Origin of the sequence: Arthrobacter sp. ERGS1:01 (assembly GCF_001281315.1) — a bacterium.
Lineage (GTDB): Bacteria > Actinomycetota > Actinomycetes > Actinomycetales > Micrococcaceae > Specibacter.
In genome coordinates, this window is sequence record NZ_CP012477.1 from 630,296 (window position 1) to 745,638 (window position 115,343).

The following is a 115,343-nucleotide window of genomic DNA, read 5'->3' on the forward strand; positions in this document are numbered from 1 at the left end:
CCGCAGGCTGGCCAGGGCGCGCCCGGAGACGAGCGCCGTCGTCGTGCCAGGCAGGCGGGTGAGGGCGGCGAAGGCTGCGGCCGAGGCCGGCAGCGGGCGTGCGTCGTCGGCACGCGGCACCAGGGTGACATGGTGCCGTCAAAGTCCAGGGCAAGCAGCAGATGCTGGGAGCGGGCAACCGCGCGGATCGCGGCGGCCAGTTCCGGGGCCAGGCCGGTGTCAGCTGTCATCGCGCACGGCGTCGATCTGCAAGGTGGCCAGGAAGTCCTCGCTCCAACGCTGGACGTCGTGCGAGAGGATTTGCTTGCGCATGGCCCGCATGCGGCGGCTGGATTCGGTCTTGGGCAGGTTGATGGCGCGCACGATCGTGGCCTTGAGCCCGTCGATGTCGTGCGGGTTGACCAGCAGGGCCTGCTTGAGCTGGTCGGCGGCGCCGGTGAATTCGCTCAGCACCAGGGCGCCGGTGTTATCGCCCCGGGCGGCCACATACTCCTTGGCCACCAGGTTCATGCCGTCCCGCAGGGCCGTGACAAGCATGACGTCGGCCGCCAGGTACAGCGCCACCATCTCCTCCACAGGGTAGCTGTGGTGCAGGTAGCGGACGGCGGTGTTTTCGATGGTGTCGAACTGGCCGTTGATCCGGCCCACCGTGCCCTCCACCTCTTCGCGCAGGTGCCGGTAGCTTTCCACGCGCTCGCGGCTGGGGCTGGCCACCTGGATCAGGGATGCGTCCTCCACCTTGACGATGCCGTCGTGGAGGAGTTCGCCGTAGGCCTTGAGGCGGTGGGTGATGCCCTTGGTGTAGTCGAGCCGGTCGACGCCGAGCAGGATCGTCTTGGGGTTGCCCATGTCTTCGCGGATCTGCCTGGACCGGGCGATGATGTCGGGGCGGGCCGCCAGTTCCTGGATTTGGCCCACGTCGATGGAGATGGGGAACGGTTCGGCCCGGGAAATGTGGCTGGTGCGGCCGTCGTCGGCCCTGACATGGACCTGCTGTGCCTTGACGCTGGCGCCGAGGAAGCGGCGGGCTGAGCGCAGGAAGTTGGCCGTGTCGTTGGGGCGTTGGAAGCCGATGAGGTCCGCGCCGAGCAGTCCGTCGATGATGGGCTGGCGCCACGGCAGCTGGGCGAAGATCTCCGGCGGCGGGAACGGGATGTGGTTGAAGAAGCCGATGCGCAGATCAGGGCGGAGTTGGCGTAGGTAGCTCGGCACCAGTTGGAGCTGGTAGTCCTGCACCCAGACGGTGGCGTTCTTTGCGGCGGCGCCGGCGGCCGCCTCGGCGAAGCGCCGGTTCACCAGGCGGTAGGAGTCCCACCAGGTTCGGTGGAATTCCGGCGGCGCAATGACGTCGTGGTACAGCGGCCAGAGCGTGGAGTTGGAGAAGCCCTCGTAGTACAGCTCTACTTCGTCGCTGGAGAGCGGGACGGGAATGAGGTCCATGTTCTCGTGGTGGAACGGCTCCAAGGTTTCGTCGGGGGCGCCGTGCCAGCCCACCCAGCCGCCGTCGCGGGCGGCCATGACCGGGGCCAACGCCGTGACGAGACCTCCCGGCGCTCGCCGCCAGCCGGCGTCGTCCGTGCCGTTGGACACCCTGTCCACGGGCAGGCGGTTGGAGACGACCAGGAAGTCCGAGGCGCCGTGGACGGGCTCGGACTGACTTGTGCTGGCAGAGGTTTTCTTTGGCTGTTTCGACTCCGGCAAGGAGAACTCCGTTGGTTGGCGGGCTTTGAGCCAGCTTAGCGGGTGGGGAATTAAGCCGGACAAAAATGTCCTGCGTGAATTGCGGGCCGTGTTGGGTCAAGCTTTCTCCAAGGTTTTTCGCATAGGGTTGATGATTAGTTGCCGTCGCACGGTTCTTTCCGCCGTGCCCACCGACCTGAGGAACTATGAGCCCCACTAACGATCCCCGGCCGTCCAAGGCCGAACGCACCGCACAAGCGCGCGAAAAGGCCCGACTGATTCGCGAAGCACAGCTGAAGAAGGAAAAGCGCAACAGCTGGCTGATCCGTGGCGGGGTTCTGCTCGCAGCCGTGGCGATCGTGGTGATTATTGCGATTGTGGTCCTCCAGACCAACAAGAACAACGAGCCCGTTGCCAGCACCGGCCCCGTGGCGGCGAACATGAACTCCTATGGTGGCGTGACCGTCGGCAAGAAGGACGCCGTCATTCCGCCGACCACTACCGCGAAGACCGTGGACATCAACTCGGTTGGCGCGCTGCCCACGGCGAAGCCGGACAAGGCAACCGGCCTGGACGAGATTGGCATCAAGGCCACGGCCAAGGGCCAGCCGGTTCAGACGGTCATCTACCTGGACTTCATGTGCCCGGTGTGCAACAACTTTGAAAAGACGTACGGCGATGCCCTGAATTCGTTGCGCGAAGAAGGCAAGATCACCGTTGAGTACCGCCCGCTGGGCTTCCTCGACACGCTGTCCTCGGGCACCAACTACTCCTCACGCGCGGGTGCCGCGGCGGCTTGCGTTGCCGACCAGTCCCCGGGCAGCTACAAGAAGTTCCTGGACACCTTGTACGCCAACCAGCCCGCAGAGAACAGCAAGGGCCTGGACAACGCGACGCTGGTGAAATACGCCACCGAATCAGGTGCCGCGGACATCAGCAATTGCGTCAATAACAAGACGTACAGACCGGCCATGGCCTACACCACCGCCCTGGCCACCGCCCATGGAATCACGGGTACGCCCACCGTGTTCATGGACGGCAAGCAGTGGCAGACCGGCACCTTCGACGATTTCTACAAGGCAGCCCTCGCAGCCAAGTAGTTCTTGAAAACCGGCCCGCCCGTGCGTTCTCCACGCAGGGGAGGGCCGGTTTTTATTTTCGGCGCATAGGTACGGTAGCCTTGTCTAGCGCTTGATTGCGTTTGCCTCCTTAGCTCAGCTGGCCAGAGCACCGCTCTTGTAAAGCGGGGGTCGTCGGTTCGAATCCGACAGGGGGCCCAGAAAGCCCGGAATCTAGCGGTTCTCGGATGTGTGAATGGCCCCGAAAGGGGCCATTTTCGACTTAACTCATACTTAACTCATACTTTTGGGTCATCCTTTTCATCGTTTTCCGTCCCGTCCACCTCGGCTGCTTGGGCTTGTTCAGCCGCCGATGGAGCCTCGTCCTCCGTTGGTTGAGCTTGTCGAGATCCGTCTTTTGGTTTGAACGCATCCACCACCGACCTGGTGTCGAGGGCCTCGCGAAGCTCTTCAATGTAGTGCTCCTGGGTCATGGACACCTTAGAGTGGCCGGCTTGGTATGCAGCGGCCTCGGGCCCCAAGGCCCTGGCAATGAGGGTTGCGTTGGCTTTTCTGAAGGTTTTCAGTGTCACCCATTCGTATCCCAGCGAATCTGCGACCTTGCGCCACAGCTTGCCAACGTTGTTTGCGTCGCACACTGTCCCGGTTGACGAAGGAAAGATCAAGCTCAGCGGATTTGGCAATCCAAGTCTTTCTTGGCGTTGCCTGCGTTCCCGCAGCTGCTCCACCAGGAAGTCCGGAAGGGTGAGGTGGCGGATGCCGTGCTGAGACTTTGGATGGTCCTGGATCCGGACACCGCCGATGCTGGTTCGGATGACCGTGGCATTGATGAAGACCGTGGGTGGATCAGCGTCCAGGTCCACGTCGTTCCACGTGAGTGCGAAGAGTTCTCCCGGCCGTGCACCAGTGGCAACCAGGAAGTCGGCAATTTCATGCAATTCTTGGGTGCGTGGCCGGCCAAGGGCCGGCGTTGTTTCCCAGCCGATGAGTCTTTCCCGCAGATCTTGGTATTGCACAGCATCCAGGGCCTGTGGTTTCGCGGTCTTGTTCCGCGGAATTGAGACGCCGATGACCGGGTTGACCGTCACTGCATCGTGGCGGAGGGCAACCTTGAACATCCACGACATGACAGCACCGCAACTTCTGGCGGTTGAAGGACCCGCGTCTTCCACGAGCTTGCGGATGAAGTTGTCAATGACGCCTGAAGTGGCCTCACTAACGCGGACCTCCCCGATGGCTGGGGCGATGTACTTCTTGACGCAGTACGAGTATTTGTCCTTGGTGCGGTCTGCCTTGTCCGACGACTGCAGTTCTACGAGAAACACCTCGATGAGTTCGTTGATCCTACTTCTCGGATTCACCAACCCGTACCGCGGCGTCTTTCGATCGGCAAACTTTTGTAGCAGGTTCCGGCGTGCCGCTGCGGACGATCCTCCGCGAGCTTCGACGATCCGTACCTTGCCGTCCATGTCCCGATACTTGGAGCGTGCATTCCAGGTGCCGGCCGCGATCCGGCTTACCTTTATGCTGCCCCACGTACCGAGCGGCAGCGGTTCCCTGGCCATTTCTGGTTCCTGGTCCTGCGTCGTTATGGATCAGAACGGAGCACGAGCCAGGCCTCGAAGTCTGCCTTGCTGACGCGCAAGTGCTTGCCGATTCTGTAAGCATGCGGTCCAACGCCACGTGACCGCCACTGGTAGAACGTCTGCAGCGGGATCTGCAGCTCGTGGCAGATCTCAGTGGGCGTGAGCCACTCCAATACTGTTGCTTGCGTAGTTATGACTGGAAGATCCTGCTTGTCCATGATGGCCTCCATGTGTTTGGTACTTGTACCTACTCCATGGTGTTTCAGCCCAATTACTACGTGACCAAATGGCTCTCGGCCAATTTGGCCTGGTTGAGCACCTTCATTTACACGCTGGCGGTAGAATCTATCGTGGGGTCCAGTACTCAAGCCTGTGATTCTTCAGACGAGTTCCGGACCCCACTTGAGTTCGATCTGTAGTACCGCGTTGACTGAGGCTCATTGGACAGCGGCGATCCACGATCCATGGCAGCCGCGCTCCGTGGGTATGGAAGGGCAGTATCGGACGTTGCAGAGATCTGCCGTTGGTGGCGGATCAGTACCAGCTCTTGCGTAGACGGCGCCACCAAACGACGCATTGCGTTGCGCTGATGTGGGTGTCCTACAATCCTCGATCATTTCGGGCTGCTTCGAACCCCTCAGCATGGCAGGCGAGCCACCTTTCGAATTCAGCCCTTTCGATACGAAGCAGCTTGCCGAATCGGTACGCGGGTGGGGCGACGTGCCGGGCACGCCATTGGTAGAAGGTTTGCTTCGGTATGCGTAATTCGTCGCATACTTCTTGCGGCGACATCCAGCGGTTGACCCCACGGGGCATTTCCGCTTCGGGAGCGATCTTGGTTGTCATGGCGAGTTCTCCTTCCATTGAGCTGACTTGGCGAACCGAGGACAAGGTTGGCCGCAGCTTTGGTTGTTCATGGGAGAAAGCCTCACTTACAACGTTGCCATCAAGTTCTACCAGTCCGTTGCACCCATTTCATGCGCTGCCAAGGCCAGCGCGTCCTGCAACTGCCCAACATCCACCGTGAAGAGGCTGGACTGTTCCTCAGGCACAGAGACAGAACGGAGCACAAGCCGAAAACGTTGCAATTCCCACAACTGGTGGCGTACCAGGCTTGGCGGAAGGTCCAGAAGCTGGCAGATGCTTTGCACATCAAGTGGGCAACTGATTCTCAGTATTCGCAGCAGTTTGGTGTTTGTTGGATTGAACAGCAATACGGACATGATTGGATCCATCCCCGGCCACCTCCTCCGGCATGATTCTTGATTGAACATGTTCAATGCAGGCTGTGCAATGGAAATTTTACGCCTCATCAACACCGACGCGGAAGTGTTGGCGCCGTATCAAATCAGTAGTCTTCAATCGCTCCGCCTCCCCTGAATGGCGGATTGCTCCGAAGCTGCGCTCTCTAGGATCATTGCCGCCCAACGGCATGGAGCGGTTCCTTGCGAGCCGGTGTACCGACGCGAAATACTGGAGCTTGAGAGCACAGGTCAGACGGGCGTGCGGGCCCTTTCAAGCTAGGAGCAGGAATTGGCTGATGACACTGTCGATCCGGGCGACGAGCTGTCAGCCCAGTTCATTCTCGCTCGCCGGCTGAACCTCTTGTTGGACGTGGTGGTGGCCGAGCGGGGCTCTCCTATGACGTTCCTGGAGCTGCAACAGAAGTTGGCAGAGCGTGGAGTGGCATTGTCTCGGGGCCGGTGGCAGTACATGAAAGATGGAACTGACCGTCTGGTAACGGATCCGAAGCTGCTGACCGCGATCAGTGAAGTCTTTGGAGTCGACCCTGCCTATCTCCTCGGTGATGAGGATTCAGGACTCCCCGAACAGATTGACTCCCGGCTTGAATTCCTTAAGGCGTTGAGAGCTGCCAAAGTAAAGTCGTTCGCCGCCCGAGCGCTCGGGGAAGTCTCTCCTGAAACCTTGCGAGCCATCACCGAGTTCCTGAACAACGACATCGGTCTACACCAAGATAAATCAGCCGCTACTGGTCAAGAAGATAGCGGCGATGGGCCGCCATCAGCTCCCTGATTCGGGCCTTGTTCGTTGAATATCGAGGGGCTCGCCCGTGTCTTTGTCCAGGTTCACGGTCGGCCGTGATGACTCCTGCGTCCTCCAAGATAATGAGGTGCTTGGCAACGCTGGGTGCCTCTGAACTAACAGCCGCAACGATGTCGCCCCTGGTGGCAGGTGAATGGTGCGCCAAGTAGCGCAGGATCTCGTTGCGCGCTCGGTTGCCGAAGGTGGCAACAGCAGCCTCGATCTCAGGGGACCAGTCGGCGTCGGCCGGTTGCGTAATGTGCGGCATGCCACCATTCTGCCTCAAAGATATCCACAAGTGAACAAAAATATCTTGACAATAATTATGCGTGCCTTAACACTGGAAAGATAACAACATGCCGGGGCGGCCGCCAGATGTTCATCGTGCTGCTTCTGATCTGGGAGACCAGATCGCTTTCGCGTCCGCCTCAGTGCGAGAGGCAGAAAGTACCACCAACGGCGCCAATCTCGACGCCGCTCGTCGACAATCATCACCGCTCGAGAATGGTGAAGATGATGGGCCTCAAGTCCAGAGAATTACAGCCACAAATCCAAAACATCAGCATTGACGTCGCATTGGATCGTCCGCCGGTTCCAGACATCCCCATTGACCAGCTCATGCTGGCCGTTGAGGGTATTCGTCCGTTTGTGAAGGCGCGGTTGTTGCGCATCGGACGCATCGACGACATCGACGACGTCATGCAGGATGTGCGCGTCGCCGCGTGGGAAGGACTGGCCAAGCAACGTTATCGGCAAATGCCCGGCGTCACGTTCGGTGCTTGGGTCCAGGGAATTGCCGTGCACCTGTGTGCCGACCACATCCGTCGCACGCTCGCCCACCCGTGGATGCCCTTGAACGCGGATCCCGATGTTTCACCTGTCGCTCCAGTTGATTTTGCGGCTACTGAGAGCAGCGAGCGGATTGCAGAGCATGAATGGGCAGTCGAGGTTCTGACGACTGTACGTCAACATGTGACCGCCGAAACGTGGGAAATGGCAGTGGCGTGCCTAACCACGCCGAGCCATCGCCAGCCTGGCCACAAGGCAGGGTGGGACGAACGGAAGGGCTGGCAGGCCGTCACAGTCCTCCGCCAGACAGCCGCGACCGTCCGTGCGGCGATGGATGTGGAGCCAGTAACGCTGTCAAGTATGGCTGCAATAATTGCCGCTGCCGTGTGCTGTTTGCCGACTGTGCTGCTGCAAGTTGTCGCCGAACGCTTGGTCTTGACCGGGGTGCGCGGCGCTGACAGGGCGGCCAAGGTCACCGAGCTCTCCGAGGAGACAGGCCTCAGGAAAAGCTACATCGAGGGTCGCATCACCCACGCACGCCGGTTGTACGGCGCCGCCTTGGAAGTGCTGGAACACACTGCGTCCAAACAGCCCGCATCTCAACAGATAGATTCCAACACGTTGGTTTCGGCGGGCGCTCAGCCTATGTCGTAATTCCGCTCCGCAACCATGAACATGGTGAGAGGGGTGCCCCATGTCCCAAATTGCCAGAACAGTCCGACGGTTGGCCCGACGCCGCAGGTTGATCGTACTCATCGCCGTATTGGCTGCGTTGATCGCTGCAACGGCAGTTGTCTTTGCAACCAAGCCGGCGGCGACTGACTCGTCGGCGCCACCACCGCCAGCCACAGTATTGGCGACGGCGCCCGCAACCCGGCCTCCCGCCGTCGTTCATCCAAGGTGGGATCCAGAACCGGTGCTGGCGCCGGATGAGCCCAACACGGCGAACTACAAAACACTGGCCAAGGCTGCTGCGGAGATGATTTACACATGGGACGCCAGGAGCTCCACGTTCTCGGCGGTCTATGAGCGGGTGCGGTCGTGGTGGGATGTGTTGCCTGACGGGTCCAACCCGTTGACTGTTCTGGCCCAGGAATTTCAGGCTACCGGGGTGACGGCGGCGTCGTTCGCCTCGCTTTCTGGGATGCAGGCCTACCGTACGGCCACCGTCGCCAGCTCGGCCTGTGACGGCCAGCTGGCGCAGGTCAAGGCCCATCCGGCACCATGGGTGGGGCTGCATGTCTGCACTTTCACGCTGAAGGTGACCGAACACCAAGCCGGCGGTGACAACTCCTACAGTGCGCCCGTGAGCGTGATGGTCAATTGCCCGCCAGCAACAAACGCTCCGGCTGACCGGTGTGTGATGGTGGGGTTCTATGCCTCGCCCGATCGAATCGTGTACTGATGGCCGTCCCGGCGTTGCTGTTGGCTGTGACCAAGCGGCGTGCCCTGCTGAAGGTCGTCTCATCGGTGGTTGGCGTCATGGTGCCGGTGTTGATAATGGCCATGTGCGGCGGGTTGGCACTGGTCGCCGCGGCCAGCCAGGAAAGTACGACGGCGTGCCTCACCAGTGCGTCAACCGTTGCGATCACTGCGGCCCAGCCGGCAACGGGCGTGGGACTGTCGATTCCATCCGCGGCAGGGCCCCCGATCCTGTTGACCTCGGCGCAAGTGAAAGTTGCCCAGGCTTTCATTGAGGTGGGCAAGCAGCTGTCGGTTTCGGATGCCGGCCTGCAGATTGCCATCATGGTTGGGCTGCAGGAGTCCGGACTACGCATGCTTGCCAACAGCTCGGTTCCGGCGTCGTTAGCGTTTGCCCACGACGGAGTCGGGTCGGATCATGATTCGGTGGGATCCGCCCAGCAGCGGCCGTCAGCCGGCTGGGGGAGTGTGGCGGAGCTGATGAGCCCTGTCTACGATGCCCAAGCATTCTTTGGTGGCACAAGCGGACCAAATCACGGTTCGCCGCGCGGGCTGCTGGACGTTCCCGAATGGGCGTCCATGAGCAAGGGTGAGGCAGCACAGGCCGTCCAGGTATCCGCATTCCCGGAGCTCTACGCCCAGTGGGAAGGTGAGGCCTCGTCGATCGTTGCAGCGCTCAAATCGGGTACGGCAGCGCCGTCGTGTTCTACAGATCCCGGAACCACAGGCACGCCAGACCTGCCGGCCAATCTGAGCCAGCTGAGGCGCGACATCATCCACGACGCCCAGGAAGGGGTTGGCGGCACCTATGTTTGGGGTGGAAGCGCGTTCAAGGCGTGGGATTGCTCCGGATACGTCCAATGGATCTACGCACAGGTAGGGATCCAGCTGCCGCGGACGGAACAGTGGCTGGCCGGCACTGCGACGTCGACGCCGCAGCCCGGAGACCTGGTCGTGCAAAACCCCGACGGCCCCAACCATTGGGGACACGTCGGGATCTACACAGGAAACGGAATGATGTATAGCGCATTGAACCCGTCTGTTGGGACGTTGTTGCATCCGGTTGCGTGGAATCCTGGGGCGGAGTACTTTGATCTACTGACTAGGTAATCTCTCAAAAAACGATGCTGGGGTGAATCTTTATCACGCTTGATTGAATTTGTCTGTGTGTGAAAAATGCGCCAAGGTGCCCCAGCTTTGTCCCGGATCTACGAATGTGGGCGCATGCATAAAGTAACAAACTCTGAGAACGCTACAAGTAGCAGTCCCTCATCCGCAGAGCCATCGAAGGTTCCTAATTGACTTTTTGCAATGGCTCCAGCCAAAGTGACGTTCGCCGTGTTATTTTGCTCGGCTTCGATCTGGCGCAACAGCAAGTCAATCGTGTTCGTAGCGTCCGGTCTTGGACCAATCACTTCAATTATTTTGCCCAGGCTATGGAGATCTGGGGGCCGTAGCTCGGGATAAGTTCCCCAGCCTTCTGGACGAAGTCTCTCGAGTTGAGTCAACCAAGGAATTCTTACAAGTTGGCTGACCAATTTCTCTGCGGCACCGTCGAGTGTCGGTGACGGTCGAAAAGTGAGCCACTTTGACGGTTGAAAACTGAGCCACCTGTTCTGGACGATTGGATGGGTGATTACGGTGGAAGATTGGGCGTTGATTCGACGGTTGCATCTCGGTGAGGGCGAGTCGATGAGATCGATAGCGGAGCGGTTGGGGATCTCCAGGAACACTGTCGCGAAGGCGGTGAAGTCTGGAGGGCCTCCCAGGTATGAACGGGCCTCTGGGGATTCGGCGATCAAGGCGATGGAGCCGCGAATCCGGGCTTTGTTGGTTGAGAATCCTAGGATGCCCGCGACGGTGATTGCCGAACGGATCCAGTGGTTGGGGTCCCCGGCGTGGTTGCGTGAGAATGTGGCTAGGATCCGTCCGGAGTATGCCCCGTCGGATCCGGCAGACAGGATTAGCTACGCTCCAGGGGATCAGATCCAGTGCGATTTGGTCTTTCCCGCGGTGAAGATTCCTTGTGGTGCTGGTCAGGGACGAGTGTTCCCAGTGTTGGTCATGGTCTGTTCTCACTCACGATTCATCATGGCCATGATGATTCCGTCGCGGACTACTGGGGATTTACTGGCCGGGATGTGGGAGCTCCTTGGTGGTTTGGGTGCTGTTCCGCGGCGGCTGATTTGGGACAACGAGACCGGGATTGGCCGGCGCAACCGCTATGCTGCGGGCGTGGCCGGGTTTGCCGGTGTCTTGGCGACGCGGGTCGTGCAGCTCAAGCCCTACGATCCGGAGAGCAAGGGCATCGTGGAGCGGGCCAACGGCTACCTTGAGGGCTCCTTCTTGCCGGGTCGGTCCTTCACCTCACCGGCGGATTTCAATGACCAGCTTGCCGTGTGGTTGGGCAAGGCGAATACCCGTTTGGTTCGCAGTACCGGGGCACGACCGGTGGAACGGCTCCCCACTGATCGTGCGGCGATGCTCGCATTGCCGCCGGTAGCACCAGTCATCGGGTTCCATTCCAGGGTTCGCTTGCCTCGGGACTACTACGTCCGGGTGGCCGCCAACGACTACTCGGTGGATCCACAAGCCATCGGACGCTTCGTTGATGTCACCGCTGATCTGGAAACCGTCAGTATCAGCCTCGGCGGCAGAAATCTCGGCACTCATCAACGATCCTGGGACCGCGGGCTGACCATCACTGATCAGACCCATGTTCAGGCAGCGAAGACACTACGGCTGGAGTTTCAAAATCCTGGATTGGCCGGGACCGGAACCGTCAATGACCTCATCCGGGATTTAGCCGAGTACGACCAAGCCTTTGGTGTTGTCCTCGATGACGGGAAGATCCCCTCATGAGCGCTGCGAAAGAAACCGCTTCGGAGATCGACTACTACGCCAAGGCTTTGAAGGCGCCCCGGATAAGAGACTCCGCCGCCCGACTGGCCGAACAGGCCAGGGACATCGGGTGGTCCCACGAAGAGTATCTCGCTGCCGTCCTGTCTCGGGAGGTCTCTGCTAGGGAGGCCTCGGGGGCAGAGATTCGGGCCAGGGTAGCCGGTTTCCCGGCCAGGAAATCATTGGACGATTTCAACTTCGAGCACCAGCCGGGCCTCAAGCGCGACACCCTGGCGCATCTAGCCACCGGAGCGTTCCTGGCAGAAGCCTCCAACGTGGTGCTGCTCGGACCGCCAGGCACAGGAAAAACCCATCTCGCAACCGGTCTCGGGCTGCGGGCCACCCAGCTTGGCCACAGGGTGCTCTTTGCCACAGCGACCGACTGGGTCACCCGGCTCGGGACCGCTCACCAAAACGGCCGGCTCCCACAAGAACTGGCCAAGCTCAGACGCTACGGGCTGATCATCGTCGATGAAGTCGGCTACATTCCCTTCGAGCAAGACGCAGCGAATCTCTTCTTCCAACTCGTCTCTTCCCGCTACGAACATGCCTCACTCATCCTGACCTCGAACCTGAGCTTCGCCCGCTGGGGTGAGGTCTTCGGCGATCAAGTCGTCGCAGCGGCAATGATCGACCGAATCGTCCACCACGCCGACGTCATCACCCTCAAGGGCTCCAGCTACCGACTCAAAGACCACCAAATAGATTCGCTACCCTCGACAAGACCAGAGAATACGGCAGAATAGTCCCATCAACGTGGCGCAATTTTCACCCCACAAAACGGCTCACTATTCGACCAGCACCGACAGAATCGACTGGGACGGTGGATAGGACAGCGATGCCGTTGTTCACGATGTGTCCCTGTGTCGGGTCGGGGAAGACATGGATATTGCGGCCTGGAATTTCCCGGAGTAGGTCATCTATGAGTTTGACTTGCCCGTCCGCCCTTGAACAGAAGACGTCATTGATAAATTCTTGCACCGCATTGTCGTTACGTAGCGCAAGTGTGGAGAGTCGACTGGGCTCGTAGTGTGCTGCGGCTGAAAGTCCAGCCAATTGGACCATGCGATTTATCAGCCTTTCGGACGCGGGTTCTCCCAGACCTGTAAGGACCGGTGTGCTTGTAATCCGAGCCTGCGTTAGCTTCCTCGCTGCGTCTTCAAAGTTCATGGACACCGCTGCTAGATTCGTGTTCGTCGTCATGGAGGCAAGAGCCTGGGCGACTTTGTCGAGGGCGTCTACTCTTAGACCTGACTCTCGTTCGAGTGAGTCTGCTATTGCATGAGATTCCGGAAGCCCTGGGTCCCGAGTTGGCGGTTCAGGCTTGAGTAGTGCAGCGTGGAGTTTGGCCGCATCGATTTGGGCTATCCACGCGCCACGGCGCCTCGAGTTATCGTGCGGATTTAGTCTATTTACTGCAGCGTCGGCGAGGGTTGTCAACTCTAGTGCTAGTTCGACTTGCGCTGTCAGTGCTTCCGTCCACGTATCGGCCGAAGTAAGCCGACGAATCGCTGCACTGAATCCAACATTGCGACGCACCCCAGTACGGCTGGGGAAGCTGGCTGTCGGGATGGCACGTTGGGCAAAATCGAAGCCATCGATCTCCAACGGTCGCCCTGTCGGGGATATCGTGCGGACCGTAACGGTTTGCGCATCAGGGCAGGCGCAAGCGAGCCTTTTGGCAAGTGCGATAGCGATGCCTTCGACCACATCATTGCTAACTTGGCCAGGCGACTCCCATGGCAGCTCATCACCAATATTCTCGACGGTGAGGGCTTGAAAAACTGTGACGCTTGGACCATCTGCATCAATTTCCAAGTTGATTGCCCAAGGCTCTGTCCGTGCGATCACGTCCGATCGACTTCGCATGGTGCCGAGGATGGATTCTATGTTGCCATCAGATAGGTGCACATAAAGTGCCTCGACCAGGCGTGCCCAAAGCGTTGCTCCTTGCCTATCATTGGGCAGTGAAACACTTGCCAATATTTGCGTGACTTCCTCGTCATTAAATGAGATCTTCTCGCCGACGGCCTCGACCAATCGCACGAAATTCGCTAAGCCGTTGGTGCTGGCGAGAGACGAAATTCGGTCACTTGTCAGCCCGGAAGTCACTAACGTCAATATATCGTCACGGCGGTCGGGCATAGCAGACGTGACAGACCTAAACGAGCCGACTATCTGCCGGCTGAACGAACTACTGTCCTGGCGATATAGGTTTTGGTTCCGGATCCCATAGGCCAGTGGAGCGGCTTGAGCGACCGTCAACCCTTGAGGACGCCGCTGGTGGAGGGCCGGAAGGCAGCTTTGCGCGTATATCATGTTGTCGGCACGCTCAGCGCCTTCGAGCACTTCGGCCATTGCGCCAGCGTCATTAATTTCTGGGCTGGCAATGTGTTCACCGAGTGACTTCGCTACTTCGGGTGCCCATTGAGGAAATTGCTCAGCAGTCCGGCGCAACAGCCAGCTGGCTTCTCCGAGCGATAGGCAACCAGTCACGGCGCATAGCGTATCCCCGAAAGTAGGTGGTGGTGACTCGTGAAGCGCATCAGCCAATGTTCGGGATCGAAGTTCGTGCAAGCCGCGCCATGAAGTGCCATCGAGAATTACGATGTGCTCACCGCGGAGGATATTTAACGCATCGCCCACCCTGTCAGGATTCGTACCTGGTAAGAGTAGGGATCCAAGTGCCTTCGCTTTGATTGAGAATCCAAGGCTGTGCGCTACGGAGATCAAACGGGCTGCGGAACGCTGTAGTTCGCGCCCTGGCTCACTCAGGTGTGCCGCTTGCTCCGCAATAATGAGACTCAATCGTTGTCCCCTCAGCAGTAGCGCCAGATACTCCATCAGGAGGCCATCGGATCGTTGGAATGCCTCTAGGGGGGCCATGGCCTGTGTTAGCCCTGTTAGTGCCAGTCTTTCGGCAATATGTTGAGCCGTAGTTTCATCGAGTGTTGGTTGCACAATCCGGGCACTGCCTCTCGCGAGGCGTGGATGAAAGTCCTCCGCCCTGCAAGCTCCAAATAGAATCACGAAAGGTAGTTCACGCAGCCTATCTACAGCATCTGGCCAGCGATCCATGTGCGGTCTACCCAGATTGTCAGCAACTACGATGACCGGAGACAGCTCCGTTGCTCCGGCCAGCTGTACATGACGGCGCAATAGTTCTACATCTGCATCACTTTTTACGCGCTGAACACGGATCACGCGCGATCCAAGAACGGCGTCACGGGCAGCACGCCAAAGAAGCACTGACTTGCCACTACCTGATGGCCCTGACAACAATACGTAGCGTTCTTTTTGTGCGGCCTCGATCATCAGCGTCATCTCTCGAGGGCGCAGTACATCTAAGCCTGCAGCAACATGTGCCGGGGCCCCGTCAACACCGAGGTAGAACTGGTCCGCACCAAGCGCTGACGGGGTAATGAAATCTGCTGGTGCGCAAACACCGGACGAAACAGCGGCGTCGAGGCCTGATATATCGACACTTGACTGAACATTTGTGATTAGCGAGTCAAGATCCGCAAGATCAAGCGATTGAGCGGATTCCAGAGAGGCCAAGCGTTGGTTCGCGGCCATCTTGCTTAGGCGCGAGTGTAGTTCACTAACAACGAGTGATGCCACCGCCGCATGCAGGCCCAATTCGTCTCTTAGCAGCTGTTCACTGGACACTCGGAGATTCCACGGTAGCTGAACGATCCTCGAGGTGTGAATGATGTCAGCGGCGCGTTCTGCGGAGAGTCCTTGGGCTATCAAGCGTTGATGCAACAGAGCAGCCGCTGTCGGTGATGCGTCACGTATCGTCAACTCCCACCCGGTGAACTTTAACCCCGACCCAAGCTCACCATCGGTGACAAGAACAATTGATTTTGCCCCTGTTGTCCGATGAGATTCAGAAGCGTGAGCCAATGCTTCGGCAACGGCTGCAGCTGCCATCCGTCCCGCACCAGCACCTTTCTCCTTCACTTGAATTAGCGTCAACGAGCCATCTGGAGAGACACAGTCGATGTCCTCAAAACCTTCTGGAGTGAGTCTTGCAAACTCAGCATCACCGACACGAGATTGGACGAGGAGGTGTGCGGTCACGGCGATTTGCCACGTGACACCAGCCACATTTCGAGCGCCTTGGCGAAGGTCTGCCCACAGTTCTGCCGTGGCGTTGTCTGACTAGGCGAAACGAGCGTTGTACTGGTTTGCAGTCTCGCCTGGGTGGTGACCTTGCGAATTTGTGGCCTTTTGTGTTTATGGTCTTTAGTCACGTCGCCTCCCGTTGTGTCGAGATTTCTTTCGTCTGCCATGGTTTTTCTGCAGCGTACTTCACCACCTCACGGGTGAGTCATTACTCGGCTGTCCCGTAAATGCCGCGGCGGAACCGCCGTGCCATTACCATCCGGGATCCCGGAGGTCAGCCACGCGAGAATGGATTCACTGGGTGGTGTTCGTTGATCCTATCGGCGAAGAACACTTTTACCCTAGCCCCGCAGGCGTTCCTCGACGAAATCAGAACGGGGGATTCGAGAATCTCAGCAAGAAGCGATCGGCTTTTTGGAAAGGATGATCAGCTGTCCTATATGGCACTTCCACACGTCGTTTAGCTCCTCCGCGCACCATGAACATCGTGAACCCTTCCTTAAGACGATGGGAGGTAACGATAGGAGTGCACGATGTTCCTGGCAGCGCCGGTGGATCCCGGCATCACACCTAACACGACGTTTCCGTTTCTTGAGTCGCTGAAGGAGATTGGCGGCGGCATCCTGGTCGGCGCCTTCATCATCATCGCGATCGTTGCCATTCTCGGCGCAGCAATGCTGCTGGCCGGCAAGTTGAGCCAGTCGTCTCGGCTGGCCTCCGGCGGAGGCATGATCCTCCTCTGGACAGGACCGGTGGCTGCCATTCTGGGCGGCATCAATGGCTACATCCTCTGGTCGCAGACCGCGTTTCATCTCGGCTTTTAGGCATGCACCATGCTGCCTATGATCAAATGCCAGGCCAACGGGTGGTGGCCGCCCGGATGCGGACTTATCTCCCGAACCCAAGACGCCGCGACCCAAACCATCACAAACATGTTTGCGGGCATTCTCGAGAGCATGGCTTCATGGATGTGGTCGTTCATCTCAGGGGCATTTGGCGTTTCCGACCTCGGGCCTTCTGACTGGACAGCAGTGAGCGGCATGACCAACTGGTGGATCGTGGTGATGATGACCCCGCTCGTGGTGGCCATGATCTTGCAGCTCCTGGGCGGAATGATCAGTCAGCAGCCGCGCCGAATTGGACAGGCCGTTATCGCTGGCGGAATCGCCGTGCCAGTCGTCATCGGTGCCGTGAGCCTCATGCAAAAGCTCACCCAGTTCACCGATTCTGCATCCGCAGCCGTCCTCCAGACCTTGGGATCGGATCCCTACGTCGTATTTATGCGGCTCTTCGGATTCACCAGGGCGCCGGCAGGCAGCGGACACACATGGGATCTCATTTCCATGGCCAGTCCCGCCACGTCGGGCCCCGCCGGCCCGGTGATCGTCACCGTTGTCGCCGTGGCGCTGGTTTGGGTGCTTGCGTTCGTCCTCATGTGCTCGATGATCTTCCGCTCCTTCGCACTCCTGGTCCTCGCCGCTACAGCCCCTGTCGCCATCATGCTTATGCCGTGGGAACACACAAGGTCGTGGACTCGCCGCTGGTGTGAAACCGTCGTGGCGTTGTTGATCGCCAAGCCGCTGGCGGCAACGGTGTTGGCTGTTGCAGTCAAGCTCTTTGCTGATTCAACATCATTCGCAGGGCTGGCTTCCGGTGCTGTCGGCATGCTGCTTGCCTGTGCTGCGCCGCTGATGGCGCTGCGGCTGGTGAGCTTTGCCGGTGGCGAGCTGGCCGCCGCTGCCCAAGTCGCCGGCGGTGGACACGTCCTGTCTCGCAGCGGCAGTTTTGCTGCACGGCAAGTCAGCCGGCAGGTTGGAGGCAAGCTGTCACTGGCGAGCTTGTCGTCCCACAAGCCAGCTCTCGTCCAATCCAGAGCCGAACCCACCATCAAAGATTTTCAAACTGGTGGAAATTCCAGCGGCAAACAGATGGTGAAGAACGACGGCGGCCAGCCAGTTCCCAGCGCAGGGAACCAACCGCAGGGTTCCGAAACAAAACCCTATGGGCAGCCGTACATCAAGCGTGCCGGCACGCCGCATCGTGATCCCAGCAACCCTCCTCCGGGCAAGCAGCATACACAAGATGTAGTGCCACAGAAATCGCCTAGCGACTCTGGGCTGGCACCCACACCGCAGCAACAGCATGGGGCTGCAACCGCCACACAACGAGCCCCAGACCCAAAGCCTGCGACACCAACACAGGCTCCCAAATCACAAAACCAAGCGGCACCGCGGCCATCCACACAGCCGCCGCAGCGACCCGTGCCGCGACCGCCAAGAATCAACCCGGAAAGGGAAAAAGATGTCTGAGAATACGCGCACTTTGCAAGCGGTGAAGTTTCCCCGGTACGAACGCCATGGGCTGTTCATGGGGCTCCAGTGGTACCAGCTGGGGCTCGTTGGCGCCGGAGTGTTGGCAGGGACCATCGCCTCGGCAACGGGAGGCCCGGCAGCCTTGATCATCACAGCACCCGTGTGGCTGGGCCTGATCCTGTTCGGTGTGCTCCAGTACCAAAGGATTCCCTATCCAGTCTGGGCCTACGCCGCGACGGTCTTCCTCTGGCGCCAACAAATGGGCCAGACCAAGTTCCTGGCCAAGCCAGAGAAGCCCAGGCCTGCGGGCCAGCTGGCTCTCCCCGGCGGGCTCGGCAGTCTTGAGCTGCGACAGACCAAGGAAGGCGCCGCGTTTGTCGTCGACCGCCAAGGGCATGAAGCGATGGCGATCCTGCGCTGCACAACAACATCTTTTGCCCTGCTGGATGATGATGACAAGGCCTACGCAGTTCAGGCATGGTCCCGTGTACAAACGGCAATGGCGCAGCGGCCCGCCGTCGCGCGGTTGTCGATTCAGGACTACACCGTCCCGTATCCGTCCACTGCGCTGCGTGAGTTTTATGACCGGGCCAAGACTCCGACACGCATCGAAGACGTGAGGTGGGGCGACAAGTCCTATCTGGACCTCATCGCGGCTGCCGGTTCGACCATGATTCATGAACTCCTCGTCTGTCTGGTCATCGACACGGCGAAGGCACGGAGGCGCATCCGCGACGCCGGCGGGTCATTGGTGGGAATGGAACACGTGGTCACCTCTGAAGTTGATGCACTGACCTCGGGCCTCAAAACGCATGGCGTCAGCGTGGATGAGTGGCTGCCCGGCAACAAGCTCACAGCCGTCATGCGGGGCGCCTTTGACCCGGATGCCGTCACCAGGCTCGCCGCAGTGAAGCAGGGAACCGATGACGCTCCTCTGAGCACGGGCCCCATGGCTGTGGAGGAACATTGGTCGTATCTGCGCACGGATTCCGGTTTCCACCAGACATTCTGGGTCGCAGAGTGGCCGCGGCAGCAGGTGTTCCCCGGGTTCCTTCACCCCGTGGTCTATGTGGGCAACTTCCGGCATACCGTCACGGAAGTCATTCGGGCCATTCCCACCGACCAGGCGCTGCGCGACATCCGTTCGGCCCACGAGGCCCACGACACCCGCCGTCGCATCAACGCCCGATTTGACCGGCCCCTCACGCGTGAGCAGCGCGCCGAGGAGGAAGAAGTTACCCAGCGGGAGGACGAGATCGTTGCCGGTCACGGCGATGTCCGCCCCGCCGCCTACGTCACCATCACGGCGGACACCCTCGATGACCTGGCCCGCTATCGGCAGGAACTTGGATCTGCGGCCGCAGGTGCCTTCGTCGAGCTGCGGTTGCTGGCGGGACAGCAGTGGCCGGCGTTCGTCGCCGGGGCGCTGCCGCTGGGGAGGGGATTGAAATGAGCAAGCATGTACAGCACGTCAGCATTGTCCCGGCAGGAGAGTCCCGTTATGAAAGAGACGCACGACGGCGGAGCGAAGGTTCGCCGTCCAGCCCACCTCAGCCTTCCCTGTGGGAACGCATCGCCCACCCTGTAGAAGACGGCACTCGGTCGCGCTCGCAGAGTGACTGGGGAAAACGGGAGCCGTCGGCGTTACGTGGACCGCACCGGCTGCGGCCTGCACCGCACAGGGCATCAACCATGACGTTTGCCGCGGCCTATCCCTTCTTGACGGAGTCGGGGCTGGGGCATGAAGGCACCTACATCGGCACCGACGTGTTTGGTTCCGGCGCATTCTCTTACGACCCTTGGATCCTGTACGACAAAGGGGTGATCAGTGGGCCCTCCATCGTGGTGATCGGGACTGTTGGCACAGGGAAGTCCATGTGCGGCAAATCCTTGGTCGCCCGGTCGGTGACGCTTGGCCGCAAGGCTGCGGTGGCTTCCGATCCCAAGGGGGAGTGGGTTCCTGTCGCTGAAGCATTGGGCGGGAAAGTCATTTCCGTGGGGCCGGGCAAGCCGGCTCGGGTCAACCCGCTTGATGCCGGTGCACGGTCCCAGCTGCTCTCAGACGAACAGTGGCTGGCAGTAGTCCGGCAGCGACGCCGGCATCTGTTGGTTGCCCTGGTCTCACTGATGCGGCAGGGCCAGCCCATGAACCCGGTGGAACACACCGCACTGGACATGGCACTGACTGATGCAGTGGCGGCCAACAGCACGCCGACACTTCCCATGGTCCTGCAGTACCTGCTCAACCCGACCCCAGCGACAGTGGCACTGGTCGGGCGTGACGGTGGGACCGGCGTCGGACATTCACTGCGGCGCACCGTGGCAGGTGACCTTGAGGGCATGTTCGATGCACCATCGACGGTCGCCTTCGATGCAGATGCGCCCATCATGGTCATGGACACCTCGGCACTGATCGGGGCCTCGGAACAGGCACTGTCTCTGGCTGCTGCGTGTGGTGCGACGTGGCTGGAAGCGGCCGTGACGAATCCAGACGGTGCCAAGCGGATAGTTGTCTATGACGAGGGCTGGCGGATGCTGGCCGACCCGTACATGCTCGCCAAGATGAGCGAGCAGTGGAGGCTGGCGCGCACCTATGGGATCGCCAACCTGCTGATCATGCACAAGGTCGCTGATCTCAACGAGATTGGGGACGGCAGCAGCGGACTGCGGCAAAAGGCGCTGGGCCTGCTGACGGAGGCGGACACCCGCATCATCTACCGGCAAAAGCACGACGCCATGAGGCTGACCAAAGACGCCCTGGGGCTCACCGAGGCCGAGTGCGAGCATGTCGAGAATCTGCCCAAGGGCATGGGGCTGTGGAAGGTTGGCAACCGCTCGTTCATTGTCGCCAACCGCATCACCACGGATGAGATGGCCGTCTTCGGCACCGACGAGGGGATGCGATGATGACGCGCCGATTCGATGACGGCAACCCCCTCCTGAGTGCCGCACTGATAGCTTCTGCCGCCTACCTGGGATTCTGCTTCTTCGTCCAAAGCGCCGCAGCCGCAGTGGTCGGCTGGGAATGCCACGCCGCCGCGTCCTGGACGTTCAGCCCCTCCGCCGGAATCGGGATGTTCGCAGGACAGCTGAAGTGGATTGTAGATCCGCCCGGCCAATGCTCCGTCAACATCGGATCTGTGTGGCTGATCGTCGCCCCCGCGCTCGCAGTTCTGGTGATTCTTGTGGCGGCCGGATATTTCCTGTGGCGTGTGTGGCGGCAATCCGGGTCATGGTTGAGAAAGGACATTCTCAGCCGTGACGGTGTCGCCCGCCGGGCAGAAGTGGTGCGTGACTTTGGCGCGCGGGCCGTTGTGAAGAGAGGGAAGTTCACCCGACCGGGACTGGCAAAGCCTCGGATTGAGGAAGTCTCCTGGACCGTTGGCCGGTCACGAGGGGCGACTGTCCATGTGTCCACGGAAGAATCCATGGTCATTCAGGGCGCGCCGCGCTCCGGCAAAGGCTTGTACGTGATCATCAATGCCATTCTGGATGCACCCGGGGCGGTCGTTACTACTTCCACCAGGGCCGACAACCTCGTTGTGACCATGAGGGCGCGGGCCTCTGGGGGACGTCCGGTGACGGTGTTTGACCCGCAAGGCATGTCGGGACTGCCCACAACGCTGCGGTGGTCGCCGGTCCGAGGCTGCGAAGACCCAGACATAGCCACCCGCCGGGCCTTGGTCATCACGGCGGACACTGAATTCAAGGGAGAGAACGCCGCGTGGCAGAAACGCGCCGTCATCGTCCTTCAATGTCTGTTGCACGCAGCGGCACTGTCCGGAGACGGCGTGAGGGTATTCCGACGGTGGTCATCCAGCCCGATTTTGGCCATGGAAGCACTTGCGTTTCTGGACCGGCCGGAAGCCGCACTGGGCTGGCAAGCCGATCTCCTGGGAATTATCGACGATGACCCCCGCAACACGTCCAACTCGTGGATCGGGGTCAGCGCCGCCGTCGCGCCTCTGTCATCGCCGAAGGTCCTGGCAGCGCTTGACCCGCACGGCGAGGCAGAGCAGTTCGACCCGAAGGAATTCATTCGGCAACGAGGCACGCTGTACCTGATCGGCACCAAGTCGGGCGCTGCTGCTGCCGGGCCCTATCTTTCCGCGTTGATTGACGACATTGACTATGCAGCCAGGGAGATGGCCTTTGTCGCGCCGGGCGGCCGGCTCGACCCGCCGCTCTCCCTGATTCTGGATGAGATAGCGAACCTTTCGCCTTGGCCAGGCCTGCCGGTGGTGCTATCCGACGGCGGCGGGATCGGCATTTCCACCATCGTGGTTCTCCAATCCCTGTCCCAGGCACGTTCTGGCTGGTCGATTGACGAAGCAGCAACCATCTGGGACGCGGCAATCATCAAGGTCATCTTCGGTGGCGGGTCCGACGAGCGGGACCTGCGTGCCCTGGCTGGATTGATTGGCGAACGGAGCACCACGGTCAACACCCGTTCCTGGTCATCCCAGGGGCGGCAGGACGGTGAGCAAATCAGAGAGTCGCCGGTCATCCCTCTGCATGAGATCCGGCGGCTTCCGGCAGGAACGGCAATCATGCTTGGCCGGCGCACCCGCCCCATCCTGCTGGATCTGACGGAATGGCACAAGCGTAAAGACGCCGCTCAACTGGGCGTCTCGAAGGAAGAAACAGAACGCGAGCTCGCAGCCGGCCACCGGCTTCGGCAGGCAGCAAGCCTGAACACCGATCTGGAAAGTTGAGAGGAGACAACCATGGACGAGGAAGAATCCTTTGAATACACGGTAGGCGGGGGAGCGGAGGACGAGTTTGCTGCGATGCTGTTCGGCTCCACCGAAGGCAGGCGCTCAGGCCGTCTTCCCGTGACCTACCGGTGGCGGGACATGGACCCGCGCACGGCAGAAGCGGTTTGGAAGCACCTGGGCCATTGGGTCCAATGGCTCGTGGACACTTACCATCTGCCCACCTCCGTGATCCCGGACTGCTGGTGGAAGCACAGCGACATCGTTGCCGAGCTCTATGGGCTTCAACGCGCTGAGCAGGCCTCCTACACCGAGGACGACGGCGGGTTCGGTCCCATCACGTTCCACGAGCGGCTCACGTCCAGCATCGATCGCATGCGTGAACACACCAGAACGGCGGGATGCGTGGGGCTTCAGGCGCACAGGGATCCTGCACGCAGGACACTGCCTTCGGATGGACCTGGGCGCCCCAACTGGGCTCCGGATTCAGACGGTTGAGGTTTCAACATGCTGTTCAGCGCTCTCGGCACCATGAACAAGTATCCGGTGCAAAAGAACCAAGCGGATGTGATTGTGGAGGTAGTGGCAATGAGTGCAGAATCGTTGGAATCCGATATTGATCTTGGCAGAGGTGTTGCGGAGCCCCACATAGCGCCACCACCAAGCCATCTGGCACCGGCAGAACGAGTCGAAGCGCTGACACAGGGGCTCGTCGATCTGCTGGACCAAGCCGTCAACGAGCCATGGAGATGGCAAAAACTCCTCGACAACTCGGCCACCCTGTGGCGCTACTCCGGCGGCAACGCGGCCATGCTCATGGCCCAGATGCAGGAACGCGGCAAGGAACCACCCACGTTGGTAGCAGGCTACAAAGAATGGCAACGGCACGGACGCTATGTGCTCAAGGGCGAACACGCCCTCTGGGTCATCGCACCGATCACCGCCAGGGCAGACACAAACACAGATGTTGAGGCGGCGGGGCCGCAAACATCCGCTGCGCTGGGTGAGCTTACGGACCGTAGCCGGATTCGCATCGTCGGCTGGCGGGGCCAGGCAGTCTTCGACGTGTCCCAGACCGAGGGCGAGCCACTGCTGGTACCACGCGGCAACGCCAAACATGCAGTGGATCCGGGTGCCGACCACGAAGAATTGTGGGCATCATTGGTCGAGATCGCAGGAAGCCGCGGATTCGCCGTGGAACTATCTGACAGCCAACATTCTCTGGCCAGTGGCTACACGAACTTCACATCGCACCAAATCTGCGTCGGGGAATGGATTGAACTGGATGACAGGCTGGCCGTGCTCGCTCACGAACTCGGCCACGTCATGCTCCACGGCCCCGATGATGCTCTCGGCCGGCTTTACGGCAGCAGCGCCGAACACCGTGGACTTGCCGAGGTCGAAGCGGAATCGGTCGCGTACACCGTGCTGAAGGCTCACGGCATTGACCGAGGACCCCAATCCTCCAGCTACCTGGCTGGATGGGCCGACGCCGTCATCGCCGCTGAAGCCGACTCAATCGTTTCGCCAACAGCCGGATGCAAGCTGTTATCTCGGACCGACATCGCCAAATCGGTCCTCGGCCGTGTGACCTCAGCTTCGAAAAGTATTGTGGAAGGCACTGGCGCGCCCGGATGCGGCGGCCGTTTATCTGGTATCAACGCGCAACCAAGCCTAAAAATTGATGCGACCTCGGCTCGAGGTCTGGGACCAACGGGTAAAGCCTTCGGACTCCCGTCTTACTGATTGAGCGATTGTCAGTTCTCTCTGTCTTTCCCTTCGAGGTTTTCGTTGCCTTCGACCCGCCGAAGCAGCCGCTCGGCGATTCCGATCGACACCTTGTCGCTCATGGAACGTGCACGCCCCATAGCCTCGGTGCCGAAGCGCTTGGTGGCGTCTACCCCGTCGGTTCCGGTATCACGTACTTTTCCAGTGGTGGTCTTGGCTAGGCCGAGTGCGTCATTGCTGAGACGTCTGGTTGCTTCAACGCCGTCGGAGCCAGTTTCAATGACCTTGTCACGAGCGTCTGCTGCTGCCTCTACCCAAGTCTTGGCCTGGACGGATTGCCGGCCACCGTCAATGCCCAGACAGTTGTGGAACTCGTTCAGGGCAAGTTCAACCTTGTTGCTGGAGTGCACCACGGAACGTGCAGTTGTTGGGTGAAGGAGGACCTTGGTGTTAGCCCATCCAGCGGCATCATTCATCCGCGCCAACAATTGCTCTGTTCTCAATGTGATTTGCTCAAGCCGGTTCTGCCGAGCAATGCGGAGCCCGTTTCGGTGACTTTCCAACTCCTCAGGAGACGCATCCAGTATTCGGTCCAGTTCAAGGACGGCGAGGGAATCATAGAGTTGGAAGCAACGGGCCAGCACGGCAATCCACTCTCGTGCCTTGGGCTCCGTTTCCTGAGCAAGTTTTGCTACATCACTGACCTTGGACTTTTTCTCCAGCTTTTCCGCGAGTGCATCCAGCTGAAGCAGGGCGTACATCTGGGTGCTGGCAACAGTCTGTGAGGAACCCTGAACTTTGGACCATGTAACCTCGGATACGCGCCCTACCGCATCGCGCGTGGTAATTGCGTCATCCACCACCAACCCGACGCCGATCATCTCGGCTAGGACGGCGTCTTTTTGGGCGCGAAGGATGTCATCTACTTTTTCATCGATGAGTGCCAAATAGTCGGTGATTTCATCCATTGATTGCTGCATGGCGGCTTGGGACATCAGGCCTGCAATGCTGGTAAGGGCTGCAGGGTTTGTGAGGAGGCCTGACGGGGCCTTAGTTATTTCAAGGATGCCGGAGATCTTTCCGTTCTTCATGAGGACGGTACGGCTGAAGGCTGCTTCCGAGCCTTTCATCAGCTCAGTGGTCTTGAGCGCTTTGGCGGATTTTTCGGTCAGTTCGACCCATCGGCCGGCGTTCGCAGCGATCTCAGATCCAGCATGCAGGGCTCCGGCGCCGGCGCCTATTGCCGCACTCAGACGGGTTAATCCGAGGTCTCGGGCTCCCAAGCCTTCAGAAGCAAGAAAGCGGTCGATTGCCGCCGGATCGCCAATGAGCGCCACGCCATCTTCATCTCCAACAAGCTCGATCGCATCATCCACTGCAGTCTCCTCTAGCACCGTGAGGATCGCTCCCTCAAAGTGGCTGGAACTACTCCCAACCGGCGCAATACGCTGCACCACAATCAGCATATGGCAAGGGCCGGACATCACCTCGGTCCGGCGGATTGAGTGAGAGATTGAGCCTGCATTGGAATCGCACCAAAATGGGCAATGTAGCCACGGATGCTCAGGCCGGGATGTTCGAAGCGCGGTCCAACTGTTGCAGGTAGAGCTTCATCACCAGTCCACCATTGGCGCGATGGCTCTGCAGTCCGATTCGGCGATCCTGTAGGTCGGCGGCCAAGGCTGGCCAATGTGGACCTGCCCAGGGTCGGGTGTGATGAGTATGACCGATCCTGGCCAATATGTTCCGCCTTTTCCCTCGATCCAGGCCGGTTGCGTGTAGCCGAACTGGCTCCAATTGATGGTTGCCCAAGCACCTGTGGGTTGTACTTCTTGGACACTGAGGACTGTGACTTCGGTGGTTGTTCCGCCAGCGAGGCGAACGTCCTCAAACTGCTGCCACATACGTTGTGCGTTTACATCCCAGACCCGAGCACGGCGGACTTTGAGCACCCACCTAAGGGCCAGAACTGCAAAGATTACGACGAATAGCGTAGCGATTGTTATCAGCCACGGCGGCGCTGGCCAGTTGGCGATAGTTGCCGGAACAATGTATAGCGCACACAGACCAATCAGAACGCTCCAGATGACGAGGGGCGCCGAGGCGACTGATGGCCTGATCATTGGGTTCATGACCGTACGACTTCCTTTCGACTTCCAGCTTAGAGCGTGGGCCCGACAGGGATAAGGGGCTGATGCACAATTGGTGCGGGCAATGCGGGCGCACCCTCCACCAACGAACTGGACGCGCTTTCGATCAGCAACTGAATCCGCCGTTGCAGGGACTCCCGCTGCACTGATTGTTCCCATTCATAACTAGCTGGAACCGGGCCAAGAGGATCCGAGGACGTAGTGATTTCCCAACGGTCACGGAAGATTGCCACATCGCTGACAGCCGCAGCCCATCGTTCGAGCTTGACCGCAGGCCCGAGGGTTGTTTCCAGTTGATGGAGCCACGGAGCCCCACCGCTCAGCGCTTCCCTGGCCACTCGGTCCCGGCGATTGATCGTGCGGACGCGTACCTGGCTGATCATGTCTGCAAGATCGGTACGCTCGGTGAAAAGAGTCTCGTCAAGGACGTCCGGAGGACCCTTCAAGGTGCCGTTGCTGGCTATCTGGCGCAGGCGTACATGAAGGACTGCCATGTGGTCCTGGGCGTCGCCAGGATGCCTCAGGGTGCCTTCCAGAGCTCGCTGGGCGCCAGTTGGATTACTGGCCATCGTGTGCCGCCAGGCGGCAACCCCAGCGCCCCAGGACGGCGACTCCTGTAGGTGAGTGACGACGTCGGGCATCACCTTGGCGATGGCCAACACCAGGTTTTCAGAGGCGGCAACCTGTGCGAGATAGTCGTACTCGGTGGCAAGCCGTTGGAGGGTGTCGCCCTTGGCGATTTCTGCCACTCGCACCTCGTGGGCAGTGCGCTCGGCTCCTTCAGCGGCCAGGACTTCGCCGAGGATTTGTCGCCAGTCCGTGGTCGGCCAGCCCGTCTGTGGTTCGTCGAGGGCCGGATTAGTCTCGCACACATAGGCGATGTTGCTGTTGCGGCCGCGGGTCATGCCGACGTAGAACAGCTCGCGGGTGAGGCAGCCTTGCGTCAGGACAATGTGGCTCGTGTCCACGGTAATGCCCTGGGCGCGGTGTGCGGTGGTTGCGTATCCGAGTTCGGCGGAGGTGCCGAGGTACCCCTGGTTGAGTCTGATGGTGGCTCCGGTGTCCACTCGGAGGGCGGTGACGCTGCCGTCCCTGTGCGGCCGCTTGGTGATGCTCAGGAGGGTGCCGTTGCGCAGATATTCGCCGTTGCTGTCGATCATCACGCGGTTGTTCTTGCGGGCGATGATGGTGTCGCCGCGCCCGGCGGTCAGGCCGTCGGCGAGGGTGACGGTGTGTTCGGCATCGACGCGGCCCGATTCAACGAGATCGGCGTGGGCTCGCTCATTGAGGGTGGTAACGGTGTCGTTGTCTGGGGCGATGAGGATGGATGACTTGCCGGAACGAAGGTCGGCGGACCATCCTCGGTAAGCATTCTCAACTATGTCCGTGTAGTCGCCGTGCTGGATGCGTTCTTGTGCGGTGTAGAGGTCGACGGCATCGATGTTGCCTTCTCGCAGTTGGAGCGATGCCGGGCCCTCCCAACTGTGGGTGAAGCGGTGGATGGTGGTGAGCTCCACGGCCTTGCCGTCTCGGTGCAGCCAGCCGAGCATGCCGCCGGCGTCAATTGCGTCGAGCTGGGCGGGATCGCCCACCAGCAGGAGTTTGGCACCTGCGTCTCGGGCCTGGAGGACAAGGCCTGCGAGTTGGATGGTGGAGATCATGGACGCTTCGTCGATGATGACGAGCTGGTCTTTTATGAACTTCCAGAGGGACTGCTGGACGGACAGCGCTGCCAGTTGTGCTGCAACGGCTGTGTGGCTGGTTTGTGGCATTGATTCAAGTGTGTGGAATCGGTCGGCACGGTTGCTCGCTCCTCGTCCAACGCTTTCATAGAGCCACTTGGCGACGTTCTCCGCAGTGATACCGAGTTCCTTTGCCAGGACTTCTGCGCTGGCTGCGGCCGGGGCAAGTCCGACGACGGTGCCCTCACCATGGGCTTGTTCCCACACGGCCTTGATGGCAGCCATGGTGGTCGTTTTTCCAGATCCGGCGGGGCCAACGATGGCGTCCAGCCTGTTGCAGCTGGACAACACGCATTCCGCTGCGGCGAGCTGGTCCGGGGCGAGCCCGTAGCTGGCCCGGTGGCGGTAGCTGGCGAGTCTGTCCCTTGACGCAGCAACTTGGACGGAGGGCCCGTCGGCGTCGTCCCTTGCGTCCACGACGAATCGTTCGTTGGCCAGGGTGTTGGCATCGGTGTAGAGGCGGGCGCCGTGGAAGTCAAAGACTGATTGGCCAGCGTATGCCAGATCGTGTGCAGCACTCGCAGGAAGTCTGTAGCGGGTGTCGTTGAGCGACACAGATTGGGATTCGGCCGCTGCGGTGACCGAATCGATGAGTCGGCGGCGATCCTCGAGGGATTCGCAGCGGATGCCGGCGCAGATGCGTTCGGCCTCGGCAAGGAGGTTCCAGCGGTTCCACGTTGACCTGCGCTGGGCGACTCCATCCCTGACCATGGCGGCGACCGCATCATTCCATTCCACGGAGACATCTGAATATCTGACGGGGCGTTGCCTGGATCGTTGGATCGTATTCTCGACGACGGCCCGTGGGTTTTGTCCCGTGGCGAGGGCGCGTTGTTGCCATCCTGCACGCAGTTCTGTTAGCGGCCTTGGCGATTCGTCCTTGGGCTGTCGGGTCGACAGCGTGGCAATCTGTCGGAGCTTGATGATGGTGGTGGCACTGGGCCGTTTGCCGTGCTCGCTGACCCAGTCCTGGGTAAGCCTGTCTGTTTCAGCGTCGATGAGTCTGGTCCGAATGGAAAACTCCTGGATGAGTTCGTGGTCGATTCCGGTCAATTCGAGACCTGAGTTGCGCCCCATGTCCGTGGGAGACCGGAAGTCTGCCTCTGTGCCGAGAACTCGCTTGAGTTCGTCCAGAAGCAGCCCGTTGTAATGTTCGCTTGCGGCAACGACAGCTTTGTAGAGCGTTCGGGAGTCGACGGTCGTCCACGCACCGTCACTACGGCGTTGAACTCGGTTGGCGATGACCAGGTGAGTATGAAGTTGTGGGTCGCCGGCGCGGGATTCCCAATGGTCGAATGCTGCCGCAATGGCACCTTTTGTGCCGACGTGAGCAACCCCGTTGCGCCCTGTCCGTGTGTGGATGACCTGATCCTCGAGCCAGGCAAGCACGGAATCCACAGCGCGGTGGTGGGCTCCAAGGACCTGTTGCTGGACGTCTTTGTCAGCGAGAGCCCACAGGACAGAAACAGATTTGGGTACGCTGAATGTGAGGTCAAATCCGGCCACAGCATGGCGCTGTTGTTCTTCACCGTTCCGGTGGGCAACTGTTGTTTGGCCGTGGGGTCGGCCAAGGACGGTCTGAGTGTCGGGATGCTGGGCGAGTGAAAATACGGCTTTGGCGTCTGCCACGGTCACCGCTTGATGCGGACGCCGACCGATGCCGTCGAGACCTCGGCCAAACCATCTGCCAGTTGGTGTCCCCGCTTTGACGTAGTAGGTAGTGGCGTCACCGAGCGGCTTGATAAGGTCATCCTGCATGGTGGTCTTGATGAGGTATTTCAGCCCGGTGGTGGCCGTCAGCCGGGACAGTGAGACAGTCATTGCTCGGGTACCAGAGTGCTGGTCCGCCACCCACGACGCTGAAAGATCTCGTTCGTCGCCTTGTCGAGCGGGAGGCCAAGGCGTGAGGACAGCTCAAGCAAGCGACCAGCAATCTGCATGAGTTCCTGGAAGTCAGCGCGCTGGCTATGGATGAGCCGGGCATTTTCCAACTGCAGCTCAGTTATTTGGGCCTTCAGTTCTGGGACTTCACAAGCAATATCGACATTGATTGACGCAAGGTCCCGCAGTCGGGTGCGTAGAACCTCGGTCTCCCGCTCATTCCGGTTGGCCTGAAATGCTAGCCGGTCCCGAGCCTTCCGTTCTGCTGCCTCCAGCTGCATCTGAAACCTGGCCGTCGTTGCTTCTAGGATGGTGCGGTTCTCGATGACTGCAGATTCAAGCTGCGCTCGCAGTGTCTGGGTAGTGTCGGCGTGGTGCCGGGCTCGCCACTCTCGATCTCGGTGCCGGCGTGAGCAAGTGGGTGAACAGTATTTCTGAGTTGTGCGACGCGGCTCAAAGACGGTTCCGCAGAGCCTGCAAGTTGTAGTTTCCATGCCAGTTCATGGGGCAAAAGGTGATCAACGACGTGTTTGGCCGTCGTGCCAAAAACCGACGGACAGGTCCTTGGATGCCAGACGTGTGAAGGATTTTTGGGTTGTTGCAGGAGCATGGTTGGCGGGGTGATATTGCTGTGGAAATTGGCATGGTGTTGGGGGCTGATTACGGTGGTGAGCAGTGGAAAATTGGTGGGATGGTGGTGGCGCAGGGGAGTGCCGCATGAGGTTTTCATGCGGCGCTGGATCTCAATCTTGAGGGTGATTATTGGATGGCGAGCCGGAGTAGTTCGATTTCTGAGGGGTTGAATCCTGACCAGTGGTGGTCATTGACGACGACGATCGGGGCTTGGGAGTAGCCGAGGTCTTGGATGTACTCGAGGGCGGCGGCATTCATCGTCAAGTCGACGGCACGGTAGGTGATGCCGGCATGATCCAAGGACTGGCAGGTGAACTTGCATTGCTGGCAACCGGGTTTGCCATAGACGGCGACGTCCATTTCTCTTGCCTCAGTTCTCTCTTCGAAATTCTTGGAGCTGTTAGTGCTGACTCCGATAGGCGGTGTTCTTGTGTTGGGCCCAGCCGGAAACGACGCCGGCACCGAGCATCTGGTCCAGCAGTCGGGCCAGATGGTAGTCGGGGTCGAACGTCAGGGCGACGTGCATGTAGTTCCCGGCGGCCGTTCCCTTACCCTTCCACCAGCAGATGAGCCCGAGCATCGTCAATGGCGCTGCCACATGGGCCGGGGCGGCGATGGTGAGCAGCCGCCGGAGCAGCTTTTCGGAGCTGTCGATCCGGTCCCATTGAGGAGCTTGCTCCGTGGCGCCGAAGAGGGTGGCTGCCATGGGCTCGTTGATGCCGGGCATGTCGGCCAGGATCTGGTCCCTGAGCCCGACGTACTGCAGCCCGGCGAGGACTTCGGCCAACTGCTCGTGGGTGGCTTCGGCGCTGTGGTCGATGAGTTCCGACCAGAGCTGGTAGGCCGCATGGAGGCCTTGGCCGGGGTTGGTGGCCAAGTCTTGCAACGCTGCATCGACCGCGTCGTGGTCGACGGCGGCGAACAACTCAGGGATGGCGGGCGTGTCGCTGGATTCGATGTGGCTGCCCTGATAGACGAGTTCGGCGTGCAGCATGCTGGACTCAATGGCAGTCAGCGGGGTTTCCTTACCGCACGTGGCGGGGTTGGCGCCGTCGTACGTGGCGAAGGATTCGGGGCCGACGATCCATACATCATGGACGAGCAACCCGGCAGTCGCGAGCCGACTCTTGAGCCCATGGACCACGGCCGTGAAGGGCTTGGGGGTGCCCGTGCCCCATGGCTGGTGGGTGAAGAGGGCGATGAGGACGGCGGTGGCATCGTGGTCGATACCGACGGCGCGGGCAACGCGCTCGGTGTAACTGTGGCTGACGTCATCGGTGGAGGGGAGGTTCACGCGGAGGGTCGGGCCGAGGGCCTTGCCCTCGAGGGCAACGCAGACGAGACTTTCCTTCGGCCAGTAGCCGAGGCTGTGGCCCATGTAGCTGATGGCATCGGCCGGGCTGCTGATTCTGATCGGTTCCATTGTCCTGCTCCTTTTCGGTGAACGGTGGCTGCTTGTTCGCGGCCGTCTGCTCCGTTGGTGCCTTCTGGTAAAAGGAATCACCGCTGGGTATTAGGGGCCGGAATGCAACTTGGGGTACCGGGAACGGGGCAAAAATAGTTTCGAGGAAATAAGCGACGCAGGAGCGCCGAGGAAGAATTTTTGGAGGAGGGGCCGGCGCGCAGCGCCCTGGTTGCGTGGAGGGCCCGCCCAGCGATGATGGGGTACCAGAAGGCACAACGTGGTTTGGCATGTGTTCATAGTGGTCCATGACTTTGGGCGGTCGTTTGAGCTGACCGATCGCAGTCTGGGGATGCTGCCGTGCCGTCGGACAATTTGCTTTCACCTATGTTCATAGGGCAAGCCAGCTTTTACTACATGACTCGACGCATGGATCGTAGGTAGAGTGCGATTTTCCAGACTGGATGACAGATGCTGGATCACTGGGCAAGGCCAAGTGGGGTCCCTGCGGGCTTGATAAATTCGGTCGGTGCCAGGATCTAGTGTGGTGTATATGGTCATTGATCCACACACTGTTTTCCAGGGAACTTTGCTTCGGCTCCAAGTGGCCAGGCGTCAACGAATCTACTTTCAGGACTTATGGACGCAGCATCTTCAATCGATGCCGTGGACGTTTTCACTTCAGCAAAACGACCATCTTGAGTACAGTCTTATGGCCCAGGTGGAGTCGCCAGTGCCTCCACGGCTTGGGGTGTATTTCAGTAGTTGGCTCCAACAGCAACGAGCAGCATTGGATAACGCACTGTATGCCCTCGCCGGCGTCAGGGGAGGTAGGTTCCCTCCCCTGGGCGGGGAGTTGATGGAGTTCCCGATCGCAGTATCCCTGAAGGAATTTAGTGGGCGGAGGACCGTGAAGGCCAAGGTCCTTGACAAAGAGACTGAATCGTTCTTGGAATCAAATCAGCCCTATTGGAGATTTCCCTATGGTGCGGCCCAGGAGCCACTGCTCAGCCCGTTGTATTGGCTCAATGAGATGGCACTCATCGACAGGCACCGCATGATGCATGTCGGGGTTGGCAGTATCCGTATTTCTAATGGCTTCACCCTGCATGCCGGCGTCGATCGGGTTGTGAAGCACGTAGCCGAGGAAGGACATATCTTCGCTGGGCGGATGCCGGTCCTGACGTTCACCACGGCGGAGCCCCTGCGCTCTACCAAGATCCGATTCGTCACACGCCCTGAAATCCTTCCTGAGATCGCAGAGTGGAGCGGGGCAAAAGCCTTAATTCCAATTTTTGACTATCGGCATTCTTCAACCGCAGGAAAAGTTCAATGGATTGAAGGCTACAAGCCGCTGGGCGAACGCATGGATGATATTGAGAACACCGTCAAGGACATCTGCACTGGTATGGTGACTCATGCAGGCTTCGATCTAAGCCCATTTAGTCATCTGTCGATGTCCGACTCATCTTCCCGATACCATCGTTTCGAGGCGGGTACTCCAGACTCTGCCCGGCGTCTCAACGGAGGCTGACGGCACGACAGAGTGCAGCCGACATATGCTCACGTCGCAGTGGCCACAATGGAAACGGTGTGGCCACTGCTGTGTCAGGGGCCGGCTCCGGTCTGCCGGCCCGAACTGTTGACGGGCGTGAAGCCGCGCTCCGCGTAACTGGGAAGGAGCGCTCATGGTACTGGCCGCCGGTAGCCAAGGTCGGCAATGACATAGGCTTTGCTCATGTCAAGACCTCTCGTAGAAACCATCGCGGACCAACTCTTCTTCACGACCGTGTTTATCGAAGCTGATACCCCGACAGGCGGGTCCACCGGAACTGGCTTCATCATTAACTACCCCGCTGGCAACGGTCAGATGATGCCGGTTCTAGTCACAAATAAGCACGTTCTCGCCGGGGCAATGCAAATTGCCTTCACCATGCCTGCCGTCGGGACTACGAACCAACCATCTGGTGGTGGTACGCGGATGTTGCTTACAGACTTCACACCCCAGATGTGGGTAGGGCACCCTGACGCGGGCGTCGACATCGGCGTCATGCTTTTCCAGAGCATCATAGCCGCGATGGAAGCCAATGGTGCCGCCCCGTTTTTTCGAGGTTTTACCCCTGAGTATCTTGCAACCGAAGACTTCGCCAACTCGCTCGATGCAATCGAACAGGTGACGATGATTGGATATCCAAATGGCCTATTCGACCAGGCGTCTAAGCTGCCCATCGCACGACGTGGGCAAACCGCGACCCCGATTTTCAACAACTACAACGGTCTGCCTGCATTCTTAATTGATGCATCGGTATTCCCCGGTTCGAGTGGCAGTCCGGTCGTACTCTTCGACCGTGGAACGTACACCACCCGTGACGGAACGGCCCATCTGGGTACACGGATGGCGCTCCTGGGTGTCGTTGCTGCTGTGCATACACGCAAGGTCAACGGAGTGGTGCAGATGGTCAACACCGGAGTTGCCACCTTTGACGACATGATAGATCTTGGAATTGTGTTCAAAACCAGCGCCATCCAAGAAGCAGTCTTCGAGTTGTTTGCAACTATTGAGATTTCTCTGTCTGTCGAAACAGTGCAGCCAAAAGAACTCGCATAACCGACCGTTGTCCCGGGACGCCCGTACTGACTCCCGTTGAAAGAAGCTTGCGATGGCTGGAGTCTGACGCTCGGCCGCGGGTTTCTTGCTACGAGCAAGTTTCATCTGGCCGCTGTGACACGGAGCTCTTGACCTGAAGCTGCGACTGCCCTCGTTGCTGCCGTCAAAACCTGGCTGGCGGTTCCGCAAATTACTTGGCAGCTGAACCTTGGCCAGTCAGCGTGCTGACAACGTCGAAGCAACTGGCTGATGCCTCTCTAATCCTGACAGCGGGATCGGGCTTCAGGATTTTCCCGCTGGCCGGCTCAACATTTGCTGATGCCCTTCCGCTGGCCGCATATGATTTCCATCCACGAGAGGTTGAGGTTGCAGACAAAGTCGATCTATTCTTCGTCAAGCCAACTTCGCTCACGCCTCAGCATGAGCCAGCCGCCGCTTCGAGGTCTGTGTGGAAAACCACCCCGAGTCGTCCTTACCTATCGAGAGGAAAGGACTTTGCCGGCCGAGGTCAGCTCGGCAGGCTTGCCGAGGAACCGGGGTGGAGTAAAGAAGATCTATCGGCACACTTTAGTTTCCATGCAGAGCGCGTCCTTGTTCCATACCGACTGTCCGGAACTTGCTGTTCAATATTGCGGCGCGGAAGGATCGCCCGAAGCCGCCAACTCTGCATGTCGACACCCATCCGAAAGCTGCAGAGTTAGCCGACTTTCAGCCCCTCGTCAAAGGACCTCAATACCAGTTCCAACCGGTCAAACATAGTGTCTCCGAACAACTCATCCGGCCCGGTGGGCGCCAGTTCGCTGTATGGGGATTCGTAAAGGGCACCGATTGAAACAAAGCCGTTCTCAGAGAGCTGAGTGGTGAGCACAGCCAGGAAGTCCAGCTGTGCGGCGTTGAAGTTTGCGCCGGCAATGAACTCAGAGAGGGCCTCCTCGACCGCAGCACGGTCGAGCCCCACCAACGAACGGACAAAGTGGGCCAGGCCCTCTGTGCGGGCCCGCGCCAGGTCTTCCGGTGTTCCTGCACCGCTTTCCTCAAGGATGCGTTCTAGCTCTGTCAGGTCCAGGGGAGTCAGTGGTTTGTTGCGGCGCAGGCGCTGCAGCGTGGCCAGATCAAGATGGGAGCGCAGGTACATCTGTGCCTTCTGGCGGTACCGGTCAAAGTTGTTTACTCCGGAGCGAACACCGTCGAGCTCGATCTCCACCAATTCGCCCAACTCATCTTCGAAGTTGGTGTACACCACATTGCGGCGTTTCTTCTCGATCAGGTGCACTAACCCGCGGAGTTTTCGCCGCACAGATTCCAGCCACTCAACGGAAACGGATGCCCACTCGTTGTCGTCGGCAATTTGCTCCAGCAGCCCCAGGACAGGCGAAATGGCCGGGTTGTTCGGCTGGACGGCCAGGGCAGCGGCGATGTCTTGGATCTTCTTTCGGTAGGCGTCCACAGCACCCGGGTCCACCAGGGACGCGAGCTGTGCGTTGAGCACGATCAGGTCGAAGCGCTTTGCCTCTTCTTTTTCGGCGGGTGCGCCCTGTCCGGCTACCTTGGCCAAGCCACGTTCCAGCTCGGCAACGTCGGATTCTGAAATTTCAGCCCAGCCAGCAGTTTCGGAGTATTTCTCAACGGCCTGACGGTGTGGCCTTACCAGGAAATTGCTGGCAGGCAGCGCGGAAATCTGGCCGGCAAGCTCGTGCGCCAGCTCCGCCACCAGCGACAGGGAGCCCATGCCGGCAGATCGTGCGGCACACAGCAGCTTGGCTCGGGTGGCGAACGTCGCCTCGGACAGCGACTTGCCTATCGATCCTTCGTTTCCGGGAAGTCCGGCGTTGAAGTATTCGGCATTGCGGCATAGGTCGAAGATGAAGAAATCCTGTTTGTCCTGCCCCGGGCCGAAGAGATCTGGGCGCAGGCGGGTGCCGCGTCCCAGCATCTGCCAGAACTTCGTTTTGGATCGGACCATTTTGAAGAATACCAGGTTGAGCACTTCTGGCACATCGATGCCGGTGTCCAGCATGTCGACCGAGACGGCAATAAGTGGGTTGTCTTCCGGCCGGCTAAAGGAGTCGATCAGGCTCTGGGCATACGTCTCCTGATACGTGATGACGCGCGCAAAGTGCCCCTTCAAGTGCGGATAGTTCTTGTCGAACTGGGCGGCGATGAAGTTCGCGTGGTCGTTGTTCTTGGCGAAGATGATGGTCTTGCCTAGCCTGTCGCCGCCAGCCACTTTGTGCCCGTGCGTCATGAGCACCTCGAGGGACTTGTTCACGGTGTCGGTGTTGAACAGCCAGCTGTTGACGACGGCGGGGTCAACTGCTGCGGGGATCTCGCCCTCCTCATCCCACTCGAGGTCGTCCCATTGGTCCTTTTCGGCCTCGGACAGGTCGTCGTAGCGGATGCCTTCGTAGGGGAATTTGAGCGGCACTGGCACTACGCGTGGCGGCACTAGGTAACCAGCATCGATCGCCTCGTCGAGTTCGTAGGCGAAGGTGGGGACGTTGTCCTCAATGTCGAACATGGAATAGGTGTTGCGGTCCACGTCAGCCTGCGGTGTGGCGGTCAGGCCAAGTAGCAGCGAGTCGAAGTAGTCAAAAATGGCCCGGTACTTTTGGTAGATGGAGCGGTGCGCCTCATCCACAATGATCAGGTCGTAGTGCCCAATCCCAAATGACGGCTCGCCATCGGCGCCCCGGGTACTGCCGGAAATCATGTTCATGATGGTCGGGTAGGTCGCCAGGTTGATGCGGCTGTCAGTGTCGTTGTCTCGCCCCAGAATCGCGGGCGCGCTGCCGGGCAGATGGGTCTTGAAAGCCCTTGCCGCCTGGGCCACTAAGGACACCCGGTCGGCAAGGAAAAGGATGCGCTTGGCCCAGTTTGCGTCCATGAGCAGTTTGGAAAGTGCGACGGCGGTCCTCGTCTTACCTGTTCCCGTCGCCATCACCACTAACGCCTTGCGGGACGAGGCCTCAAAGCTCTCCGTCACGGCCCGGATGGCCCCGTGTTGGTAGCCGCGCTCCACGATCTCGTTGTCGATTGGTTCTCCGGCCAGGTGCCGCCGCGTGCTCCGCCGCGCGACCATCAGTTCCAGTTGGTCACGCGTGTGAAAACCCTGGACGGGGCGGTCGCCGTATAGGGAGTCATCCCAGATCCACGTCTTATAGCCGTTGCTGTAATAGATGACCGGGCGTCGGCCAAACTTGGCCTCCAAACAGTCGGCGTACAGTTTGGCCTGCTGCTTGCCCACCAGAGGATCCTTGGTGGAACGCTTTGCCTCAACCAGAGCTAGGGGCAGCCCATCGGCACCCCACAGCACATAGTCCACATAGCCGACCCGGCTGGAACTGGGCATGCCGGTGACCGGATACTCGCGGTCCTCATCCTGTGTGAGCGGCCACCCGGCGTCGTGCAGGTCTTGATCGATGAGGTAGGCGCGGGTCAGTGCCTCGTCATAGTTATGGACGTCAGGGGTGGCTTGGTTGCGCTGTTTGGCGGCCGCAATCTGGGCCAGCGCCTCCTCGAGCTGCTGTTCCAGCGCCGTAGACTTCGCACGGGAGTCAGCAAGGTCCTTATCCTTGGCCGCGAGCTCGTCGGCAAGTCTTGCCACGGCTTCCATGGAAGAAGGAGCCGGCGTTGCAGTTTTCAGCTTCGGCTTGAGCAGCTCGAGATTGAAAATCATGCCGGTGGCCGGAAGGTCCGCAGCATTGATCGTGTAGGTGCGGGCCAGCCAATAGCAAACGTGGAAGAGTTCAGCCACGGCAAACTGCGAGTTCTGCGGGGAAGGATCAGTCTTGCCATGGACGGCGTTGTTACCGGCCTTGCGAATGGCGTTGAACTTGCTCGTGATAGTGCTGCCCACCAAAGCCTTGAACTCGGGCTGGTTCAGGAGGCCGTTGAAATCCCGCTGATACGGGTAGGGGATGGCGGATTCGTGCTCGTAAATCCAGTCCACAATGTGCTCGGCCGTGTGCCGGGCATACATCATTGACACGCGCGGATCTATCCATGCGAACTGCTCGGCCTTGCGGGCTCGCTGTGCCAGATCCGGCCATTGTGCCAGCATGAATGCAAAATTGCTTTGCACTTCCCCCAAGACTGCTCCGTTCGTATCAATGGTTGTTTCCTTGACTCATTGAATCATGCAGTGGTGACAGAACCGGAGTGCGTCCGGTACTTCGGGTGTGAGTCCAATCCGATCGAGTAGTTATGGGTCGCACATGGGACAATTCTGATCGTGACAAATATTCTGCAGCCGCACGCCTCAAGTCGAGGGTCCGATCGTCTCGCACATGAGTGGATGAATAATCTTGACCCCCAGGCAGCCGTCGGGAGCAAGCATCACATCGTCCCGAAGTTCCTACTGGCCCGCTTCGCCTCTGCAGCTGGTCAGCTGCGAGTTCGAAACAGGACAGACGGTAAGGTCTCTCTGCGGGCGATCAGTGATCTGGGTGTGCGTGACTATTACACTGCCGTCAGCAAAAATGCCATCCTCGACTCGAGATTAGAGTCAATGTTGAGCGCGGTGGAAGGCGGAGCGGCCAAGATTTTCCGGCAGCATCTCGACTTTCGGACGTTCATGCGTCCGCGTGCGTTCACTCCAGAGGAACGCGCGACCCTTGATTCATTTGTGGGAATGCAGGCCGTTCGAGGCATGCGTGTTCGACGCTCGATTGAAGTGCTTGCTGACTACACAGTTAAACTCCTCAACGCGGACAAGATCACCGAAGAAGACATCCATGAGACCGACTTCGTTCCGCACCCCAATGAGCACCTAGCCATGTTTGGAAAACTGTCAGAGGGAGCGGGGGGAGGTACTCGGATCACGCCCTGCCACTTTCATACGCCTCGACAGGCCGCTCCTGATCATTGGCGACGAGCCAGTCCTGACCGAGAAGGATGACGACGGTTCCGGACAGGACAGCATCATGCCATCAAACAAGTCTGATGGAGAGTTTGTGCTGTTTGAGGGAGGTATCGGATTTTCAAACGCAGAGACCATCCTGCTTGCCATCTCACCGTCCGTCGTTTTGGCATATGGGCCCTCGGGCTCGGCGGACATGCCAATAGAAATTGAGCTGACGGGTGAGGACGCGGAGTCCTTCGCCGAGGAGCACAACGAGCTCATTATTGCTCAAGCAATTGATTGGGTCGCAGCCAGTCCCGACCATGTTGAATTCACGTCAATGGATATGCCAGCACCAAGCCCGTTGCTCACTGTACGTGACTATGGCTCCTCGGCCGCAGCACGGGTGAACTCAACACCAGCAAGGCGCCCGATGCGTCGTGTCCGTCCAGACGACGTCCTTGAACAGGTGCTGAGCGAGTAGAAGACCAGTGAGGAATTGGCTCGTTCTGTATTTGGCTGGTAAAGATTCGGGATCTTGGTACGGATTGCCGTCCGTGCTTCGTAGCCATCGGTCGGTATTCAAGTCTGTGGAAACTGTTCGGGGGTGGCTCCTGAGATTTAGAGTTCACCGCTGAATGCCCGGTATTGAAGGGATGAGGAAAGGGTGTCCAATTCGGCCAGTTGAGCGCGGTACTGCTCCTTTAAACTGTCGATGCCGGCCACTCGCCTAAGGAAAGTCTGCTGAAGGTCCAGCGGGGGCACTGGAATGCTTACCGACATGAGTTTTGCTTTGGAAATATTGACCATGGACTGGGCGGAACCCGTCGCCATAGATTGAATCTCTTCACGCTGATTCTGGTTTTGCAGGACAGATGCTAGATAAGTGTTGGTGATGATCGAGGAATCAGCAATTCGAAGGCGAAAAATCAAGTCAGGAAGAAGTAGTTGGCTCCGAGTCTTGTTGACCATGCACACAGCTGCCACCAGCGCGGGGGTATTTTTTCTTGAGAACAAGACGTCCCCTGCCTCCACTTCGAATCGGCGGTCCGGCTCGCTTTCAGCCAAAGCCTTGTTCTGTGACGGAAGCCAAGATTGGGTCGAGATGGCACCCAGCTTTAGAATTCCCCATTCGTTGCTAGCGGCAGGTCGCGCGAGACAAACCGGACTTTTACCACTTTCGATAGCTGACAGCAGCTCAGACAATGGCTCTTTTGTCCATCTCATCTCGTTGGCAACAGGGTCGCCAAACATCTCGTCAAAGATCGACTGCGTCAAGGTATTGAGGTGGGCGAGGGCTTCGCGGCGCTGAGTGCGGAGCTGGTCGGCCTTGTCCAGGATGGCCGCGATCCGGCGCTGCTCGGGGAGTGGTGGCAGCGGAACTTGAAGTTCGGCCAGTCTCTGGAACGAGATTGATCGTCGGCGTTCGGCCGAACCTTTGCCCAAAGACGGATAGGTAGCGAGTGCCTTGGGACTCTTTAGGAAACGTACGAGGTAGTCGGCGTCGACGAGGCTGTGGTCGACGCGAAATGATGTATACATCGGGCTGACGAGGGCGTCCTCAGGTGCAATACCGATGGACCCTTCATCCAAGTGAATGGTGGCGTAGGCGAAGTCGCCGGATGAAATCAGTTTGTAGTTGGAGAGTTCGCGGCTGAACACTTGTTTTGAGAAATATTCAGCGCTCGGTACGAATCCTCGATGCTTGGTCACCGAATAGACAGGGACATCAATTCTGTCACCGGCCCTGGCTGAGGTGCTCGCTGCAATCGATCCGAGGAAAACGTTGGTGGTTCTTTTTTGCTGGAGAGCTGTCACTTGAGCAGCTCCCGTAGCTCGGCCATCCCAGTGAGGATTGAGGCTTCCAATTCATCAAGGGCACCAAGGATATCTTCGGGGGACTGGTGGTCCACCTCGTCGTACTCGACTTCCTTGTAGCGGTTGAGCGAAAGATCGTAGTCGTTTGCTTCGATCTCGGAGCGCGGGACGCAGAAAGACTGGTCGGTGCGCGCGCGGGTGAGCTCCGACGTCGAACGTGTCATCCAGCGGGAGAAGACATCCTCAAGGTCGGAGGAACCCAGGGGTGTGCGCTTGTCGTCGAGGGAGAGGCCGTCGTTCTTGACGTCGTAGAACCAGACGTTCTCGGTGCCGCCGGCGTTGGTCTTGGTGAAGAACAGGATGGCGGTGGAGACCCCGGCGTAGGGTTTGAATACGCCGGAAGGGAGCTTCACGACGGCGTCGAGCCGGTGGCCGTCGACGATCAACTTGCGCAATTCCTTGTGAGCCTTGGTGGAGCCGAACAACACGCCGTCAGGGACGATGACCGCTGCGCGGCCGCCGGGCTTGAGCAGGCGCAGGAACAAAGCCAGGAACAGCAGTTCCGTCTTCTTCGTCTTGACGATGCTCAGGAGGTCCTTGGCGACGTTGTCGTAATCTAGGCTGCCAGCGAACGGTGGATTGGCGAGGATGAGGCTGTACTTCTCCTCTTCCGTTTCGTGCAGGTTGGCGAGGGAATCCCGGTAGGTGACCTCGGGATTCTCGACGCCGTGCTGGAGCAGGTTCATGGCGCCGATGCGGAGCATGGTGTTGTCGAAGTCGAAGGCGTGGAACTGCTCGTTGTGGAAGAACTTTGCCGTCTCGGCGTTGGTCAGCAGCGTGTCATTGTTATCGCGCAGGTACTCGGCGGCCTGGACCAGGAAGCCGCACGTGCCGGATGCGGGGTCGCAGATTTCCTCGAGTGGCTTAGGTGCTTGCATCTTCACCATCAGGTCGATGATGTGGCGGGGGTGCGGAACTGGCCGTTGGTGCCGGCTGTGGACAGCTTGGAGAGCATGTACTCGTAGAGATCGCCCTTAGTGTCCTTGTCGGACATGTCCATTGCGCTGATGATATCGACCACGGTGCCCAGCACATTAGCCGTAGGGATGGTGAAGCGAGCGCCTTCTAGGTGCTTGGCGTAGCTGGTCGCCTCGCCACTCTTGTTCGTAGGCAGTTCCTCCCGCAAAAACGTGAAAACGCGCTCATTAAACCGCTTAAACATGATCTCGGGGGACAAATCCTTGAAGTTCTTCCAACGAAGGTCACTCCACGGCCGGCCCAGTTCGTCGTTGCCCAGCGGGAACGGCAGATTGTGGGCCGTTTTTCCGGTGCGCAATGCCTGCTTCTCGGCGCGGGTCTGCGCCTCGTCCAGCCGCTTCAAGAAGAGCAGGTACGTGACCTGTTCAATAATTTCGATGGGGTTGGAGATGCCGCCGGTCCAGAACGTGTTCCAGACCTTGTCTACCTGGGACTTGATTTCACCTGTAATCACGCCTTCGAGTTTAGCTGCGGAATTCATTGTGCCGGACCGGATGGCCCCACTGGGTGTTCGTTCAGCAACTACTGCTGCAAGTGATTCCGATGAAGCTCAGCGGTACAGGATTAACTGCACCGACACGGCGCTGGTTGGCCTACGGCATCAGGTTGTCTCTGTGGTGCTCTTCGGTGACTTCGCCGACGGTGTCCGTAGACCGCCGACAATCAGTCCAATTGTGGAACCCGCCGTGAGTTGTGGCGTCAAATAGGGAACTTCACCGTGCTGAAAAGGGGGAGTGATTTCAGGAGAAGATTTTGCTGAATTGGGGGAGTAAAGGGGAGTTGGGCCGTTTTTGGCCTTAAACGGTCCTGACCTGCGGAACATAACCGCATGTCAGAGCCATTTTTTGGTGCCCCGGGCGGTGTCTGGTTTCAGGACATCGTTGACAGTTGCCTAGGTTGGCGTCAGGCTGGCGATTTGATGTGCCGGGACATCGTTGACGGCATTGATGATGGGTTATGTCGTCTTTTGATCAGAATCGGGTCGTTGTCCTTGCCGTCCTTGAGACGGGATTGTCTCCTGCGGAGGCGGCACGCCGTTTCAAGGTCAGTCGGCAATGGGTCCATGTCTTGCTCATACGCTACGCACAGGGCGGTGAGGCGGGACTGGAGCCTCGCTCGCGGCGCCCGGCCACGAATCCGGCGGCTACCCCGGAAGAGGTGCGGGCCAGGATCCGGGAACTTCGTGATGAATTGGCGGCGGCCGGGTTAGATGCCGGCGCGGAATCCATTGCCGACCGGCTCGGTCGTGAAGGGGTCCGTGTTCCCGCGGTTTCGACGATTTGGCGGGTCTTGCGGGCCGCGCAGCTAGTGGTTCCGCAGCCGCAGAAACGTCCTCGTTCCTCCTGGCACCGTTTTGAAGCAGCCCAACCTAACCAGACATGGCAGTCCGACTTCACCCACTGGGTGCTGGCGGACGGGACCGATACCGAGGTCATTTCCTGGCTCGATGACTGCTCCCGGTACCTGCTCCATATCAGCGCTCACCCGCGCGTCACCGGGATCACTGTCACGACCTCGTTCACCAAAACCGCCGAAGAATACGGGTATCCGGCCTCGACACTGACCGATAACGGCATGGTCTACACAACTCGTTTCGCGCACGGCAAAGGCGGGCCCAATGCGTTCGAGTATCTGTTGAAGCGGCTCGGGATCAGCCAGAAGAACGGTGCCCCGTACCATCCACAAACGCAAGGGAAGATCGAGCGCTTCCATCAAACCCTCAAGAAATGGTTAGCGATACAACCCCCAGCAAGGACCCGCGTGGATCTGGATGCGCAGCTGGCACGCTTCCAACACATCTACAACCACGAGCGACCGCACCGGGCCCTGGAGCGGAAAACACCGGCGGAGGTATACACCTCACTACCCAAAGCAGTACCGGCCCAAGCCCAGGATCAACACTGGAGGGTTCGCTACGACAAGATCGACAGCACCGGCACGGTGAGCCTGCGCTACTCAGGGGCAATGCGCCACCTGGCTATCGGCCGGACCCACCAGGGCAAGCGCGTAATCGTGCTGATCGCGGGCCCCGACGTCATGATCGCCGACATCATGACCGGCGAGATCCTCGCCGAACACACCATCGACCGCAACAAAAGCTACCAACCCAAGAAAAAACAAAAGCTCCCTCCCGAAGGAGAGAGCTTCTGTCAATGATGTCTCGCTACATCAGTCAACGATGTCGCGACACATCACATGGTGCCCCGGGCGGGAATTGAACCCACGACCAAGAGAGTAGGGAGCCATTTTCCCAAACGCCATGAGAAGTCTGCGCCGGCGAACATGACGACAATGATGCTAGGGCGCCGGGGGATTTGGGGTGCCTATGTTGGCCGTTGCCTGGTGGACGTGAATCAAAATATGGATTGGCGTTCGAGGCCGTAGGCGTGTCAGCAGCAGTTTGGGAAGTAAGGGATATGGTGGCGGACATCGCTGAGGAGACGAGATATTTGGCGACCGGACAGCCAGGTTTGGCCAAGGTGATTAGCTTACAGCTGACGTTGGTGTTGCTATCGAAGTTCTTCACGGGGTGACCGATGATGTCGCCGTTGTGTTGCATGGCGGCTGCGATGGTCGGGCGGCCAAGTAGAGGTAGATGAGCGAGGAAAAGGCCCAGCTCGATCTGCGCAGTGTGGTGGTCGCGGATTCCGGCGGTAGGTACCTTCCTCGCCCTCGGGCCTGGCGATGCTTGGCAGGGGGGCAAACTATGCGAGTTTGGGATAGATTTCGTTTTTGAGTCGTCCAGTAGTCCAGTCGTCCAGTCGTCGCGACGGGCAGCCCATCGCAGCTTCGGACAGAATAGCCTACAGGGAAACTTGGACTCAAGTGAAGTGTGAGTCACTGCTCTAGAGGACAATCTGGGGCTTGAAATCAACGACCAGCGTCGGTGCAACTCAGTGTAGACTCACGACAAATTACTTAGAGCCAACGATTGGGGCACAAATGGGGCTAAGCGCTGAACCTATACAGCAGAAGGGCATTGATGGCGTCGCACTGGCGAAGCGGGGACTTGAAAGTACGACCTGGATCGAGCTTCCGTTCAATGCATACAGAAACGACTCCATCTGTCGCGTTCAACTGCTCCAAGGAAGCAAACTTTTTGATATGTTTGGATTCATTTTTGGAGAATCGAATGTACCTCTCTATGTTGAAGCCAAGAATTTTGATGGAAATGCCAGTAAACTTGACGCATACTATAGGGAATTTTTGGCCCACGCCTATAGTGCGACTGCTCTAGCGAAAAAGAACAACACCTCCGAGCGTGCCGAGTTTATGTTCGTTACAACCCACCCTTTTGGAATCGGCAAATGGGTGGACAACTTCAAACCCTCTCGAATAAGAGAGGCTTTGGGAGAGTTTAGTGGCGTACTTAATGGTGCTGAGATTGACGACAACATATTGAAGGAAACATCAGACCTTGTTCACCTTCTGATACTTAATGAACGTCAAGAGCGATTTATGCTCACCGCTTCCGAGCTAAGTCGCATTGAAGAAGTACTTGGGAGGAAAGCGTCATGACTAAGTCAGGAGATTTCCAACAGGAAGTCCTATCAGCTCTTAATAACAGCTCTCCACAATCGGTTATAACGGGTGTCAAAACCGCTGTCGCTGAAAAGCTCATGGAGCTGGACGAGCGAGTGGATGTCGTTTTCACTGACTACTTTAATCATTCCTACATGCCGGACATGGTTCTAAATTGGAAAGAAGGGGGAAAGCGAAAAGAGCGACCGCTTTTTGTTCGCACTGACACAGACCCGGCGGGTATAGCCGCCGACATACATGGATTGATTACCCGATCTCCGTTAATCATTGCTGTGGATGAGCGCAGCTCGGGACAAGTGGCACGTGAAGCTATTCAAGTGGAGCAGAAGATCAAACGTGTGGATCTCCTAATCACAGATACTGGTTCTCTCCAAACGCTTTCACCAAAGGACGGAAATCTCACAAACGGCTACGACTTTTCGAAGCTAGTTGGGCAAAATTTCTTGAGCGGAGGCCGCGGTTATATAGGGCAGCACGAAGCCGCGACCATCTCTTCCGCGTCCGTCCTTTCTGATGCATCTGAATCCTTCGAAGAATTCGACAGTGCCGTCGATCAGTTTTTCATGGAAGATGCTGCCCTGCGTCTGAAACGATCGACTGGTCTCGTGCGAGATGTAATGCGTGGCAATTTTGCTGAACTCTCGCTCGCTGGACAATTCAGCCAAGCTGAATTGCGGACAGTGCTACCACTTCTGTTGGGCAATCCAGAGGCGCGTGAAACGCAACATCTTTGGGAGGAGCTTGGAGATGTTATGTCTCTATCAGACCTTTTTGACATAGCCGTTGACCTTGAAACCCTGGACGTTTCTCCCCTACTTAATGCAAACATCACCAAGTGGACCGCGAAACGCAGCCAGGTAGTCATGAATATGGTCTCTCCTAATGAAGCGGCTGAGGGGCGCGTGGGCGATCCCGAGGGTTACCAGCCTGATGAAGAACCGGTCTGGAAGCTCTGGCGAGGACTGGTTGCCCTTGACATCAAGGATTGGAGAATTCTTTTTGCGGATGACGCCCGCAAACTGAAAGGCCGTATGTCTGGCGGGACCATCCCTCAGTGGGAGCAACTGGCCGAAATTCTTCCTTCATTCAAGATTAAGGCAGTTGATCTACACGGCCTGTCTCGGAGGGTTTCCATATCAGCTGAAAAGTCCGGCGACATCTACGGGGACATATCATCAGTTACCGATGCATTGGACGAGAGTTTCTATGTGCCTCGTATTCAAATTCAAAATTCCTTGGAGAATGACGAAACTACAACCCTCGTGGAATTTTCAGAAATGCTGGTAACGAGCTCGTCGTCCGATACTTTGGCGAGCCATGCGCGGGCTTCAGTTAGACTACTTCTTCATAATAGAATAACTGACACAAGTGAACTTGATGCAAGAATCATTTCCGCATTGGGCAAAAATGACTATAGTTCTCCTGAAGCTGATCAGACGATTGAAATCGATGAGTATGATTCATAATAAATATCTGGGCGACAAATCGACATAAAAATCTAAGCGCCTAATTGACCACCTATTTCTAAATGTGGAATTGCTGAGAATTTGCCAATTTGGAATAATGGGATGCAAATTCGTCGTATTCGAATGTAGATACTTCAAGCGGTATTTTGCGTTCCGGGATCCACGCTTTTATATGGGGGCCGCTTAAAGTTTTTGGACGCAAGCCATTTTCGTAGCGATATATTCGCTGGGTAAAGACCCTTGATTCGCAGACCCAATAACCGGCGTAAGAGTCAGTTTCGATGTGAGACTATTTTCGGGGTTTTGAGCTAATGTAGACAAATTTGGTGATTTATGAGTTCATTTCCCATTGATGATTTCCTTATGTTGACGCCGTCCTAAAAGGTTGCCAGTATTGCCGATGTAAAAGGGTGCCACTGGCGCCGGTTGAAAAGTAGTCCACTTGTGGTTTCGTGCGGTTAGCTGTTGCGGAGGTTGCGTGGGTGATTGATCTCGAGGCATGGGCTGAGATTCGGCGTCTTCATTTGGCGGATCGTCTTTCTGTTCGCGAGATCGCCGCTCGGATGGGGTTGGCTCGAAAGACTGTGGTTCGGGCCCTGGCCAGTGAAGTCCCTCCGGTGTATCAGAAGAAGCCGCGTGGCTCGATTGTCGATCCTTATGTGGATGAGATGACACGGATCCTGACGCAATATCCGCGGATGGGTGCCCCAACATTGGCGCAGCGGGTGGGCTATACCGGTGGGCATTCTGTTTTCAGGGCCAAGGCCTCTCAGATCAAGGCGGGCCTGGCGATTCCTGATCCGGTGGATCATCTTCGCTTTGATCCTGGTGAAGTCATTCAATGTGATCTGTGGTTTCCGAACGAGAAGATTATCCCATCGGGGCACGGGGCCATGTTGTCTCCTCCGGTTTTGACCATGGTTTCGGGTTACTCGCGGTGGATCATGGCGCGGATGCTGCCTTCTCGGACCACTGGTGACCTGGTGGCGGGTATGTCCTCGTTGCTGGAGGGTTTGGGTGCGGTTCCGGCATCGTTGTTGTGGGATAACGAGTCTGGCATTGGTCGGGGCGGGAAGCTCACCGACATGGTTCAACAGTTCGCAGGCACCCTGGGCTTGTCAGTGAAGCAGACGAGGCCCTATGACCCGGAATCCAAGGGCTTGGTCGAGCGGGCCAATCGGTACGTCCAGGAGTCGTTCCTCCCTGGCCGGGTCTTTGCTTCCATGGAGCACTTCAATACGGACCTGGATGAGTGGCTGATCACGGTGGCCAATCACAGGAAAGTCCGGCGGATAGGTAATACGTCTCCGATCGCCAACATGAGCGATGAGCTGGTGGCCATGCGCCGGCTACCTCCTTTGATGCCCCGTGGCGGGTTCACTGATCGGCGAAAGCTCGGACGGAACTACCTCTTCCGGGTTCTGGGTAATGACTACTCGTGCCCTCCGGAGTTCATTGGCAGGTTGATTGACATCCATGCAAGTCTCACGACGATCACTTTCACCTACGCGGGCCGGGTGGTTGCTGAACATCCTCGCTGTATCGATACGGGACAAACCCTTATCAATCCTGCACATGTCACCGCCGCAGGGCAGCTACGCAGAGCGTTCCAGGAACGGCCGCCGGCCCTGCCGATACAAAGTCCTGGCAATCAGGTCGAGTACCGTTCATTGGCCGACTACGACAAGGTATTCGGCATCACCTTGCACGACATCCCGGATGAATAACCACACAGGCAAGGACACCTCCTCGATGACCCCAACTCAGAACCGGCCAGCCAGCCTATCCGAGATTCCATACCTGGCACGGGCGATGAAGGCCACGGTCATTACCGAGGTCTACGAGTCGATGGCTGAAACGGCGCGTGAGAACGGATGGAGCTACGAAGAATACCTGGCCGCGGTCATGGATCAACAAGTCGCAGCCAGTGTTGCCAACAGCATCAATACCAAGATCCGGGCTGCAAAGTTCGGTCATGAGAAAACACTTGAGGGATTCATCTTCGAGCATCAACCCACCGCGCCCCGCGAACTCATCAGCCACCTGGCAACCTCAACGTTCATTGCCAAGGCAGACAACGTCGTTCTCCTTGGCCCGCCAGGGGTAGGCAAAACTCACCTGGCGATCGGTCTCGGCGTCAGGGCATGCCACAACGGATACAGCGTCTACTTCGATACAGCCAGTGGGTGGCTCCGCCGCCTGGCAGAGGCAGATTCCCAAGGACGCCTCGAGGCGGAACTCAAACGCATCAAAAAGTACAAGCTCATCATCATCGATGAAGTCGGTTACCTACCCTTTGACATTGATACTGCGAACCTGTTCTTCCAACTCATCAGCTCACGCTATGAGCAAGGCTCTGTGATCGTGACTTCCAACCTCGAGTTCGCCCGATGGGGCGAGCCCTTAGGGGATGAAGTGATCGCGTTGGCCACGATCGATAGGCTCATTCACCACGCCGAAGTCATCGCGCTCAAAGGCGCCAGCTACCGCACCCGCCACCACACCAAACGCACCCCCGCTCGATAACCTGGTCGCTGCAAGATCGAAGTCCTGTGGTCAATTACCGGCGGAACAAACTACGCTGAGGTCTCGCTGTGGGAGGTAACCGCTGGCTCACAGTTTGACGACGGAAGCTGGTTCCTGTCATCGAGTCAGCAATGCGTCGGCGTGCTTGGTTGTCTGGCGCCGGGCAATGAGATTGTCAAGGAGAAGGTAGAGGGCCCCGACGGCAAGAAGTAGAAGAATGACGCCGACACCGTTGACTGCCACAGTGGTGAAACCCAGCTTTGTGATGTTCACGAACGGGTACGGGTAAAACCCGGTCACCGCGCCCTGCGCGATGGTCAGGACGATGTACGAGGCGGGCCAAAGTGCGGCCAACAGGAGTGCCCTCCAGGTGACTCTCGGGTGCGGCCCGAAGAAGATCCAACCCAGGATGGCGAAGATCGGAACAACGTAATGCAATCCAATGTTGGACGCGGAGGCGATGCCCGTGAAGGCCGCCAGGGGCGACAAAATGAAGTGGTAGATGGCGAGGGTGACGGTGATCCCGAACATCGACCCGATGCGCAACACACGCCAGAATGCACCATCGCGGTCGGGGCGCATGAAGAGCATCCCCGTGGCGACGCCGACAAAAATGTTTGATTCGACGGTGAAGTAGCTAAAGAACTCGAAGATCCGTTGCCCGAGCGGCGCATTCGAGGGCCCGAAGCCAATGTTAACGTTCCCGATCACGAGGAGAAGCTGGGTGCCAACCGACAGGATCACCAGCAGCACCGTGGCGGCATGCCAGAAGCGGGCAAGGGTGCGATTTGGAATGATTCCGATCATTTGGCCAGCCTACCCGTCAGCCTTCCTCGCGGCTGGGAATAGAAATGCAACTGACATGGTGTTGGCCAATCATTGCTTACTCGGCGTGACCGTCCCGCAAGCCGATCGTGCTTTGGAACACTGTCTACCTAGAACGAGCCACAAACGAAGTTGGCAGCCACGATCCGGAATTCGACGACACGCTCCTGCAATATCTCTCACCCCTGGGCTGGGAACACATCAACCGCACCGTCGACTACACCTTGCGCAACAACGCCAAACCAGGCACAGGCGAATTCAGGCCCGTGCCCCCTCGAATCGGCATTAGCGTACGATTTCTTCCATTTCCTGAAGCCACCCCATCCAGCAGTCCAACCTTCACGCAAGTCACCATGACGAGCGAATGCACAAGTCACCGCGCAGCCAGTGGCACCCTTTTACATCGGCAAAACTGGACTACTTTTTATCCGGCGTTAACAAAGGGCATTAAGACTGATGCGGCCGCTGACAATTCCTGCGACTATCCCTTAGGGTGAGTGCATGTCGCCCCAGTCGTTCTCGCTTCACCCGGCGTGGGACCGGATGTACTCGTCCGGAATGACCGTGCAGGAGATCGTGGACTTCACCGGACGGGCCCGCTCCACCGTGCACCGGCACCTGCAGCTCCGAGAGAGGGTCAATGAGGGCCTCCGTGCTGTGCACGACTCTGCCAGAGAAGCCCGCGACCCCGACTGGTCGCCCACGCGCTGGCAGTACAGGTACAAGGAAGTCCAAGACTTCTGCAAGTCGAATGGGAGGCTCCCCGCCGTCCACGGCGATGAAGTTGAGCACGGTCTAGCTAGTTGGGTCAGGAGCCAGTTCACCTTGCATCGTCGCGGAGCTTTGCCGGCCATTAGAATCACGCAGATGGACATGGCCCCGGGCTGGGACGAAACTCCGCCGCGGACAGCCCTTGATGACCATTGGCGGAATCGTCTCTGTGAGTTGGCGGTGTTCGTCGCCGAGACTGGACAGATGCCCGGCTATAAGAAGTTCAGCGGGGAGCATGAGCATGTCTTGGGCGTTTGGCTTCACACCCAACATCAAGCCCGCGCTGAGGGGCGGTTATTGGCGTGGCGTCTCGAGGCACTCGATGCGTCCTTCTCCGGCTGGCGCAGTAGAGAGTAGCTGGCGCCGCTATAGCGCACCTGTTGTATGGTCTCGGTAACAGCCTTGGGGGTACGAGACTTTGATTAGTAAGAGATTGGTGGGATATCAAACACGCAGGTTTATGCGGCACGTTAGTTCCAATTTTCGCCTACGCCATCCCCATTCCTTCGATCCGGGGCTCGCGGCTCATGGGCGGCTGGTAGGCAGAGTTCTTGTTCATGGCCCAGGGTGCAAGGATGCCGGCGCCGACCATTTGGTCGCTGAGTTGGGCAAGTCGATAGTTGGGGTCGGCTTCCAGCGCGTGCTGGAAGCATTGGTGGGCACGGGATCCTTTTCCTTCCCACCACTGGATGATCCCAAGACTGGTAAGTACGGGGGCAGCGTCAGTTCCACCGGCGCGGGTGTATAGATGGAGCAGAACCTCCTGGGCGCGGTCGACGCGCTGCCAGTGAGGCGGACGTTTGGTTTGGCCGAGCAGCAAGTCGCCAAGGCTGTCCTCCAATCCAGGAATGTCGGCCAAGAGTCGGTCACGCACGGCGATGAATTTGAAGTCTGCCAGCAACTCTGCGGATTGTGCATCCGTTGGCAGGGTGGCACCATCGATCACTCCAGCCCACAAGATTCGCGCCTCGGTGGTGGCATCCCGCGGAGACATGGCCTCGATGCGGAGGCAGTTTTTGAACACCTCTTCGCTCAGGTCCCGCCGAGCCAGAATGGGGATGCGGATTCCTGGGCCGGGCTCAATGCTGGAACCGCGAAACACCAGTTCCGCGTTGAGCTCGCTCGTCTTGATAGTTTCCAGGGGAGTGCGCGCCAGCGGATCAGGAACAATCTGGAAGTAGTTGGTGAATGAGGTCTCGCTGATGATCCAGCCGTCGCGGACTTTGATGTTGTGCTGTGACAGCTCCCCGGCCAGGATTCCAATGACGCCTTCATACGGATGTTCATCCATCGCTTCCCACGGGGCAGGCGTGAAGATTCCAAAAACGACGCCGGTTGCCTCACGGTCGCTGGCAATGCACTTGACGACGTCATGCACATACCTTGCGGTGTCCGCTCCCTCTTTGGGAAGTCCCACCCGAAGAGTCGAGCCAATCCGGCGGCCGTCCAGGGTAAGGCAGACCAGGCTTTCCTTTGGCCAATATCCGAGGGTATGCCCCATGAGGCTGATGAAGTCTTCCGGGGTCTTGATGCCGAGCCGTTCCACAATTCCTCCGACCAATCACGGGTCATGAGCCGAAGCTCCTGTCACCAGTTCATGGGCCGGAGGAGGTAAAACGACGTCGGGTCAGCTGGGTTCAGCGGCCAATCAGTGTATCTTCAATGTGACTGACCAACGCCAATGATTTAGGTCTGAGGGGGCGTTCTGGCCGCTTGAATTCACAGTCCCTGACTTCGATCACTCTGCGGTGCAATCGCCTCACAGGCTTGACCGCCAGGAAGTCAAGAAGTGAAATCTCGTTGGGGTTGAGGACGACATCGCTGGTCCCAGTGGTTACCTGCCGCCAGGTGGTGTGAATCTCAATCAAGAGCAACCGTGCTTGTAAATCTCGCAGAAGATGCTTGACCGGACGGCCCAACCGTGGGAGGACAATGCCAATGCCGACTAGCACGACGGCGGACGTCTCCGCCACACCATTGAGCGAGTTCAAGAAGGATAGGGGGTCGTTGCCGCTGTCGTGCGCGGCCATGACCATCCCAGAAAGTAGCCGATCCACGAGCGTGAGGCAAAATGCTGCGATCCCCAGACCGATTAGCCAGAATCCCAGGCGAAAAGTTACCGCATGCAACGAAGCGGTGTGACGATGCAGGATAAACGTGATGTCGAGGCACGCCCAAAGGATGAACAAGGATCCGGTCCAGAGAAACACCTGCATGCCGAACTGGTCACCGTAGGTGACTGGCAAGTTCTGATCGGTGCGGTCCACACGGCTTGTGAGAAAACCGACGGTGACTGCTATCCCGGCCACCGTCATTGCCGAGTTTCCAATTGCAAGTTGGTGTCGCCGTCGTACGTTATCGGTAAGAGCAGCCAGCATAATGGCCGCGCGGAACTGCCAAAACCCGGTCAACAGAAACAGCAGCAGGACGAGGCCGACGGTGTTGTGCCCGCCCAGCACAGGATCCACCGCGTAGTAGACCGGGGCCAAGTGAAGTGTGCAGGCCGCTGCCGCAAAGACTGTGGCGCGGAACAGATGGGAGCGGCGGGGGTCGACGATGGCCGTGAGTCGGACGATGGCCATGGCCCACAGTGTCAGCGCTGGTACAAGGAGCATCAGCCGAAGGCTTCCTGGAGTCCACCGGGTTCGTCAGGGTTCTTGCGGCCATTGCTACTGATGCGGTCAGCGAGAAGATCGGCCAGGATCTCGGCAGTTTGCTCTGCATCGTCGCTGAGGCTCTTCCGGCCCAAGAGTTTCCGCGGTTGGGTGGGGAAGGATCTGCTGAATTCGCCAATAGTGATGCCCGCCGCAGTGTGCTCGTGGCCCAGAAGCAGGTGGCTGAATTCGTGGAGAATGCTCTGCTGCCGGTGCAAGGGCGAGAGCTTCGGGGCGTAGTAGAGCAACTTCACGTCGTCGTCGCAGTCGGCAGTCAGAGCGGACAGATCGTGCTGCTCGATGTCCATTGCCGAGACGATGATGGTAATGCCTAGCAGCGCCTCGACGGCATTCTGGATCGATTCCAGCGAGGCTTCACCATCGAGGATTAGGGCCTTGTTGGCGCGGGCGGCAGCTCGGCGGGCGTCACGATGGCTCATGATTCGATTGGCTTGCTGGGGACATGATGTTTTCCGGTCCGATGTCATCGAGGCGGTATCCGTTGGGGTAGAGACTGGAGCCCGCCTCGCCTGGGACAAAATGTGGCTTGCTGCTGAGTGGGCGACGGCGGTGGATTGCGTTGCGTGCCTTCAACACCGTTTTGAGGGTCGCTTTGCTCAGCTGTGTTGTGCGGGGGAGGCCGAGCGCGTCAGTGAGGCGATCGTCGTCGAACATTGCCGTGAGCATGGTCTTCGCAAGTGGCCGGGCGGGTGCGGGAAGTCTAGATTTGAGGACTTGCACGGTGCTGTCCATCAGCTCGGCGCCGCCGGGGGAGTGAGCGATGTTTTCGCGCTCGTAGTCGTCGAAGAACCGTTCCGCTTCGGCGAACGTCGAGGGGATAGTTCCTATGTTCATGCGCGAGCCAAGTTCTCGGTAGAAACGTGTTGCTGCCGATTCTTCCGTAGGCGTTGGGACTCTCCAACCGTGTGCCCGGGCCCACCGGATGGGGACGACGAGAAGTGTGAGTAGGACGTAGAGAAAGTCGTCTTGGCTGCCAGGGACGTGGCGGTGGACGTGGTTGAGCAGGCGGGTCATGTGGCGACCGCGTTCGCTGTCCAGTCCGTTGCAGATAAGCTCGTAGGTCACGATGGCCGTGTCATAAGAGCGTTTAACGGGGCGCTGAATGATTTCACCGTTGAGTTGCAATGTTGCCGCAATGCTGGGGACAGCGAAGTTGCGGTAGTAAGCGAGGAAAAAGCCGAGCTCGATGTCGGCGGCGAGGTCGTAGAGGACCATCTGGCGGTAGGTGGTTTCCCAATCTTCGGGGTTCGCGACCGTTTGCCGGCGGGCAGACTCGGCAAGGCTGCGGTTTATGCGCAATGAAGACCTCCCGTCCCAGCGCCAACGGCCATTGTGCCGAGGTCGGCGCGTCGAAATGTACCCACTCCATCGTAGATCCGTCCTCGGCTAGAGACCAGATGTTGAAGGGGCGGTTGCATATGTGTAGGACTGCTCAGGGTTACGTCACCGCGTCAACAAAACTCGGGGCAGACCCCTGGACCATCGCCCTTGAGTGGGCGACCTGGTAAAACTCCAGCGCCTCAGCCACGGGCGTGGCCGCCGCCACGGCGGCGTCCACTAATGTTTGGTTGCCGTCCTGGCCGGTGTCTGAACCGCGGACGTTCCGCTTTTACGGCTAAACGATCCCGCAGAGATCCCTAGCTGTGGCGGACGCTGCCGGGGGTATTCTCGAGTGCATTTTCCGTCTGAATTGAAATGCCAGGGACGTTACGGGCTCTTCTTTGCTTGACGCCGAAGCATCCTACGCTTTAGGCGCGGCCGGGTTCATACCGCCGTTCAAGGGTCTGCCCGTAGGGGACTTCGCAGCTGACATGAACCGTGTAGGTGTGGTGGTTGTGCCGGGTGACCAGGATGCCGCACTGACGGTCCACCATAGCGCGGGCGCGGGCGATGGCCTCGGCGGTGTTGAGATCATTTTCGAGGGTGTTCGGGTCGTGGGCGGTGATTTCCATTACTAGGTCGGCATGGTGCTTGATCATCGTGGTCTCCATTGGGCTGTGCTGGTGGACGCGTAGGCGTCGGGATGGCGGCGGCTGCCGGTAGTGCCTAGAGGGTTCAGAGGGATTCGGTGCCTGTCTGTCGTGAGCTTGTTGGTGTCTTGGTGTGGAGGCGTATTAACATTTTTCTGTTTGCCGGTTCCCGTTCAAGAACGGCTGAAGCTCCTGCCAGGTGGGGTAAGAGGATTGGGCGCCGTGTCGAGTTGCGGCGACTGCGGCGACATGGGTTGCCTTTTTGGCGGCACGGGCGGTACTTTGGCCGGCGGCAATTTCTGTCGCGAGTGCTCCCGTGAAGGCGTCTCCGCAGCCGATGGTATCGACGGCAGCGACTGACGGTGCGGGCACGTGTGTAATGGGGGTTGTCGGGTCGGTCGCGTTGGAGTCAAATATCACCGCACCGGCCGATCCGAGGGTGACAATCGTCTGGGATGCTCCAAGATGGGATAGGGCGGCTAGGACTTGCTCTGCGGTATCGGGATGGTAGGGGAATCCGAGAAGGGATTCGAGCTCGCCTTCGTTGAGGAGGAGGATGTCTGCTAGCCGGATGAGTTCGGGCCCGATCTGCTCGAAGGGTGAGAGGTTGAGGATGGTGGTGGCTCCTCCTGCATGGGCCAGCCGGGCGGCGGCGAGAACCGTGGAAACGGGAACTTCAAGGGCCAGGCATACAACGCGGGCCGCGCGGAGGATGGTGGCGTTGGCCGACACTAGGGTCTCGGTGGTGTGCGCGTTGGCTCCGGGGGAGACGACGATGGTGTTTTCCGCGTTCCGGTCGACCGTGATCATTGCAGTGCCTGTGGGTGCCAGATAAGTTCGGGCAATGCCGTTTACGTCGACGCCGGCTTGTCGGAGGTTCTCGAGGAGCATGTCGCCGTTGCTGTCCATGCCGACTGTACCGAATATGGCGACGTTGGCTCCGAGTAGGGAGGCGCACACGGCCTGATTCGCGCTCTTACCGCCGGGACGGAGACTGCTGTCGCCTCCGGTTATTGTTTCTCCCGGTTCGGGGAAGGTTTCGACGTTGACGGATATGTCTGCATTCAGGGAACCGAGCATCACCAGCAGGTGGGAAGAAATCATGGTTGAGCCTGTTCTTTGAAAAGTACGGTGTCCATGAAGAGCTTGGCGTAGCGTTCGGCGTCGACGTCGATGGCTACCTGGATCGTGCTCATTGAACGGGCTTGTTGGTGATGGAAGTCTTCACCCTCCGTCGTCCTGCGATCGACCTGGGTTTGCCCCCGGCTTGGCCCGGACGACAAGTCCACGAGCGCAGGCACCGTCTCGAGATCGAGGGCCTTCGGATCAACGAGTGCGCAGACGGCTCCAGCATCGCCGATGAGTCCCTCGTAGGCGGTCGGCCGGCCTTCGGCGTCACGAATGCTATAGCTGAGCAGGGTGCCAATGAAGCCCTCGAGGGGTCGTCCCGAGGCCACCATAGCCAGGGCACGGGTTTCGGGGATCGTGACCTGCATGAAGACGTCCAAGCCGTACATCAGTGTGGGGATTCCCGATTGAAGCACGATGTGGGCGGCTTCCGGGTCGTGCCAGATATTGAACTCAGCGACAGGGGTGGCATTTCCCGTGCCGATCGACCCGCCCATGAAGATGACGCGTCCGATCTTGTCCGCAAGGTGCGGGTACATGGTTAGCAGCACGGCGAGGTTTGTTTGAGGTGCCAGGCAGACGATGGTTATCGGGTCGGCTGAGGCGGTGAGGGTTTGACGAAGCCACTCGACGGCGTGTGTCCTTTCGACGGTGCGGGCCGACGGCGGCAAGGCAGTGCCTGCCAATCCGTCGTCGCCGTGGACGTGACTGGCGTTGCGGGCTGGCTCGATGAGCGGCTTCATCGCCCCCGCAGCGACCGGGACGGGCCCGGCTTGGGCCATGTCCAGTACGGCCAGGGTGTTGGCGACGACCTGGTCCAGGGCTGCGTTGCCGGCAACACAGGTGATTCCGCGCAGATCGATGTCGGGGTGCTTGACGGCGAAGAGGATGGCAAGGGCGTCGTCGATTCCGGTGTCGACGTCAAGAATTACGGGGATGGGCATGGGAATTCTTTCCTAAAGGGCAGGGGCGAGGTCACCGCGGGTACGATGGCCGGCGATTCGGAGGGTTGGTGAATGTCTGTCTTAGAAGGAGAAGGAGCGCTTAATGGTCAGGTCGACGATTCGGCTGTTGAATTGGGCGACGGTAACGACCAGTGGCGTCCCGTCGTCCGTGTAGCAGGTCTGGCTGATCTGGACCAGGGGTCCGGCGTCGTCGTCTTGTCCTTGCCAAAGTGTGGAATCGGCGGCGGGGATGGCGTCGATTTTTCCTTCCATCCGAGTCAGAACTTGACCTGTTTGGTCCTTGATTAGTCCGACCATGTCGACGGCGAAATCATTCAGCGGTGAGGGATCCAGGAGGGTCCCGGCAATGGTCTGGGCCATGAAGTCTTGCATCAGGATGGCGGGAACGTCATCGATGGTAAACGTTCGTGCGATGACCCAGATAGCCGAGCCAACTTTCAGCCCCAGTGTCGTGGCCAGGTGGTCATCGGCTGTACCAGCCTCGATGGTGCATTGTTTCAGGGCCCCACGGTGGCCGGCGGCACGGATGACGTCTCTGACGGGGCTGACGTCGGTGACGCTGAAGACCGCCGGGGCATGGGGCTCGCGCACCGTGGTCCCGACACCCCACTTTCGCTCCACGAGCCCTTCGGCTGCGAGCAGACCGATCGCCTCCCGCAACGTGTTGCGGCTCAGACCGATGCGGCGGGCGAGTTCGGCTTCGGGCGGCAGCCTGTCCCCGGGACGGTACTCAGCCTCGACGAGGGTGCGTAGTTCCTCGGCACCCTGTGCGCGCAGTGTTCTCATCATTGCCATCGTCTGATCCTTCTCTTGTGGGCGGGTCCGGAGTCCTGCTGTTATCCTTCCATCGTGCCGGCACGATCACGTCATTGTTGTGCCGCTACGGGCTCCGCGGATGCGGACCCGTCATGGAGGGCGCCGACACCTGTCTTGGGGATCAACAGGGCGAACAGGCCTCCGGCGAAGACCAATGCTGCACATGCCCACAGGGCTGCGGTGTAGCCTGCGTGGGTCGGGTGGCCCCCGACCTGCATGCCGGCGATGATCCCACCGGTGAGCGCGACGCCCAGGGAGGCTCCAATGCCGAACGCTGCGGTGTTGAATCCGGTGAGGGATCCGGGGGATGCCTTGGAGGAGAGCAGTACCCCCAACTCGTCCAAGGAAGTGAGGACCATGCCGGTATAGAAGGCTCCGAGGACGATGGCCATTGCGAAGGCGATGGACGGGCTGTGGCTGTTGAAGGCGAGGACGGCCACTGCGACGATGGTGACGACCATGCCGGCGAGCAAGATGGTGCGCCATCCGATGCGCGGGGCCAACCAGCCGGCGAAGGGTGCGAAGAGGAATCCGACTGCGGAGACGGGCATCACGTAGAGCAGGGAGGCTGTCACGGCGTTCATGCCGAAGCCTGCCGCAGCGTTTTGTGCCATGAGCGGCAGGACGAACCCGGTGGCGGCGAACGCGCCGGCCAGGGTCAGGACGTTGGTGGTCAACACCGGCCATGCTTGGCGTGAACGAAGTTCTTCCGGTGCCATCAGGGGCGCTGTTGCCCGTCGTTCAACGGTAGGCAGCAGGCACAGCAGCGCCACGCCTCCGAGCAAGCAGATGAGCGATTGCGGACTGGTCCAGCCCCATTTTCCGCCCTGAGAGAGGGCGACTGAGATGCCGGTCAGGCCGCCGGCGATGACGAGGCAGCCCAGCCAGTCAAGGCGCTGCTTGGCCGCCGTGAAGACCTCCGGCACGGCGAAATGGATCGCGGCCGCAGCAATGAGAGTAAAACCGATCATGGTCCAAAAGATTGCCCGGAATCCGAGGCTGTCGACGATGGCGCCGCCGGCCACGGATTCAAAGCCGCCCAAACCTGACTTGACGGCAGCTACGACGGCAAGGGCCCGGCTGAAGGTACCCAGGGTGAGGACGTCCTTCAAGATAAGGAAGGCGAAGGCGAAGACGGCCCCGCAGAGACCGCCGACCGTCCGTCCCACCAGGAACCAGCCGATTGATGGGGCGAGGGCGCAAATGATGTCACCCACAATCAGGATGGCCAGGCTTGCCAGCAAGGCACGCTTGCGTCCTGTCCAGTCGCTGATCCGGGTGACAACGATGGCGGAGATGGCTGACATCAGCAAAAACAACGTCTGGGCCAGACCGACGGTCGCCGTGTCCGTGTGCAGTTCCGAAATGATGAAAGGGTTTGCCGGCGCGATCATGGTGTTGTTGAGCTGGAAGCTGCCAACAGCCAACAACAGGGCGGTAACCAGCCAGGCAGTTCTAGTTGTTCTCTTCTTTGGTGAAGTGAACGAGGCATCAAGTGCCATAACGACTCCTAAAAGTATTGAGGTGGTAACACCATAACTATCGTTGGACATCCAGAGGTCCAACCTTTAGACTATTGAACGTGCTCCACATCACAGATGTCAAGGCCTTCCCGAAAGGATCCGCAAAAATGCCATCGAATGTCCTAGTTTTCCTTACCGATGACCATGCTCAGTGGGCTGCAGGTTGCTATGGAAACACCGAGATCCGCACCCCTACCCTCGATCACCTCGCCAGCACCGGCGTTCGGTTCGAGAACGCCTACACACCGTCCCCTGTGTGTTCTCCGGCGCGGGCCTGCTTCTTTACCGGGAAATTGCCCTCCCAACATGGCATCCATGACTACCTGGCCGAATCCGATCCGGAGGTTCAAGCCGTGGATTGGCTTGGGGGGCAGGCAACACTAGCCTCAATCCTCCAAGGGGAAGGCTATGTGACGGGACTGTGCGGCAAATGGCATCTGGGCAACGGCGAACAAAAACCGGAAGGATTCGATTTCTGGTTCTCCCAGTCGGCCGCCGTCTCAGAGCCCGAAGGGTATGACGCGCCATGGCCCCGAACGGAGCTTCCGACCGCCGGTTATGACCGGCACGGCATCACCGATCGTGCAGTGGAATTCCTCCGCAATAGGGATGCGGATAGGCCCTTCTTCCTGACCGTGGGGTACTTGGCCACGCACAGCCCGTGGACCGGACACCCCGAGCGCCTCGTCGACCAGTACCGCCAGGCCACCTTCCGTGACATACCCGAGGACCCCACGTACCCGTTCGGCCGCCTCCGATCCGAATCCCTCTATCCCACGCGCAGCAATCCCCGCGAAGCTCTGGCCCAGTACTATGCGTCGGTGACCGACATTGATGAACAAATTGGCCGGGTTATGGACGAACTGGAGATGCTCAGTCTCCGGGAGGATACGTTGGTCATCTACACGAGCGACCATGGTCTCAATGCCGGCCATCACGGGATTTGGGGGAAAGGCAACGGCACGCTTCCCTACAACATGGTCGAGGAATCCATTCGTGTGCCACTCATAGTGAGCCATCCGACCGGCATCCTCGGGCGCCAGGTTCGTCAGGAGCCAGTCACCCACTGCGACACCTTCATGAGCATCCTGGAAACAGCTGGCATACCACTACCGTCCAGCTCCGGGCCCGAGAATTATCCGGGTCGATCCTACCGGCCCGCCCTGCTCGGGCAGTCCCTGCTCCAGTGGACTGACGCGGTATTTGGTGAGTACGGGAACCTTCGTATGGTTCGCACGAAACGCCTCAAACTCATCCGACGCTACCCCGACGGCCCCCACGAACTAATTGACCTCGTCGAGGACCCCCGGGAGCAAGTAAATGTCATCGACGACCAGCGCTACGCCGAAGTCCTCAATGAGCTCGACCTGAAAGTCGACGCATACTTCGAAAATTACTCCACCCCGGAACACTCAGGGAGAGACGTGCTCGACCAGCCACGCCACAACAAAGACGAAGCATGGCGGGACAACAGCGAGCCAAAGCTCGAAGAAGACTCCAGGTGGCTCACCAACCTCGAAGCCGGCATCCAAAAGCGCCGACAACTCAAAGCCTAAGCACCTCAAGAGCACTGCCGCCGTCCGATGGTGGCAGAGCGCGCTGCGGATTCTGATGGCACTAGCTACGCCTCACGCACTTTTCATACTTCTGCAACGACTCACCACAAAAGAAATATAGTGGGCAGCACCATTACGTCCGAGTCCTACCTGGCCCAATTCATCCAATTGGCAGCGGCCAACGTGCTCAACAGCGGTGGCCCGTTCGGTGCCGCCGTCGTCACTTCAGACGGGCAGGACTTCGAGGGCGTAAACCGCGTCACAGCCACCAACGACCCAACCGCACACGCCGAAGTCACCGCCATCCGTCGGGTGCCCAGCGAGCTGGGCACCTTCGACCTCCATGGGGCAATCCTCGACACCAGTTGCGAGCCCTGCCCCCATGTGCCTCTCTTCGGCACTGTGGGCGCGGATTGATCGCGTGGTCTTTGCCGCAGATCGGCACGATGCCGCTTCGGTCGGATTCGATGACGCCGTCTTCTACGAATACTTCGAAAACGAGAACCGGGACGCACTCATGCCAGTGGCCAAGCTCGAACTCCACGACGCCCAAGCGCCAGCCATTCTAGAACCGTTCAACACCTGGAACGCCCTCGACTCCAGAATCGACTACTAGCACCGGCAGCTAAACACCGCAAGGTTCGGTCCGCGATCTGCCGACGAGTACGATCGCTGTCCGAGATCGCCACTCCAATCAGAGCTGATCTCGGACAAGGAATCCTGAATACCAGCGGAATCACGTGGTAGACGAGCGGGAGGTCATACGCCATTCTGGAATCGATGAGCCCCAAGACCAAGGCCTTCCCATCATCGTCGGCAGTAAAAGCCGCCAAGCGAAGTTGGCCGTCAGAGCTTACTCAGCGGCAGCCAGTGCAATAATGCCTACTCCTCGGGCCATTACGTATCGTCCGCACATGAGCCCATTCTGTCCGGGTGGGGCCTGGCGTAAAGACCACACGATGATGCGGTGAAGATCTTCGGAACCCTGGAACACATCGAGAGCGGCGCCATTGAGCAAACGGAGGTGGACGCCGCCGACTACCAGGCCGGCCTGGACGCCATACGTCGTACCCTCCAGGAGCGCGTAAGGCTCTTGAGTGTGAGAATCGAGCGATAGGCAGAAATGCCACTTGTCAAGTTTTCGTGGCAGCCTGGCATTCTTTCCTGCGACGGATAGGTGCCGGCTTGGTGTCTCAGTTTCAAGGAACTGGAACGGCCAGATTTGTCAAGCATTTGTTCCCTGGTTTCGGAGATTCAGGTACGAACCTGGCTAGTGACCAGGGAATTGGTTGGCTCTTCCTCAGTCGTCAGCCTCAGAGCTTGTGTTGGGTGTGGCGTGCCCGCGTGCGTAGTTGAATGATTCGGGCGGTGCCCGCAATGGCGACGATTATGCCGCCGCCGACCGCTCCAATGAATAGGCCCACGCCGAGGGCTACGGTGCCGTTGAGCCCGAAGTAGTGCAGCGTGACGGATTCCTGGTTCTGCAAGATGAAGATAATAAGGAGAACCAGGACGAGCAGGCCGGCGGCCGTCGCGACCCACATCATGCTGGCCCGCGTCACCATAATATGGGGTTTGGATAGTACCGGCTCGCTGGTCCGGGCTGGTGGTGTGTTCTCGGGTGTTAACGACTCGTCATCCATCGGGCTCAGTCCTCTCTAAAGGAATCCAACGTGATACGGCGAGGATTTACAGGCTGCCGGGACCAGGATCTTCCTGTACTGGCGTTTCGACCGGGTCATCGACGGGGGCTGGAGGGTTCTCAACCACTCCCAGCGCTTCCTGGTACAGCCGGTCACGCAGGGTGCGGACTATGAGAATGGTTCCCACCACTGTGGCCGCCATAAAAAGTCCCCAGAGCAGCCACGCCTTCTTCTTCCTCTTGAGAGAAGGTGACCGGCGACGCAGTTCACGCGCTGCATGCTTCAGTGCTTTTTTGGCTAGTTTCCGGGTTTGGCGCGAGAACATGGCCTTATCTGCGACTGTGTCGAAGATCCCTGCCACCACCTGGGGTGCTTTGCGTTCGTCCAGCCGCGTTCGACCCCACTTCGTAACCGTGTCCAGCACCGCTGAGGGATTGTCCAGGGTATGCCTCACCCCAGCCGTTCCAAGGTTCTGTGCCTGATGAATCATTCTCTTCATGTCGGACATGTGAACCTCTCATGTGGTCGTCTTCGGCCAGCTTACGCCCGGGCCACTTAGCCGGAACAGGAGATGGCGGGTATTTGTTCAGGTGCATGTTGCCGGGTCATTGGTTGCCCAGACCGGGGGTGGTCTGGCTAGGCTAACCGGATCGGAATGGCCTCTGGAGATTCGTTCTAATCTCTGTTGGCCCGGTGATTGCGGGTCTATCCTGAAGGCATCCTGCCAATACGAACTGGCAGACCTAGCAGGGGAGAGGGTGCAGAGTCATGGGGTTGGGCGACAAGATCAAGCACGCCGCCGAGAAGGCTGGCGGCAAGGCCAAGGAAGCCGCAGGCGAAGCGACCGACAACGACCGTCTGAAAGCAGAAGGCAAAACAGATAAGGCCAAGGCTGAACTGAAACAGGCCGGAGATAAAATCAAGGACGTCTTCAAAAAGCACTGACCTCCAGTCAGCGTTCATCGTCGCGCTGCCTGGTCTCCCGTCACGGCCAGGATGAGCGGCCAGGCACCCGACTTTGGAGACTTGGGCCCAAGGCACCACGGCTCCGCTCGGGGAGGATGCCTGACATCGTTATTCCGCATGATGGGTGCTGCGCGGGGTGGCCATCGAGCAGATAAGAGTTCCGAGGGGCTTCAATCCGCCCACATTGACGCCGATACAGCAGGAACCGCCACCCTCATCACGTTCGGTGACGCCGTGGGGTAGTCCGCCAGCAGAGCCAAAATGGTTTATGAGAAAGGGGCCACGATCATGAGTGAGCAGCTACCGATTATCCCTGGCCAGCCTCCGGTCCCGCCGGAGCCTGTCCGGCCTTCGGAACCGTTTCCGACTGAACCGCCTCCCAACCGTCCCCCGGACCCGACAGAACCGATGCCGCCGTCCCCGTACCCGCCGGACCCCTTCATGCCGCCGGATCCGCCCGTCCACTAACCCATTGGACCCGGCCGAACTACCCATGGCCGCAACCCACACCAGACTCAAGACTGATGTAGTAACCCGCTGATCAAGGAGGGCAGGCCATGGTGCCTGTAGCCCCGACTCCCGCCGAGGAACAAACACCACCGGACCGCAATACCCGTCCCTGGTGTAGCCGGTGCGGCACCGATGAGTTTCTGTTGATCGAGAGCGTTGATGAGTCCTTCTCGGAACCCGGGCAACTGCTAGCGGTCAGTTATACGTGCCTGGAATGCGACAATTTCTATGCCCATGACGTTCCTATCGAGTCCCTTAACCCGGGGGTCGTTTACGAGTATTCAGGGCGGCCGCCCATCGACGCTGAGGGACAATAGGTGCATTGTGGCGAACCCATGACCCGGGGCTCCACCGTGCGACACACCGTCGCTTCGGCTTCCGTGGCTAACCTTGGCGAGAAACACCGTCTGGAAGTCTACCTACGGACCCGGGTTCTCCACTGCCGGTGTGGGTTTCAAATGGAAATTCCCCGCCAAGAACGCACCTAGGCTCCTCCAGGAGGCCCCTTTGGCCCTGCCCGGAAGGGGTATGGGACATTAGGTATTGCCATGAGCGCTGCACTGCAACACAGGTCGATAGTGGTTACAGGGGGCGGATGTTCTCAGCCTGGGGTCCCTTGGGACCTTGGACGATATCGAACTGGACTTTCTGGTTCTCTTCCAAAGTCCGGTACCCACCACTGGCGATGGCCGTGTAGTGGGCGAAAACGTCTTGGGACCCGTCATCGGGGGCAAGGAAGCCGAAGCCCTTCTCGGCGTTGAACCATTTGACTGTGCCTGTGGTCATGACAGTGTTCCTTTATGAGACAGTGATTCGCCGCCAGGTAATCGCCGGCAGCTGTGGACTTCGTCGTCCGTGGCCCCAATGTACGGGGTGGACGACCGGACGGGCAAGGGATATCGCTGGCGGGAATCGGAAAGGGCCGCATACTGTTCCTGATACCGGCAGGGCATATTCAAAGGCAATCCGCGTCCGACCAGAGTCGTCTCTAAAAGCCCACGAGCCGCGAACGGCAGCTGCGGGAAGGCCTCATTTCTCGGTCACGGGCACAGAATACATGCAGGCTCCGACTCCCCTCCCGGTGGTAGGGGATCACAAAGTTGAGTGGCGAGGAAACTCCACCGAGTGCTCGTCCTCACGTGTGGTGAGTAGCGGGCCGGTTCGGACTTAGACTTGGGCGGACTGCACGGAGAGGATGTCATGAGTTCGCGAGGAATTTGCCTGGTTATCGAAGACGACCAGGATATTCGAGGTCTTATCGACACTATTTTGACCCAAGCAGCGTTCGAGGTTCACGCTGTCGCTTCGGGGGCGGAGGGGGTCGCAGCCGCACGTGACCTGGGCCCTGTGTTGGTGACTCTGGATCTCGGACTACCCGATATTGATGGGCGCGAGGTGGCGCGCCAGATCAGGGAAGTCTCAGAGGCCCCACTGCTCTTGCTTACGGGCCGACCCGGCCCTGGTGATGAGGCGGCCGGTATGGCCTCCGAAGCAGGCGCCTACCTAACCAAACCGTTCCGGCCCCAGGAACTCCGGAGCTTCGCTGATCTGCTCTGCCCGGTGGATGAGGTTGAGCGTCAAGGAACGGGCCATAAAGTTTCTAGTTAGGCTGGCAGAAACTCGCCGGGGAGTGTCCCAATTCTAAGGAACTGGAACGTCGGGTGGAACAACAGAAATGGCCCGTTCCGTCTGGATGATGCCAGGCGGAACGGGCCATTTTCCATGACAGTGCTTCAGGTCATTGGTCCCGAAGGATGCGATTCTCGTGCGGTATTGCCCTCGTCGCCAAAAGTGTCAGTACGAGCAACGCAAACGTAAAGAACAGCCATACCGGAGCTGCCCCGATATCGTAGAAGGCTCCCTCCTTACTGCCTAGGGAGAGACGCAGGGCGCTTCCCTCGACAGAAAGGGGGGCCACGACGGCCGTGCCGATGACCAGCTGCCGAAGCTTCCGACTCTGCTTCAACAACTGACCAGAGACCGCCATGGTGAAGGCCAGTGGGGTGGCCACAGCAAAGACAATGGATGCGACATAGCCTGTGATGTACAGCGAATCGAATTGCGGGAGTAGGAGTCCTGCGATCACCGCCAGGCTGGCACATGTTGCGGGCAGGCCCCGGGCAACGGAGGCTCTTGACCTATCGTTTGTCATCTCACTCATCCGAACGTCCAAGTGTTGGCGGAGACTGCTACATAGTAGGTAACTGCTACGGTCCTGCAAGCAGGTGCAGTGAATGAATTGTTTGCCAGGTTGCAGCTCATAAACAGGTTGGTGTGAAGACCTGCATCACATTTGCTTCGTTCGACTTTTCGCTGCAACGTCGGCATCCACATGATCTTTTCTAGGCACAAGTCATGTCGTGCACATGAGCCCCTGAAGTTGGCGTTTCCAAAGGAGTCCGGTGACCATGCGCAGTAATCATGAAGCTCTTTTGGGCTCATCTTCGGATTATAAATGTAGTTCGAAGGGATGGAGACCCCGGCCAGGCGCAATTGAGGTCCGCCGTCACCGGCGTTATCGCCCGGAATATTTAGGAGCATTTGATGGTAGTTGGCTGACACCTCAGCGTCCTCGCTGTGGCCATCCCTGAGGTACGCCGGGGCCAGGGTGATCGGATAGACGGTGGATGCGGTCACGGTGAATTCCTGAGTCACCGTGTTGCCGGCAACCGTGTAGGTGGACGGAATTTTGCCCCCATTGGCGTCCATCGCAAAGGGTGCCGTGAGCTGACCGTACGGCTGCCCGTCTTCTGAAAGGGCGACGGATTCTTGGGGTTCGCCGCCCTGGCTCTCTGCGACCACTCCGTCGCTCAAGCCCGTGATCGGGGACGAGTTTCCTTGATCCTGATTCAGCACGATAACTGTATCTAGCAGTGGCCTGATGACACTGTTATCAATTCGAATCGGACGAAGAATCCGTATTCGTCACACCAGAGGCCCCGGGGCTGAGCGTTGCGTCTGCGGCGTTGGCGGAAGTAACCGCCCCCAATGTCATACTGCTGGCAACCAAAAGGATTGCGAGAATGCCGCCTAAATTGCTAAATTTCTTTCGATGATTCATCGTTCAAGCCCCCACTTGTATTCGGCCATTACTATGGACCGAGTACGCCCGACGAAATTCGAGCGTCCTTCAATCTAACCTAAAAATGATGACTACCCGTCAAATTGATCCCCGAGGGTCTCACGCGCGCCGCTGATGAATCTTCCCAAGGGACCATGCCGCTAGGCAACCCACAAACAAGGTTTCGTGTAGGGGTCTTCGCAGTAATGGAACGGATTTACACGATAGGCCACTTGGGGACCCCCGAATCAGTGGCGGAGTCATCGTCGTGAACTTATGGCAGGCTTGTCCCGTGTTCTTCAAACGAAAGAAGTCCTCCACACCAGGTGTGGAAGCTCAGGAGCAGTTGTCGCCGGCTGTCCTGACCAAGCGGACATTGGGCGTTGATTCCGCGGAGCAGGCCGCCCAACATCCCGCCCTGTTCGTGCAGTAGCAGAACGGTGATCTACGTCCTTCTGCCATCACTCTTGCCTTTGATCCCGAGGCTCGTGGCGGACGAGACCGGATGTTTTCCTCGCCACAATTTGTGGGGGCATGGGTTGATGAAGCGTGCGGGGCCCGCGAACCTGCCGTGGACAGGTGGGAACAAGGGTTGTTCTATCCGACCTGGGAACAGCTGTGCAAACTAGCGGCCCTCACTCAAACATCCCTGGACACGCTCCTGAACGGTCCCGTTCCCCCTAATTTTTTGGATGGATGCTCGCAAGTACCCACGGCCTTCGCCCTGCGTCAAAGCTTCTATCCCTGCATTGTGGCCGCTACCGTCAGCGCGCACCCCCACCAGGCCCCTTTAGAAGACATGACGCGAGCTCTCAGGCAGGCGATCTCTGCCATTCTTCAATCCATCGAAGACGAAACGGATCCGCTGACCCTGTTTCTCCGCGAGGTGCAAACAGGGTCAAACCCCGGCGAACAGGACAATTCTTGATGCTAAGAGGTCGACAAATCTTGCAACCCATTGACGCGGCCATGAGGTATGGGACTTGAAGTAAGGCAACTGAACCGCTGATCTCCTCGATAGTGGCCTATCGTGTAAATCCGGTCCATTACTACCAAACCCCGTGTTTCCACGACTCCCCGGCAACTTTCATTCGGGGGATGTCGGCGGGGGAGTGTATCAGTTCCAAGGAGGTGGAGGGGTCACTTTTAGCGTAGTGCTGACCAGTCAACATGGATATTGGCGTGTTCGATTTCTCGTGCAAGGGTGTGCTTCCAGGCTCCGGCCGCATCCAATGACGTGTAGACAAGACCCGTCACGTCCCCGGGTACTTCTACACCTTCGTCCATGAGCACTGCCACATGTGATCGACCCAGGGCGCCCATGAAGAATCCCATTTCAAAGACGACGTTCTGGCGCCCCCGTCCATTTAGATCCTCCTCCGTCTTGGCCCTGCCGAGGTCATCAGCGGTCAGGAGAACGACGGCAAACCCTGTGCCTGCGGCACTCGTCTCTAGTTTCTCCATCAGGAGCGCACCCTTGTTAGGTTGCTCGTGGAGGATGACGGGTTCACTGCCTGTCAGAGCCGTCAGGAAGCGTGCCAGCTCGTGCTTCTTGCCATCGTCATGGCCATGAACGATGAAGATGCGACCAGGGGTCTCAACGGTGCCTTTGTCGGCTACATCGATGAGTTCTTCAACCTCCGCCGTAAGCTCCGCCTGCTGAGATTCTGCCCTAATCCTCAACTCATTCTGGGCCGCGCGAAGGATCGAAAGCGCCTTATCAATACCAGCCTGCCTGCGTTCAAAGAACGCGCCGCCGGCCCCGGAGCTTGGCCTGAATTGAGTAAGAGTAAATTTCATGTGCAAGGGAGAGCCGTTCCCCATGACCGTACGGAGCACCATTTCAGTGCCTTCCCTCCAGTCTTCGAAGCCTGAAACAAGGTTCTTATTGGCGGTATCGATCTGCTTCTGTAAGAGCTCTAACTTTCGAGATAAATCCATTGGATGAGACTATCCAACTTCCTTGAAGCTCCTGGCCGTGGCCGTTGTCAGGGGGAAGGCCTACACTCAATTAGTAGAACTTTATTTCTAGTAATTGGTGTGTCATGGCTCATGTTTCTTATATTTGTTTAGTAGACTTTGCGGCCCCTGCCGTGCACCCGCTACTTGCCCCCGTCTCCGTGGCTGCCGGGTACCCGTCGCCGGCTCAGGACTACTTTGACGGTCGGATCAACCTGAATGATCACCTGATCAAGGATGTGACGAGTACGTACATCATCCGTGTGTCGGGTCATTCCATGGAGGGTGCCGGCATTAGTGATGGGGACGAGTTGATCGTTAACCGGGCCCTGGAACCCAAGGACGGGTCTATCGTCGTTGCCGTCCTGGACGGGGAACTGACGGTCAAGCGGCTGCGTATCACCCCGACGGGCGTCATCTTGCAAGCAGAGAATCCGGACTACCCGGATATTCGGGTGCCGGAACTTGCCTCCCTCGTTATTTGGGGCACTGCCTCCGTGGCCCTTCATCATCTCCTGTAGGCCTTCGTCGTGGAACGCCTGCAGGCCGCCATTGCCCATGTGGACGTCAACAGCTTCTACGCCAGCGCCGAACGGGCCTTCGACCCGTCCCTAGAGGGCAAGCCGCTCATTGTGCTGTCGAATAATGACGGCTGCGCAGTCACCAGGTCATCCGAAGCCAAGGCATTGGGTATACCCATGGGTGAGCCATGGTTCAAGCTCGCACCCCGCGCCAGGGAATGGGGATTGATTGCCAAGTCCAGTAACTACGAGCTGTACGGGGACGTTAGCGCCCGCGTGATGGAACTGCTCGGCCGGTATAGCCATGAAATTGAGATTTACAGCATTGACGAAGCATTCTGCACCGTCAAAGGTACCGGCCCGGAACTGCTCGCCCTGGGCCGGGAAATGAAGGACGCCGTGCGCCGGCACTGTGGGGTGCCCGTGTGCGTGGGGATCGCGTCCACTACCGGTAAGGTGGCGGAATCGTGAGTGGCCAGTCTGGATTTTTGGCAGAGGGATCTTCCCATAGTGGTCGCGAATCTAGTGTGGATGGGTTCAGCCTGGGTCCGTGGGAGCAGGCGCTCTGGGAGAATTTCTGAGTCTCGTGGATGCAAGCGTCATAGAGCTCTGACAAGTGACCGGATGGTGGAACCTTTTCTGCATCAAAGTCCATATTTGTTGACGGCATGCGGACTTGCCCCTCGGGCTTGCCGTGAGTCGCTGCGTTCTCCTACTTGTTCGTGCCATGACTGCCGAAACTAGGGTCGTGTGAAGTGACGCCTCGAGCTCGAGCAGGCATACTTTGAGGATGGCTTGGGAATATCTTCAGAAAGGGCAGTCCGTCCCGGCGGCACTTGCGTCCCTTGACCATATTTTGAATCAGGTGTCTAGTTTGGCTGGTTCCCTTAATTCCGATGCCACCTTGGCAGCAAACAGTTATATGGCCTGGGCAGAATCCACTGAGGATAGCCTGAGGTCTCTATACGATGACCAAGCGGTCTCACGTAGGCTCCACACGGCTCGTTACTGGCAGATTCGAGAAATATCCTCCGCAACGCAGCGCCCACAGCCCCTAATCCGCGGCGAAATTCATGACCAGGAACGATCAATTCAATTACTGCGTGAACAGCTTCTGCACTACCGTGATCTGCTGAAACCTGCGGCAGACGAACGCCTACTCGTCTGCGATACGAACGTTTTCATCCATGGAAGACCGTTTCACCAGCTGCTGTGGAATGAGCAATTCGAGGAAAAGAAGGTGTGCCTCACCATCCCTCTGACAATTGTCGACGAGCTGGATTCCCTCAAAGATCGAGGTGTCCGCGCCGCTGGTGGTGTCCTCAAGGATCTGGATGGTTTTTTGTCTAGTGATTCAGCACTTGAGCGAGTCACTCTTAGAGCCAACGTCACACTACAGATCGTGGATGAACCGGTTGGTCATCAGCGACTCAGCAGCAACGACGATGAAATTGTCCGGCAGATGAACTTTTTTGCCTCGCTGTGCGATAGCAGGGTCACGTTAGTGACCCGAGATCGGGGAATGCGTGTTCGCGCTCATGCCGCGGGGCTGGATGCCCGGTACCTTCCTCCCGATTATGAGCGACGAGTAAACCCTGAGGAGAACAATGGATGATACTCAATACCCGATAAGACGCGTGCCCCGGGATGAAAGTGCTCGACGTGAGCTGCTCGCCACAATGCCTCCAGTTTGGGAGTATCTACTTTTTGGAGGTGCCTTAGTCACTGGGCTTGAACGTACCGAACCAAAATGGAGGGACTACCATCTTGGTTTGAAGACACATGTCGGGCCAACTATCGCCAAGAGCGATCTAGCCCGGGAAGTGTCTGTCCGTATGGCGGGTGGATCGACCATAGTCTCAAATCTAGACAAGCTACTTAGCCCTAAGGCCCAGGCACTAGCGTTCGGTCCTCCTGGCGTATCGGGAGACCCGGCCTTGATTGAACATATAGGAATTCGACTGGTCGAAATGTACGAGAAGTTGTTGGATTGGGTCATCGAATTCAGGTCGATTCAAGCTCCCGACAACACCGAAAAATTGCTTGAAATTGGTTGTTCATTCCTCGACCAGCCCATCCAGGAGACACGAAATTCTATCCAAAAATTCGTCTCTGACCTCGAAAATGCCATTGACTCCCTCGACAGCGATGCTGAGCAGCCGAGAGTGCTCTCGTTAGAAATTACGTTCAAGTTGGATTCGGAAATCACGGACAGTTTCCTACGAGAATTGGAAAGAGTAGTCCGCTAGAAGCTCGATTCTGGGGTGGGCACATGGAGCCGTAAGTAGTTGCGGGCCTCACGTCTTATCGTTCCAATGCATCCTGGGGAACCGTGCCAACGCAATGCACCCGGATGAAAGTTAGTTTGGCAGCCGAATAGAGCCTTATTGCAAGTGGGCCCCAGCCGGACAACAGGAAAAATTCGGACCCCTAAGGTCAGTCCTCGAATCCCGGAACCTTGGCCAAGAGTTGTTCCCAATGTTCAGCCAGGCTCAGAACGAGCACGAGGGCTTTGGTCGAGACCACTTCGGTGTCGTAGGCCAGTTCGCGGCCGTGAAGGATACCATGTCGTGAGAGGCTGCCTTTATCTTGAGTTTCCGAAACGTCGTCGCTGAAGAGAACTCGGGCTACTTCAAGATTTCCGTCTAATCCTGCCAGGGTGGTGTCATCGATTGCCGCAACGTAGTGGCGTGAGCTTTTGGTGAAGAATGGCTTTCCCGTTGCATCGTAGGCGAGGCCCTCGGCCTGGGCGTAGAGGATTGGAATACTCGCCTCGTAGGCGCCTTTGAGATGGTGTTCGATGGCTTTTTCGATGAGTTCGGCTCGGCGCCACAAAATCTGTCGAAGCCTCGGTGAGTGATTTCCCGCGCGGCGAAGTGCTGGAAGTGACCAGCGGTACCACTCGGAGAGGTCATCGTTCCATGCCCGGGTAAGAATTTCATCTACTTCGGCAGTTTCGGCACCAGCCACTAGGGCCTTCAGCGCAGCGTTGGTTCCGGCGACTGGCCATTTGCCAAAATAGGCCCATCCGAGAGGGGCGAAGTACTTGACCCCGTTGGCTACGCCTTCTAGGAGATCTCTGATCGGTTGGTAGCTGGATGGGGATAGCCCGATGCCGGGGTTGCTTTTGTCATTGAGTCGGCGGAGGAGTTCGTTAATCTCTTTAGTTCCGGTTTCAGAGGACGGCATAGAGCGATTATGCCAGCATGATGCTTTTCCGGTTTGAAGTATCTGTCTGGCGCCTTCAGGTCAGGCCGTTCAAGATGGTCGGGTTCGGTCGGACTGCCCCGCCAGAAGATGGCAGTGGTTCTTGCAACGAAGTCCGCCTGTGGCAGGTCCCTAGCGCAGCTCGTCGTGGTCGTTTGCCGGCACATTCATTCGAAGGCGGGGGTAATCGACCCAGTCATGGCCGCTGACTCCGGCCCATCGGATAGCTGCAGTGATGGAAATGCCTAAGAGATCGGCAAGGATGGAAGGGGGGACGTCGCGTGACAGGATCATCATTGCGGCCCCTTTGCCGTGTTGCAGGTGTATTCCTGCTTTGCGGAGAGGGCCGGAAATGGCCGCCGTTGTGAGAGAGCGACCTGGTTGTTTTCCCTTGAAGAGCCATGACGGTTCTTCGAATCCATTCGATGAATTGTGGTTCGCTAGGTCTTTGACGAGTTGCCCAACGGCAGCTGGTAGTTCCACTGGATCTTTGCCAAAAGTAACTCGTATTGGATCGCTATCCATGGACAGATCGGCCATGCGGAGGCCGATGACCCGGGTCAGGCTTAGTCCATAGGCCAGGCAAAATAGTCCGGCGACTCTGGCCGCAATTTTTAGTTCACTTTCGTGCAGCAGCATTTTGATCCATGCCCAGCGTTGTTCCTCAGAGACAGATCCAGCGTTGAATTCGGCTTTGAAGTAGTGACTGCGGATTCGAGTCTGTCGCTGATTCTTGGCCCATCTCATGAAGGGAGTGAGTTCGGTTCCCATTCGGCCGTGGGTTGCCACATACTCGTCGAAGACTCGTTGAGGCACGGTGGATAGATCGAACCCAAGTGCCTCAATCGCTCGAAGCCAGTCGGTCACGAGCAGTATCTGGCGCTTGGATCGCGCCAGGCGTTTGTTTTCAAGGACCGGGCCGGCGATAGCTGAATCGCTGAAGAGGGGGTTGATGACCCAAGTGGCGTACTGTCGTAAAAGGTTTCGATTTTCACGGTTTTCGATGGTGGAGAAGTGGTCTCGCTCCCAGATTTCCATTCTTATCCGGTCGAAGTTCTCCTCGGGAACTGTTCCCGATTCCATGAGCAATGCTGCCAAGTAGCCGGTGGCATTGGTTTGTGGCAAGGCAGCGACTGTGGTGAGTGACAGTGGCCTGGCACCGGTGGCCATCTCGTGAACTATGCGGGACATGGGACTGCGCCAGGACCACGTTAGTACGGCGTCGGCTTTTGATTCATCGCGGAGGGGGTAGGACTCTAGCGGGAGCAGGCCCGGGTGAGTGTGCCCAGTTTCATCCGAGATGATTTCACGTAGTTTTCCCGGGATGATGCAAGCCGCGCAGTATCGTCCGTAGAGCTGACGTTGGGTCGCGCCGCATCGTTTGCAATGACCCCATTCGTCGAGTTCGGCGCATTCCGGGCACACCGGCCCTTGACTGCGGAGGTATGGGGAGATGCGGAAAGTGCCGCATGCGGCGCAGTTTTGCGGCCGTTTGCGAAGGGCCTGATAGCAACTCATGCATTGGGTTGAACCGCCTTCTCTGCTGACCACGGTCCTTACGAGGCCGCATAGGCTGCATGTTTCCGGTGGCCCTGAATAGCAGCGCTGGCAGATTGGGCCATTGTCGGTTCTTGTCTGAGGGATGCCGGGGCGTTGGCATAGGCAACAGGTCTCTAAGCTTCGGGGATCCCTGTTGAAACATGGCCGGCAATAGGGCTTGCCGTCTAGCAGTCGGTAGCCTCCTGGCCCCGTTTTCCCGCATTCGATGCAGGGACGATTGCGGGCGTTTCGGCAACATGAACCGCAGAACTTGCCACCTTGATCATCTCGATGCAACAAGCGTTTCGCTTCACCGCAGGTTGAACAGAGAGAAAGATGAAAGGACTCGTACCCGAGAGCGCGGAGAGCGCGAACTAGTTTTTGAGAGGTTGGCGATGCATCAGAGCGCCCAGAATCTAGCAGGCCGGATTTGGCACTGAGTTCGTGAGCCAAACGAGCCAAGGTCCGCGGATCACCCAAGGTGGGAGCAATCGTCACTATGATGTCAGCATCGATAGTCGCATCCACGGATTGGCAAGCGATGATTATCCTGGCCAAATTCCCGGCAGGATCAACCGCTGGCCTCATTCCGGCAGTGGTGACGGGTGGGGGCGATGTACCCTGGCCGGGACTGGCCTCAACGAGCCAACACCACCACGGGTTTGCTCAACGGCAACGGACTTCTCTTCGACGACTCGGACTTCAATGAGATCAGAGGGTGTGCAGTTCAACGCCGCGCATACAGCTGCAATCACATTGAGATTTGCTCGCTCAGGTTTTTGCGTCACCAAGCGAAATACCTGTTCCCGCGACAGAAGGACACCATATTCCGCCAATAATGGGACTAGCTCAGTCGTCTTGAACAGTCCGTGATCGGCCATGGGTCGCCGCAGGTTCCAAACTGTCTCTACTGCCGGGCTCATGGTGCCTCCAATGAATTGAACCGACGAATGGCGTCGGCGAGGATGCGATTCTTGAAATCTCCGCTGACTGATGTGTAAATCGCGGTCGTAGATGCGTACATGTGTCCTACCTGTTCCTGGACGAACCTGTCGGCGTTTCCGTACTCGATCAAGTGAGTCACATATGAATGTCGCAGGCAATGTAAAGTCAACGCAGGATCGAGATCCAGCTCTCGCCTGATCGCGGTGAATCTCCGATCAATGTATGCCAGGGAAACACGAGATTGTCGTTCTGTTGGCCACATTGCCGATTGATCCTGGGTAAGAAAGAGGCGGCGTCCTGTCAACGGCAGCTTAGAACTGACCGGTGGTGGCAGGTTGGTTTGACCGTTGGCGGCAGTGGGTTGACCGGTGGCGGCAAGTATTTTTGAACGCGGGTCAGGCGCCCGGGTGTGTCGGGTGGGCGGGCGCCTGACCGTGGTGCGTAGTTAGTTCATTGGGCGGGTTCCTTTCCCGTTTTGGGCTTGCATGAGTCGGACGGATTCGCCACTGGTTTGGCATAGATGCGCGTGGTGCAGGAGCCGGTCTACGGTGGCGGTGGCAATGGTTTTGGGCATGAGCTCATCGAAGCCGGAGGGGTGGATATTCGAGCTGATCGCCAGGGAGCGTTTCTCGTAGGAGGCCTCCACGACCCGGTAAAAGCCCTCGGCCGCATCGGTAGAAACCGGCAGCAGGCCGATATCATCGATACAGATCAGGTCCACGCTCGTGGCACGGGTGATGGCTTTGTTGACGCTGTCATCGATCCGGTGCCGGCGCACGAGCGCGCCGAGATCTTCCATGCTCAGCCAGGACACTGACATCCCCTCATCGATGGCTTGTTGACCCAGGGCCTCTAGGAGCAGGGTCTTGCCGGTTCCGGAGGGCCCGCACGCGATCAGGTTCTCCCGCCGCCGCACCCACTCCAGGGTGCGCAGGAACGACGTTGTTGCCGCGGGCAGGGTCGAGAGCGCCTCGTCCCAGACATCGAAAGTTTTCCCGGACGGGAAGCCTGCGCGTTTGCGCCGGGTGGCCAGCATCGAGCGGTTCCGGCCCGTGGCCTCGGCTTCCAGGAGGACGCGCACGACTTCGGTCGGGTCCCAGCGCTGGGCCTTCGCGGTCGCCAACACCTCAGCAACCACGGCACGGGCGTGGGGCATCCGGGTCGTGCGCATCAACGCGATCACATGCTCCACCGCCGGATCCGCTAAGACAGGGACAGGCATGGCCGTGGTCATTCAGTGCCCCCTTCACAATCGCCAGGAATGCTGGCATTGCCAGCATTAGAAGCAATGCCAGTAATGCCAGCATTAGTTCCATTAGTTCTAATAGGTCCATTGCTTCCATTGGTTCTAATAGATCCATTGCTTCCATTGGTTCTAATGGAACTATTAGTTCCGCTAGGGGTGGTGCCGAAGCCGGCCCAGGAGCTGGTGCCCTGGCTCAGCCACCTGGCCTGGTCGGTCACGGTGTGTGTGGTGCTGCCGGTGGTATGGCTCGGTCTGCTAGGTGTTGCGGTGTTGATGATGGAGAGCAGGTCCTCATGGCTGAAGCGTTGATGCACCGCGGCGGAGCCGAGTCCTTGATCGACCACATCGGTGCCCAGGACCTTGGCGAGGGTGGCCGCGCGGTCCATTTTGTGCCGGATCTTATTCGTTCCGGCCGCGGCCGCTTCCTTGAGCCAGAGCGCAGCACCCGCACCCAGGGCCAGAAATTCTTCCTCGGCCTGGTTGGTCGGGCGGATGACCCGATCCAGGGCACCGGCCGGGGCGGGCGGGAAATGCGCATCAATAATGCCCATTGAGCCGGGGCGGACCCCCTGGTGCCGGGCGACTTCGACCGGGCCGGCCGGGCCAACATGGACGATGATGACCTCATCCTCGGTCCCGCGCACCCACACCCGTTCACCCATCAGGGTGTGCGGGACGGAATAGCGTGCCTGCTGGAAGACGAGCATGGGAGTGTTCGGCGGGACCTGGCGGGTCTGGCCGAAACTAGCGGTGATCGGGGCCGCCGGGACCGGGTGCAGGCGGTGGCGTTCAACCACCCCGAGCATCTCCTTAGGGATCTCCAGGGTGGAGCGGTGCACCCGCGAGTTCACGTCCTCCATGAACGCCTCACACGCCGCTTCCAGCTCGGCGAACGACCGGTATCCGGGCAGCAGGTTCGTCTCCTGCGGCACGAGGTCTGCCTTGGCGATCTTCACCGCGTTCTCCACCCCGCCCTTGGAGGCCGGGTCGGCCGGCAGACAGGTCTGGATCGACGTCGAGTAATGCCTGGCGAACGCGACGATCTGGTGGTTGCGGACCGGGATCCCGGCAACGTGCTCGATCGTGACGGTCTTCTCGTTATCCGTGAGCACATAGGTGGGTACCCCGCCGATCAACCGGAAGGACCGGTCCAAGGCGGCGAAGACGCTCGGCATCGTTTTATCCCGCAACGGGATCACGATCCGGAACCGGGAGAACGCCAACCAAGCCACGAACAACACGGCCTTCAACCCGTCAACGACCGGCCCGTCACCGTAGTCGTATTGGAGCCAGAGCCCAGGCTCCGGAGTCCAGGGACGAGGCACCCGCACGTTCTGGGCCCGGTAGTGCGCCTTTACCTCGGCCAGGGCGGTCCGGGTCGTGCGTTCAGAACCGGTAAATCCCAGATCGAGGAGTTTGGCATGGACGACGTCCCCGCGGATCTTCCCGCGAGACTGGTCAACCCAGGACGATATCTGTGGCAGAAACGGGTCGGTAATCCGGCCGCGGGCCCGGGCCACCGGGGCCTGGGCCCCGTCCTGACGGGCCTTCACATAGGAACGGACCGTGTTATGCGATACGCCGCAAATCTTCGCAGCGTCCCGGTATGACCGGGTCAAATCATAAGCAGCTAAAATTTCCATGAACTCTCCTGGAGACTTCACAACAAGCCCCTTCCTTCCCACACAGGGGTGAAATACAACGATTGGCATCGCTATTTCACCGCGGAAGGAAGGGGCTCTCCCCGTAACGACACGAGGGATGGACGAGGGAATCCCGACACACCCAGCCACACACCGGTGGCCTGCAACTGGTCAAAACACCTGCCGCCACTGGGCAAAACCACTGCCGCGAACGGTCACTCGGATTTGCCGTCCCCGGTCAGTCTAAAGTTGCCGCTAACAAGGGTCTGCGGGGCACTTTTCGGCGGTGGTCCAGGGTTCAGTGTAAAAAGTCGCTCCACCGCCTCCCCGACGACGCCGGTTCCTGACCGTTGTAGGCGGAAAGCGGCCGTGATGTGGGGGAAGCTGACAATGCCTGTGTCGGGTGATGCAGTTTGTTCGCCCAAGCGACGGATTTTCTCCAAGGTTGCGGCCCGGTCGGGTCTTTGTGTCACGAATGTCCATGAGCTGACAAGGTAAACGAGTTGGTCGACCGATAACTGGTAATTGAAGGGGAAATCCTTGCGTTCAAAGGAACCCCGCCCGGCAAATTCTGCGGGTATGCCTCGGGTTTGGTCCGAGGGGGGTTCCGTCTGGCTCGACGATTGCAGCGAGTGCTTTCACCCACTTGCTGGTGCGGTCCCAGGTGTGCAAGGCCAGACCCATCATGCCGTTTTGTCTGAGTACGCGATCGCATTCAGGTGTTGCCCGTTCGGGGTCCCCCAGTGCCAGGCTTGGAGGCACACAATGGCGTCGACGCTCTTATTTCCTAACGGAATGGATTCTGCTGAGCCGCTAGGGCGTGTCTCCTAATGCGGTCAGCCAGATGGTGAGGGCGCGGAGGACGGCTCCGCCTCGGTAGGTGAGGGCGAGTTTGTCGTAACGGGTCGCCAGTCCGCGCCATTGTTTGAAGGTGTTGAAGTTTCGCTCAACGACGTTGCGGCCTTTGTAGTCTTCCTTGTCGAATGCTGGTGGTCGGCCACCGGAGGAGCCGCGGCGTTTCCGGTGCCCGATCTGATCGGATGGTTGCGGGATGACGGCCGTGATGCCCCGATCTCGAAGGTGGGTCCGGATTGCTTTTGAGGAGTAGGCCTTGTCTGCGCGTACCCGGTCCGGGCGGGTTCTTGGCCTGCCCGGACCGGCCCGGTTGATACTCAGATGGTCCATCAGGTGGGGAAACATGGGTGCGTCCCCGCCCTGGCCGGGAGCAACCAGTAACGCCAGGGGCCTGCCGTTGCCATCGACCAGGGCATGGATCTTCGTAGTCAGCCCGCCACGGGAGCGGCCAATTGCATGGTCGGCCGGCTCATCGAGCAGATTCATGTAATTCGATGGGTCCCCCTGTGGGGCGGGGAAGATTGGTGCCGTGCTGATGGGCGCGGTTGACCGTGGAATCGACCGAGACCGCCCAATCCACCAGGCCCACAGCATCGGCTGCAGTGAGCAGCTGGGCCAAGATCCCGTCCCACGTGCCGTCCCCGCTGTAGCGGCGGTGGCGTTTCCAGATCGTCTGCCATGGACCGAACTCGGTCGGCACGTCACGCCAAGCGATCCCGCACCGATACCGGTAAATGATGCCCTCGACCACCTTGCGGTCATCCCGAAAGGGGCGACCCCGACGGCCGGAGGACGAGGGGAGTAACGGCTGGATACGGGCCCACTGACCATCAGTCAAAACAGAAGTACGTGACACCCTTCAATCATTGCGCACCACCACACCACCATTTAGGAGACACGCCCTAGCCGTGGTGATGCGATCAGCGACTCCTGGCGGGAGATCCTCACAGACCTTTCGGAGGACGGACAGCATTTCTATGGCCGTATCGACTGCGATGACGGCGTGTCCAAGAGCTGCGATGGTGCGTGTTCCCAGGCCTGTGCCGGCTCCTAGATCCAGGACTGCCAAGCGGTGGCCGCTCACGGGTGACCCCAACAGCCACGAAATCACCTCAGCCGACCAGGCAGGGCGAACTTCATCATGCAGAACAGCACTCTCACTCGAAACTGTCGAGGCGCTATGAATCTGATTCATGCCTGCCAGCCTAACTACTACCTGGCGAGGGCCCGTCTTGTTGGCCCTGAATCAACTGAAACCAGGCATGAGGAGATCGGGGCGTTATCGTCCCGTCCGATCGCCGAACCTCGACCGGGAGGGAATCGCCGTGGTGGTCGTGAGACGGTGAGGAGTGGGTGGAATGGTTCGTTGTAGATCTCAGCCAGACATTCAACATCTCAGCGAATCACTTTCTAGCGGTTGGATGGCTTGTTTCGCCGCTTTTAGCCGGTAGGGTCGCCATATGAACACGACGGTTGAGCCGCAGCGTGACCTTGTTCCAGATCCAGCGGTAGTTGCTGCTCTAGTGGCGCAACTGGTGGAGGGAACATGGCCCCCACCGATGGGGAACGTGAGACTCTCTTCGGGCATCTTCAATTCAAAACCGGACAGCGCTTAGATAGCGACTCGGACGGGTCATCCATGGAGTCATTCACCCTCCTGACGGAAGTACCCGGTATTTCCTTTGCCTCATGGGATTCGTTTCGCGGCAGGTTCGTGGGCGTTCACTTCCACCTCTACTCATTCCCCGAGGCCCAGGCTCCTGAGGCCCGCCTCGGCCACGACGCCGTGTCGGACATACTGACGGATCTCTACGGCCAGCCGATCAGGCCGTGGGAGGACGAAGAAGTGCCGCCTAGTATTTGGAAGGTCAACGGCCGTGAAATAGTCACGCACCTCTTCACTATGCACGAAAGCACGTTGATGCTTAGCGTTTCCGACGAGAAGCTTGCAACGGCAGCGGATGCCGAGGTAGTCCATAAAACCCGCAATCCCGGCAAGAATGACCCGGCGCCATAAGCGGAACGCTCTACGTGACGCCAGAAGGCCTTGAATTTCAAGGTAGGGGAGTTTGGGCCACGGGATGTCGACGCCTAGGTAGTTAACAAGGAGAACCCCGGAAGCAGATTACGTTCCGGGTCGGCTTACTCTTCGTTTGGCTTGTCGGTGGTCGGGCGTTTGCCATCGGCGATTGCTTTGGCGCGGATCGCGTATTCCTCTTCGGTGATGGCCGTCAGCCCTCGACACGTACCGTCGGGGAACGCGGTGAATCCGAACGCGAAACTCCACGGGGATTCTTCTAGGCCGACCCAATCTGTGAGGATGTGCATGTCGTTTGGGTCTGTGATTCGCCCGGGATGCCCTCGGTAGAGAAAGAGAGGTTCACCTTCTGAACGGGAAATGCTGATGTCATCCCCAATCAGGGCAACAGCTTGGCCTACACGAAAAAACTCGGAAGGAAGCGGCGGGGGGTCATTCTCAGTTGTTGGGGAGGCGTCTGACTCAATCTGGGCATCGGGGATGATATCCGGTTCGGGAGAGGGTGAGGACCGTGAAGGGCCGGACCACTGATTCGAAAGGGAGACGTGTTCGGATGTCCACCGGAAATCTTGACGGCCGAAGAAGTAATATTTTCGGGAGCGTTGGGGATCGACTCTGTCTTCCATCTTTTCATCTTCCCAGTTTTGGGTGAGGTCGGCAGATAGGATCCTGCGTTTTGAACCATTGAGGAACGTTCTGTGGGCCCCGTGGGCAGTGGCTCAGCCGTTTTCTCTGCCTGGCAACGGCGCCCCAGAGAGAAAGGCCTGGTATTCGTCCAGCACGTCAGCATCAATTGAAGGTTGTTCGTTGCTGTAGCGGCCATCTGTGCGGTTTCGTTTTGGGCCGGAAATCCAATACTCGTCGCCGGTCTCGATGTCGAAGAAATTTGAGTCGTGGTTCGCATGTGCGTACCCAGTGACACGGCTGAGGGCGTGGTCGCGGAAGTAAGCCGTCCTCCAGGACTTCGAGAATCGGACACGAGTGATCCATGCCGGTCCACGATCGATGTCGTAACCGGTCTTGAGTTGAACGTACATGATGCGTTCTGCCATGGATTTACCGTATTCCTACTGGCTGCCGTCGAGAAATAGAGTCTTTTGTGTTGAAGCTGCGGTCAACCCCATCTCTGGCTGCTCTGATTGATGCCGACCCGAAGACTAGACCGTAGTGGGAACGGTCCATGGGACAACTTTGCGTGGTGGTGCACTTTCCCGAGGTTGGGACACTTCATTAGAACCTCCTGAAGCTAGGAACCTGCGGCCTGACCGGTACAACTTTTGGAGTGAAGGGCCCATCCCTCTGTATGTGCGGAAAATACGTCAGGCAATCGTGGTTGGTTGTTACACTCCGACCGTCGAGTCCAAGTCGCGGCGCGAATAGACTGGATCAGCCTGGAATCAAGTGGGTGACGATGGTTCTGCCGGTTGAGCATCCCGGGCGGACTGGCGGATAACAAGACAAGTGGAAGAAGGGCGGCCATGCAGATGCGGCGACGATGGCAGGTGCGTTGGTGGATCCGAGGTGTCGGTATTGCCGCCATCTTGATTCTTTTTTCCCAGCAATTCTCGACCATCTATTTTGTGGGTCGCGGTGAAATGTCTGCCTCAGAAGTTCCGTTGGGTTGGATAGCCTTGGCCGTACTTACCACGGCCGTAGGCCTATTAGCGTTCCGGCCCTACATAGAGCTCGCTCCCGACGGAGTCCTGATTCTCCAAGGTCCACTGCGGAGACACACTTATCATCGCGATGACCTACGTGACGTTAGTCCGACAGCGTGGGGCCTGCGGTTCACATTTGGTGACGGGTCACACCGAACCAGCATCGTGTGTCAGGACACATATTCGCTGTACGAGCCACGGTGGTTTGACGTGGCCGAGGCCGCGACCGGCCGAAGACCAATTGTCCTCGAAGGGAACGAAGACGACTGGGAATAACGGCCCCGCCCTCATCGTGAACGTCCAGCAAGTCGTTGGAAGAAGTGTCTACAAGCGTCCTCAGGGGAACGGTCTACGGGACGTGCAAACGTCAAATTCCAGTGGGTGTCGTACGGCCAGCGGTGTCATGGCGGGTATCGTCGCCGCGCAACACTGGTCGTTGATCGCAGCCATGGGCGTTACGGAACTAGCGTGTGGGGGACGAAGCCCAGTGCCTTAGTCGTCGTCGAAGTCGATATCGGCGCCGCGCAAAGCCCTCACCGCTTGCACGGCCAGCCTGGACCCGACGAACCCGATCAGCCCGGCAAGGATCAGGGCTATTACCGGATCAAGCCAGTACAACCCCCCTGTGGCCCAGATCAAGACGCCTGCTACCAAGACTCCGGCGGCGGCAGCCGCATCGGCGAGGGTGTCCAGGAGGACTGATTTCATGTGGATGTCCTCGCGGTGTGCGGACAGGCCCAGCACCAGGGCTCCGGCGACCATGACGACAAGGGTGATCAGACTTACCACCGCCATCGGAATCCCCAGCACTGCGGGTGATCCTTCGTGCAATCTCCCAATCGCTTCGATAGCAACAGCGGCGGTGACGGCAATGAGGATCGTGGCGTTGATGAGGGCGACGACCGCGATCGGTCGGTTCGCTCGGGGGTGGTCGGGGTCACGGTCGCGCAGAGCGACGGCAACCAGCCCGAGCGCCAGCGCGACCGAGTCGGCAAGGGTATCGCCGGCCGCTGCCAGCACACCCACTGAATGGGCCGCAATGCCGGTCGCAACAAGACCGCCGATCAATGCGACATTCAGGATGAAGACGATGGAAAGCCGGCGGCGCTGGCTAAATCGGTTTGTCTGGGGAGGGGAACTCACCCAATCATCCTCCCAGAACCCGAACCTCAACAGGTCGCATCAAACAGTCGCCCCGGCTGTCAATCTCGATACCTACCACCCGGGTCGCCCCGTCCGAAGCAGGCCTTCAACGGGACGGCCCGCGATGCCCGTATAGGATCCCAGGTTGCCTGTCACCAACGAATCGCTCTGACCTGCGACGATGTCACGGGGCAAATCCCTGAAATTCTCAATTTCGTGACACTTTCCTCACAATCTGGGCGCACTTCAGGTGCTTTTGCCCAGGCGCTATGCCGTGCTTTGTCCTCTGCCCTCAGGGTGCTCGCGAGTGTCCCCGACTTTCGCCCCATCGTGGTCGGAGATTTCAACCTGATGGGCCCACTCACGGTAGCCCTGGTGCCTGGCGCTTTCTTGATCGTCGCCAAGCGAGGTCGCGGCCGCAGCGGATGTTGAGAATAGTTCGTGCCAATGGCCCCAGATGACCCATTGTTCAGCGAAGTGTCGTAGGGACGACGCAAGCTCCAGGACTTTGGTGTGCGCCCCCATGTCTGCAGCCCTCTTGTATGCGGCATACCAGTGGTCGGCCTCCATAGTGAGCCACCGATTGGCCTTCTCGGCCGAGGAGTTGGGTGCGGCTTCGCCCGTTTCTATTTGCCGTCCCGCCGTGGCAGTCATGTCGAGCAGCCACTCCCGAAGCCTGAGACGGCGTGCCGCAATATCCTGGGTGGGCACCTCGGCCCGAAGTCGTGCCGCCGCGAAGAGCCGCAATAATTCAGGAATCCGGTAGCGGTTGCCGCGCAGGGCGGTAATCAGGCCAAGGGCCGCAAGGCGGTCTAGGGATTCCTCTGCGGCGTCGGGGAGGTCCGGGCCGATGGCCGCGGCCAGGGCCGCATCGAAGGAGGAGCCCTCGATCAGCGACAAGTTCCTGAAGATTTCTTTCTCGACAGGGTCAAGTTGGTCATAGGAGAGAGCGAAGGCCGATTCGATGCCGAGGTCCCCGGCTACTAACGCGTGAAGCCGCTTTCCTTCTGAGCGGAGGCGCTCGGCGAAGTCCTCCACCGTCCATTGCGGCTGGCTTGCCAGACGATTTCCGGCAATGCGAAGAGCCAGCGGGATGTCGTCGCACAAGCGTGCCAGTTCGGCGATGTCACCGGTCAAGGCCTGCGGTTCGGGAATGATCCTGCGCAACAGTTCCACGCTGTCCGAGGCGGGAAGGGCACCCAACATGACACGCCCGGCCCCTTCGATGCCTGCCAGGGACCGGCGTGAGGTCACCACCACGACACTGCCGGGCCCGGCTCCGCGCACTAGTCGGATCTGTGCCTCGTTGAAGGCGTCGTCCAACAGCACGGTGGCCGGGAAGGTTTCCGTGAGCTCGTGCCATGCGGATGCGGCCGCGCCCAGGACCGAGGGCACCTCGCGGTTGGGGGCGCCCTGGCGAAGGAGCGCCTGGAGAACTTTCAAGGGTGACAGTGGCATCGCGTCAAGGCCGCCCAGGTGGACAAAAAACATCCCAGTCTCTTCCACGCGCCATTGGTGGAGTGCCTCAACGGCCACCGTCGTCTTGCCCACTCCCGGCGCCCCGCAAATAATTACCATGGGTGCCGGCTCCTGCGCGTCCCCGGTGGCGAGGTGGCCGAGAACTGTGCGGACTTCGTCGGCGCGGCCCGTGAAATCGGCAAGACGGTGGGGTGCCAGGTCGATGACTCGTGCATCGTCTCCGGCGATCCGCCGGCCGGCGCGGGCCGCGGCCAGGAACGCGTCTCGATTGGACGGGGACAAATTCAGCGCATCCGACAACGCCAGGATGGTGCGCCGTTGCGGACCGGTACTGACACCGCGCTCTATGTCACTGATCGCACGGTCGCTGACCCCGGAAAGCTCGGCCAGCGCCTCGAGGGTGAGGTCCGCATGCCGGCGGTGGTTTCGCAACAGTCCCTGCAACGGCAATTCGCCGGTCATCGCCGAGACGCCCCGCACGAAGAACCCGGTTCTGCGTGCATTCTTCGTGGTGTCATGACCGCCCCGCCGCTTTCATTGAAGAATCAACTCCGAAGGGCGGACAATCAACCGCCCCGGTGAACCCGCCTCGGTCGCAATTCTACGACCCGGGCGGCACGGGGCGAATAGATGTTGACGCCGGCCTGTAGACATTTTTATCAGCTAAAGGATCACCTCATGTCAGAACCAACCACCATCGTGTTAGTACACGGCGCGTTTGCCGACGCCGCCAGCTGGTCACCGGTCACCCGCCGACTTCTGGACGCGGGCCACCAGGTGCTGGTACCGCCGGTCTTCAATCGCAGCCTTACCGGAGATGCCGCCTACATCAAGTCCTTTGTCGAGCAGATTGACGGCCCAGTCCTGCTTGCGGGCCACTCGTACGGGGGCGCCGTCATCACCGTCGCAGGCGTCGCGGAGAACGTCGTCGGGCTGGTCTACGTGTCCGCCTACGCGCTGGATGAGGGTGAAAGCCTCGGACAGTTACAGGGTGGGTTCCCCGATTCCGAACTAGCCGCAAACCTCGTGTATTCGCCCTACCCGGCCGACGGAGCAGAACCCGGCACCGACGTCTCGGTGGCCGTCGAGGCATTCCCGGCAGTTTTCGCAGAGGGAGTCCCGGCCCAGGACGCCCGAGTCCTCGCCGTCTCGCAGCGCCCACTCTCCGCCGTTGCTTTCGGTGAGGCCGCCACCGCCGCCGCTTGGAAGACCAAACCGGCATGGGGCATCGTCTCGGCTGCGGACAAAACCATCAACCCCGACGTCGAACGATTCGGCTACAACCGTGCAGGGCTTCGCCGGGTCATCGAACTCGACGCACCCCACCTCGTGATGCAAACGCACCCGGATGCAGTTGCCTCCTTCATCACCGACGCCATGGCCGAGCTCGCCTAGCCCCGTTACCGCCCCAACACCGAAGGAGAACATCATGCCAAAAATCACCACCACCGATGGAACGAAGATCTATTACACGGATTTGGGGACCGGCCGGCCGGTCATCCTCAGCCACGGCTGGCCGCTGAGCTCCGACGCATGGCAGCGGGAACTGAAGCTGCTCGCCGACAACGGCTACCGGGCCATCGCCCACGACCGCCGCGGGCACGGACGGTCCTCGCAGCCCTGGAACGGGAACGACATGGACACCTATGCCCGTGACCTCGCCGAACTCGTCGAAGCCCTGGACCTGCACGATCTCGCCCTGATCGGACATTCCACCGGCGGTGGCGAGGTGGTCCGGTACGCCGCCCAGCACGGTGCCGGACGGGTGTCAAAGATCGTTACCGCCGGGGCCGTGCCACCCATCATGCTCAAATCCGAGACCAACCCGGAGGGCACACCCATTGAGGCTCTTGACGGCATCCGTGAGGGCGTGTTGAAGGACAGGTCCCAGTTCTACCAGGACCTCTCCGTCCCGTTCTACGGTTTCAACCGGGAAGGAGCCGCCGTGTCCAAGGGCGCCCAGGACGATTTCTGGCGCCAAGGCATGCTCGTCGGACTCAAGGGAGCCTATGACTGCATCAAGGCGTTCTCCGAAACTGACTTCACGGAAGACCTGAAAGCCCTGGATGTGCCGATCTTCATCGCCCAAGGCGACGACGACCAGATCGTCCCCATCGCCGCGGCCGCGCTCAAATCGATCGACTTGGTCAAGCACGGCACACTCAAGGTCTACCCCGGGGCCCCGCACGGCATCTTCGGCGCCTACCAGGAAGAGCTCGATGCGGACATCCTGAACTTCCTGGACAAATAGGGTTCGCTCGCCTGTCCCCGACACCGTCACATCAAAGGAGTACCGATGAGTACCCACGATTCGTCAGATCTACCGGAAATCCACGAGGGCGGCTATGGCTCACCCACCGTCGAAGAAGAAATGCCCGATCCTACGGTGACCAATGCGGGAGAGAACCGACCATCGGCGGACGACGACGAGGCAGCTGAACCGGACAACGGCTAGCAAACCACGCCACCGGGCGGGCCAGCGGAATAACGCCTGTTGAGCGTCCGCCAACCTGGGGACAATCTCAAAAGCAAGCACTCAAGGCCATGTCATGTCCACCGATGATTTCGGGGTGAACCGGTGCAAAAGGAAGCCAGCCGTGACTCGGCGTGGGCGCCCCTTGCCCTCCCCGTTTTCCGCGTCCTGTGGCTCGCCCAGCTCGGCTCCAACATCGGCGTCTGGATGCAAACCGTGGGCGCCCAGTGGTTCCTGGTGGAACAAACCCACAGTTCCGCCCTAGTCGCCTGGGTCCAGACCGCCAGCCTATTGCCAGTGCTCCTGCTGTCCCTGCTGGCCGGTGTCCTGGCCGACGCCTACGACCGCCGGATCCTGCTGCTGGCCACCACCACCGTCTCAACCGTGGCGGCGGCAGTGCTGACACTCATCACGGCGACCGGGAACCTCCAGCCGTGGTCGCTGCTGCTAATGACATTCTTGATCGGTTGCGGAACGGCCCTGACCGCCCCGGCCTGGCAGGCCATCCAGCCAGAACTGGTGCCCCGCAACCAACTCACCGCTGCAGCTTCCCTAGGCAGCGTCACCATCAACGGTGCGCGCGCCGTCGGGCCGGCGATCGGCGGCGTCCTGGTCGCCCTCGGCGGACCCGCACTCGTCTTTGGCCTGAATGCGATCTCCTTTGCCGGCGTGATTACCGCCCTCGCCACCTGGCAGCGGCCGCCACAAAAAGGGCTGGATCATCGTGAGCGGCTCTTTCCGGCTCTGGCCGCCGGCCTCCGCTATGTCAAGAGCGGGGACATCATCCGGCGGATTCTGTTGCGCTCGGCCCTGTTTGCTTTTCCTGCCTGCGCCCTCTGGGCCCTGCTGCCCTCCGCCGCACGAACCCATTTGGGCCTGGGTGCCAGCGGATACGGCATCCTGCTGGGAATTTTGGGCGTCGGGGCGCTCATCGGCGTGGCCGTGGTCCCTTACCTGCGCCGCACCTTTTCCAGCAGCGTCATCTTGGCCGGCTCCGCCGCCGCTTTCGCCCTGGGCACCGTGTCCATCGCCCTGTGGCCGTTCGCAATCGTCTGTGCCTTGTTCGTTGTCAGCGGCATCGCCTGGATCGCCACCCTGACCACCCTCAACGCGGCCATGCAGCTAAGCCTGGCCCACTGGGTGCGGGCCCGCGGCATGTCCATCTACTTGCTGGTCTTCATGGGCTCACAGGCTATCGGCTCGTTTGTCTGGGGCGCGCTGTCGACCACCGTGGGAGAGACAGTCGCCCTCTTGACGGCCGCGGGGGCCCTGGTCGTGGTGGCCCTGACTGTCACGATTCTGCCGCTTCGGGCCGGGACCGGCACACTCGACCGTGACGTGGTGGCGTTGTGCGCCGCGGCACCCATCCTGATCTTTGAACCACAACCGGACGATGGCCCGGTCTCGGTGGTCTTCAACTACCACGTTGCACCGGATCATTCCGAAGCGTTTGTCGCCGCGATGCGCGCCGTAGCGAAGTCCCGCCGCCGCACGGGCGCCACGTCGTGGCGGCTGGAGCGCAGCGGCGAGGAGGCTGGGCTGTTCCGGGAGGAATTCACGGTCAGGTCCTGGGACGAGTTCCAGCGGCAGGGAACCGACAGGTGGACCCGCTCCGACCAGGACACGCATGAACGAGCCATGGCGTTGGCACAACAGGCGCCCGGCGAAACTCACTATTTCCCCGTATGAGGGGCTTATCAACAGTGAAGGGACAACCCATGGAATTCGTTGGACCGCAGACATCCACCTCTCCCTGGCCCCGGTTGCGGGTCGAGGACTGGATCGAGACCCGGGACACTCTCCACCTGTGGACCCAGATCATCGGGAAAATTCGCATGGCGCACGCTCCCTTGCTTAACCACTGGTGGCAGGTGCCGATGTATGTTTCAGCCAGGGGGCTGACAACCTCCGCCATCCCGCACGGCGGCGGCGTGTTCGACATGGAGTTCAACTTCATCGACCATGTTCTCCACATCCGTTCCAGCACCGGCTCCGCCACCGGCATTGCGCTCCGTGCCAAAGCGACGTCGGAATTCCATGCGGAGGTCACCACAGCCCTAGACCGCCTCGGCATCGCCACAGCCATCCGGGAATCCCCCGTCGAGGTGGAACCGGCCATACCCTTCTCCAAGGATGACCAGCACGCCTCCTACGACCCCGCGGCCGCCCAGCTGTTCTGGCGCCAACTGCTCCAGGCGGACCGCGTGATGAATCAGTTTCGCGCCTATTTCAGCGGCAAGGTCAGCCCCGTGCACTACTTTTGGGGATCCATGGACCTGGCATGCACACGATTTTCCGGCCGCACGGCACCCCGGCACCCGGGCGGAGCCACCAATTGCGCCGACTGGGTCATGGTCGAGGGGTACTCCCACGAGTTGAGCAGCTGTGGATTCTGGCCCGGAGGAGGCCAGGAGGGGGCTTTCTATTCCTACGCCTACCCTGAGCCGCAGGGCTTCCCATCCCGCCCGCTCGGGGTTGACGGTGCCACCTATCACTCGGGGGCCAAAGAGTTTGTGCTGCCCTACGAGCATGTCCGCACGGCCAAGGACCCCGACGCCAAGCTCCTGCAGTTCCTGCAGGCCAGCTACGCGGCAGCAGCCAACCTGGGACATTGGGACCGGGCGGCATTAGAAGTCGATCCCGACCGATTGAGCGGCTACCTGTGATGAGGCACTAACAACGTCGGATAAGCCAGCAGAAAACGTACTTTCCAATGTCCCGCCTCGCGGGCTCACAATATGGGTGTCTTCAAGCACCCCGGACTCACAGGAGATAACCCATGGACGCAACACACGCAATAGACGCTTCAACCCCACCCAGCGGAACAGGCTGCGCCGACTGTGAAGCCACCGGTGGCTGGTGGCTGCATCTTCGCCGATGCGCCCAGTGCGGACACATCGGATGCTGCGACACTTCACCCTCCCAACACGCCACGGCCCACGCGAAAACGAGCGGCCACCCCATCATCCGCAGCTTCGAACCCGGCGAAGACTGGTTCTACAACTATGACAAATCAACGTTTCTTGACGGTCCCGAACTGTACCCGCCAGCCAACCACCCACTCGATCAAGCAGTCCCCGGACCTGCTTCCCGGGTTCCCGAGGATTGGCGAAATCACCTGCACTAGCGTCTGCACTCCGAGAAGCTACAGTGGAGCCCAGTCAATAGGTGGATGGAAGTCTGCCAACCACAAATAGTCGAGTTCCAGCAGGCTCTCTTAGATCAAGAAGGATCTCATCGTCGCAGACCAGAACGAGCCCGGATAATTCTTCTGGCCTCTGTACGTGGGTGGTTTTCTAACGGCAGCCCGTGGAGAACGGCATCTGCATTAACATCGCCAAGCCGTGCACTAACAGTGCCTCTATCCAATGAGAGGAACTGAATCCGAACATCCTGACCCGGCGCACTGGTCATGCCCTCAGTCTCCGCCGATGTCATGAAATTGGGACAAGTGACAGGCTGGTGTCACGAAATTGGGACAAGTGTCAAACAACTTGGGGTCCTACAGCCGAACGCTTTCCATGGACCGCCTCATCCAAGGCCGGTTGCCATGACTGCAAACTTCGGTTGACGGCTACGGTGACGCGCCTATTGGGGGGTTGAGTAGGATTCGTGTCGCCGTTGGCGCTAAGGGTGATTCCTGGGTGTTGTGAGTGGGTACGATCGCCTGTATGGCTTTGGAATTCTTGACTGACGCCCAGGTTTCTGGGTATGGACGCTTTCAAGGCGTCCCGGTGCAATCTGACTTGGAGCGGTTCTTCCTCTTGGATGACACGGATCGGGAGTTGGTTGCTCGGCGTCGTGGGGACCATAACAGGCTAGGGTTTGCCCTCCAGGTCACTACCGTGCGGTTCCTCGGTGTCTTTTTGGAGAATCCGTTGGATGTTCCGTGGCCAGTCGTCGAGTATTTAGCTGATCAGATCGGGGTTGGTGACCCGTCTTGCTTGAAGGAATAAACGAAGCGGCAAAAGACGGCATACGAGCATTGTTGGGAAATTCAGAAGGTTTACGGGTTCCGTTCGCTTGAGGATGACGTGTCAGCGGGAGAGTTCAGCAGGTTTTTGCGGGATCGGGCTTGGGTTCATACGGAGGGTCCGGCTGCGATGTTTGACCACACGGTGGGGTGGTTGCGTCGTCATCGGGTGTTGCTTCCTGGTATCGGGGCGTTGGGGCGTCAAATGATGAAAGTTCGGGCTGAAACTGCTGAGAGGGTTTACCGACTTCTTGCCGCAGCCGCTGAGGGCGTTGATCCGATGCTTCCGGGGCGTTTGCGTCGATCATTGAAGGTGCAGGCTGGAAGTCGTTTTTCGGAATTGGAGCTTTGGAAACAATCACCGACACGTGTGTCTGGTCCGGCTCTGGTTTCTGCACTAGACAGAGCATGCTCGTTGGAAGGCTTGCGCGTGCGGGAGGCCGATTGTTTTATGATTCCTCCGAGTCGTATCACTGCCTTGGGGCGATATGGGATGGCGAGTAAGGCCGCCACATTGCAGGGGTTGGCTGAACCGCGGCAGACAGGGACACTGCTGGCGTTGGCGCGTCACCTGGACGCTGTCGCTATGGATGATGTTCTTGATCTGTTCGCGCTCTTGATGTCCACCAAATTGATCAACCCGGCACGTTCAGCATCAAACACCAACCGGATGGCGACATTGCCCCGTTTAGAACGGGCTTCCCGGCTCCTGGCTCTCGTCAACCAGGAACTACTTACTGCCCTTGACACGGCCACCTCGGGAGGAGCCGAGCTGGATGTGACTGCCGTTGGAGCTCGTTGGGCAGGTTTGCATCGAGGGAGAAGATCCTTGAAGCCGTGACGACTGTGACTGAGTTGGTTCCGGACGATGATGGGAGCGTGGAGACAGCGATGCGGGTCGCCCTGGCCGAAAAGTACCGCACAGTACGACCTATCTTGGCGTTGCTGGCCGGAACGAGATCACTTGCCGCCTCGCCTGCCGGTGAACCCATCTTGGCTGCGGTCAAGGTGTTACCAGAACTTGCCGGACGCAGAACCCGCATCAAGCCTGTGCTTCCCGATGAGATAGATGAATCCCTTGTTCCCCCAGTCTGGCGCAGGGCTATCTATGCAAACACGGATTTGCCGGCGGATACCGTGGATCGTGATGCTTACGTCCTCTGCGTGCTCGAGCAGCTCTACAGAGCTTTGCGGGTGCGGGATATCTTTGGCACCTGCTCTCATCGTTGGGGTGACCCACGGGCAAGATTGCTTGAAGGTGCTGCCTGGGAAGAAGCTAAACCCAAGATTCTCGGCAGCCTGGGATTGGACACTCCGGTAAGAGTCCACCTTAGGGGCCTCGTTGATGTGCTCGACGCCGCCTGGCGTCAGACAGCCGAAAGGTTGGAAGAAGCCGGCCCGGACTCATCGATCAGAATAGTTCCTGGCGCCGAGGGAAAGATGCGCCTCTCCGTGGATCGGCTCGATGCCGCTGACATCCCTGCAAGCCTGACCGATCTGCGAGACGTTACGGCAGGGATGCTCCCACACATAGATTTGCCAGATCTGTTGTTGGAAGTCCACTCCTGGACCGGCTTTCTCGATGCTTATGTCCATGTCTCAGGCGCAGGGACACGGCTGCGTGACCTGGCCACCTCGCTGGCCGCCCTTTTGATCGCTGAGGGATGCAATGTTGGCCTGGTCCCAGTCATAGATCCGGCGCAGGAAGCTTTGACCCGTGGCCGGCTTTCCCATGTCGATCAAAACTATGTCAGGGCTGAAACGCACGCCGCCGCGAACGCCGCTCTCATCGAAGCTCAGAGCAAAGTGCCAATCGCACAGCATTGGGGTGGTGGGTTGTTGGCCTCTGTCGATGGGCTTCGTTTCGTGGTGCCGGTCAGGACGTTGAACTCGGGTCCATCGCCGAAGTACTTCGGTTACAAACGTGGCATCACCTGGCTGAATGCCGTCAATGACCAGGTAGCCGGGATTGGGGCACAAATCGTTACCGGGCCCCCAAGGGACAGCCTTCACATCCTCGACGTGCTGCTGAATCTTGACGGCGGACCTAAACCAGAAATCGTTGCCACAGACGAAGCATCGTATTCCGACATGGTCTTTGGCCTGTTCAGCATGCTCGGCTACCGCTTCTCACCCCGCATCGCCGATATCGGGGACACCAGGTATTGGAGGGCTCACTGGCCAGCAGCTCCGGTCTCGGACTACGGGCCCCTCAACGCCATTGCCCGGAACAAAGTGAATTTGTGCAAGATCGAAACCCATTGGCCTGACATGTTGCGGGTCGTTGGTTCTCATATTACCCATCAGGTTCGGGCCTATGACGTGCTCAAAATGCTTGGGCGCGATGGTAAGCCGACACCTTTGGGCCAGGCCGTCACGGAGTATGGGCGGATCGCAAAAACTCTACACTCGTTGGCCATGATCGATCCTGTGGACGACACCCACCGCCGCGGCGTCAATGCACAAACCACGGTTCAAGAATCCCGACATCGGCTGGCTCGAAAGGTCTTCCATGGAAGACGTGGACAGATCTATCAAAAATACCGCGAAGGCCAAGAAGATCAGCTCGGCGCCCTCGGCCTTGTAGTAAACGCGATCACTCTCTGGAACACTCGCTACCTCGACGCGGCCATCACCGAGCTCCGCGCACAGAGGAGAGAGGTCCGTGATGAGGACATCGCCAGACTTTCACCCCTCGGACACGCACATCTGAACGAACTTGGCCGATACAGCTTCTCAACTACCAACACCCCCAAAACACTCCGACCCTTTAGAGATCCGTCAGCAGAGGTCTAAGTGATCTCCCCGCAGCAGCTGGCCAATTGTTATCATTGCGGGTTACAGGTCAGACACGGTGGCTGAAATTGATGACCGGACGGGTGTGACTCATCGCACATCTGGTCTGCTTTGCGGCAGTGCCTTGAAGCTCCCAACCACCCGATAGGGGCACCACCTATTGGAATGGGTGCGACGGCAGACTGCGCGCAGGCCTATAACCGTCACCAGGTGAAAAGTCGTTAGGGGCTAATTAGGGCCTCGATGACAGCTGCGCCGGGGACGGCAGGCTGTCATCGCCACGCCCTGGAGTTTCCTTGACGCGGGCCTCGTTCCATGACATACATTGACTGATCGGACAACATGGTGACGATCACAACTAATAGGGGGATATGGTTTTGAAGAATCGTTTTCGTAAAAAGCTGGGGCTTGCAATCGGAGGATTGCTAACACTTGGCATGGTAACAACAGGGGCGGGGGTCGCAAGCGCTGACACCGTCGTCGCGCCTGAAACCGTGTCGACAGAAGCCAGCATTATCATCCCCGACAACCCAGTGACAACCGTTGTCGAATCCGGAACAACGACCATAAAATCAACGACGCCCAATGGCGAAGGAGACCTGAGCATTTCGCTACCAGGATCAATCTCTACGCCAAAAGGAAACGTGCCCTCAATCGCCGTTGAGAGAGACCTTTTTTCGGGCATCGGAGCACCAGTTATGGCAACTCGACTGGCAAATGCCAGTATCGAAGCCTACGAGACAAAGGTGGGTACACAGTCGATCGTCACGATTGACAATGCCAAGGCTTCAAAAACCTACAAATTTGAACTGGACGTCCCCGCTGGCACTTCGCCGGAACTTACCGTCACCGGAGCAGTCAACGTCGTAGACGCTGAAGGCACTGTCGTTTCCGGGTTTGTTCCACCCTGGGCTTACGATGCACACGGCGACTCTGTCCCCACGCACTTCACCTTGGAAGGCAACACCCTCGTCCAGACCGTTGATTTTTCCACAAACAACGCTTTCCCCATTGTTGCCGATCCAACATCAATCCAATGGGTACCGTGGCCGGTCTTCGCAATTGACGGTGTAACGCTCAGAGTGGTGGCAACCGTCAATGCGGCAATATTTGTCGGCGGATCTTGGGCCGGCTGCGTGTTCTCCAAGTTGTCAGGGGTAGCCGGTAAAGTCCTCACTCAAATTTGTGCAGCATTTGGCATTACCGTTGCACTGAACGTATTGAAGATCGTCGGTTCAACTTTCAAAAATACAGCGATCTCAAATAGCGGGTGCTATGGAATCAATATTTCCAATCCAAGTGCAGCGCTAAGGACTATGCCGCATAAAGACTGCTGGCCCTAGGCTCTACTCAAAGGATTCAAAGTGAAAGCGTATCGCTACATCCATCTGTCTCTTCTGGTCGTGTCATTCATTCCCATGGGATTGCACTGGTGGCCGTTTATTTACTGCATTATTCCGCCCGTGGTTGTCATTGCAATTTACGCCTTGAATGAGATTGTCTTGAGTCGAAAAGAGGACAAATTCCAAGGGGAAGCGTCCACGCTGCGAAACGACACTATGCTTCACGCGTACCGCGAAGGGTAGCATGGCGCTAAACTCGTCATCCCACTGCTGAACTGGTTTCCGAAATTTGGACTTGGTAAACAGGGGCGGAACGAAGCGTGCCTGAGTTCGATAATTCATCGGACTCAGGCACGCAGGCGTTAAGGCGTTAAGGAGACCCGTTGACGGATTGCGACACCATTCTGTCGAATACCGGCCGCCACGACATTCGACACCTCTCTCAGGCTTCGATATCGAACTCATCAAGATCAATCCCTCTAACTCAAACGAACGTTTGCGATAGACCCAACGGCACGTGTCGGCGGGATCACGGCAAGCGGCGGCTTTCCTATCAAAACTCACACCAAATTCAAACTAACAAAACATGGCCACATCTATGAGTTGCGATAGGCTCTAGTCATGGGTCACAAAATTGGGTACGCGCGAGTCAGCACCACCGATCAGGACCCGCAGTTGCAACTCGATGCCCTGGCACGCGAAAACTGCTTGAAAGTCTTCACCGACACAGCAACCGGCACCAAGACCGACCGCCCACAATGGAACCTGTGTCTGGCAGACCTTCGCCCAGGCGACACCCTCGTCATCTGGAAGATTGACCGCCTCGGACGTAACCTTCGCGATCTGGTTGACATTGTCACCACACTCGATGAACGCGGCGTAGGCGTTCAGTCGCTGACCAATGGCATTGTGGACACCACGACAGCCCAGGGCAAACTCGTTTTCGGGATGTTCGCTCTCATGGCCGAATACGAAGCTGCACTGATCCGCGAACGAACTCAGGCCGGGCTGACAGCGGCAAGAACACGAGGGCGCACTGGCGGACGCAAACCAAAAATGACCCCGGAACTCATCAACAAGGCCCAACGAATGTACGACGCCAAACAATTCACCATGTTAGAAATCGCAGACACCTGTGATGTCACACCAATGACGATCTACCGACACATCCGAACATCCAACCCGAACCCAGAAAGCCCTTAGCGCCAACGGCGACACGAATCCTACTCAACCCCCTATTGGCGCTCTTCGCTGTCCGCTTGCCGACCCTCTGCGGGACACTACCCGCGAAGCTCTCCCCACCCGAAGCTACTTTCTGCAACGAAATCCTGCAATTCGCTACGTAAACGGGCGGTGAAGCCGTCGGCTCCTTCGGGTGGATAAAGCCAGAACCCCATTTGCTCGTCGTACACGAAGACTCGCAGAAGCAAGTCCGCACTGATGATCGTCGACGACGTGACCGGTTCGCCTTTCGCCGTCACCACATCCATACGGGTGTGCTCGAGTTCATTCGGAGTCAGAATAGCCTCGAGCGCTGGCCGTGCCGCGAGCAAAATATCCTCCACGATCATCATTTGTTCATGCTCGCAGCCGCCGAGGGCCTGGGCTAGGGAGGCGCCTGTTCAAGGACCCCCAACAGAATAATTCTGGTGGCTGTGGGTGCCCTCAAGTGGTTTCGAAGCCGCATGATTTGCGCTCAGTTAGACTGGCGTCATGCATTCTGCCTTCGGCTACTTCAGTGGCAGTGAATCCTTTCCGGTGCAGCCCAAAGAACTCCACGAAAAGATTGCCACGTCCGGAACGTGTAGTGATCGGTGGCATCTGGCTGGCCGCGACGATTTGTCGCTTGAAGTTATGGCAATCTTGGCCCAAGACTCAGACCCGGAAGTCAGAAGCGGTATTGCCATGAACTATCTCACCCCGGCAGGCATACTGGCTTTGCTTGCGAACCAGCATCCAGACCTGGTTCCCCCGATTTCCATCCATACGAACGCACCGCCCACTCTCAAAGAGCTAGCTCCGATACTCTGGCAAACAGATGAGTCCATATTCCAATACCTCGTCGACAAGGGAGCGACTGAGGAGGAATCTACCGAGCTCCGGAAACTGCACAGTCGCTTGACCCGTCAACACTTGAACCAAATAAGGAAGGCGCAGAAGAATGTGCCACCGGATGAGGTCCCCTACATGGAGCCGCCGCGCGCACCCCTGTTGGGAGACGCCTGGAGGAGCATACACACTGAGCCAAGCAACGATGCCACACCGCCATACAGTCCACAATTCCTGAACGACGCCGCGCACTATTGGGAACACTGGTCTAAGTAGCGCCACAACATCCGGGCGTGACAGACAGGACATAGGCCGGTCCTGGCTGGCAGTGACAGGGTCGGAATGGCCAGATAGCCCGAGATCAGCGGTAAGGCTGTTATTTTGGCCTCACTTCATGACTTTGCCGGGCATCTTGCCGGTCACGGAACAATGCAGAGCAGCCACCCGCGCCCTCCCGGCGAACCCTTGCACCGATGACCTGCCCGCAGGGGAACGGTCAGTGGGACGCGCGTTGGGCTGATTGTTGACCGGCGTTCGCGTGGGTACGCACATGCTGTTTCGTGTCCGAGGTGGGCCAGTCTGGAATGATTGCGGTATGACGTCATTGGAGATTCGATCGCAGCCGTGGACGGGAGTTTTCGGAGGGCCGGACGCGGATGAGTGGACGACTCGCAGGATCGAGTCTCGCGTGGAATTTATTGTCGATGGGCGGACCGTTACGGAGCTCAGTGGCATTGACGTAGATCCGGAGCACATAACTGTGTTCGACCTGGTTGAGGCGGGCCTTGCCGCCGATGTACTCATGGGACGAGCGCAACTGACGGAATCTTTCCCGCCAGAAGGCCGGCTTCCCCTGTTGGTTTGCCCCTGTGGCGAACCCCGAGAAGGGGCGCTCACCGTGAGGGTTTCCCTGACGAAAGACACCGTGACGTGGGACCGATGGGCATGGGAAGAGGACGGGTTTCCAAAAGAGCCGTTTCCTACTCTGCCCGCATGTCATTTTCCCCTTGACGAGTACTCCGCGGCCATTGATGAAGCTGCCCAAGTGGCGACAGCGATGCGGGGCAAGGCCTCAAGCATCATCCGTGTGGCCGACCACCCCGGCGGTATGAGACACCGCATCGTGAGGCGAGCCCGGAGTGAGCTCGCCGCCCAAGTCGATTGGCTCGATTTGGAGATTCTTAAGCCCGATGCTGGGGGCGCAAGCGCCGGCCTGCACGAACTCCTTGCTGCGGTGAAGTCGATTCGAAACGAACTTGCAGCAGCAACCACCGATCGTCGCTACTCGCCAACTTTGGAACAGTCAGAGCGAGTAGTTGGCGCCGCATCGAGGATTCTTACTTCGCCGGAAAATTTCCGGCTGCCTCAACCGACATTGAATGCTTTGGACTGGCTACGCGGAAACCTGTCTGTCACGAAGTAGCCTGTCGCGGAAGAAACGCAGGCAACGGATAGGTTTTTCCTTTTGGGGAACCCTGAGCGGGATAGCGCGTTCGAGAAGAAACGAGGCCGCAACGGGAAGAATCCCGGCCTGGCGGTCCACGAGGACCTCTGCACCGTCACAGACGAGCACGGGCGGACCAGACACGGGTTCACCGCCATCGAGCCAAACCAGCTCTGGCTCACCGACATCACCGAACACAAGCCAGTGAGGGCAGGCTCTACCTCTGCGCGATCAAGGATGTGTTCGGGGACAAGATCGTCGGGTGCTCGATCGACTCACGGATGAAGGCACCTCTGGCCGTCAACGCGTTGGACAACGCCGTCGCAATGCGCGACTCCATGCTTTGGCTGGTCGTCTCCTACAACATGACTACCGACGTTGGCGGCGCACCAGATATTCGAGCAGGAATAGTGCGAGGTACCCAACGCCCGCGGCGACACCGATGAGCAGCACATACTGCAACCAGAGCGGTTCGATTACAGGCTTGCTGACCAGATTAATTGAGGCCATAAAAACGACAATGCTTAGCGGCACAAGTGGTTGGGGAGAAATCTGGCCTTCATCCACAGTCGCCATCAGGTGCGCCATGAAGCCGATCGACGCCGAAGCTAACGGGAGCGCCCAGATCGATATCCAAAAGAGAAAGTCTTCCATGTCAGTACTTCGCCGTTATGAGTGAATAGCACGAACCCGGACCGACGATGTTCAGGGCAAACTTCCCGCCATCTTGAAATAGGCCCTCTAGGCCGTTTAGCTGGGTCATCGACAGACTGAATCGGTTCTTCACATACTTGCTCCGGGTATCTTCGTCGTTGTCCACGCCTCAATACTGCCTCATACACAATTTGATTAATGCCGTCTCGAACCTGGTGTCCCGTCTAGACACCGCCAAAGCGTCCCGCAAGCCGGTCCACCACCGAACTCGTCCGACCCTGACCTGCATCGTCGCGGCATCAGGCCACTGACTGTGTCGTAAGGGGTGTTCGATGACTTGTCCGGTGAAGGGGCCTAATGTGACACACTGAACTGCATGTCTAAACTATTGGTCGGCTATGCTCGCGTGTCCACGGAAGAGCAAGACCTCACCGCGCAGCGAGATGCCCTGGCAGCTCTTGGCGTTAAGCCTGACCGCGTCTATGTTGACCATGGCTTTACCGGCAAGAACAAGAATCGCACCGGACTTCGCGAAGCCCTCGCCTCCTGCCGGGCCGGGGATACCTTCGTCGTTACCAAGCTCGACCGCCTGGCCCGGTCCGTCCGAGACGCCCACGAGATAGCCGACGACCTCGCCAGCCGTGAAATTAAACTCAGCATAGGCGGATCCGTCCATGACCCCACCGACCCCATGGGCAAACTGCTGTTCAACGTCCTAGCGATGATCGCCGAGTTCGAAGCCGACCTGATCAGCATGCGCACCCGCGAAGGCATGAAAGTCGCCAAGGCCAACGGCCGACTCCGGGGAAAGCAGCCAAAACTCACCGTGAAACAGGAAGCCCACCTCCTCGAACTGCACGACGCCGGCAAACACACTATGGCCGAAATGGCAGAACTATTCTCCATCAGCCGATCCACCATCTACCGGGCCGTTGAACGGGGCCAACACAAGAAAACCGGCACAATCACTCCGTGACCACTTCCTGTCACCACCGAAAAATGACCTGCGGACCTCATCGTTGCCCGACGCTGCGACAGCTTTGCATCAGGCATTTCGCATTTTCGCAAGCCCTATCAACACCAGGACCGTCACCGGAATGTCGTTAGCGTGAATTTCCGTACCGATCCTCCTCAGACCCCGACTTATCACCGCCAAAGGGTACATTCGGTTAATGCTTGATATCACAGAGGTATGGCCACTCTTCGGCCTACCAATCACCAGCCCGCGCTTGGAACTTCGTTTGGCCCGTGATGAAGACCTGCCCGGGATTGTCGAAGCGGTTCTCAGCGGTATTCACGATCCTGCCGTCATGCCGTTCTCGAATCCTTGGACTGAGGCGCCTAGGGAAGAACTCATTCGTAACACCGCCAAACACCAGTGGCATCTCCGCTCTGGAATTGCGCCCGATAATTGGACCTTGAACATGGTTGTCCAGTTCGACGGGACCCCGATTGGAATGCAGACCATCCGTACTCATGACTTTTCCATTCGGAGAACCGTTGCCACTGGTTCCTGGCTTGCACTCCGGTACCAGGGCCTTGGACTCGGAAAGGAAATGCGTGCAGCTGCACTGATCTTTGCCTTTGATCATCTCGGGACAGAGGTTGCCGAGTCCTCAGCGGCAGCATGGAACGAGTCCTCCTTGGGGGTGTCGCGGAGTCTTGGATATGTCGAAGGCAGTCTCAAGCGCGTCATTACCCGCCCTGGAGAACTGACGGAGCAGCAAGAGGTGACCGTGACGCCGGCCGAGTTCCGACGCCCTGACTGGAACGTTTCTGTTACTGGCCTGGAAGCGGCGAAAAAGGAATTGCTGCGTCAAGCGGCAAGCTAGCCCCTGGTCGGTGCATCGCTTCACCTACGTAGGGGCTGCCAACACAGCTACGTCCGCGAGATGCAGGCGACTGTGAATAGCCGTTACCTCGACCGTGACTGTCCGATCTCAATCCTTGACAGATATAGAAGCATCCAAGATTTGCCGCTCCCGCGTTGCCGGCCGTCGTGGTCGGGTTCTTATCAGCAATGACGGCATGAATGGGGGAGCGGGGCCAGGTCTCATGAGGACAGGAGCCACCGCCACGGGGCCACCTTTCAGGCGCAAGGGGATTTACGCCGAGGTACTTAGCGCCTTGCCCCACATCTGCCACCCAGCGCGCACGCCAGAAACGAAACCTTCCAACTTGGGGTTGACGTAGTAGGTAGTGAGATCTCCGGCCGGGTCGGTGACGCTGGTCAGGCGGCTTATCCCGTCGTAGACGTAGTGGGTTTGTCCCAGCGGGGCATCGATGGTGACCACGTTGCCGTCGCTGTCGTACGACAGCGTGGTGATGGCCCCTGCAGGATCGGTGACCTTGCAGACGTTTCCTGCGAAGGCGCCACAGATGCTGCGGTCTTTTTTCCCGCAGGTAGGTGGAGGATTCAACCCCTGTCGGGCCTTGTTGGCTGGAAGTGAGTTGATTCCCTGCCGGGTCGTAGGTCATGGAGGTGCGGTTGCCGGCCGGGTCGGTGGCGCACTTGGGACGGTGGGGTTTTCCCGTCTGGGCATCAGGGCAAGACGGTGCGGTGGCGTAGGCGAAGGCTGCGGCTGCACCGGTGGGGAGTTTGGCTTGGGTGAGGTTGTTGCCTTTGTCGTAGTCAAAGGTGGTCGAGGTGGAAGCCGGGCCGCCGTTAGCGGAACTACTCAGGTAACGGCGTTGCGCTTCTTGAATTTGGCTTTGTCCCAGGCGCGGGTGTCGAGGATGTCGCGCAGGATCTCGACGGCATCCCAGACGTCCGCATGGCCGAGGTAGAGCGGGGTGATGCCGAAGCGGAGGACCCCGGGCTCGCGGTAGTCGCCGATGACGCCGCGGGCGATCAGCGCGCTCATGACGGCGTAGCCGTCGGGGTGGCGGAAGCTGACGTGACTGCCTCGGATGGCATGGTCGCGCGGGGTGATTAGTTCCAGGGGGTGGCTGGCGCAGCGCTGTTTAACGAGGGCGATGAACAGGTCGGTCATGGCCAGCGACTTGGCCCGCAGGGCTGCGGGGTCGACGTCGAGCATGATGTCCAGCCCCGTCTCCACCATGGCTAGTGAGGTGATCGGCTGTGTCCCGCACAGGAAGCGGTTGATGGTCGACGCCGGTGCATAGGAATCCGCCATGTTGAATGGCTTCGCATGCGACCACCAGCCGGACAGCGGCTGCCAGAAGCGGTCCTGGTGGCGGGCGTTGACCCAGATGAAGGCCGGGGCGCCCGGACCGCCGTTGAGGTATTTGTAGGTGCAGCCGACGGCGTAGTCGGCATCGGCGCCGTTGAGGTCGACGGCGACTGCCCCGGCCGAGTGGGCCAGGTCCCAGATGGCCAGCGCGCCCACACCATGCGCCTTGGCCGTGACAGCGGTCATGTCCCACATGGCGCCTGTGCGGTAGTTGACGTGCGAGAGCGCCAGGACGGCCACCGAACCGTCCAGGGCCTGCTCCAGCGACAGGTCTTCGTCGATAAGCCGCACCTCGTAACGGATGCCCGTCTCCTGCGCCACGGAGTTCAGGAAGTCCGTGATCCCCTCGGCGATGTAAATATCCGTGGGGAAGTTGTCGCGCTCCGTGACGATGACGCGTCGCTCCGGGTGATCCACCTGCTGGATGCGGATGGCGGACGCGAGGGCTTTGAACAGGTTCAGGCTGGTGGTGTCGGTGACGACAGTTTCGCCGTCTCGACCGCCGATCAGTTTGGCGAGCTTGTCGCCCAGGCGCACCGGCAGCTCGAACCAGCCAGCCGTGTTCCAACTGCGGATCAGCCCCTCACCCCATTCGGTAGCGATGACCTGCTGTGCCCGTTCCAGGGCCCCGACCGGGCGCGGACCGAGGGAGTTGCCGTCAAGGTAGATCACGCCGTCGGGCAGGATGAAGCGTTCCTTGAAGGACGAGAGCGAATCAGTCGAATCGGCGGCAACGCAGGCTTCGCGCGTGCTGAGATCCAAGGGGTGGGTGAGGGTTTCCATAAATTCTCCTGTAGTACCGAAAGCTGTGCGTCTACGCGACGGGTATTGTGTGTTTCAGCTCACAGATTAGAATATGAATCGGGCAGCGTTCACCCCTTCCGAATAATCAATCAAGATTGGAGCCAGTATTGAATCTCAATTCAGAAGTCATCCGTGCGCGCCCCCGTCAATCGAATCCGATTCACTTGGACGAGGCGGACATGGTGATCCTGCGCGAACTCTCCCAGGATGCCCGCACGCCCAATAACTTGTTGGCCAGCCGGGCCGGACTGGCTCCCTCAACCTGCTTGAATCGGGTGAGGGCGTTACGGCAGGCTGGGATCATTCGCGGCTTCCATGCCGACATTGATCTGGGCAGCTTGGGGCTGTACATTTTCGCGTTGATTTCCATCAACGTCCACGGCCAGGCCCGCAAAAACATGCTTGAGTTGGCCCGGGAGCTGCGGGACTTGCCGCAAACGCTCAATGTCTTCGTCCTGGGTGGAGAGCATGATCTGCTCTTGCACGTTGCTTGCGCCAACACAACAGAGCTCCGGGACTTCGTGGCCGCTAACCTCGGCAGCAATCAGGCTTTCGTCAGCACCCAGACCACCCTGATTTTTGAGCACATGCAGCCTACCTCGCGAATTCAAAGCGCCCGCTGAGCGGTTGGTGGAGATCCTCGGGTGCATCTCTCATACCGGGAGCCCTGGTTGAGCTAGGCCAGCTGGCGACCGGTTCTAGCCCCATTGGTCTGGCGTTTTGGGGACGAGCGGCATCAGAGCGACATAGAATTGGTCCTATGAGCGAACACCTCTTTGATGCGGGCCCCGTCCAACCTTGGGCAGGTGCCTCAGCTGCCGTTGTTGAGCACACGGTGGAGTGGGTTGACACGGATGCGTCGGGGCACCAACACAACTCCGCGATCATCCGTTGGGTCGAATCTGCCGAGGCTGAGCTGTTTCGCCAACTTGCCCTGCCGGACTATTTCCCATCCGCTCCGCGCGTGCACCAGTCGGTGAATTTCCGCGCCAAGGTCTGGTTCGGTCAGCGCGTCACCACCACGATCTGGGTGCAGAAACTGGGTGTTTCCTCTGTGACCTTTGGCTTCGAGGTCAGGGTCAAGCCCATGGGGGAGCGCCCGGGAGGGCTCGCGGCCGACGGCATTGTTGTTGCCGCGCATGTCCCCGCCGGCGGAGACTCCTCGGCACGCTGGTCGGAGCACATTCGTGGCGCGATCACGGAGGCGGTGCCGCAGTGAGCGCTCTTGAGCCGGGCATCCGGCATCATCAATTGATCATCACCCTCTATGGCCTGTACTGTCGGGGCGTCGGCCAGGCAATGCCCGTTTCTGTGCTGATCGACATGCTCGGCGACCTTGGGTATGACGGGGCCGGGGTGCGCTCGGCGGTGTCACGACTGAAAGCCAAAGGTGTCCTGCGGAGCGTGAAGGATGGCAATGTCGCCCAGTACGAGCTCTCCTCGGCTGTTGCTGATTTGTTCGCCGAAGGTGACGAGCGGATCTTTTCTGACGGAACCCGAATGTCACCCATGGTTGGGCGCTGGCCATTTTCTCGGTTCCCGAGACCTTGCGTAGTCGCCGCCATCAACTGCGCACGGTACTGTCTGGGTTCGGCTTTGGGTCGATGGCTTCGGGTGTCGGAGTCGCCCCGGAATCCGCTCTGGAGCGGACCAAAAAGCGGCTTCAAGCACTGGAGCTTGATCAGTTCGTCGACTTTTTTCGGGGCGACCACGTAGCTGAAGGTGATTTGCGCGCCAAAGTTGCCCAATGGTGGGACTTGGCGGCGTTGGATGCGCAGTTCGTGAGTTCCTGAGCCTATACAGCGCAACGGCCGACCAATGGGTCGCCCGGATCGGCACCGATCCTGAACGTGCACTTGAGAAATCGACGCCGGAGCTGAGGCGGGAAGCCTTCCGCTCCTACATTCCCATGTTGACCGTGTGGCGGCGGTTTCCCTACAAGGACCCGGGCCTTGCTTCGGAGTACCTCCCTCAAGGCTGGAAGGGGCAGGATGCCAGAAAGGTATTCCTGGAGATTCACCGCCTGCTCGCACCCCTTGCCGAGGCCCATGCCCGGTCCTTGATGGCCTAAATACCCGTCATTGTGTCGGCTCTATTGGATGACGGCAATGCCCTGGATTTCAATCAGGGCTTCTTTCTGCCATAGTCGGCTGACGCCGATCCCTGCCATGGCTGGGTACTCTGAGCCTGCCATTTCGCGCCACAGTCGGCCAATTTCGCGGCCGTTGGCCATGTAGTCGTCGACGTCCGTGAGGTAGATCGTCACGCTGACCAGGTCTTGTGGCTGGCCCCCCGCTTCAATCAGGGTGGTCAGCACGTTGCTCAGTGCCTGTTCGAACTGGGCCACGATGCCGCCCGGAACGATCTGCATATCCGCATTCAATGCCGTTTGGCCGCCAAGGTACACAGTGTTGCCGGCCAGGATGCCGTGGGCGTATCCCGAGGGCTTGGGGAGGGCGGACGGGTTGATGGTCTTGTTGGGCATCATTTTTCCTTTAGTTGGGAAGTCCGTCTCAAAAATACTGTGACATGACTCTCATTTGGTGTTACATTGAGCATATTCGACGATCGTAAATAAGTCGACATATACCTTTGAGGGGAACGGCACCCATGAAACTGCCACTTTGCGCACCGGTGGATCAGGCACCACGGCGGCCCTGCTGCTGGAGGATGAGGCTATCTGCCGCTGCCGGCATCCAATGTGGGGAAGCTGTTGGCTCGCCAGACTGGAAGGCCCAGCTATCCGCCGCAGCGGCAGGGAGCATTTCGGCGTCGTCTCCCTGGGGGAGGCTGATCTGGCGCCGCTGCTGCCACGGCAGGAAAAGTTATCTGCTGCGGCGTGAATTATCTCGACCACATCCAGGAGATGGGACGCGAGGTACCTGACTACCGACGCTTTTCGCCAAGTATGCGGACACGTTGATTGGTGCCAGGGACAGCATTGAGGTCCAGGGCAGTGAGCGTGTGGACTGGGAAGCCGAACTTGCCGTCGTCGTTGGGCACCCCTTGCTCGGGCAGATGAGGAAGAAGCAACTGCGGCGATCGCCGGATACACCGTTGCAACGACGTATCCATGCGGGACTGGCAAAACCGAACGCTGCAATGGTTCCAGGAAAGGCGTTCGACGCCACGACACCCTTGGGCCCGGTTCTGGTCACGGCGGATGAATTCCCCTCCAGCCATGGCTTTGAAGTTAGCAGCCACGTCAACGGCGAACTCGTCCAAAACGGCAACACCGCGGAACTGGTTTCGGCCCTGCCAAGCTGCTGTCCTATATCTCCCAATTCACCACACTGCGACCCGGAGACGTAGTCCTGACCGGAACCCCCGGTGGCGTTGGTATGGCATGAAGCCGCCGCGCTTCTTGGCCGACGGGGAGTCCTGCTCACCGAAATCGCAGGAATCGGCCAACTGGAGAACCAGGTCCGAATCCACGCTGTCGCCAACACCACCCACTAGACACCCGATACATCCAATAGGAGTGAAAATCATGAGCGAAACCATTGCCTACCAAACCGAGGGCGATAACTCCATCTACGCAAACGCCGCCGGCGCCGTGGTGCCGTGGTAACCCGGGCCGGGGAAGAAGACACGAACACCGCCCAGTCCGGCGACTGTATCCGTGTTTCTGGGGTGTCCATCCAGCACACCCCGGCAACGAAGATCTGGTTCGGCCAGGTCTCCAACACCCCCGGCTACCGCTCGCTGCCGCACCACCACGGCGAGGCAGAAACCGGCGGGTACGTGCTGCGTGGCCATGGCCGCATCTACTTCGGCGAGAACTACTCAGAATTCCTGGACATGAAGGCCGGCGACTGGGTGTTCGTGCCACCCTTCATGCCCCACGTTGAGGCGAACATGTCCGTCACCGAGGACCTCGTCTGGCTCACCGCGCGCACGCCGGAAAACCTGGTGATCAACCTTGAGGATGTTCCAGACGAAACTCTGGCCGACTACCGGAGGGCCTAGGGCCTGTGAACAGCGAAACAGCGATCCTGGAAGCCGGAACCTCGGAGACTTTCCTCAGAGCCATCGAACTCACCTCGGTGGCGCCGCAGGTCCATGATCTGGCTTTCGAAGCCACCACACAGTACGTGCCCTGGCCCAAGTCCTACGGTGGGGACATGGTCGCCCAGTGCGCCGCGGCCATGATGCGCTCCGTGGAATCAGACCGCAAGCTGCATTCCATGCACAGCTATTTCATGCGTCCCGTCGACATTGGTGCCGCAGTCCGCTACGAAGTGGAAATCCTGCGCGACGGGCGCGGCTACTCGACCCGCAGTGTCAGGGGCTATCAGAACGGCAAAACTGTGTTCGCGGCCATGGGTTCCTTCCACGTCCCGGAAGCCGGGTCTGAATACCAGCCTGCCATGCCGGCTGCGGTGGATCCGGAGTCTCTGCGCAGTGCGGCAGAAGTGCTCGATGGTGTCCCGGGTCCGGCGGCCGACTATTGGGCCAACGGACGAAGCTTCGACATGCGACACATCCCGGTCCCGTGTACGTCCAGGTTGAGGGCGAGGCAACGCCAACGCAGGCCATCTGGGTGAAGGCCTTTGACAGTTTGCCCGACGACCCGGATCTGCACCGCACGGCGTTGGCCTACGTGTGCGACTACACCATCCTGGAACCGCTTCTGCGGGTCAACGGGCTCAGCTGGACATCGCCCGGACTTGTCACCGCAAGCCTTGACCATTCCATCTGGTTCCACCGCGACGGCCGGGCCGACGACTGGGTGCTCTACGCCCAGGAAGCCGTTTCCGGCCAACACAACAGGGGCCTAGCCATGGGCCGGTTCTTCTCCCGGAACGGCACGCTCCTGGCTACGGTCGCCCAAGAGGGCATGGTCCGAGCCTAGAACCGACCACCGGTCCTGTCCCACACCGCGTATTGACTTTGAAAGGAAATGGCCATGACATTGACGACATCGGCCCATGTGGACTCATTCACCCGCGATCATCTTCCACCCGCCGACTCCTGGCCCATCTTGGAGTTCACCCTTCCGGAGCTGCAATACCCGGAGCGGATGAATGCTGCTACGGTGCTGATCGATGACGCCGTCGCCCTATTTGGCCCCGACCGTCCGGCCCTCCATACACCGGATGGCACCACCTGGACTTACGGCCAGCTGCTTCGACACGCCAACCAAGTGGCCCAAGTACTGACAGAAGACTTCGGCGTCGTGCCCGGAAACAGGGTGCTGCTACGCGGCCCCAACAACCCGTGGCTCGTCGCCGCCTGGCTGGGCGTCCTCAAAGCTGGCGCCGTGGTGGTCACCACGATGCCCATGCTCCGAGCCTCAGAGATTTCCATACTGATCGGGCTCACCCAGCCGGCCGTGGCCATCACCGACCACCGCTTTGTCGAGGATCTTCACGCGGCTGCCGGGCAGACGCTGCCGTTCATGACCTACGGAGCGGACCACGCCGGTGACCTCACCGCCCGCTGTGCCGCCAAGAGCGGGACGTTCACCAACGTCGATACGGCAGCCGACGACGTCGCCCTTCTTGGCCCGACCTCCGGCACCACAGGCACGCCGAAGGTCACCATGCACTTCCATCGGGATATTCTCGCGAACGCGGACACGTTCGCCCGGTACCTGCTGGAACCCACTCCGGATGATGTCTTTGCCGGATCACCGCCGTTGGCCTTCACCTTTGGCCTGGGCGGACTGGTCGTCTTCCCCTTGCGGTTCGGCGCCTCATCACTGCTGACGGAACGTGCCGCACCCCTAGAATTGGCCGAAGCGGCGGCTGCAGCCAATGCGTCCATTCTGTTCACGGCCCCTACTGCTTACCGGGCCATCCTCAAGGAAGGCCGCGGCGATCTGCTGAGCCGCCTGCGTATCGCAGTTTCCGCCGGCGAGCACCTGCCCAAGGAGACCTGGCAGCACATCTTTGACGAAACCGGGGTGAAACTGGTCAATGGTATCGGGGCCACCGAAATGCTGCACGTCTTCATCTCGGCAGCGGGGGAGGACATCCACCCCGGCGCCACCGGTGTGGCCGTCCCTGGCTACCGGGCCCTGATCCTGGATGACCACGGTGCTGAGGCTGCGCCGAATGAAGCCGGCAGACTGGCAGTGATCGGCCCCACCGGTTGTCGGTACCTCGATGACCCCCGCCAAGCCAACTACGTCCACGACGGTTGGAACGTCACCGGGGACACGTTCTTGCGAGACGACGACGGCTACTTCGTGTACCAGGCACGCTCGGACAACATGATCGTCTCTTCCGGTTACAACATTGGCGCCCCGGAAGTGGAAGCTGCCATCAACGAGCACCCCGACGTCGTCGAAAACGCCGTCGTAGCCCGTCCTGACGAGGAACGCGGCTCCGTGGTGTGCGCCTTCGTGGTCCTGCGAGACGGAGTAGACGGCGACGCTGCCAAGCGCAAGGAAATCCAGGACTTCGTCAAAGCCACCATCGCTCCCTATAAATACCCCCGTGACGTGCGGTTCGTGACCGAACTGCCGCACAACCCCAGCGGAAAACTGCAGCACTTCCGGCTGCGTGAAGCCATCGCCAAGGAACGCGAATTCCAAAGTGGTGCTTCCTCCGTTGATTCCGCACAGGCCCCTGCGATGGCCGATGCCTTCACCCAAAACTCTCGATAGGACCGAAAAACCATGAAGATCGCAATTGTTGGCGGCGGCCCCGGTGGGCTGTACTTTGCCGCATTGATGAAGCAGCTGGACCCCTCCCACCAGATCACCCTGTGGGAGCGCAACGCCGCCTCCGACACTTTCGGATTCGGTGTCGTCTTCTCCGATGAAACCCTCGGCGGCATCGGCAACGCAGACCCCGTCGTGGCCGACTACATGAGCAGGCGATTCGCACGCTGGAGCGACATCGACATCCACTTCAAGGAGCAGATGACCACGGTCGGCGGGCAGGGCTTTGCCGCGATGAGCCGCAAGGAACTGCTGCAACTGCTCCAGCGGCGCACGCTGGAACTCGGTGTGGACGTCCGCTTCAGCACCATGGCACCCCCGGTGGAGGACCTGGCCTCCGGCTACGATTTGGTGCTCGCAGCCGACGGTGTCAACTCCCAAATCCGGGCCAAATACGCTGACACCTTCAAGCCGTCCCTGGATGTGCGCGGCAACAAGTACATGTGGCTGGGAACCGACAAGGTCTTTGAGGCGTTCAAGTTCTTCGTCAAGGAGACCCAATGGGGTGTCATGCAGATCCACGGCTACCCCTACTCCGATGAGGGTTCGACATTCATCGCCGAAATGTCCCCGGAGGTCTGGCACGCCGCCGGCTTCGACGAGACGGCTAACGATGTCTTCGCCCCCGGCGTCTCCGATGAAAAAGCAGTAGCGAAGATCCGTGACATTTTCGCTGAGGAACTAGCCGGGCACCAGGTGCTGACCAACAACTCGAAATGGCTGAACTTCACCACCGTGCGCAACGAAAACTGGCGCAATGACAACATCGTGCTGCTCGGCGATGCTGCCCACACCGCCCACTTCTCCATCGGCTCAGGGACCAAACTGGCCATGGAAGATGCCCTTGCCTTGGCCGCCTGCCTGCACGAACACGCCAGCGTGGATGCAGCCCTGTCCGCCTACGAGGCCGAGCGACGCCCCGTGGTCGAATCCACTCAGCGTGCCGCCCAGGCCTCATTGGAATGGTTCGAGAACATCGGTCAGTACAAGGACCAGGATCCCGCCCAGTTCTGCTTCAACCTGCTCACCCGCAGTCGCCGCATCACTTATGACAACCTGAAGTTGCGCGACCCCGACTTCGCCCATCACGTGGATGCGAACTTTGCCGCCTCCCAGGGATTGGACCAGGTCGCCCCAGCCATGTTCCAGCCGTATCAGATCGGAAGCCTGGAACTGAAGAACAGGATCGTCGTCTCACCCATGGACATGTACTCCGCGGTCGACGGCGTCCCGGGCAATTTCCACCTAGTCCACCTCGGCAGCAAGGCCATGGGCGGGGCCGGGCTGGTCATGACGGAAATGGTGTGTGTCTCCGCCGAGGGCCGCATCACCCCCGGCTGCAGCGGCCTGTACACCGACGCCCAAGGTGACAGCTGGGCGGAGATCGTGGACTTCGTCCACACCCAGTCCACCGCGAAGATTGGCGCCCAAATCGGACACTCCGGCCGCAAGGGCTCCACGAAGCTGATGTGGGAGGGCATTGACGAGCCCTTGGCCGAGGGCAACTGGTCGGTCACCGGCCCGTCCGCCGTCCCCTATGGCCCCGCCAGCCAGGTCCCCCGGGAAATCACCCGTTCCGAAATGGATGAGGTCCGCGAACAGTTCGTTGCTGCGGCCCGACGCGCTGACGTTGCCGGCTTCGACCTCCTGGAAGTGCACGCCGCACACGGCTACCTGCTCTCCTCGTTCCTCTCGCCGCTGGCCAACCAGCGCACCGACGAATACGGCGGCAACCTGGAGAACCGGCTGCGCTACCCGCTGGAAGTGTTCGACGCCGTTCGTGCTGAGTGGCCGACACACAAGCCGCTGACCGTGCGCATCTCCGCCACAGACTGGTGCGAACGCGGCAACACGGCTGATGACGCCGTGGAGATCGCCCGCGCGTTCGTGACCCATGGCGCCGCCGGCATTGACGTCTCCACCGGCCAGGTCGCCAAGGAGGAAAAGCCTGCCTATGGGCGCAGCTACCAGACTCCCTTTGCGGACAGGATCCGCCAGGAGGTGGCCGCCCCGGCCGGTGCCGCCGTGATCGCCGTCGGCGCCATCTCCTCCTACGACGACGTCAACTCGATCCTGCTGGCAGGGCGAGCGGACCTGGTGGCCTTGGGCCGTACGCACCTGTACGACCCGCAGTGGACCCTGCACGCCGCCGCCGAACAGGACTTCAAGGGCGACTCCGCCGCCTGGGCCCTGCCGTTCCAAGCCGGCAACCGCAAGCCCCCGAGCGCCCGGACCGACGCCGTCCGCCCCCGGCTGTCCCTGCTCAAAGAACCGGAGACCGATAGCACGCCGGTGCATGTGCGCTGGACCCCGTCTAAGGCCGCTGAGGAGGTCCTTGCCCGTAGGAATTAGATGCCGGCGGCATCCCCTCACCTCCCGGCGTACTGCGGCCACGCAGCCGGCGCACCGCGGCCAAGGAGCGGATAGAGCCCGCCGCCAGGCCAATGGACCCATCTCTATCTGTTGTTGACCGGCTGTACCGCCGACGCTGCGACGCCGGTGGGCCCGGACGTTTACACCCGACTCGGGACGAATGAGGCTTCCGGGCCCGGCACCGGTGCATCCAGACCCCAGTGGTCTTGCACACTGGCCGTGCTGCTGGTTGGCACCTTCAGCATCAGCGCACCCGGCGACATTGCCGGCGGCAAGAGGGAGGGCTCCACCTCGGCGGTGGTTCTGGCACAGGCTCGGAGCGGCCGCGCCCCTGAACCCAGGGCTGCACAGCCTCTTCGGGGTGCCCGGCGTTTAGACCTTCGCAGTGGGCCGATAGCCGCCTCTCATTGACGGTCGAATCCTGACGAGCCATCACCGAGGGACTGCTGTTAGGCACCCACTCATGCCGGCTTTGGTGCGACCACCGGCCACCCATTGGGGTCCGATGGACCGGGTAACTCTGTCACTCCGCCCTGGGTCAACTCCTAGAAGACAGAAGCTTGGTATGCCGAAATGCAGATTCCACCCGTTTGTATTTCGCTCATTCAAGCGAAAATTGCCGTCATAACAAGGATTATTGCCTAAGAGCATTGACGTTGATTATTTCTTGGGTATACCGTCAATCGCATCGGGCCAAGGACGTCCGGTGCGAATGATGGAGACGGGAAGACGTGACGATGGTTGAACGAGAAACCGAGACTTACCGAAACGGGTCGGGCTGCGATGTGTGCAGCGAACCGGGCCGCGACATCCATGAGGTTGAAACGGTGAGCGCGGCAACGGTGACGCCGCCGCGGGCGGTGGCATTGGCCGGCAGGTTGGAGCGTGACTCTGCCCT

General features: G+C 59.3%; 102 protein-coding genes, 1 tRNA gene and 11 pseudogenes (2 of these 114 running past the window's edge). 64 read left to right on the top strand and 50 right to left on the bottom strand.

Annotation, left to right across the window (positions count from 1 at the left end; genetic code table 11):
* Both otsB and AL755_RS02800 read right to left on the bottom strand, forming a co-directional pair.
* Positions 1-120, bottom strand: the start of a protein-coding gene (gene otsB, locus AL755_RS02795; RefSeq protein WP_337589537.1) for a trehalose-phosphatase. Its footprint begins 564 nt before the window's first position; 120 of the gene's 684 nt are visible here — the first part of the coding sequence; the start codon lies at positions 118-120; its stop codon lies beyond the left edge, outside the window.
* Positions 121-219: 99 nt separating this feature from the next.
* Positions 220-1,701, bottom strand: a complete 1,482-nt coding sequence (locus AL755_RS02800; protein ID WP_054009607.1) for an alpha,alpha-trehalose-phosphate synthase (UDP-forming) — start codon at positions 1,699-1,701, stop codon at positions 220-222.
* A gap of 185 nt (positions 1,702-1,886) precedes the next feature.
* On the opposite strand from AL755_RS02800, the gene AL755_RS02805 reads away from it, so the two are divergent.
* Positions 1,887-2,780: a DsbA family protein gene (locus tag AL755_RS02805; protein ID WP_054009608.1), complete on the top strand. Its 894-nt coding sequence runs from the start codon at positions 1,887-1,889 to the stop codon at positions 2,778-2,780.
* Positions 2,781-2,883: 103 nt separating this feature from the next.
* Positions 2,884-2,957, top strand: a tRNA-Thr gene (locus AL755_RS02810).
* A gap of 80 nt (positions 2,958-3,037) precedes the next feature.
* On the opposite strand, the gene AL755_RS02815 is transcribed toward AL755_RS02810, so the two are convergent.
* From AL755_RS02815 to AL755_RS02830, 4 genes are all read right to left on the bottom strand, one after another.
* Positions 3,038-4,324: a site-specific integrase gene (locus tag AL755_RS02815; protein ID WP_054009609.1), complete on the bottom strand. Its 1,287-nt coding sequence runs from the start codon at positions 4,322-4,324 to the stop codon at positions 3,038-3,040.
* A 23-nt stretch (positions 4,325-4,347) separates the two neighbouring features.
* Positions 4,348-4,563 (bottom strand): helix-turn-helix domain-containing protein, encoded by a 216-nt coding sequence (locus AL755_RS02820; protein WP_054009763.1) that lies wholly within the window; start codon positions 4,561-4,563, stop codon positions 4,348-4,350.
* A 382-nt stretch (positions 4,564-4,945) separates the two neighbouring features.
* Entirely contained in the window at positions 4,946-5,191 is a 246-nt protein-coding gene (locus AL755_RS22125; protein WP_237762419.1) for a helix-turn-helix domain-containing protein, read from the bottom strand.
* A 107-nt stretch (positions 5,192-5,298) separates the two neighbouring features.
* Entirely contained in the window at positions 5,299-5,568 is a 270-nt protein-coding gene (locus AL755_RS02830) for a hypothetical protein (RefSeq protein WP_054009611.1), read from the bottom strand.
* A 310-nt stretch (positions 5,569-5,878) separates the two neighbouring features.
* Here AL755_RS02830 and AL755_RS02835 point away from each other — a divergent pair, with 310 nt between their 5' ends.
* Entirely contained in the window at positions 5,879-6,379 is a 501-nt protein-coding gene (locus AL755_RS02835; protein ID WP_192841601.1) for a hypothetical protein, read from the top strand.
* On the opposite strand, the gene AL755_RS24435 is transcribed toward AL755_RS02835, so the two are convergent.
* Positions 6,333-6,656, bottom strand: coding sequence for an ArsR/SmtB family transcription factor (locus AL755_RS24435; protein WP_082368829.1), 324 nt, complete (start codon positions 6,654-6,656; stop codon positions 6,333-6,335). The genes AL755_RS02835 and AL755_RS24435 overlap by 47 nt on opposite strands.
* 245 nt (positions 6,657-6,901) lie before the next feature.
* Here AL755_RS24435 and AL755_RS02840 point away from each other — a divergent pair, with 245 nt between their 5' ends.
* The 3 genes from AL755_RS02840 to AL755_RS23840 are packed head-to-tail and all read left to right on the top strand — an operon-like array spanning position 6,902 to position 9,709.
* A complete protein-coding gene (locus AL755_RS02840) occupies positions 6,902-7,831 on the top strand; it encodes an RNA polymerase sigma factor (protein ID WP_160318823.1) in 930 nt (309 codons plus the stop codon).
* A gap of 40 nt (positions 7,832-7,871) precedes the next feature.
* Positions 7,872-8,582 carry a hypothetical protein gene (locus AL755_RS02845; protein ID WP_150116983.1) on the top strand — a complete coding sequence of 237 codons (711 nt, stop codon included), beginning with the start codon at positions 7,872-7,874 and terminating at the stop codon, positions 8,580-8,582.
* Positions 8,582-9,709 (top strand): C40 family peptidase, encoded by a 1,128-nt coding sequence (locus tag AL755_RS23840; RefSeq protein WP_054009614.1) that lies wholly within the window; start codon positions 8,582-8,584, stop codon positions 9,707-9,709. The genes AL755_RS02845 and AL755_RS23840 overlap by 1 nt, the downstream gene beginning before the upstream one ends.
* A 98-nt stretch (positions 9,710-9,807) precedes the next feature.
* Here the strand turns inward: AL755_RS23840 and AL755_RS23090 are convergent, their stop codons facing one another.
* Positions 9,808-10,107, bottom strand: a complete 300-nt coding sequence (locus AL755_RS23090; RefSeq protein WP_150116984.1) for a hypothetical protein — start codon at positions 10,105-10,107, stop codon at positions 9,808-9,810.
* A gap of 133 nt (positions 10,108-10,240) precedes the next feature.
* Between AL755_RS23090 and istA (AL755_RS02855) the strand changes: the two genes are divergently transcribed.
* Entirely contained in the window at positions 10,241-11,461 is a 1,221-nt protein-coding gene (gene istA, locus AL755_RS02855) for an IS21 family transposase (protein ID WP_237762458.1), read from the top strand.
* On the top strand, positions 11,458-12,246 hold the full coding sequence (gene istB, locus AL755_RS02860; protein WP_054009615.1) for an IS21-like element helper ATPase IstB: 789 nt from the start codon (positions 11,458-11,460) through the stop codon (positions 12,244-12,246). Before istA (AL755_RS02855) ends, istB (AL755_RS02860) begins: the two co-directional genes overlap by 4 nt.
* A gap of 22 nt (positions 12,247-12,268) precedes the next feature.
* Here istB (AL755_RS02860) and AL755_RS23095 read toward each other — a convergent pair whose 3' ends face one another.
* Complete coding sequence (locus AL755_RS23095; protein ID WP_150116985.1) at positions 12,269-15,583, bottom strand: hypothetical protein; 3,315 nt, start codon at positions 15,581-15,583, stop codon at positions 12,269-12,271.
* Positions 15,584-16,161: 578 nt separating this feature from the next.
* Between AL755_RS23095 and AL755_RS02865 the strand changes: the two genes are divergently transcribed.
* The 7 genes from AL755_RS02865 to AL755_RS02900 all read left to right on the top strand — a co-directional run bounded on the left by AL755_RS02865 (position 16,162) and on the right by AL755_RS02900 (position 24,401).
* Entirely contained in the window at positions 16,162-16,452 is a 291-nt protein-coding gene (locus AL755_RS02865; RefSeq protein ID WP_038466388.1) for a hypothetical protein, read from the top strand.
* Positions 16,453-16,461: 9 nt separating this feature from the next.
* Entirely contained in the window at positions 16,462-17,937 is a 1,476-nt protein-coding gene (locus AL755_RS02875) for a type IV secretion system protein (RefSeq protein WP_082368830.1), read from the top strand.
* Positions 17,930-19,393 carry an SCO6880 family protein gene (locus AL755_RS02880; RefSeq protein ID WP_054009618.1) on the top strand — a complete coding sequence of 488 codons (1,464 nt, stop codon included), beginning with the start codon at positions 17,930-17,932 and terminating at the stop codon, positions 19,391-19,393. The genes AL755_RS02875 and AL755_RS02880 overlap by 8 nt, the downstream gene beginning before the upstream one ends.
* 239 nt (positions 19,394-19,632) lie before the next feature.
* Positions 19,633-20,847, top strand: a complete 1,215-nt coding sequence (locus AL755_RS02885) for a hypothetical protein (RefSeq protein WP_054009619.1) — start codon at positions 19,633-19,635, stop codon at positions 20,845-20,847.
* A complete protein-coding gene (locus AL755_RS02890; RefSeq protein WP_054009620.1) occupies positions 20,844-22,655 on the top strand; it encodes a type IV secretory system conjugative DNA transfer family protein in 1,812 nt (603 codons plus the stop codon). Before AL755_RS02885 ends, AL755_RS02890 begins: the two co-directional genes overlap by 4 nt.
* Positions 22,656-22,667: 12 nt before the next feature.
* Complete coding sequence (locus AL755_RS02895; protein WP_054009621.1) at positions 22,668-23,153, top strand: hypothetical protein; 486 nt, start codon at positions 22,668-22,670, stop codon at positions 23,151-23,153.
* A 9-nt stretch (positions 23,154-23,162) separates the two neighbouring features.
* Positions 23,163-24,401, top strand: a complete 1,239-nt coding sequence (locus AL755_RS02900; protein ID WP_054009622.1) for an ArdC-like ssDNA-binding domain-containing protein — start codon at positions 23,163-23,165, stop codon at positions 24,399-24,401.
* An 11-nt stretch (positions 24,402-24,412) separates the two neighbouring features.
* On the opposite strand, the gene AL755_RS02905 is transcribed toward AL755_RS02900, so the two are convergent.
* From AL755_RS02905 to AL755_RS23380, 3 genes are all read right to left on the bottom strand, one after another.
* Positions 24,413-25,759 carry a hypothetical protein gene (locus tag AL755_RS02905; RefSeq protein WP_054009765.1) on the bottom strand — a complete coding sequence of 449 codons (1,347 nt, stop codon included), beginning with the start codon at positions 25,757-25,759 and terminating at the stop codon, positions 24,413-24,415.
* Between the two features lie 785 nt (positions 25,760-26,544).
* Positions 26,545-30,126: a MobF family relaxase gene (gene mobF / locus AL755_RS02915; RefSeq protein WP_150116986.1), complete on the bottom strand. Its 3,582-nt coding sequence runs from the start codon at positions 30,124-30,126 to the stop codon at positions 26,545-26,547.
* The gene (locus AL755_RS23380; protein WP_054009626.1) at positions 30,093-30,437 is read right to left on the bottom strand and encodes a hypothetical protein; all 345 of its coding nucleotides are present in this window, start codon (positions 30,435-30,437) and stop codon (positions 30,093-30,095) included. Before AL755_RS23380 ends, mobF begins: the two co-directional genes overlap by 34 nt.
* A 314-nt stretch (positions 30,438-30,751) precedes the next feature.
* On the opposite strand from AL755_RS23380, the gene AL755_RS24235 reads away from it, so the two are divergent.
* Complete coding sequence (locus tag AL755_RS24235) at positions 30,752-30,877, top strand: hypothetical protein (protein ID WP_272946687.1); 126 nt, start codon at positions 30,752-30,754, stop codon at positions 30,875-30,877.
* A 38-nt stretch (positions 30,878-30,915) separates the two neighbouring features.
* Here the strand turns inward: AL755_RS24235 and AL755_RS02930 are convergent, their stop codons facing one another.
* Both AL755_RS02930 and AL755_RS02935 read right to left on the bottom strand, forming a co-directional pair.
* On the bottom strand, positions 30,916-31,149 hold the full coding sequence (locus AL755_RS02930) for a glutaredoxin family protein (protein ID WP_054009627.1): 234 nt from the start codon (positions 31,147-31,149) through the stop codon (positions 30,916-30,918).
* Positions 31,150-31,189: 40 nt separating this feature from the next.
* Positions 31,190-32,212 carry a DUF4192 domain-containing protein gene (locus tag AL755_RS02935; protein ID WP_054009628.1) on the bottom strand — a complete coding sequence of 341 codons (1,023 nt, stop codon included), beginning with the start codon at positions 32,210-32,212 and terminating at the stop codon, positions 31,190-31,192.
* An 889-nt stretch (positions 32,213-33,101) separates the two neighbouring features.
* On the opposite strand from AL755_RS02935, the gene AL755_RS23385 reads away from it, so the two are divergent.
* Positions 33,102-33,725 carry a hypothetical protein gene (locus tag AL755_RS23385; protein WP_160318824.1) on the top strand — a complete coding sequence of 208 codons (624 nt, stop codon included), beginning with the start codon at positions 33,102-33,104 and terminating at the stop codon, positions 33,723-33,725.
* Positions 33,726-33,929: 204 nt separating this feature from the next.
* On the top strand, positions 33,930-34,799 hold the full coding sequence (locus AL755_RS02945) for a trypsin-like peptidase domain-containing protein (RefSeq protein WP_150116988.1): 870 nt from the start codon (positions 33,930-33,932) through the stop codon (positions 34,797-34,799).
* Positions 34,800-35,496: 697 nt separating this feature from the next.
* Here the strand turns inward: AL755_RS02945 and AL755_RS02950 are convergent.
* The gene (locus AL755_RS02950) at positions 35,497-38,781 is read right to left on the bottom strand and encodes a type I restriction endonuclease subunit R (RefSeq protein WP_237762459.1); all 3,285 of its coding nucleotides are present in this window, start codon (positions 38,779-38,781) and stop codon (positions 35,497-35,499) included.
* 249 nt (positions 38,782-39,030) lie between these two features.
* Between AL755_RS02950 and AL755_RS22135 the strand changes: the two genes are divergently transcribed.
* On the top strand, positions 39,031-39,696 hold the full coding sequence (locus AL755_RS22135; protein WP_150116989.1) for a DUF4238 domain-containing protein: 666 nt from the start codon (positions 39,031-39,033) through the stop codon (positions 39,694-39,696).
* Positions 39,697-39,721: 25 nt separating this feature from the next.
* Positions 39,722-40,123 (top strand): hypothetical protein, encoded by a 402-nt coding sequence (locus tag AL755_RS02955; protein WP_150116990.1) that lies wholly within the window; start codon positions 39,722-39,724, stop codon positions 40,121-40,123.
* Between the two features lie 137 nt (positions 40,124-40,260).
* On the opposite strand, the gene AL755_RS02960 is transcribed toward AL755_RS02955, so the two are convergent.
* Positions 40,261-41,457 carry a restriction endonuclease subunit S gene (locus AL755_RS02960; protein WP_160318825.1) on the bottom strand — a complete coding sequence of 399 codons (1,197 nt, stop codon included), beginning with the start codon at positions 41,455-41,457 and terminating at the stop codon, positions 40,261-40,263.
* A pseudogene (locus AL755_RS02965) lies at positions 41,454-42,949 on the bottom strand (type I restriction-modification system subunit M). The gene AL755_RS02960 and the pseudogene AL755_RS02965 overlap by 4 nt, the downstream one beginning before the upstream one ends.
* Positions 42,950-43,452: 503 nt before the next feature.
* Between AL755_RS02965 and AL755_RS02970 the strand changes: the two are divergent.
* The 5 genes from AL755_RS02970 to istB (AL755_RS02985) all read left to right on the top strand — a co-directional run bounded on the left by AL755_RS02970 (position 43,453) and on the right by istB (AL755_RS02985) (position 50,030).
* Positions 43,453-44,652 carry an IS481 family transposase gene (locus AL755_RS02970; RefSeq protein ID WP_054009633.1) on the top strand — a complete coding sequence of 400 codons (1,200 nt, stop codon included), beginning with the start codon at positions 43,453-43,455 and terminating at the stop codon, positions 44,650-44,652.
* Between the two features lie 708 nt (positions 44,653-45,360).
* On the top strand, positions 45,361-46,014 hold the full coding sequence (locus AL755_RS23100; RefSeq protein WP_150116991.1) for a hypothetical protein: 654 nt from the start codon (positions 45,361-45,363) through the stop codon (positions 46,012-46,014).
* On the top strand, positions 46,011-47,504 hold the full coding sequence (locus tag AL755_RS02975; RefSeq protein ID WP_054009634.1) for a hypothetical protein: 1,494 nt from the start codon (positions 46,011-46,013) through the stop codon (positions 47,502-47,504). Before AL755_RS23100 ends, AL755_RS02975 begins: the two co-directional genes overlap by 4 nt.
* A gap of 482 nt (positions 47,505-47,986) precedes the next feature.
* The gene (istA, locus tag AL755_RS02980) at positions 47,987-49,231 is read left to right on the top strand and encodes an IS21 family transposase (protein WP_160318826.1); all 1,245 of its coding nucleotides are present in this window, start codon (positions 47,987-47,989) and stop codon (positions 49,229-49,231) included.
* Positions 49,232-49,256: 25 nt separating this feature from the next.
* Positions 49,257-50,030 carry an IS21-like element helper ATPase IstB gene (gene istB / locus AL755_RS02985; protein WP_054009636.1) on the top strand — a complete coding sequence of 258 codons (774 nt, stop codon included), beginning with the start codon at positions 49,257-49,259 and terminating at the stop codon, positions 50,028-50,030.
* Positions 50,031-50,147: 117 nt separating this feature from the next.
* Here the strand turns inward: istB (AL755_RS02985) and AL755_RS02990 are convergent, their stop codons facing one another.
* Complete coding sequence (locus AL755_RS02990) at positions 50,148-50,837, bottom strand: Pr6Pr family membrane protein (RefSeq protein ID WP_054009637.1); 690 nt, start codon at positions 50,835-50,837, stop codon at positions 50,148-50,150.
* A 104-nt stretch (positions 50,838-50,941) separates the two neighbouring features.
* On the opposite strand from AL755_RS02990, the pseudogene AL755_RS22140 reads away from it, so the two are divergent.
* Positions 50,942-51,130, top strand: a pseudogene (locus tag AL755_RS22140) (Tn3 family transposase); the annotation flags it as partial.
* Positions 51,131-51,356: 226 nt separating this feature from the next.
* Positions 51,357-51,983: a Helicase associated domain protein gene (locus AL755_RS02995; RefSeq protein ID WP_054009638.1), complete on the top strand. Its 627-nt coding sequence runs from the start codon at positions 51,357-51,359 to the stop codon at positions 51,981-51,983.
* A 130-nt stretch (positions 51,984-52,113) separates the two neighbouring features.
* Here the strand turns inward: AL755_RS02995 and AL755_RS03000 are convergent, their stop codons facing one another.
* From AL755_RS03000 to AL755_RS03040, 9 genes are all read right to left on the bottom strand, one after another.
* Positions 52,114-53,172, bottom strand: coding sequence for a DUF4192 domain-containing protein (locus AL755_RS03000; RefSeq protein WP_054009639.1), 1,059 nt, complete (start codon positions 53,170-53,172; stop codon positions 52,114-52,116).
* A 91-nt stretch (positions 53,173-53,263) separates the two neighbouring features.
* Positions 53,264-54,241: an MAB_1171c family putative transporter gene (locus AL755_RS03005; RefSeq protein WP_054009640.1), complete on the bottom strand. Its 978-nt coding sequence runs from the start codon at positions 54,239-54,241 to the stop codon at positions 53,264-53,266.
* Positions 54,241-54,720 (bottom strand): ImmA/IrrE family metallo-endopeptidase, encoded by a 480-nt coding sequence (locus AL755_RS03010; protein ID WP_054009641.1) that lies wholly within the window; start codon positions 54,718-54,720, stop codon positions 54,241-54,243. Before AL755_RS03010 ends, AL755_RS03005 begins: the two co-directional genes overlap by 1 nt.
* Positions 54,707-55,600 (bottom strand): oxygenase MpaB family protein, encoded by an 894-nt coding sequence (locus tag AL755_RS03015; protein ID WP_237762420.1) that lies wholly within the window; start codon positions 55,598-55,600, stop codon positions 54,707-54,709. Before AL755_RS03015 ends, AL755_RS03010 begins: the two co-directional genes overlap by 14 nt.
* Positions 55,601-56,049: 449 nt before the next feature.
* Positions 56,050-56,280: a hypothetical protein gene (locus AL755_RS03020; RefSeq protein WP_054009642.1), complete on the bottom strand. Its 231-nt coding sequence runs from the start codon at positions 56,278-56,280 to the stop codon at positions 56,050-56,052.
* Positions 56,281-56,415: 135 nt separating this feature from the next.
* On the bottom strand, positions 56,416-57,375 hold the full coding sequence (locus AL755_RS03025) for a ribokinase (RefSeq protein ID WP_054009643.1): 960 nt from the start codon (positions 57,373-57,375) through the stop codon (positions 56,416-56,418).
* Positions 57,372-58,343 (bottom strand): nucleoside hydrolase, encoded by a 972-nt coding sequence (locus tag AL755_RS03030; RefSeq protein ID WP_054009644.1) that lies wholly within the window; start codon positions 58,341-58,343, stop codon positions 57,372-57,374. Before AL755_RS03030 ends, AL755_RS03025 begins: the two co-directional genes overlap by 4 nt.
* An 81-nt stretch (positions 58,344-58,424) precedes the next feature.
* Positions 58,425-59,159, bottom strand: a complete 735-nt coding sequence (locus AL755_RS03035) for a GntR family transcriptional regulator (RefSeq protein WP_054009645.1) — start codon at positions 59,157-59,159, stop codon at positions 58,425-58,427.
* 71 nt (positions 59,160-59,230) lie between these two features.
* Positions 59,231-60,574: an MFS transporter gene (locus tag AL755_RS03040; protein WP_237762460.1), complete on the bottom strand. Its 1,344-nt coding sequence runs from the start codon at positions 60,572-60,574 to the stop codon at positions 59,231-59,233.
* Here AL755_RS03040 and AL755_RS23845 point away from each other — a divergent pair.
* The 3 genes and pseudogenes from AL755_RS23845 (at position 60,477) to AL755_RS03050 (ending at position 62,875) form a co-directional block, all read left to right on the top strand.
* Positions 60,477-60,719 (top strand): hypothetical protein, encoded by a 243-nt coding sequence (locus AL755_RS23845; RefSeq protein ID WP_237762464.1) that lies wholly within the window; start codon positions 60,477-60,479, stop codon positions 60,717-60,719. The genes AL755_RS03040 and AL755_RS23845 overlap by 98 nt on opposite strands.
* A 43-nt stretch (positions 60,720-60,762) precedes the next feature.
* A complete protein-coding gene (locus AL755_RS03045; protein WP_150116993.1) occupies positions 60,763-62,259 on the top strand; it encodes a sulfatase-like hydrolase/transferase in 1,497 nt (498 codons plus the stop codon).
* Positions 62,260-62,286: 27 nt separating this feature from the next.
* Positions 62,287-62,875, top strand: a pseudogene (locus AL755_RS03050) (nucleoside deaminase).
* Between the two features lie 697 nt (positions 62,876-63,572).
* On the opposite strand, the gene AL755_RS03055 reads toward AL755_RS03050, so the two are convergent.
* A complete protein-coding gene (locus AL755_RS03055; RefSeq protein ID WP_054009648.1) occupies positions 63,573-63,902 on the bottom strand; it encodes a LapA family protein in 330 nt (109 codons plus the stop codon).
* Positions 63,903-63,948: 46 nt separating this feature from the next.
* Positions 63,949-64,410, bottom strand: coding sequence for a hypothetical protein (locus tag AL755_RS03060; protein ID WP_054009649.1), 462 nt, complete (start codon positions 64,408-64,410; stop codon positions 63,949-63,951).
* A 260-nt stretch (positions 64,411-64,670) separates the two neighbouring features.
* Here AL755_RS03060 and AL755_RS03065 point away from each other — a divergent pair, with 260 nt between their 5' ends.
* Positions 64,671-64,847, top strand: a complete 177-nt coding sequence (locus AL755_RS03065) for a CsbD family protein (RefSeq protein WP_054009650.1) — start codon at positions 64,671-64,673, stop codon at positions 64,845-64,847.
* A gap of 1,113 nt (positions 64,848-65,960) precedes the next feature.
* Here AL755_RS03065 and AL755_RS03070 read toward each other — a convergent pair.
* Entirely contained in the window at positions 65,961-66,164 is a 204-nt protein-coding gene (locus tag AL755_RS03070; RefSeq protein WP_054009651.1) for a cold-shock protein, read from the bottom strand.
* Positions 66,165-66,578: 414 nt separating this feature from the next.
* Here AL755_RS03070 and AL755_RS03075 point away from each other — a divergent pair.
* Positions 66,579-66,857 (top strand): annotated as a pseudogene (locus AL755_RS03075) (response regulator transcription factor); the annotation flags it as partial.
* A gap of 259 nt (positions 66,858-67,116) precedes the next feature.
* On the opposite strand, the gene AL755_RS03080 reads toward AL755_RS03075, so the two are convergent.
* Both AL755_RS03080 and AL755_RS03085 read right to left on the bottom strand, forming a co-directional pair.
* Positions 67,117-67,539, bottom strand: coding sequence for a hypothetical protein (locus AL755_RS03080; protein WP_054009653.1), 423 nt, complete (start codon positions 67,537-67,539; stop codon positions 67,117-67,119).
* Positions 67,536-68,234 (bottom strand): phospholipase A2, encoded by a 699-nt coding sequence (locus AL755_RS03085; protein WP_150116994.1) that lies wholly within the window; start codon positions 68,232-68,234, stop codon positions 67,536-67,538. The genes AL755_RS03080 and AL755_RS03085 overlap by 4 nt, the downstream gene beginning before the upstream one ends.
* A gap of 497 nt (positions 68,235-68,731) precedes the next feature.
* Between AL755_RS03085 and AL755_RS23390 the strand changes: the two genes are divergently transcribed.
* Both AL755_RS23390 and AL755_RS23395 read left to right on the top strand, forming a co-directional pair.
* A complete protein-coding gene (locus AL755_RS23390; protein ID WP_160318827.1) occupies positions 68,732-68,872 on the top strand; it encodes a hypothetical protein in 141 nt (46 codons plus the stop codon).
* Between the two features lie 72 nt (positions 68,873-68,944).
* Positions 68,945-69,367, top strand: coding sequence for a hypothetical protein (locus AL755_RS23395; RefSeq protein ID WP_160318828.1), 423 nt, complete (start codon positions 68,945-68,947; stop codon positions 69,365-69,367).
* Between the two features lie 218 nt (positions 69,368-69,585).
* On the opposite strand, the gene AL755_RS03095 is transcribed toward AL755_RS23395, so the two are convergent.
* Positions 69,586-70,380, bottom strand: coding sequence for a TIR domain-containing protein (locus tag AL755_RS03095; protein WP_054009656.1), 795 nt, complete (start codon positions 70,378-70,380; stop codon positions 69,586-69,588).
* A 152-nt stretch (positions 70,381-70,532) separates the two neighbouring features.
* Between AL755_RS03095 and AL755_RS03100 the strand changes: the two genes are divergently transcribed.
* The 4 genes and pseudogenes from AL755_RS03100 to AL755_RS23105 all read left to right on the top strand — a co-directional run bounded on the left by AL755_RS03100 (position 70,533) and on the right by AL755_RS23105 (position 73,168).
* Complete coding sequence (locus AL755_RS03100) at positions 70,533-70,919, top strand: LexA family protein (protein ID WP_237762421.1); 387 nt, start codon at positions 70,533-70,535, stop codon at positions 70,917-70,919.
* Positions 70,920-70,928: 9 nt separating this feature from the next.
* Positions 70,929-71,366: pseudogene (locus AL755_RS03105) on the top strand (Y-family DNA polymerase); the annotation flags it as partial.
* Between the two features lie 343 nt (positions 71,367-71,709).
* Complete coding sequence (locus AL755_RS22145) at positions 71,710-72,534, top strand: PIN domain-containing protein (protein WP_082368837.1); 825 nt, start codon at positions 71,710-71,712, stop codon at positions 72,532-72,534.
* Positions 72,527-73,168, top strand: a complete 642-nt coding sequence (locus AL755_RS23105) for a hypothetical protein (RefSeq protein WP_150116995.1) — start codon at positions 72,527-72,529, stop codon at positions 73,166-73,168. The genes AL755_RS22145 and AL755_RS23105 overlap by 8 nt, the downstream gene beginning before the upstream one ends.
* 187 nt (positions 73,169-73,355) lie before the next feature.
* Here the strand turns inward: AL755_RS23105 and AL755_RS23110 are convergent, their stop codons facing one another.
* The 8 genes and pseudogenes from AL755_RS23110 to AL755_RS24440 all read right to left on the bottom strand — a co-directional run bounded on the left by AL755_RS23110 (position 73,356) and on the right by AL755_RS24440 (position 81,549).
* Positions 73,356-74,108, bottom strand: coding sequence for a hypothetical protein (locus AL755_RS23110; protein ID WP_150116996.1), 753 nt, complete (start codon positions 74,106-74,108; stop codon positions 73,356-73,358).
* Between the two features lie 150 nt (positions 74,109-74,258).
* Positions 74,259-75,296, bottom strand: a complete 1,038-nt coding sequence (locus tag AL755_RS03120; RefSeq protein ID WP_150116997.1) for a phage integrase family protein — start codon at positions 75,294-75,296, stop codon at positions 74,259-74,261.
* 953 nt (positions 75,297-76,249) lie between these two features.
* On the bottom strand, positions 76,250-76,588 hold the full coding sequence (locus AL755_RS22150) for a helix-turn-helix domain-containing protein (RefSeq protein ID WP_082368838.1): 339 nt from the start codon (positions 76,586-76,588) through the stop codon (positions 76,250-76,252).
* Positions 76,585-76,872: a tyrosine-type recombinase/integrase gene (locus AL755_RS22155; RefSeq protein WP_082368839.1), complete on the bottom strand. Its 288-nt coding sequence runs from the start codon at positions 76,870-76,872 to the stop codon at positions 76,585-76,587. Before AL755_RS22155 ends, AL755_RS22150 begins: the two co-directional genes overlap by 4 nt.
* 183 nt (positions 76,873-77,055) lie before the next feature.
* A complete protein-coding gene (locus tag AL755_RS03130; RefSeq protein ID WP_082368840.1) occupies positions 77,056-77,844 on the bottom strand; it encodes an ATP-binding protein in 789 nt (262 codons plus the stop codon).
* A 140-nt stretch (positions 77,845-77,984) separates the two neighbouring features.
* Positions 77,985-79,520: pseudogene (gene istA / locus AL755_RS03135) on the bottom strand (IS21 family transposase); the annotation flags it as partial.
* Between the two features lie 792 nt (positions 79,521-80,312).
* Positions 80,313-81,210, bottom strand: a protein-coding gene (locus tag AL755_RS22770) for an IS5 family transposase (RefSeq protein WP_107503784.1) whose coding sequence is annotated in 2 segments (ribosomal slippage) — positions 80,313-80,852 and positions 80,854-81,210 — 897 coding nt in all. Because the reading frame shifts where the segments join, the coding sequence is not laid out codon by codon here.
* Positions 81,211-81,213: 3 nt separating this feature from the next.
* Positions 81,214-81,549 carry a methyltransferase domain-containing protein gene (locus tag AL755_RS24440; protein WP_445290222.1) on the bottom strand — a complete coding sequence of 112 codons (336 nt, stop codon included), beginning with the start codon at positions 81,547-81,549 and terminating at the stop codon, positions 81,214-81,216.
* Positions 81,550-81,993: 444 nt separating this feature from the next.
* On the opposite strand from AL755_RS24440, the gene AL755_RS03145 reads away from it, so the two are divergent.
* Complete coding sequence (locus AL755_RS03145; protein WP_160318829.1) at positions 81,994-82,371, top strand: hypothetical protein; 378 nt, start codon at positions 81,994-81,996, stop codon at positions 82,369-82,371.
* 125 nt (positions 82,372-82,496) lie between these two features.
* Here the strand turns inward: AL755_RS03145 and AL755_RS23115 are convergent, their stop codons facing one another.
* The 4 genes from AL755_RS23115 to AL755_RS03170 form a co-directional block, all read right to left on the bottom strand.
* A complete protein-coding gene (locus AL755_RS23115) occupies positions 82,497-83,018 on the bottom strand; it encodes a hypothetical protein (protein ID WP_150116998.1) in 522 nt (173 codons plus the stop codon).
* Positions 83,019-83,111: 93 nt separating this feature from the next.
* Positions 83,112-83,444, bottom strand: coding sequence for a hypothetical protein (locus AL755_RS03155; RefSeq protein ID WP_054009665.1), 333 nt, complete (start codon positions 83,442-83,444; stop codon positions 83,112-83,114).
* A 1,098-nt stretch (positions 83,445-84,542) separates the two neighbouring features.
* The gene (locus tag AL755_RS03165) at positions 84,543-85,193 is read right to left on the bottom strand and encodes a cation diffusion facilitator family transporter (RefSeq protein ID WP_160318830.1); all 651 of its coding nucleotides are present in this window, start codon (positions 85,191-85,193) and stop codon (positions 84,543-84,545) included.
* Between the two features lie 267 nt (positions 85,194-85,460).
* On the bottom strand, positions 85,461-87,134 hold the full coding sequence (locus tag AL755_RS03170) for a helix-turn-helix domain-containing protein (RefSeq protein WP_150116999.1): 1,674 nt from the start codon (positions 87,132-87,134) through the stop codon (positions 85,461-85,463).
* Between the two features lie 216 nt (positions 87,135-87,350).
* Between AL755_RS03170 and AL755_RS03175 the strand changes: the two genes are divergently transcribed.
* The 9 genes and pseudogenes from AL755_RS03175 to AL755_RS03205 all read left to right on the top strand — a co-directional run bounded on the left by AL755_RS03175 (position 87,351) and on the right by AL755_RS03205 (position 98,460).
* Positions 87,351-88,067: an alpha/beta fold hydrolase gene (locus AL755_RS03175; protein WP_054009669.1), complete on the top strand. Its 717-nt coding sequence runs from the start codon at positions 87,351-87,353 to the stop codon at positions 88,065-88,067.
* 34 nt (positions 88,068-88,101) lie between these two features.
* The gene (locus AL755_RS03180) at positions 88,102-88,923 is read left to right on the top strand and encodes an alpha/beta fold hydrolase (protein WP_054009670.1); all 822 of its coding nucleotides are present in this window, start codon (positions 88,102-88,104) and stop codon (positions 88,921-88,923) included.
* A 45-nt stretch (positions 88,924-88,968) separates the two neighbouring features.
* Complete coding sequence (locus AL755_RS23400) at positions 88,969-89,127, top strand: hypothetical protein (protein ID WP_160318831.1); 159 nt, start codon at positions 88,969-88,971, stop codon at positions 89,125-89,127.
* A 123-nt stretch (positions 89,128-89,250) separates the two neighbouring features.
* Positions 89,251-90,834, top strand: a complete 1,584-nt coding sequence (locus tag AL755_RS03185; protein ID WP_054009671.1) for an MFS transporter — start codon at positions 89,251-89,253, stop codon at positions 90,832-90,834.
* Positions 90,835-90,863: 29 nt separating this feature from the next.
* Positions 90,864-91,811 (top strand): DUF5996 family protein, encoded by a 948-nt coding sequence (locus AL755_RS03190; RefSeq protein WP_054009672.1) that lies wholly within the window; start codon positions 90,864-90,866, stop codon positions 91,809-91,811.
* A gap of 113 nt (positions 91,812-91,924) precedes the next feature.
* Positions 91,925-92,272 (top strand): UBP-type zinc finger domain-containing protein, encoded by a 348-nt coding sequence (locus AL755_RS22165; RefSeq protein WP_082368843.1) that lies wholly within the window; start codon positions 91,925-91,927, stop codon positions 92,270-92,272.
* Between the two features lie 544 nt (positions 92,273-92,816).
* Positions 92,817-95,914, top strand: a pseudogene (locus tag AL755_RS03195) (Tn3 family transposase).
* A 371-nt stretch (positions 95,915-96,285) separates the two neighbouring features.
* Entirely contained in the window at positions 96,286-97,257 is a 972-nt protein-coding gene (locus AL755_RS23120) for a hypothetical protein (RefSeq protein WP_150117000.1), read from the top strand.
* A gap of 621 nt (positions 97,258-97,878) precedes the next feature.
* On the top strand, positions 97,879-98,460 hold the full coding sequence (locus tag AL755_RS03205) for a recombinase family protein (RefSeq protein ID WP_054009674.1): 582 nt from the start codon (positions 97,879-97,881) through the stop codon (positions 98,458-98,460).
* A 77-nt stretch (positions 98,461-98,537) separates the two neighbouring features.
* On the opposite strand, the gene AL755_RS03210 is transcribed toward AL755_RS03205, so the two are convergent.
* Complete coding sequence (locus tag AL755_RS03210; protein ID WP_054009675.1) at positions 98,538-98,831, bottom strand: hypothetical protein; 294 nt, start codon at positions 98,829-98,831, stop codon at positions 98,538-98,540.
* 139 nt (positions 98,832-98,970) lie between these two features.
* On the opposite strand from AL755_RS03210, the gene AL755_RS03215 reads away from it, so the two are divergent.
* The 3 genes and pseudogenes from AL755_RS03215 to AL755_RS22170 form a co-directional block, all read left to right on the top strand.
* Positions 98,971-99,582 carry a DUF2336 domain-containing protein gene (locus tag AL755_RS03215; RefSeq protein WP_150117001.1) on the top strand — a complete coding sequence of 204 codons (612 nt, stop codon included), beginning with the start codon at positions 98,971-98,973 and terminating at the stop codon, positions 99,580-99,582.
* Between the two features lie 412 nt (positions 99,583-99,994).
* Positions 99,995-100,729 (top strand): hypothetical protein, encoded by a 735-nt coding sequence (locus AL755_RS03220; protein ID WP_150117002.1) that lies wholly within the window; start codon positions 99,995-99,997, stop codon positions 100,727-100,729.
* A 78-nt stretch (positions 100,730-100,807) separates the two neighbouring features.
* A pseudogene (locus AL755_RS22170) lies at positions 100,808-101,082 on the top strand (DDE-type integrase/transposase/recombinase); the annotation flags it as partial.
* A gap of 37 nt (positions 101,083-101,119) precedes the next feature.
* Here AL755_RS22170 and AL755_RS23585 read toward each other — a convergent pair.
* Positions 101,120-101,404 (bottom strand): hypothetical protein, encoded by a 285-nt coding sequence (locus AL755_RS23585; RefSeq protein WP_054009678.1) that lies wholly within the window; start codon positions 101,402-101,404, stop codon positions 101,120-101,122.
* A 376-nt stretch (positions 101,405-101,780) separates the two neighbouring features.
* On the opposite strand from AL755_RS23585, the gene AL755_RS03230 reads away from it, so the two are divergent.
* Together AL755_RS03230 and AL755_RS03235 are read left to right on the top strand one after the other, a co-directional pair.
* Complete coding sequence (locus AL755_RS03230) at positions 101,781-102,380, top strand: recombinase family protein (RefSeq protein WP_054009679.1); 600 nt, start codon at positions 101,781-101,783, stop codon at positions 102,378-102,380.
* Positions 102,381-102,576: 196 nt separating this feature from the next.
* A complete protein-coding gene (locus AL755_RS03235) occupies positions 102,577-103,236 on the top strand; it encodes a GNAT family N-acetyltransferase (protein ID WP_054009680.1) in 660 nt (219 codons plus the stop codon).
* 273 nt (positions 103,237-103,509) lie between these two features.
* Here AL755_RS03235 and AL755_RS03240 read toward each other — a convergent pair whose 3' ends face one another.
* Together AL755_RS03240 and kynU are read right to left on the bottom strand one after the other, a co-directional pair.
* On the bottom strand, positions 103,510-103,824 hold the full coding sequence (locus tag AL755_RS03240; protein WP_054009681.1) for an RHS repeat domain-containing protein: 315 nt from the start codon (positions 103,822-103,824) through the stop codon (positions 103,510-103,512).
* A 258-nt stretch (positions 103,825-104,082) separates the two neighbouring features.
* Positions 104,083-105,381, bottom strand: a complete 1,299-nt coding sequence (gene kynU, locus AL755_RS03245) for a kynureninase (RefSeq protein WP_054009682.1) — start codon at positions 105,379-105,381, stop codon at positions 104,083-104,085.
* Between the two features lie 128 nt (positions 105,382-105,509).
* On the opposite strand from kynU, the gene AL755_RS03250 reads away from it, so the two are divergent.
* From AL755_RS03250 to AL755_RS23855, 5 genes and pseudogenes are all read left to right on the top strand, one after another.
* Positions 105,510-106,025 carry an Lrp/AsnC family transcriptional regulator gene (locus AL755_RS03250; RefSeq protein ID WP_237762423.1) on the top strand — a complete coding sequence of 172 codons (516 nt, stop codon included), beginning with the start codon at positions 105,510-105,512 and terminating at the stop codon, positions 106,023-106,025.
* 137 nt (positions 106,026-106,162) lie between these two features.
* Positions 106,163-106,621, top strand: coding sequence for an acyl-CoA thioesterase (locus AL755_RS03255; protein ID WP_054009683.1), 459 nt, complete (start codon positions 106,163-106,165; stop codon positions 106,619-106,621).
* 80 nt (positions 106,622-106,701) lie between these two features.
* Positions 106,702-106,785, top strand: a pseudogene (locus AL755_RS24355) (hypothetical protein); the annotation flags it as partial.
* A 164-nt stretch (positions 106,786-106,949) separates the two neighbouring features.
* The gene (locus AL755_RS24360; RefSeq protein WP_337589541.1) at positions 106,950-107,195 is read left to right on the top strand and encodes a hypothetical protein; all 246 of its coding nucleotides are present in this window, start codon (positions 106,950-106,952) and stop codon (positions 107,193-107,195) included.
* Positions 107,150-107,473: a PaaX family transcriptional regulator C-terminal domain-containing protein gene (locus AL755_RS23855; protein WP_237762425.1), complete on the top strand. Its 324-nt coding sequence runs from the start codon at positions 107,150-107,152 to the stop codon at positions 107,471-107,473. Before AL755_RS24360 ends, AL755_RS23855 begins: the two co-directional genes overlap by 46 nt.
* 21 nt (positions 107,474-107,494) lie before the next feature.
* On the opposite strand, the gene AL755_RS03265 is transcribed toward AL755_RS23855, so the two are convergent.
* Positions 107,495-107,887 (bottom strand): RidA family protein, encoded by a 393-nt coding sequence (locus AL755_RS03265; RefSeq protein WP_054009770.1) that lies wholly within the window; start codon positions 107,885-107,887, stop codon positions 107,495-107,497.
* 434 nt (positions 107,888-108,321) lie between these two features.
* Here AL755_RS03265 and AL755_RS24445 point away from each other — a divergent pair.
* From AL755_RS24445 to AL755_RS03290, 6 genes and pseudogenes are all read left to right on the top strand, one after another.
* Positions 108,322-108,752, top strand: a pseudogene (locus AL755_RS24445) (fumarylacetoacetate hydrolase family protein).
* 283 nt (positions 108,753-109,035) lie between these two features.
* Positions 109,036-109,371 (top strand): cupin domain-containing protein, encoded by a 336-nt coding sequence (locus AL755_RS03270; RefSeq protein ID WP_237762426.1) that lies wholly within the window; start codon positions 109,036-109,038, stop codon positions 109,369-109,371.
* Positions 109,372-109,394: 23 nt separating this feature from the next.
* A pseudogene (locus tag AL755_RS03275) lies at positions 109,395-110,257 on the top strand (acyl-CoA thioesterase).
* 54 nt (positions 110,258-110,311) lie between these two features.
* Positions 110,312-112,015 (top strand): AMP-binding protein, encoded by a 1,704-nt coding sequence (locus tag AL755_RS03280; protein WP_054009684.1) that lies wholly within the window; start codon positions 110,312-110,314, stop codon positions 112,013-112,015.
* A 12-nt stretch (positions 112,016-112,027) separates the two neighbouring features.
* Positions 112,028-114,424, top strand: coding sequence for a bifunctional salicylyl-CoA 5-hydroxylase/oxidoreductase (locus AL755_RS03285; protein ID WP_054009685.1), 2,397 nt, complete (start codon positions 112,028-112,030; stop codon positions 114,422-114,424).
* A gap of 758 nt (positions 114,425-115,182) precedes the next feature.
* Positions 115,183-115,343 carry the beginning of an amidohydrolase family protein gene (locus tag AL755_RS03290; protein ID WP_150117003.1) on the top strand. Its footprint extends 1,537 nt past the window's final position, so 161 of the gene's 1,698 nt are visible here — the first part of the coding sequence; its start codon is at positions 115,183-115,185; the stop codon falls past the right edge of the window.

Bases quoted from the DNA above. Each gene is read 5' to 3' on its own strand.
- AL755_RS23110 (WP_150116996.1), bottom strand. From the start codon at position 74,108: ATGCCGTCCTCTGAAACCGGAACTAAAGAGATTAACGAACTCCTCCGC.
- AL755_RS03060 (WP_054009649.1), bottom strand. From the start codon at position 64,410: ATGTCCGACATGAAGAGAATGATTCATCAGGCACAGAACCTTGGAACG.
- AL755_RS02970 (WP_054009633.1), top strand. From the start codon at position 43,453: ATGTCGTCTTTTGATCAGAATCGGGTCGTTGTCCTTGCCGTCCTTGAG.
- AL755_RS03040 (WP_237762460.1), bottom strand. From the start codon at position 60,574: ATGATCGCGCCGGCAAACCCTTTCATCATTTCGGAACTGCACACGGAC.
- AL755_RS03265 (WP_054009770.1), bottom strand. From the start codon at position 107,887: ATGCCCAACAAGACCATCAACCCGTCCGCCCTCCCCAAGCCCTCGGGA.
- AL755_RS03030 (WP_054009644.1), bottom strand. From the start codon at position 58,343: ATGCCCATCCCCGTAATTCTTGACGTCGACACCGGAATCGACGACGCC.
- AL755_RS03145 (WP_160318829.1), top strand. From the start codon at position 81,994: ATGGAGTCATTCACCCTCCTGACGGAAGTACCCGGTATTTCCTTTGCC.
- AL755_RS02945 (WP_150116988.1), top strand. From the start codon at position 33,930: ATGTCAAGACCTCTCGTAGAAACCATCGCGGACCAACTCTTCTTCACG.
- AL755_RS02900 (WP_054009622.1), top strand. From the start codon at position 23,163: ATGCTGTTCAGCGCTCTCGGCACCATGAACAAGTATCCGGTGCAAAAG.
- AL755_RS03235 (WP_054009680.1), top strand. From the start codon at position 102,577: ATGCTTGATATCACAGAGGTATGGCCACTCTTCGGCCTACCAATCACC.
- AL755_RS02840 (WP_160318823.1), top strand. From the start codon at position 6,902: ATGATGGGCCTCAAGTCCAGAGAATTACAGCCACAAATCCAAAACATC.
- AL755_RS03205 (WP_054009674.1), top strand. From the start codon at position 97,879: ATGGGTCACAAAATTGGGTACGCGCGAGTCAGCACCACCGATCAGGAC.
- AL755_RS24435 (WP_082368829.1), bottom strand. From the start codon at position 6,656: ATGCCGCACATTACGCAACCGGCCGACGCCGACTGGTCCCCTGAGATC.
- AL755_RS03170 (WP_150116999.1), bottom strand. From the start codon at position 87,134: ATGACCGGCGAATTGCCGTTGCAGGGACTGTTGCGAAACCACCGCCGG.
- AL755_RS02895 (WP_054009621.1), top strand. From the start codon at position 22,668: ATGGACGAGGAAGAATCCTTTGAATACACGGTAGGCGGGGGAGCGGAG.
- AL755_RS02815 (WP_054009609.1), bottom strand. From the start codon at position 4,324: ATGGCCAGGGAACCGCTGCCGCTCGGTACGTGGGGCAGCATAAAGGTA.
- AL755_RS23400 (WP_160318831.1), top strand. From the start codon at position 88,969: ATGAGTACCCACGATTCGTCAGATCTACCGGAAATCCACGAGGGCGGC.
- istB (WP_054009636.1), top strand. From the start codon at position 49,257: ATGACCCCAACTCAGAACCGGCCAGCCAGCCTATCCGAGATTCCATAC.
- AL755_RS23845 (WP_237762464.1), top strand. From the start codon at position 60,477: ATGGCTGACATCAGCAAAAACAACGTCTGGGCCAGACCGACGGTCGCC.
- AL755_RS03035 (WP_054009645.1), bottom strand. From the start codon at position 59,159: ATGGCAATGATGAGAACACTGCGCGCACAGGGTGCCGAGGAACTACGC.
- AL755_RS03055 (WP_054009648.1), bottom strand. From the start codon at position 63,902: ATGGATGACGAGTCGTTAACACCCGAGAACACACCACCAGCCCGGACC.
- AL755_RS03285 (WP_054009685.1), top strand. From the start codon at position 112,028: ATGAAGATCGCAATTGTTGGCGGCGGCCCCGGTGGGCTGTACTTTGCC.
- AL755_RS03010 (WP_054009641.1), bottom strand. From the start codon at position 54,720: ATGAGCCATCGTGACGCCCGCCGAGCTGCCGCCCGCGCCAACAAGGCC.
- AL755_RS23585 (WP_054009678.1), bottom strand. From the start codon at position 101,404: ATGGAAGACTTTCTCTTTTGGATATCGATCTGGGCGCTCCCGTTAGCT.
- AL755_RS02885 (WP_054009619.1), top strand. From the start codon at position 19,633: ATGACGTTTGCCGCGGCCTATCCCTTCTTGACGGAGTCGGGGCTGGGG.
- AL755_RS23855 (WP_237762425.1), top strand. From the start codon at position 107,150: ATGGTGGGACTTGGCGGCGTTGGATGCGCAGTTCGTGAGTTCCTGAGC.
- AL755_RS03280 (WP_054009684.1), top strand. From the start codon at position 110,312: ATGACATTGACGACATCGGCCCATGTGGACTCATTCACCCGCGATCAT.
- AL755_RS03020 (WP_054009642.1), bottom strand. From the start codon at position 56,280: ATGATCAAGCACCATGCCGACCTAGTAATGGAAATCACCGCCCACGAC.
- AL755_RS23840 (WP_054009614.1), top strand. From the start codon at position 8,582: ATGGCCGTCCCGGCGTTGCTGTTGGCTGTGACCAAGCGGCGTGCCCTG.
- AL755_RS02805 (WP_054009608.1), top strand. From the start codon at position 1,887: ATGAGCCCCACTAACGATCCCCGGCCGTCCAAGGCCGAACGCACCGCA.
- AL755_RS02935 (WP_054009628.1), bottom strand. From the start codon at position 32,212: ATGGAACCGATCAGAATCAGCAGCCCGGCCGATGCCATCAGCTACATG.
- AL755_RS22165 (WP_082368843.1), top strand. From the start codon at position 91,925: ATGGACGCAACACACGCAATAGACGCTTCAACCCCACCCAGCGGAACA.
- AL755_RS03215 (WP_150117001.1), top strand. From the start codon at position 98,971: ATGCATTCTGCCTTCGGCTACTTCAGTGGCAGTGAATCCTTTCCGGTG.
- AL755_RS03210 (WP_054009675.1), bottom strand. From the start codon at position 98,831: ATGATGATCGTGGAGGATATTTTGCTCGCGGCACGGCCAGCGCTCGAG.
- AL755_RS02865 (WP_038466388.1), top strand. From the start codon at position 16,162: ATGTTCCTGGCAGCGCCGGTGGATCCCGGCATCACACCTAACACGACG.
- AL755_RS23380 (WP_054009626.1), bottom strand. From the start codon at position 30,437: ATGCAGCTGGAGGCAGCAGAACGGAAGGCTCGGGACCGGCTAGCATTT.
- AL755_RS02955 (WP_150116990.1), top strand. From the start codon at position 39,722: ATGCCATCAAACAAGTCTGATGGAGAGTTTGTGCTGTTTGAGGGAGGT.
- AL755_RS02875 (WP_082368830.1), top strand. From the start codon at position 16,462: ATGCTGCCTATGATCAAATGCCAGGCCAACGGGTGGTGGCCGCCCGGA.
- AL755_RS23105 (WP_150116995.1), top strand. From the start codon at position 72,527: ATGGATGATACTCAATACCCGATAAGACGCGTGCCCCGGGATGAAAGT.
- AL755_RS02950 (WP_237762459.1), bottom strand. From the start codon at position 38,781: ATGATGTATGCCCGGCACACGGCCGAGCACATTGTGGACTGGATTTAC.
- AL755_RS03120 (WP_150116997.1), bottom strand. From the start codon at position 75,296: ATGGCCACCGGTGCCAGGCCACTGTCACTCACCACAGTCGCTGCCTTG.
- AL755_RS23395 (WP_160318828.1), top strand. From the start codon at position 68,945: ATGTTTTCCTCGCCACAATTTGTGGGGGCATGGGTTGATGAAGCGTGC.
- AL755_RS22125 (WP_237762419.1), bottom strand. From the start codon at position 5,191: ATGACAACCAAGATCGCTCCCGAAGCGGAAATGCCCCGTGGGGTCAAC.
- AL755_RS02995 (WP_054009638.1), top strand. From the start codon at position 51,357: ATGTCGCCCCAGTCGTTCTCGCTTCACCCGGCGTGGGACCGGATGTAC.
- AL755_RS02930 (WP_054009627.1), bottom strand. From the start codon at position 31,149: ATGGACGTCGCCGTCTATGGCAAACCCGGTTGCCAGCAATGCAAGTTC.
- AL755_RS02880 (WP_054009618.1), top strand. From the start codon at position 17,930: ATGTCTGAGAATACGCGCACTTTGCAAGCGGTGAAGTTTCCCCGGTAC.
- AL755_RS03025 (WP_054009643.1), bottom strand. From the start codon at position 57,375: ATGATTTCTTCCCACCTGCTGGTGATGCTCGGTTCCCTGAATGCAGAC.
- AL755_RS03005 (WP_054009640.1), bottom strand. From the start codon at position 54,241: ATGCTCCTTGTACCAGCGCTGACACTGTGGGCCATGGCCATCGTCCGA.
- AL755_RS03080 (WP_054009653.1), bottom strand. From the start codon at position 67,539: ATGAGTGAGATGACAAACGATAGGTCAAGAGCCTCCGTTGCCCGGGGC.
- kynU (WP_054009682.1), bottom strand. From the start codon at position 105,381: ATGGAAACCCTCACCCACCCCTTGGATCTCAGCACGCGCGAAGCCTGC.
- istB (WP_054009615.1), top strand. From the start codon at position 11,458: ATGAGCGCTGCGAAAGAAACCGCTTCGGAGATCGACTACTACGCCAAG.
- AL755_RS03065 (WP_054009650.1), top strand. From the start codon at position 64,671: ATGGGGTTGGGCGACAAGATCAAGCACGCCGCCGAGAAGGCTGGCGGC.
- AL755_RS03230 (WP_054009679.1), top strand. From the start codon at position 101,781: ATGTCTAAACTATTGGTCGGCTATGCTCGCGTGTCCACGGAAGAGCAA.
- AL755_RS02890 (WP_054009620.1), top strand. From the start codon at position 20,844: ATGATGACGCGCCGATTCGATGACGGCAACCCCCTCCTGAGTGCCGCA.
- AL755_RS23120 (WP_150117000.1), top strand. From the start codon at position 96,286: ATGGTTTTGAAGAATCGTTTTCGTAAAAAGCTGGGGCTTGCAATCGGA.
- AL755_RS02845 (WP_150116983.1), top strand. From the start codon at position 7,872: ATGTCCCAAATTGCCAGAACAGTCCGACGGTTGGCCCGACGCCGCAGG.
- AL755_RS22150 (WP_082368838.1), bottom strand. From the start codon at position 76,588: ATGAGCCCGGCAGTAGAGACAGTTTGGAACCTGCGGCGACCCATGGCC.
- AL755_RS03155 (WP_054009665.1), bottom strand. From the start codon at position 83,444: ATGGCAGAACGCATCATGTACGTTCAACTCAAGACCGGTTACGACATC.
- AL755_RS03180 (WP_054009670.1), top strand. From the start codon at position 88,102: ATGCCAAAAATCACCACCACCGATGGAACGAAGATCTATTACACGGAT.
- AL755_RS02830 (WP_054009611.1), bottom strand. From the start codon at position 5,568: ATGTCCGTATTGCTGTTCAATCCAACAAACACCAAACTGCTGCGAATA.
- AL755_RS22155 (WP_082368839.1), bottom strand. From the start codon at position 76,872: ATGTGGCCAACAGAACGACAATCTCGTGTTTCCCTGGCATACATTGAT.
- AL755_RS03175 (WP_054009669.1), top strand. From the start codon at position 87,351: ATGTCAGAACCAACCACCATCGTGTTAGTACACGGCGCGTTTGCCGAC.
- AL755_RS03070 (WP_054009651.1), bottom strand. From the start codon at position 66,164: ATGACCACAGGCACAGTCAAATGGTTCAACGCCGAGAAGGGCTTCGGC.
- AL755_RS22145 (WP_082368837.1), top strand. From the start codon at position 71,710: ATGGCTTGGGAATATCTTCAGAAAGGGCAGTCCGTCCCGGCGGCACTT.
- AL755_RS03095 (WP_054009656.1), bottom strand. From the start codon at position 70,380: ATGGATTTATCTCGAAAGTTAGAGCTCTTACAGAAGCAGATCGATACC.
- AL755_RS03255 (WP_054009683.1), top strand. From the start codon at position 106,163: ATGAGCGAACACCTCTTTGATGCGGGCCCCGTCCAACCTTGGGCAGGT.
- AL755_RS23115 (WP_150116998.1), bottom strand. From the start codon at position 83,018: ATGGAAGACAGAGTCGATCCCCAACGCTCCCGAAAATATTACTTCTTC.
- AL755_RS03190 (WP_054009672.1), top strand. From the start codon at position 90,864: ATGGAATTCGTTGGACCGCAGACATCCACCTCTCCCTGGCCCCGGTTG.
- AL755_RS02820 (WP_054009763.1), bottom strand. From the start codon at position 4,563: ATGGACAAGCAGGATCTTCCAGTCATAACTACGCAAGCAACAGTATTG.
- AL755_RS02990 (WP_054009637.1), bottom strand. From the start codon at position 50,837: ATGATCGGAATCATTCCAAATCGCACCCTTGCCCGCTTCTGGCATGCC.
- AL755_RS24440 (WP_445290222.1), bottom strand. From the start codon at position 81,549: ATGAATCAGATTCATAGCGCCTCGACAGTTTCGAGTGAGAGTGCTGTT.
- AL755_RS03130 (WP_082368840.1), bottom strand. From the start codon at position 77,844: ATGACCACGGCCATGCCTGTCCCTGTCTTAGCGGATCCGGCGGTGGAG.
- AL755_RS02975 (WP_054009634.1), top strand. From the start codon at position 46,011: ATGACTAAGTCAGGAGATTTCCAACAGGAAGTCCTATCAGCTCTTAAT.